Origin of the sequence: Delftia sp. WY8 (assembly GCF_018437695.1) — a bacterium.
GTDB classification, from domain to species: domain Bacteria; phylum Pseudomonadota; class Gammaproteobacteria; order Burkholderiales; family Burkholderiaceae_C; genus Comamonas; species Comamonas tsuruhatensis.
Map to the genome: position 1 here is coordinate 2,162,507 of NZ_CP049795.1, position 109,324 is coordinate 2,271,830.

The window sequence follows — 109,324 nt, forward strand, 5'->3', positions numbered from 1 at the left end:
AAATCGGCTCCCGGGGAATGGTCCGAATTGTGGGAGCGGGTGGTTTTTGCTACGTTCTGCGCAGCCTATGGAACACGCCATGCACACACCGCTGCCCCTGCAGCGCTACCGGCTTTTCGAGAGCCACGACATGGACGAGGCCCGCGAAAGCGTGGCGCGCGTCTTCTGTCCGCATGGCCTGGGCATGCTGCGCCCGCGCGCCGAGCTGGACGCCTGCCACCACAGCGCGCCGCTTTCCCGCAACGTCAGCTTGAACTATGTGCAGTACGGCCCCGGCGTGTACATCGAGCCCGGCTACCTGCGGGACTTCTTCCTGCTGCAGATTCCCCTGCGCGGCAGTGCCGAGATCCGCTGCGGCGCGCAGCAGGTGGATGCCACGCCGCGCCTGGCCTCCCTGCCCTCGCCGACCGAGCCGCTGTCCATGCGCTGGGCCGACGACAGCCCGCACCTGATCGTGCGCATGGCCCGCCCGGCCCTGGTGGCGCGGCTGGAGGCGCTGCTGCAGGCGCCCGCAGGCCGGCCCCTGGTGTTCGATCTGGGCGTGCCGCTGGACCAGCCGGCGCTGGCACCGCTGGTGCATTTCATCGACTGCCTGCGGCACACGCTGGATGCGGGCAACGCCCTGCAGGCCACACAGGCGCTGGCCCGGCATGCGGAGGAATACCTGCTGACCAGCCTGCTGATGTCGGCCACGCACAGCCACAGCCGCGCACTGGCCGGGGACAGCCGGCGCAGCCTGCTGCCGCGCGGCGTGCGCAAGGCCCAGGAGTACATGCAGGCCCATGCCGACCAGCCCCTGTCGCTGGCCGATGTCTGCCGCGAGGCCGGCTGCAGCGCGCGCACGCTGCAGGCCGCCTTCCGCCAGCACGCAGGCATGGGGCCCATGGATTTCCTGCGCCAGCTGCGGCTGGACCGGGTGCGCGCCGAACTCCAGGCAGCCAAGGGCCCGGGCGCCGCAGCCGGCTCCGGCGTGCGCGACGTGGCGCAGAAATACGGCTTCCTGCACCTGGGCCACTTCGCGGCCCAGTACCGCAGCCGCTTCGGCGAGCTCCCGTCCGAGACGGCGAGCCGCCGCGTGCAGGCCTGAGGGCCTGCCTTTGCCGGTTCAGCCCCGGCCCACGAAGGGCATCTTGGTGGCCATCACCGTGTGGAACAGCACGTTGGCCTCCAGCGGCAGGCTGGCCATGTAGAGCACGGACTGGCCCACCACATCCGCGTCGATCAGCGGCTCCACCGCGATCTCGCCATTGGCCTGGGGCACGCCCTTGGCCATGCGCGATGCCAGCTCGGTCATGGCATTGCCGATGTCGATCTGGCCCACGGCGATGTCGTAGGCACGGCCGTCGAGCGCAGCGGTCTTGGTCAGGCCCATGACGGCATGCTTGGTGGCCGTGTAGGCGCTGGAATTGGGGCGCGGCGCATGCGCGGAGATGGAGCCGTTGTTGATGATGCGGCCGCCGCGCGGCGACTGGTCGCGCATGGTGCGAAACGCCTGCTGCAGGCAATAGAACATGCCGTTGAGGTTGACATCGACCACCTCGCGCCACTGCTCGGGCGTCCAGTCCAGGAAGGAGCCGGGCGGATTGCCCCGGCCCGCGTTGTTGAACAGCAGGTCCACGCGACCGAAGCGCTGCACCGTGCGCGCGAACAGCTGCTCCACGGCAGCCGGGTCGCTGACATCGGTGGCAATGCCCAGCATGCGCTCGCCCGCGCCGTACTTTGCCTGGGCCTCGGCGCAGGTCTCATCCAGCGGCGCCTGGCGGCGGCCTGCCACCACCACCTGGTAGCCCGCGCCCGCCAGGGCCAGCGCCACGGCCTTGCCCACGCCGGTTCCTCCGCCCGTGACCACGGCCGTCTTTGCGTTCTTCATCTCCATTGCTTGTCCATCCTGTAGTGCATGTGTTGCAGCCGCCGCCCGCGCACCGGTGGCGGGCGGCGCCGCTGCATTGTCGGCGACGCGCCGGGCCTGCGGACTGTGCCGCAGGCGACACCATCGCCGCACTGCGGACGAAGCTCAGGCAAAGCGCCAGGCAATGGAGCCCAGCGGCCCGTAATCCACATGGAAGCTGTCGCCGGCCTGGGCCGTGACGGGCCGCGTGAACGAGCCGGCCAGCACCACCTGGCCTGCGTCCAGCTGCTCATCCCATTGCGCGAGCCGGTTGGCCAGCCAGGCCACGCCCGTGGCCGGATGGTTGAGCACGGCGGCCGCCACGCCGGACTCCTCGATCACGCCGTTGCGCTGCAGCAGCGCCGACACCCAGCGCAGGTCCACCGCGTCTGGGCGCACGGGCCGCCCGCCCATGACGATGCCGGCATTGGCCGCGTTGTCGGCGATGGTGTCGCGCACCGTGCGCATGGCCTGGGTATCGCGGTCCTTTTGCTCGATGCGGGCGTCGATGATTTCCACGGCGGGCACCACCCAGTCGGTGGCGGCCAGCACATCGCACAGGGTGACGCCCGGCCCCTTGAGCGCGCGGCCCAGCACGAAGGCCAGCTCCACCTCCACGCGCGGAGCGATGAAGCGCGCAAAGGGAATGTCGCCGCCGGGCTCGAAGAACATGTCGTCCAGCAGGGTGCCGTAGTCGGGCTCGGTGATCTGCACGGCCTGCTGCATGGCACGCGAGGTCAGGCCGATCTTGTGGCCCCTGACCGTGCGGCCCTCGGCGCGCTTGAGCCGCATCCAGGCGCGCGAGATGGCGTAGCCGTCCTGCACCGTCATGTCCGGATGGCGGCGGGAAAAGTGCCGGACCTGCACCCGGCTTTTTTCGCTGGCGTGCAGCTCGGCCGCCAGGCTGTCTATGGTGTGTTGCGCAAGCATGGGCGGCCCTTCAGCGCGCGGCGGGGCCATCGTCGGCCCAGGCCAGGTAGCCGTCGGACACGCCCTGGCGCTGCATGGCATCCCACTGCGCCACCGAAGGCGTGGGCATCTGGAAGGCATCGCCCACGCGGCCATACCAGCCGGGGTTCTGCAGCCGCGCGATCAGCTCCATGGGCGCGGGGTCGAAGTACATGAGCTCGCCATCGACCACGGCCGCATCCATGACATGGGCGGCCAGCACGTCGGCCAGCACCAGGCTGCGCACGCCGTCGATATCGATGATCTGGCGCACGCGGCACTCGAAGGACGCAGGGCTGTCCACGATGCGCGGCGCCTTGACGCGCCGGGCATCGCCCAGGACCAGGCCGGCCTGGGCCGACTCGTCCACCTGCGCGCCGAACTCTATGGCCGTCACCGCCATGCGGCGCGCCAGCGGCTCGGACACCAGGTTCACCACGAACTCGCCCGCGGCCGCGATGTTGCGCGCCGTGTCCTTGAGCACGCCCTGGCGCGAGCCGATGCACACGCACAGCAGCGGCGGATCGCCCGACATGGCGTTGAAGAAGGAAAACGGCGCGACGTTGACCGTGCCGTCCCCGTCCACCGAGCTGATCCAGGCGATGGGACGGGGCAGAACCAGGGAGTGCAGGATGTTGCTGCGCTGCTCGCTGTTGAGCGATTGCATTTCAAAGTACATGGGGATCCGGAGGGGAAGGGAAAAAGGGAGGGCGTCGCGTCACTCGTTGCCGGCGCGCGCCGCGTCCTGCTCGGCCTGGGCGATGCCCGGGGCGCGCGCATTGGACTGGTGCAGTTCCACCAGGTTGCCGGCCGGGTCGCGCAGGAACAACTGCTTGAGGCTGGGCGATGCCACGTTGTCCAGCGTGAAGTAATCGACGCCGCGCGCCAGCAGCTCCTGCTCGGCGCTGAGGATGTCGTCCACGGCCAGCGCGATGTGGTTGGACACGGGGTCCTTGCCCGGGCCCTGCGCATAGCGCGACGGCCCCTCGCTGCCGAGGATGTGCAACTGGCTGCCGTTGGGCAGGTTGATCCAGGAGCCGTAGATGCCGGGGATCTTCCAGCGCGCGGCGTCCTGGGGCAGGTTCAGCACTTCGCGGTAGAAGTCGAGCATGGCGTCGGCCTGGGCGTGGTTGACGCCGAATCCGACATGGTGGAGTTCCAGAACTTTGATGGGCATGGGATGTCCTTGCAGATTTGTGTGCCGCCAAATAATACGCTTAACGTACTATACACAAAGCGTAATATATGAAAGCCGTAAAATCAACCGCCCTTTCTTCTCCCAGCTTCGACCCGGTTTCACCCGCTTCCATCCACTCCCATGAGTCCGCGCAAGACCGCTGCCGCACCAGCCCCCGAATCCACCCCCCTCGCCAAAGCCCCCGAAGCGCTGCGCCCGCACCTGGCCCTGATGGCCCAGACCGCGCAGCCCGGCACCGACACGCCGGCCGCCGGCCTGGGCCTGCTGCTGCTGTGGCTGGCCGACGATGTAGAGCAGCGCGCCAACGCATCGCTGCAGGCGTTCGGCCTGTCCGAGAGCAAGCTCGACGTGCTCATGATCTTCGGCCTGGCCGAGCGCGGGCTGCTGGGCGACACTGTGGTCACGCCCTCCTATATCGCCAGCTACGTCGGCGTGACGCGCTCGTCGGTGACGGGCCTGCTGGACTGGCTGGAAAAGCGCTCGCTGCTGGCGCGCAGCCTCAGCCAGGAAGACCGCCGCAGCTTCGACCTGGCGCTCACCGACCAGGGCCGCGAGGTGCTGGCCCGCGCGCTGCCGGCCTTCTGGCGCATGTGCGAGTCGCTGGTCGACTACCTGGACGAGGGCGAGCGTGCCAGCCTGCAGTCCCTCCTCTTCAAGGCCTGGACGAGGATGAAGGCGCAACAGGCCGCTTGAGCCTGGGAGCGCGGCAGGCCGCCCTGGCTGCCGCAAGCCTGCGCAGCCGGCACGGTGCCATATTTCGCGCGGGCATAAGCTCAATCTTGCTTGCGCAAAATTTCCTTTGCGATCAATGCCTTGCGCCGCGCGTGGCTCGCTATAAGGAAATGTGAATTCCGTCGTGGTGCGCGCCGGGGCCGGGTGTTGCAATGCCTTCAGAGGCCATGCCGGCAGGCGCCATGTGGGCGCCGGCGCCGGGCCTGGCCGAGCTGGAGGAACCACGCCTTGCCCACGCGCAGAAACACATTGCTCTGGTCGCTTGCCGCCACGCTGGCGCTGCCCGGCCTTGCGGCGGCCGCCGCGCTGAAAATAGGCGTCACGCCCGGTTCGCTGGCCGACTCCGTGGAGGTCGCCGCCAAGGAGGCGCGCGCCCAGGGGCTGGACGTGCAGGTCATCGAGTTCACCGACTGGACCACGCCCAACACGGCGCTGGCGGCCGGCGACATCGACCTCAACTACTTCCAGCACCAGGCCTTCCTGGACAACGCCATCCGCGAACGCGGCTATACCTTCACCAGCGTGGCCACGGGCCTGCTGCCCAACATCGGCCTGTACTCGCTCAAGACCCAGCGCTTTGCCGACCTGAAGGAGGGTGCGCGCGTGGGCGTGGCCAATGACCCCGTCAACCAGGGGCGCGGCCTGCTGCTGCTGGAGAAGGCCGGCCTGATCCAGCTGCGCGAAGGCAAGGGCCCGCGCGCGGGGCTGGACGACATCGTGTCCAACCCGCGCAGGCTGCGCTTTGTCGAGATCGAAGGGCCGCAGCTGGTGCGCGCGCTGGACGATGTGGACCTGGCCCAGGGCTACCCGGCCCACTTCGTCAACGCCGGGCGGCCGCAGGTGGCCGGCAATGCGCTGCTGTATTCGGGCATTGACGACCTGTACTACGCCATCCGCTTCGTCTCGCGCCAGGACAACGCCCGGGACCCGCGCATTGCGCAGTTCGTGCGCATCTACCAGACCTCGAGCGCCGTGCAGGCGCAGATCCACAAGTCCTTCGCCGCCAACGACAGGCTGTACAGCCTGCCGTGGCGCAAGCCGTGACGCGGCACCTTCCTGTCTTTTTCGAACTTTTTTTCCGGAGATCCCGATGAAGCTTTCCCGTGCACTGATCGCCCCGCTGGCCGCCCTGGCCCTGTTCTCCGCCCACGCTGCCGACAAGCTGCGCATCGGCGTGGTGCCCGGCGCCTACGCCGACTCGGTGGCCGTGGCCGCCAGGGAGGCCAAGGCCCAGGGCATCGATGTGCAGGTGGTGGAGTTCACCGACTGGACCACGCCCAACGTGGCCGTGGACTCGGGCGACCTGGACATCAACTACTTCCAGCACCAGCCCTTCCTGGACAACGCCATCCAGAAGAACGGCTACAAGCTGGCCAGCGCGGGCACGGGCATCCTGGCCAACGTGGGCCTGTACTCGCTCAAGCACAAGGCCATCGCCCAGGTGCCGCAGGGCGGCAAGGTGGGCATTGCCAACGACCCCGTGAACCAGGGGCGCGGCCTGCTCTTGCTGCAGAAGGTGGGGCTGATCAAGCTCAAGCCCGGCGTGGGCTACCTGGGCAGCCTGGACGACATCGTCGAGAACCCCAAGAAGCTCAGCTTCGTCGAGGTCGAGGGGCCGCAGCTGGTGCGCATCACGGGCGACGTGGACATCGCCCAGGGCTACCCGCACTTCATCGTGGCGGCCAAGGCCTTCGATCCGTCCAGCGGGCTTGCGTACTCGGGCATCGAGGACGCGCGCTTTTCCATCCAGTTCGTGGTCAAGGCCAACCGCACGCAGGACCCCGTGGTGCAGAAGTTCATCCGCATCTACCAGAACTCCGATGCGGTGAAGGCCGAGGCCCAGCGCGCCTTTTCCAACGACAAGCGCCTGTACAACCTGGCCTGGGTCAAGCCCTGAGCGGCGCGGGGAGGACTTCAGCCATGTCAACCAGCATTGCAGCCAGGCAGCCCCTGGCGGACAGGCCGGCCCACGAGGCGGACAGGCGCTCATCGGCAGCGGCCGGCACCACGCGGGAATCCATCCGTGGGCCCGGCGCCGTGGCCTTCAGCGGCGTGGCCAAGACCTACCAGTCTTCGGCCGGGCCCGTACAGGCGCTGGACGCGATCAGCCTGGAGATCGCGCCGGGCAGCATCTTCGGCATCATCGGGCGCAGCGGCGCGGGCAAGTCCAGCCTGCTGCGCACCATCAACCGGCTGGAGCAGCCCAGCAGCGGCCAGGTGCGGGTCGACGGCGTGGACATCGGCACGCTGGACGAGGCGCAACTGGTGCAGCTGCGCCGGCGCATCGGCATGATCTTCCAGCACTTCAACCTGCTGTCGGCCAAGACGGTGCATGACAACGTGGCCCTGCCGCTGCAGGTGGCGGGCCTGCCGCGCGCACGCATCAATGCGCGGGTGAATGAGCTGCTGGCCCTGGTGGGCCTGCAGGAGAAGGCTGGCACCTATCCGAGCCGGCTGTCGGGCGGGCAAAAGCAGCGCGTGGGCATTGCCCGCGCCCTGGCCACCGACCCCGAGATCCTGCTGTGCGACGAGGCCACCTCGGCCCTGGACCCCGAGACCACGCAGTCCATCCTGGAGCTGCTGCGCACCATCAACCGCAAGCTGGGCATCACCATCGTCCTGATCACGCACGAGATGAGCGTGATCCGCGAGATCGCCGACCGCGTGCTGGTGCTGGAGCAGGGCCGCATCGCCGAGCTGGGCGAGGTCTGGAAGGTCTTCGGCAACCCGCAGCACCCGGCAACGCGCGCCCTGCTGGCACCGCTGCAGCACGGCCTGCCCGACGACCTGCGCCAGCGCCTGCTGCCCGACGCGCCCGCAGGCCGCCACGAACGCATCCTGCAGCTGACCTACCGCGGCGAGGACGGGCTGGAGCCCGACTTCCCGCGCATCGCCCAGGCCCTGGGCGGCCGGGTTCGCCTGCTGCATGGCGGCGTGGACCGCATCCAGGGCCATGCCCAGGGGCAGCTGCTGATCGCGCTGGGCGGCGGCACGGCCGCGCATGACTGGCACACATTGACGCAGGGCCCGGCGGCCATTGCGCATGACATCAAGGATCTCGGATATGTCGCTGAATCTGTCCATTCCCATTGAGCGCTACGGCAACGCGCTGGCCGACACGCTGATGATGGTCGGCGTCTCGGGCGGCATCGCGCTGGCGGCGGGCATTCCGCTGGCGGTGCTGCTCATCGTCACCGCACCCGGCGGCTTCCTGGCCTCGCCGCGCACGCACCGCGCGCTGGGCAGCGTGATCAACGGCTTCCGTGCCACGCCCTTCATCGTGCTGCTGGTGGCGCTGATCCCGTTCACGCGGCTGGTGACGGGCACCACCATCGGCGTGTGGGCGGCCATCGTGCCGCTGGCCATCAGCGCCACGCCGTTCTTTGCGCGCATTGTCGAGGTCAGCCTGCGCGAGGTCGATCCCGGCCTCATCGAAGCCGCCCAGGCCATGGGCTGCCGCAAGTGGGACATCGTGCGCCACGTCTACCTGCCCGAGGCCCTGCCCGGCATCGTGGGCGGCTTCACCATCACCCTGGTGGCGCTGATCAGTTCCTCGGCCATGGCCGGCGCCGTGGGCGCGGGCGGCCTGGGCGACCTGGCCATCCGCTACGGCTACCAGCGCTTTGACACCCAGGTGATGCTGCTGGTGATTGCCGTGCTGATCGCGCTGGTCACCGTGGTCCAGGTGCTGGGCGACCGCTACGTGCGCCGGCTGCGCAGCCGCTGACGCTGAAAACAGGCACCAAGCCTTTCCCTCCGGGGCCGCCGCCTGGCGGCCCTCTCCCCACCGACTCAGCAACGAGGCACGGAATGACCACACCGGATGCCCTGGGCGCAGCCTTGCCCGGCAACACACACCACACCCCGGGCGGGGCGCTGCGGCGCCTGCCCCTGCCGCCCTCCACTCCGCACCGCATCGCCAGCGAGGCCGAGGCCCTGCAGGCCGCCCAGGCCCTAGCCGATGAATGGCGCGCGGACGCAGCCGCCCGCGACCATGAGCGGCGCCTGCCCTGGCAGGAAATCGAGCGCCACACGGCCAGCGGGCTGGGCGCCATCACCGTGCCCCGCGCCTACGGCGGCCTGGGCGCCTCGTACGAGACGCTGGCCCAGGTCTTCGTCACGCTGTGCGCGGCCGACCCTTCGCTGGGCCAGATTCCGCAGAACCATTTCGCCGTGCTGCAGAACCTGCGGGACATGGGCAGCGAGCCCCAGAAGCGCCGCTGGTTCGCCGACGTGCTGGCCGGCCACCGCCTGGGCAATGCCGGGCCGGAACGCAAGGGGCGCGCGGCCCATGTGCTGGAGGCCACGGCGCGCCTGTCACGCGATGCCGCAGGCGGCCTGCGCGTCAGCGGCACGCGCTTTTACTCCACGGGCTCGGCCTTCGCGCACTGGGTGCCCTTCCGTGCCCAGGACGAGGAGGGCCGCATCGTGCAGGTCTGGGTGCGGCGCGATGCGCCGGGCGTGACCGTGTTCGACGACTGGGACTCCTTCGGCCAGCGCACCACGGCCAGCGGCAGCGTGCAGCTGGACCAGGTGCAGGTACATCCCGAGGACGTGGTGCCTGCCTGGCAGTTCGAGGCCACGCCCTCGCTGTCCGGCCCGGTGTCGCAGCTGATCCAGGCCTCCATCGACGCGGGCATTGCCCAGGGCGCGCTGCGCGACGCGGTGGACTTCGTGCGCGACAAGAGCCGGCCCTGGATGGACTCCGGCGTGGCGCGCGCCAGCGACGATCCCCACCTCATCCACGAGGTCGGCCAGCTGCAGATCGAGGTGGATGCGGCCTATGCCGTGCTGCTGGAGGCCGCGCGCACGCTGGATGCGCTGGCTGCAGCGGCGGGTGGCGCGGTGGACGAGCAGGCCAGCGCCCAGGCCTCGGTGGCCGTGGCCGAGGCAAAGATCCTCACCACCGAGGCCGCGCTGCAGGCAGGCGAGCACCTGTTCGCGCTGGCCGGCTCCTCGGCCAGCCGCGCCGCCCACCACCTGGACCGCCACTGGCGCAACGCCCGCGTGCACACGCTGCACGACCCCGTGCGCTGGAAATACCACCTGCTGGGCAACTACCTGCTCAACGGCGCCCTGCCGCGCCGCCACCAGTGGAACTGACCGCCATGACACAGACATCGACCCAAGAGCTGCAGGCCCTGGCCTCCACGCCGGGCAGCCAGCCCGCTCCCGCAGCGCCTCCGGCCCGGCCCGCCCACATCATCGGCAGCGAGGCCGAGGCGCTGGAAGCGGCCCGCAGTTTTGCCGCCCTCATCGCCCCCGGCGCGCTGGCGCGCGACCGCGACCGCCTGCTGCCCTGGCAGGAGGTGGAGCAGTTCAGCCAGAGCGGCCTGTGGGGCATCACCATTCCCCGGGAGTACGGCGGCGCAGGCGTGTCCACGGCCACGCTGACGCGGGCCATTGCCCTGATTGCGGCGGCCGATGGCAACTTCGGCCACATTCCGCAGAACCACTACTACTCGCTGGAAGTGCTGCGCGTGGGCGGATCACCCGCGCAAAAGGCCTTCTTCTATGACCGTGTGCTGCGCGGCGAGCGCCTGGGCAATGCGCTGGCCGAGATCGGCCACCGCGACTTCCAGCGCCGCACCCGGCTGCTGCGCGACAGCGGCGGCTGGTTCGTGCAGGGGCGCAAGTTCTATTGCACGGGCGCCCTGTTCGCGCACTGGATTCCCACCCTGGTCAGCGCGCAGGAAGAGGCGCCGGGGCACGGCGAGCGCATGTATCTGGTCTTCATCCCGCGCGATGCGGCCGGCGTCACCGTCACCGACGACTGGGATGGCTTCGGCCAGCGCGTGACGGGCAGCGGCTCCGTGCAGTTCGACCGCGTGCGCGTGGAGCCCGAATGGGTGGTGCCCTTCACCAGTTCCTTCGAGCGGCCCACCACCATCGGCCCCTTTGCCCAGATCATCCATGCCGCCCTGGACGCGGGCATTGGCCACGGCGCGCTGCAGGCCGCCCTGCCCTTCATCCGCGAGCATGCGCGGCCCTGGGTGGACGCGGGCGTGGCCAGCGCCACGCAGGACCCGCTGCTGCTGCAGCAACTGGGCAATGTCCACGTGCGCCTGCGCGCCGCCGATGCCCTGGTGGCCCGCGCGGCTCTGGCCGTGGACGCCGCCCAGCGTGCGCCCACGGACGACAGCGTGGCCGCCGCCTCGGTGGCCGTGGCCCAGGCCAAGGCGCTGAGCACCAGCGCCAGCCTGCTGGCCGGCAGCAAGCTGTTCGAGCTGGCAGGCACGGCCTCCACCCTGGCGGGACAGGGCCTGGACCGCTTCTGGCGCAACGCGCGCACCCACACCCTGCACGACCCCGTGCGCTGGAAATACCACGCCGTGGGCAACTACGTGCTCAACGGCATACGCCCGCCGCGCCATGGCGCGCTCTGACCTTTATCAACGACACAGGAATGCAATGATGACAACGACCTCCCCCACCCTCTGGCCCCGGCTGGCCGCCTTCCTGGGCGCTGCCCTGCTCGCGGGCAGCGCCCTGGCCGCGCCCCTGAAGATCGGCGTGGTGCCGGGCATCTTCGCGGACTCGGTGGAAGCCGCCGCCAAGGAGGCCAAGAAGCAGGGCCTGGACGTGCAGGTGGTGGAATTCACCGACTGGGCCACGCCCAACGTGGCGCTGGACGCGGGTGATATCGACCTCAACTACTACCAGAACAGCAACTACCTGGCCAATGCAGCGCGCAGCAAGGGCTTCAAGTTCACCAGCGTGCAGGCGGGCATCCTGTCCTATCTGGGCCTGTACTCCACGCGCCACAAATCCCTGGCCGACCTGCCCACGGGCGCCAAGGTGGCCATTGCCAGCGACCCCGTCAACGTGGGCCGCGGCCTGCGCCTGCTGCAGCACGCGGGCCTGATCACGCTGCGCCCCGACACCGGACTGCTGGGCACCCAAGCGGACATCGTCTCCAACCCCAGGAAGCTGCAGTTCGTGGAGATCGAGGGCCCGCAGCTGGCGCGCACCACGCCCGACGTGGACCTGGCCCAGGGCTTTCCGTATTTCATCATCGCCTCCAAGGCCTTCGATGCCAGCAAGGGCCTGGCCTACACCAGCTACGAGGACGACTCCTGGGCCATCCAGTTCGTGGCCCGCAGCGACCGCGCGGCCGACCCGCGCATCGCCCGCTTCCTGGACATCTACAAAAACTCCGACGTGGTGCGCAAGACCATCCACGCCTTCTACCTGAACGACCAGAAGCTCTACCGCCTGGCCTGGTTGAAGAACTGACGCAACGGACTGCAGGACCCGCCCCATGACGCAAGCCAAGCGCCACATCCACGTCAACGCCTTCAACATGAACTGCGTGGGCCACATACACCACGGGCTGTGGACCCATCCGCGCGACCGCTCCACCGAGTACGGCACGCTGGCCTACTGGACCCACATCGCCAGGGTGCTGGAGGAAGGCCTGTTCGACGGCATCTTCATCGCCGACGTGGTCGGCTACTACGACGTCTACCAGGGCGGCGTGGACCTGACCCTGCGCGAAGGCATACAGTTGCCCGTCAACAACCCCTGGCTGCTGGTCTCGGCCATGGCGGCGGTGACGCGGCACATCGGTTTCGGCCTCACGGCCACCGTGGGCGCGCACCAGCCCTATACCTTCGCGCGCGGCGTGACCACGCTGGACCAGCTGACCAATGGCCGCATCGGCTGGAACATCGTCACCGGCTATGTGGACAGCGGCGCGCGCGGACTGGGCCAGGACGGCCTGGCCGAGCACGACAGCCGCTACGACCGCGCCGACGACTTCCTGGAGCTTTCCTACAAGCTCTGGGAAGGCAGTTGGGAAGAGGGTGCCGTGATCGCCGACAAGGCGCGGCGCATCCACGCCCTGCCCGACAAGGTGCACCCGGTGGTGCACGAGGGGCCGTTCTACCGCGCCAACGCCATCCACATGAGCGCGCCCTCGCCCCAGCGCACGCCCGTGCTGTTCCAGGCCGGCACCTCGCCGCGCGGGCTGCGCTTTGCGGGCCGGCATGCCGAGGGCATCTTCATCGGCGCACGCACGCCCGAGGCCGCGCGCGAGGCCTCGCGCCAGCTGCGCCAGGCCGCCGTGGACGCGGGCCGGCGCCCCGAGGACATCAAGATCTACGCCGGCGTGGCCGTGGTGCCCGGACGCACCGAGGCCGAGGCGCGCGAGAAATACGCCGACTACCTGTCCCACGCCAGCGCGGAAAGCGGGCTGGCCCACTTTGCCGCCAGCACCGGCGTGGACTTTGCCCAGTACGGGCTGGACGACCCCATCTCCTTCGGCAACACCAACGCCATCCAGTCGGCGGCCCAGGCCGCGCAGAAGCAGGGCTGGACCACGCGGCGCAAGCTGCTGGAGCAGTTCACGCTGGGCAGCCGCTACGCCACCATCGTGGGCGACCCGGCCCAGGTGGCCGACGAGCTGGAGCGCTGGATCGACGTGGGCGAAATCGACGGTTTCAACCTGACCCGCATCGTCGCGCCCGAGACCTGGGAAGACTTCGCCCGCCTGGTCGTGCCCGAGCTGCAGAACCGGGGCCGCTACCGCACCAGCTACGGCGACGACGCCACGCTGCGCCAGCGCCTGTTCGGCCAGGGCGACCGCCTGCCCGCCAGCCACGCCGCCGCGCGCTGGCGGCGTTGAAGTCCTTAGCCACCCTCCCCCACCGGCCCGTGGCCCGGCCCTGCCTTGCAGGCAGGCCGGGTTGGCGGGCCTTTGAATTTGCAAAGCCATGACCACCACCCTCCCCTGCGCCACCGAGCCTGCGGCCTACGCGGCGCCCGGCCCAACCACAGACGGCCCAACCACAGACGGCCCGGCCGATCCAGACGCGCCCTCGCTGCCATCCCTGCAAGCACGCTTTCGCCCCGTGTTCGACCGCATCGCCCAGGGTGCGGCCGAGCGCGAACGCACGCGCAGCCTGGCCCATGAACCCATCGCCTGGCTGCGTGACAGCGGCTTCACCGCGCTGCGCGTGCCGCGCCGCCTTGGCGGAGCCGGCGCCAGCGTGGAGCAGCTGTTTGCGCTGTGGACCGAGCTGGCCGAGGCCGACTCCAACGTCGCCCAGATCCTGCGCCCGCACTTCGGCTTTCTGGACCGCGTGCTCATCGACCGCGATGCCGCCACCCAGGCCCGCTGGCTGCCGCTGGCCGCGCGCGGCGCCGTGTTCGGCAATGCCACCACCGAGGTGGGCGCAGGCACCCTGGGCACGCTGCAGACCACCCTGGTGCCCGATGCGCAGCCCGGCTGGTGGCGGCTGGACGGGCGCAAGTTCTACAGCACGGGCACGCTGTATGCCGACTGGGTGACCGTGGTGGCGCGCGCGGTGGAGCCGGGCAAGGAAGACCAGACCGTGCACGCCGTCGTGCCCACCTCGGAGTCCGGCGTGCAGCGCTTCGATGACTGGCGCGGCTTTGGCCAGCGCCTGACCGGCTCGGGCACCACCGTGCTCAGCCAGGTGCGCGTGCCCGACGACGCCGTGATCCGCTTCCCGCGCGCCCAGCCCACGCCCCTGGTGGCCTATTTCCAGCTGGCCCACCTGGCCACCCTGGCCGGCATTGCCCGGGCCTTGCAGCGCGATGCCATCGCCTATGTGCAGGCGCGCCGCCGCGTGTTCAGCCACGGTAGCGCCACCCTGCCCAAGGACGATCCGCTGGTGCAGCACATCGTCGGCCAGCTGGCCGGCACGGCCTACATCGCGGGACTGGCCGTGGCCGACGTGGCCGCCGAGCTGGGCCGCATCGCGCGCGAGCGCGAGGCCGGGCGCGAGGTGCCGCTGCAGCAGCTGCATGCCCTGGAGCTGCGCACAGCCCAGGCCCAGGTGGCCGTGGTCGATACCGTGCTGCAGGCGGCCGCGCGGCTGTTCGAGGTGGGCGGCTCCAGCGCCCTGTCCGAAGACCTGGCACTGGACCGCCACTGGCGCAATGCGCGCACCCTGGCCTCGCACAACCCCGTGCTGTACAAGGCCCGCTCGGCGGGCGACATCCTGCTCAACGGCGCCGACCCCATCTACTACTGGCACGTGGGCGTGACGGGCATGGCGGGCTGAAGGCCCTTGCGCGTCCGCGCTGCGCAGGGACGGGCGCAGCGGCCGTGCCCATATCGCCAGAACGCATTAGCACATGCCATGCGCCACAAAATCCCCTTCAGAAACAAGCACTTGCCAAGGCACCCAAACCGATAAGCAAATGCGTTAAGTTTCTTTCGCCATACCGGCGTTCGGCCCTGTAATGAAGGCATCCATCCCACCTCATCCGGGCTGGCAGTCTTCGCAAACCGCATGCCGCGCTGCCTCCTGGAACCCACGCCAAGGAGTTTCCATGAGCCGATCGCTGAAGACTGTCATCGTCAATGGCAGCCTGAGCCGCCCCTCCCGCACCCGTGTCCTGCTGGACGCCCTGCATGCCCGCCTGGGCCAGGAGCTGCCGCTGCAGGCACAGGTCATCGACCTGCTGGACCTGCAGCCCCACCTGGGCGCGGCCCTGTCCAAGAACGACCTGCCGCCGGCCACGCTGCAGGCCATCGAAGCCATCGAGCAGGCCGACTTCCTCATCGTCGGCGCCCCGGTCTTCCGCGCCAGCCTGCCGGGCCTGCTCAAGCACCTGTTCGACCTCATCGACCTGGACGCGCTGCAGGGCACGCCCGTGCTGCTGGCCGCCACCGGCGGCAGCCCGCGCCACGCCCTCATCCTGGACCACCAGCTGCGCCCGCTGTTCGGCTTTTTCTCGGCACTCACCCTGCCCATTGGCGTGTACTCCACGCCCGAGGACATCCAGGACGGCCAGGTCCACAGCGAATCGCTGCGCCAGCGCATCGAGCTGACCGTGCAGCTGTCGGCCCCGGTGCTGCGCGGTGCGCTGCAGCAGCTGGTGCAGGCCCAAATCCAGGCCGAGGCACAGCCGCCTGTTCCCGAAGCCGCCGACCTGGCCCTGGCCGGGCAGCCCGCGTGAGCCAGGCACAGGCCGTCCCTGCGGACCCGATAGCCACTGCGCAGGATCTGGCGCAGCGCCTCGCCGCCACGGCGGCCCTGCGCGATGCCGCAGGCGGCACGCCCAAGGCCGAGCGCGATGCGCTGCGCGCCAGCGGCCTGCTGGCACTGAGCATTCCGCGCGAGCTGGGCGGCCTGGGCGCGGACTGGGTGCAGACGCTGGAGACGGTGCGCATCCTCGCCACGGCAGACGGCTCGCTGGCCCATGTCTACGGCTTCCAGCACCTGCACCTGGCCACCGTGCAACTGTTCGGCCAGCCCGCCCAGTGGCGGCCCTGGCTGCTGCAGACGGCACGCCACCGCTGGTTCTGGGGCAATACGCTGAACCCTCTGGACCGTCGCACCACGGCCACGCGCCAGCCCGGCCACTGGGAGTTTTCGGGCAAGAAGAGCTTCACCTCGGGCGCGCTGGACTCGCAGATGCTGGTGGCCTCGGCCATCGATGCCGACAGCGGCCAGCTGCTGATCGGCGTGGTGCCCACGGAGCGCACGGGCATCACCTTGCTGCGCGACTGGGACAACATGGGCCAGCGCCAGACCGACAGCGGCTCGGCCCTGTTCGAGCGCGTGCGCGTGGAGGCGGCCGAGCTGCTGCTGGACCCCGGCCCGCTGTCCACGCCCCATGCCGCGCTGCGCCCGCTACTGGCCCAGCTCATCCTGGCCCATCTGTTCCTGGGCATTGCCCAGGGCGCGCTGGAGCAGGCGCGCGGCTACACGCTGAACGAGGCACGGCCCTGGTTCAAGTCCCCGGCCGATGCAGCCGGCGCAGACCCCCACATCCAGGCGCTGTATGGCGAGCTGTGGGCGGCGCTGGAAGGCGCACGCCTGCTGACCCTGCAGGCCGCGCAGCGCTTTGACGCCGCCTGGCGCCGTGGCCCGGCGCTGACCGCCCACGAGCGCGGCGAAGTCGCCGTGGCCGTGACGGCCGCCAAGATTGCCACCACGCGCTCGGGGCTGGACCTGTCCAGCCGCATCTTCGAGGCCACGGGCGCGCGCGCCACGCACGCGGCGCTGCGCTTTGACCGCTTCTGGCGCAACCTGCGCACGCAGACGCTGCACGACCCGCTGCACTACAAGCTGCAGGAGCTGGGCGACTGGGTGCTCAACGGAACCCATCCGCAGCCCAGCTTCTATTCGTGACGCCGCGCCATGAACACCCGTCTGCCCACCTGGCCGCCCGGCAAGTCCTCGGCAACACCTGCGCCCGTACCTGCGCCCGCGCCCGCAGCCTCTGCCGCGCACGATGACGGCGCCGCGCCCGCGCCGTGGATACTGCAAGACCCGGCCTCGCAGGCCCTGCTCAAGACCATGGGACAGGTGGCCGCCAGCGAGGCCGGAGTCCTCATCCTGGGCGACAGCGGCGCCGACAAGGAAATGGTGGCCCGCCACATCCACCGCCTGAGCCCGCGCCGCCACGGCCCCTTTGTCGCCGTCAACTGCGGCGCGCTGTCCGAGGCCCTGATCAACGCCGAGCTCTTCGGCCACGAAAGCGGTGCGCTGACGGGTGCCTTCGGCAACCTGCCCGGCCGCTTCGAGGACGCCCACGGCGGCACCCTGCTGCTGGACGAGATCGACGACCTGCCCCTGCACATCCAGAGCAAGCTGGTGCGCGTGCTGCAGGACAAGGCGGTCACCCGCATCGGCGCCAGCCAGCGCACGCCAGCCGATGTGCGCGTGCTCGCGGCCAGCAGCGCGCCGCTGCACACCAAGGTGGCAGCGCGGCGCTTTCGCGAAGACCTGTACTACCTGCTCGATGTCGTCACCCTCACCGTGCTGCCGCTGCGCCAGCGCCCGGCCGACATCCTGCCGCTGGCGCGCCACTTCATCGCAAGCTACTGCCAGCGCATGCGCTACGCGCCCATGGCACTGAGCCAGGACGCGCAGCGCAAGCTGCTGGAGCACGACTGGCCCGGCAACAGCCGCGAGCTGGAGAACGTCATCCACCGCAGCCTGCTGCTGACCCAGGGCATGCACATCGGCGCGGGCGACCTGCACATCGCCAGCAGCCAGGGCGAGCCCGATCCCGTCCCCACACGCGAGGCCGAACACGGCGCCCAGGCCGCCGCCGCCGAACTGGCCCTGGGCGAAGCGCTGGACAGCCTGTGCGACGTGCATGCCGAAGGCCTGGAGCAGCACGTGCTGGGCGCTCTGCTGCTCAAGGCCTGGCAGCGCAACCGCGGCAACCAGGTGCAGACCGCGCGCCAGCTGGGCATCAGCCGCAGCGTGGTGCGCGCGCGGCTGCAGCGCCTGGGCCAGGTGCCGGGCGAGGCCGCGCCACCGTCTTTTCCATCGTCCCCGGAGATCCCATGAGCCAAGACCCCCACGCATCGCCAGACATCTTCTGGTTCCTGCCCACCTCGGGCGACACGCGCTACCTCGGCACCTCCGACTTCGGCCGCGCACCCACCAACGCCTACATGCGCCAGATCGCCGTCACGGCCGAGGAGCTGGGCTACGACGGCCTGCTGATCCCCACCGGCAGCTCCTGCCTGGACCCCTGGGTGGTCGCCTCCAGCCTGGTGCCCATCACGCAGCGCATCAAGCTGCTGGTGGCCCTGCGCACCTCGCTGGGCGCGCCCGTGTCCAGCGCGCGCCAGGCCGCCACGCTGGACCAGGCCCTGGGCGGGCGCCTGCTGCTCAACGTGGTGCCCGGGGGCGATGCCACCGAGCTGGAGGCCGACGGCATCTTCCTGGCCCACGACGAACGCTATGCCTACGCCGATGAATTCCTGACCATCTGGCGCCGCCTGCTGGCCGGCGAGGCCGTGGATTTCGACGGCGAATACTTCAAGGTCAAGCAGGGCCGCAACTTCTTTCCCCCGGTGCAAAAGCCGCATCCGCCGCTGTACTTCGGCGGCTCCTCGGACGCTGCCCACGACCTGGCCGCGCGCCAGGTGGACGCCTACCTCACCTGGGGCGAGCCCCCCGCCGCCGTGGCCGAAAAGTTCGCCGACATCCGCCGCCGCGCCGCGCAGCAGGGCCGCCAGGTCCGCCTGGGCGTGCGGCTGCACGTCATCGTGCGCGAGACCAACGAGGAGGCCTGGGCCGATGCCGAGCGCCTGATCAGCAAGCTCACCGACGAGGACATCGCCCGCGCCCAGGCCGGCTATGCGCGCATGGACTCCGTGGGCCAGTCGCGCATGGCCGCGCTGCACGGCGGGCGGCGCGACCGGCTGGAGGTGGCGCCCAACCTCTGGGCCGGCGTGGGCCTGGTGCGCGGCGGCGCGGGCACGGCCCTGGTCGGCGACGCGGCCACCGTGGCCGAGCGCCTGCGCGAGTACGCCGCGCTGGGTGCGGACAGCTTCGTGCTTTCGGGCTACCCGCACCTGGAGGAGTCCATCCGCTTTGCCGAGCTGGTCTTCCCCCTGCTCGGCAAGCAGGCCGTCACCACCAGCGACCAGGCCCAGACCGGCGGCGCCTTCGACATCCGCAGCATCCAGCGCCGGCAGTCTGCATCGTGAGCCGCCCCCGGGCTTGCGCCTTGTCAGACCGCAAGACCCCGCAGGCAGCTCGCCCGCTCAAGCCCCCAGATGTTTGACAGCAGCTGCCGGGCACGTCCCGCGCCGGCGACGGGAGCGGCAAGCTCCATGAACTTGTCCTCCAGCTCCCCATCCGACAACGGCAGTTCGGGATCGCCCTTGCGATCGGGCTGCACCCAGACATGGCGGCGTCCATCCCTGGCAACGATTTCCAGGCGCGCCGATCTCTTTCCCGGGAAGGCCCTATCGATTTGCGGGTCCACCGAGACCTGGACGCGCTCGAGCATCGCGCGCAAGGCGGGATCGGCCAGGCGCTCGGGGGTGTACGCGGACATTCGCACGCTGCCATGGACCAAGGCCGTCGCCACCACGAACCGGAGACTGAAGCGCGCTTCGTTTTCGGTCACGGGATCGGTGTAGCAGGCGATATCCAGGGCCGGGCCATAGGTGGCCACGGCCACGCTGCAGATGTCGTCCGCCCGCAGGGCATGCTGGCTGCGCAGAGCCAGCGCGGCGTCGATGGCCGCAAAGGTATGGCCGCAGCCGACATGGTTCTTGAAGGTGAGCCGGGTGATATGGAAGTCCCTGCCCAGCGTGTCCCCGATGCCTGACCAGTCCGGTCCGTCGCTGACAGCGCGGCCCAGACCCGACTCCCCCTCCAGCACATCCAGCGATCCCGTCACCCCCCTGTGCGCGAGTTGCGCAGCCAGCAGGCCGGCCTCCGCTGCGCGCCCGGCATGCAGGGGCTTGGACATCGAATCCATGCGAAATGCCTGCTGCAGACCCGCAGAGAAGGTGGCCGCCGTGGCCAGTGCATGGGCGAATGGCCCTGCATCCAGCCGCAGCGCATACCCTGCGGCCGCCGCTGCCCCGAAGACGCCCACGGTGCCGGTGTTGTGCCAGAAGCGGTAGTGGGCCCGGCCCAGGGTCACGCCGATGCGGGTGGAGACCTCATAGCCCAGCACCACGGCACGCAGGAAGTCCAGGCCACTGGCCCCTGCCTGCTGGCTTGCCGCCAACGCCGCTGCAATGGTTGCGGCCCCGGGGTGGTACATAGCATCGCGGAAGCTGTCGTCCACCTCGGCGGCATGGGCCGCCGAGCCGTTGAAAAGTGCCGCCGCCCGCGCCGTGGCCATGCGGCCGTTTCCAAGCCGGCAGGACCCGCGATCCAGATCCTCGGCAAGCACCTGTTCCAACTGTGCAAGAGGCGCGCAGCCCAGGCCCGGGAACAGGGAGGCATACCAGTCGATCACGGCCCGCTTGGCGTGGTGGATGACGGTGTCGGGAAGCTCGGTGCGTTGGTATCGAGAGGCAAATTGTCCGAACACTTCGGTCGCATGCATGCGTGGTCTCCTGGATGAACACTGGCCGGGGCAGTCTCACTTTTTTGGCACAAATGTGCAGTGGCCGGCCCCTCAGGCCAGAACCAGCACACCATCCGCAGCGCACACGCCCTGGCCCTGCGGCAGCACGAACACCGGGTTGATCTCCGCCTCGATCACGCGGTCGCCCAGTTGGGCGGCCATCGCAGAGAACGCGACGATGGCATCGGCCAGGGCATCGACATCCGCCTTGGGGCGGCCGCGAAAGCCGTCCAGCAGCGGCCAGGTCTTGAGCTCCCTGGCCATGTCCAGCGCTTCTGAGCGGCTCAGCACACCCAACTGTGTCCCATCGTCGGGCAGCAGGCGCAGCGTGGTGTCCTGGAACAATTCGGCCGCAACGCCCCCCATGCCCAGCATCACGGCGGTGCCCAGCGCATCCTTGTGCAGGCCCAGGATCAGCTCGGTGCCGCCGGCCACCATCTGCTGCACCAGGAACCGGTCCGGGCGCACGCCCGCCCTGGCCTGCACGTCGGCCACCATCGCACCCAACCGGGCACCTATGGTCTGCGTCGTCAGGCCGACGGCGACACCGCCCACATCGCTCTTGTGCGTGATCCGGGACGAAAGGATCTTGAGCACCACCCGGCCGCCCAGTTCGCGCGCGGCGGCTTCGGCCTCTTCGGCGGTATGCACCACGCGCTCGGCCGCGCACGGCACGCCGAAGCGGCGGAAAACGGCCTTGGCCTGCGCTTCATCGAGGCAGCCGACGGGCAGGTCCAGTTCCTGCAGGGTGTGCTTGCCGACGACCAGCTCGGAAGGCGCACCCTGGAAGCCGTTGACGCGCAGCATGCCCGCCAGCGCGGCCGTGCAGCTTTCCGCCGCAGCGAAGGCCAGCACGCCGCGTTGCGTGAGCAGCGCGCCGATTTCCGGCGCATGCGGGCTGACGTAGGCCAGCACCGGCTTGTCGGAGTGGGGCAGGCAGTCCTGGATGGCACCGGCCAGCAGCTCGGGCATGGCCAGGCTGGAGGAGCCGACGATGATGACCAGCGCGTCGTAGCTCGGGCTTGCCAGCAGGGCATTGATGGCGCCGCGCAGCAGGTCGGGACGCAGGCCCGCCAGGGTCACGTCGATGGGATTGCGGTCCAGCACGGCCTCGCTGCCGGTCTGAAGCGCGCGCAGTGCATCGGCCGTCGCCTCGTCCGGCGCAGGCGTGTCGAATCCGGCCACGCCCAGATCGTCCGACACCAGGGTGCCCGCACCGCCGGTGGAAGTCAGGATGGCGATACGCCTGCCGCGCAGCCTGCGGCCCGTGGCCAGCGCAGCGGGCACGTCCAGCAGGTCGGCAAAGCTGTGCGCACGGATCACGCCGACCTGGCGGAACAGCGCGTCGTACATGCGATCGGCTCCGGCCATGGCGCCCGTGTGCGATACGGCGGCCTTGGCGCCGGCCTCGGAGCGGCCGATCTTGAAGGCCACCACGGGCTTGCCGGCACGCGCGGCCTTCAGGCAGGCGGCACGGAACCTGGCGGGATGGCGCACCGTTTCCACATACAGCGCGATCACCTTGGTGGCCGGGTCATCGGCCAGGTGATCGATGAAGTCGGCCAGTTCCAGATCCACTTCATTGCTGGTGGAAATGAGCTTGGACAGCCCGATGCCACGCGCGGCGGCGCGCGACAGCAGCGAGCCCAGGATGCCGCCGCTTTGCGAGACGACGCCAATGCCGCCCGCGGGGAACTCATCCATCTCCAGCGCCCCAGAAGGCGACAGCACGATCCGGTCGGTCAGGTTGACCAGGCCGATGGTGTTGGGCCCCAGCAGGCGCATGCTGCCGGCCGCCTCGATCAGCTGCCGCTGGCGGTGCGCCCCGTCCTCGCCCGTTTCCGTATAGCCGCTGGCCAGCACGATGGCTGCCGCGCAGCCCAGCGCCGACAGTTCCCTGACGGCCTGGTGCGCACGCTCGGCGCCCAGCAGCACCACGGCCACATCGGGCACTTCAGGCAACGAGGCCACATCGGGATAGCAAGGCAAATCGCCGATGCGCTCCACGCGCGGATTGACGGGAAGAATGCGGCCGGCAAACCCGTGCTTTTGCAGGTAGGCCACCGGGCGGCCCGTGGTTTTCTTCAGGTCGGCAGAGGCGCCTATGACGGCGACACTGCGCGGCGACAGCAGCTTGGCAATGGCTTGGCTCATGGCATCACTCCTTGGCGGCCGTCTTGGCCAGGAAGGCCTCCACCGATGCGCGGTGTTCACTGCTGGTGTAGCAGATGCCCTGGGCCTGGCTGCCCTGGGCGAAGACATCGTGCGAAGACAGCTCGAAGCTCTGGTTCAGGATGGTCTTGGTCAATGCCAGCGCGGTGGAAGAAGCCGAGGACAGCTCGCGCGCCCAGGCCTGGGCGTCTGCCACCAAGGTCTCGGCGCTGGCCTGGCGGTCCACGATGCCCAGGGCCAGGGCTTCCGGCAGCTTGACCTGGCGGCCCGTGAAGATCAGCTCCTTGGCCTTGGCCAGGCCCACGCGGCGCGGCAGGAAGTACATGCCGCCGCCGTCGGGGATGATGCCGCGCAGCACATAGCTCCAGGCGAAGCTGGCCCACTCGCTGGCGATGACGAAATCACAGGCCAGCGCCGTGTCCGCGCCCAGGCCCGACGCTGCGCCGTTGACGGCGGCGATCACGGGCTTGGGCATGGTGTGCAACAGGGCCTGGACGTGGTGCACGCGCTGCTGGCGCTGCCAGCCGTTGAAGCCCACCTCGCCCGCAGGCGCGTTCATGCGCCTTTGCATTCCGGCAATGTCCCCGCCTGCGCAAAAGCCCTTGCCCGCGCCTGTCAGCACCAGGGCCTTGATGGCCTTGTCCGCCGCCACGCGCTCCAGGGCATCGATGAACTCGGTGCGCATGTCATCGCTCATGGCGTTGCGCTTGTCGGGGCGGTTCAGGGTCACGGTCGCCACCGCATCGGCGACATTCAGTTGGATCAGTTCGTAGTTCATGGCGTGCTATCAAGGTGATCGCGGGCAATGCGATCAATCGGGATGGATGTTGTTTTGCCTGACGATCTGGGCCCAGCGCTTTTCCTCGGCCTGCACATAGGTGTCCAGTTCCGCCGCCGGCCCGGCATTGACCACCAGGCCTTCGTGTTCCAGCTTGCGAACAAAGTCCGGCGAACGGGCCGCCTTGCGGGCCGCAGTGTTCAGGCGCTCGATCACGGCAGCGGGCGTGGCGGCCGGCACGTACAGGCCGTACCAGCTCTCGACGCGGTAGCCCGGGACGGTGACGGCGATGGGCGGCGCATCCTTGAAGGCGGCAGACGGCTCGGCCGTGGTCACACCCAGCACGCGCAGCTTGCCGTTGTCGATGAAGGTGGATACCGCCGCCGCGGTGGCAAACATCATGTCCACCTGGCCACCCATCAGATCGGTGAGTGCCGGGCCTGCGCCACGGTAGGGCACATGGGTGATCCTGACCTTGGCCAGGTTGGCAAACAGCTCACCCGCCAGATGCGCCGACGTTCCTGCGCCCTGCGAGGCATAGGTCAGCTTGTCGGGACTGGCCTTGGCGGCGGCCATCACGTCCGCCACCGTCTTGTACGGGCTGGCGGCGGGCACCACCAGCACGTTGGGGCCGCGGCCGATCAGGATCACCGGCGCGAAGGCCTTGTTGCTCCCGTACGGCAGCTTGGCCTGCAGCGCCGGATTGACGGCGTGCGCGAAGGAAGCCACGACCACGGAGTAGCCGTCCGGCGCGCTCTTGGCAACGTTGTCGGTGCCGATGATCGTGCCGGCACCGGGCTTGTTGTCCACGATGACGGGCTGGCCCAGGTCCTTGGCCATCTCGGCCCCCAGCGTGCGTGCGATCAGGTCGGTTCCGCCACCGGGCGCGAAGGGCACGACGAGGCGCACGGGCTTTTCCGGGAAGGCTGCAAAGACTGCGTTGCAGGCAGTCGCGAGCACGGCAATGAGCGCAATGGCCCTGGCGCAACGGCGGGCGGCGAAACGAAGCATGGTGTGTCTCCTGGTTCTATGGGCAGAGGTCCGTTCCATGCGCAAGCGTTGCGATGACGCTGGCGACGGATTGGTGAAAGCTTAGGGAAACGCGCCGCAGTTGTGACCCCCCATGTTCCAACCAGTGAAACCGCACAGCGAGCGCGCCAGGACTTGCGTTTTCATCTGCCATCCTTTCGGTGGAATACTCCACGCCATCAGGCGCCCGCGCCTGTGCAGCAAGAACCAGGCTTTCAACCGAGGATGAACCGGTCCTCCCGCAGGCGGCAGCAACATGACCCACAGGCGATCCCCCATACTCCATGACAAGCCCGGTCAGTCCCCGAGCAACCGCTCCCTGGAAAGAGGCATCGAAATACTCCGTGCGTTCAGGCCCGGGTCGGAACTGCTGGGCAACGGCGACCTGGTGGAACGCACCGGACTGTCCAAGGCCACCGTGAGCCGGCTGACGCAGACCCTGGTGGGCTGCGGCATGCTGCAGGCCGATCACCAAAGCCGCGCCTTTCGCCTGGCTCCCGCTGTCCTGAGCCTGGCGCACGCCATGCGTACCGGATCGACAGTGCTGTCGATGGCGGCCCCCCTGATGCGCACCCTCGCCGAGACACGCAGGATCAACGTGGGCCTGGCCTGTCCCGACAGGGACGAGATGGTCTATCTGGAATCGATCCGCTACAACCGCCGGATTGTGCTCAGGCATGTGGTGTCGGGTCAGCGTGTGCCCATGGAGCTGACGTCGCTGGGCCGTGCCTACCTTGCCGTGGCGCCGCCTGCCAGGCGCAAGGCACTGTTCGACAGCTTCAGGCTCAAGAGAGGCGCCCAATGGCGCGACCTGGAAAAACAGATCCAGGCGGCCATCAGGTCCGTGAAAAGCCAAGGCTTCTGCGCTGCATCGTGGCAGCCGGAAGTGGTTGCACTGGCCACGCCGCTGGTGACACCCGATGCCATCTATGTCCTGAACTGCAGCGTGTCCACGACGGAGCCTGTGCCAGCCATCGTGCAGGAGCTGCACCCGGCGTTGCTGCAGCTGGGCCGCCAGATTCAGAGCCTGCTGGAGAAACGGTGAGGTTTGGCCGCCGTTCCGCGCACCTGCGGGCGGCCCGCTTTGCATAGGGAAAAAACATAGCTGATATAGGCTGCATTGCCTTATCGCAATGGCGCCCGAAACCCAGACTGGCGGCATGACAAACACCCATCTGGAGACAACCGGCGTCACTCGCCGGCTCGTGCGCTACCGCCCGCAGGCTGCGAAGGACGAGATTCAAATCGAGTATGCGGACCAGGGCGCAGGGCCGGTCGTCTGCATGCTGCCATCGCTGGCCCGTTCCGGCCGGGACTACGACGTCGTTGCCCGCCATCTGCAGGCGCAAGGGCTGCGGGTACTGCGCCCCGAGCCTCGGGGCATAGGCCAAAGCCGTGGCCCCATGCAGGGGCTGACGCTGCATGACTTCGCAGCCGACGTCGCGGCCGTCATCGACCACGAAGCCACCGGCCCTGTCGTGGTCGTGGGTCATGCCTGGGGCAGCCAGCCGGCGCGCATGCTGGCGGCCGACAGGCCGGACCTGGTGCGCGGCGTCGTCATGGCCGCCGCCTCGGCAGGCAAGCTGCCGCCGGGATCGGACGAAATGCCGTATGGCCGCCTGCGGGACGCAATCGACAGCGCCGGCGATGCACGGCTGTCCAGGGAGCAGCGCCTGGACTGCCTGCGCCGCGCCTTCTTTGCCCCGGGACATGACCCCAGCGCCTGGCTGGACGGGTGGAACGCCCAGACCCATGAAGCGCAAGGCCATGCACGGCGCGTCACGCCCATCGATGACTACTTCAGCGCAGGAACGACCGTTCCCATACTGGACCTTCGGGCCGAGCATGACGCGGTCGTGATCCCCCATGTGATGAAGTCCTGCCTGGGCGAGCGGGTGACGGAACAGGTGATTGCCGACGCGGGCCACGCCCTGGCGCCCGAGCAGCCCCTTGCCATGGCAGACGCCATTGCGGCATTCACGCGCCGCGTGTACGCCGCCTAGGCCAGCCCTTGCCCGCAAGACACCCGGCCCCTTCGGGGATGCGCCGGACAGAAACAGTGCTCAGGAGACAACGATGACCATCCACACGCCCGCAGCCGCCATCAGGAAAGCCTGGAAGTTCGCCATGACCTGTGCGGCCTGGGCCACCTGCACCCTGGTGTGCGCGCAAGACTATCCGGGCAAGCCGATCCGCATGGTGATTCCGTACACGCCGGGTGGCTCGATCGACACCGTGGGCCGCCTGGTGGCCGACCAACTGCAAAGGCAGCTGGGCCAGGCCATCGTGATCGAGAACGTTCCGGGGGCTTCCGGCCTGTTGGGAACCCTGCAGGTCAAGAAGGCCAAGCCTGACGGATACACGCTCATCTTCAATGCCTCCAGCCACGCCTACCTGCCGCTGGTCAGTTCCAAGAAAACCTATGACGCCGAGCGTGACTTCACGCCCGTAGGGCAAATCGGGTACGTGCCGCTGATCGTGGCGGTCACCAACGAGTTGCCCGTCAGGACCGTGGCAGAGTTCGTGCAACTGGCCAGGGCCCATCCAGGCAAGTACACCTGGGCAACTTCCGGCCTGGGTACCACCAGCCACCTGAGCGAAGAGATGCTGAACCGGGCCCTTGGCCTGCAGATGGACATCGTCGCCTACAAGGGTGCCGTTCCCCAATTGACGGACGTGATCGGCGGCCATGTCTCCGCGGCCATCTCGCCCATGCCGGGTGTCATGCCCTTCGTGCAGGCCGGCCGTCTGCGGCCCCTTGCTGTCACCAGCAAGACCCGCGTCCCGTCGCTGCCCGATGTGCCGACGCTGGCGGAGGGCACCATTGCCGGGTTCGAGCTCCTGTCCTGGTACGGAATCTGGGGCCCGGCCGGCCTGCCCGCAGACATCACCCACAGGTTGAACACCGAAATTTCAAAGGCCGTGGAGGCGCCGTCGCTGAAATCCAGGTTCGCCGAACTGTCCTTTGTCCCCGCGAAGTCCAGTCCTGCGCAGTTCCGGAAATTGATCGCTGACGACCTGAACAAGATCGGCAAGGCCGTCAGGGAAGCGGGCATCCGCATCGACTGACCTGCCGCTTCCGATCCGGGAGGCATGCCCTACACGGCGCGGGCGCCCTTGCGAAAGTCAAGCTCGCGCAGCAACTTGGCGGTTTCCGCGATCAGCCGGTTCGCGGGACGCGCCCTGGGCATGGCCAGCACGAGCTGGTTGCGTATGGCCGGCGGGCCGATGGGCGCAGACTGTATGCCAGTGCGGGCACCGGCCAGATTCAACGCACTGTCCGGAAGAATGGAGCAAGCCAGTCCCTCCTCCACCACGGACAGCGCCGTGTGCACGGCCCCCACCTCGGCCACCACGTTCAGCCGGATCTTGCGCGGCAGCAGGACGGCGTCCACGAGGCTGCGTATCGGGTTATGGGTGCCCGGCAGCACCAGCGGAAAGTCCGCCAGGGCCGAAAGGCCGATGCGCGAAGGCAACCGGTAGCCCTTGGGAGCCACCAGCAGCATGGACTCGCGCATCAGGGGTTCGTAGGACAGCAGGGGCGTCGGAGCGGGGTCGAACATCAGACCCAGGTCGATGCGGCCCGCAATCATTCCCTCACGCAAGGACAGGCTCAGCCCCTCCACCACCGAAAGCAGTGCATGCGGCAGCCGGCGCCGGAACTCCCGTATCAGCGGCACGGCCAGGCTTGCCGCCACCCGGTGGGGCAGGCCCACGACCACGCTGCCGACGGGCTCGGCATGCATTTCCTTGAGATCGGACAGCGCCTGGCTGGCCGAGTTGAGCATCGTGCGTGCATGCGACAGCAGTGTCTCCCCGGCCGCGGTTGCTGCCACGCCGCGCCCTGTCCTGTCCAGCAGCCGCTGCCCCAGCTCCTCTTCCAGCAGTGCGATCTGGCGGCTCACGCTCGGCTGCGCCAAATTCAGCGCCACGGCCGCGCGGCTGATGCTGCCGTGCTCCACCACGGCGACGAAGTACTCCAGTTGGCGCAGATCCATAGGTATTCAACATAGCTGGTATAGGCGCCATCCAGTTTAACTTTGCCGGCATCGATCGCAAACTGGCCTGCATCGCCGCTTGCCACAGCGGCTCCACCGTGTCACATGAGGAAAGCCAATGAGCAGGTTCAAGTCCAAGATAGCCATCGTTACGGGGGCCGGATGCGTGGCAGCAGGCTGGGGCAACGGCAGGGCCATGGCCGTGCGCCTGGCGGAGGAAGGCGCGAAGGTGCTGGCGGTGGACCGTGACCAGGCGCGGCTTGACGAAACGCTGTCCCTGGCCGGCGAGGCGGCAGCGTCCATCACGACCTGCATCTGCGATGTCACCGACTCGTCCAGCGTCAAGGCCATGGTCCAGGCCTGCCTGCAGGCCTGGGGCGTCCCGGACATCCTGATCAACAACGTGGGCGGCTCCGCAGCCGGCGGCCCCATTCAGCTGAGCGAGCAGGACTGGGACAGCCAGATCGACATCAACCTCAAGAGCGTCTTTCTGACCTGCAAGCATGTGCTCCCGCACATGGTCGAACGCGGCAGCGGCGCCATCGTCAACGTGGCGTCCACCTCGGGCCTGCGCTGGACCGGCAGCGCGCAGGTCGCCTATGCGGCCAGCAAGGCCGGCGTGATCCACCTGTCCCGCGTGGTGGCCGTGCAGCATGCGCCTGACGGCATTCGCGTGAACACGGTGGTGCCGGGCCAGCTGCACACCCCCATGGTGGAAGCGCGGCTGGCCAGGCAGCGCACAGGCGGCGATGTGGAGACGCTGCTGGCCTCGCGGGTCAGGCGCATCCCGCTGGGCTTCATGGGCGATGGCCGCGATACCGCCAGTGCCGCCCTGTACCTGGCCAGCGACGAGGCCCGCTTCGTGACGGGAACCGAGCTTGTCGTGGACGGCGGCATGACCGCCCGCTGCGACTGAAATTGCACTGCGACTGACCTGGCGCGGCGACTGACGGGCCGATCGCCGCGGCCAGCCGCCATGGACATCGCATGGGCCCTGGGGCGAAGGCCGTGCTATGTCCCGCGCCAATGGGCATGCCGCACGCCCAGCTGCAGCTGCTGGATTCGCCGGTGGATGGTGGAGCGGCTGACGCCGAGCTGGCGCGCCGCCTCGGAGACATTGCCCTGGCATTGCGCAAGCAGCTGTTCCAGCGCCTGTGCGGCGGGCTCGCCGGCATTGCCAGCCAAGGCGGTGCGCGCTGGTGCGCGGTGCAGCGCATCGTGCAGGTGGTCAGGCAGGTGGTCGGGCTCGATGGTGCCGTCGCCATCGTGGCCACACAGGGCTGCGGCGTAGCGCAGCGCGTTGTGCAGCTCGCGCAGGTTGCCGGGCCAGGCGTGCGCGGCCAGCACGGCGCGGGCTGCGTCGCCCAGGTGCAGGTGGCTGCCCAGGGTGGCCAGCATCTGGTCGGCAATGGTCTGCAGGTCGCTGCGCTGGCGCAGCGCAGGCAGGCGAAGCTCGGCCGCGTTGAGGCGGTACAGCAGGTCTTCCCGGAAGCTGCCACGCCGCACCAGCTCGGCCAGCGGCTGGTGCGAGGCCGAGATGAAGCGCACCGCCACCGCCCGTGGCGCGCGCGCGCCCAAGGGGGTGATTTCGGATTCGGACAGCACCCGCAGCAGCTTGGCCTGCAGGGCCAGGGGCATGTCGCCGATCTCGTCAAGGAACAGCGTGCCCTCGTGTGCTGCAGCAATCAGCCCTTCGCGGCCCTTGCTGGCGCCGCCGGTCCAGGTTCCGGGCAGGTAGCCGAACAGCTCGCTCTCCAGCAGTGCCTCGGGAATGGCTGCGCAGTTGATGGCAATGAAGGCGCCGCTGCGGCCGCTGGATGCATGCAGCGCGCGGGCCAGGTATTCCTTGCCCGCGCCGGTCTCTCCCTGCACCAGCACGGGCAGCTCTTGCGGTGCGAGCCGCGCAGCCTTGCGCAGCAGCGTCTGCAGTGCGGCATCACCCGTGTCCAGCGCCTGCAGCGCAGCAGGCAGCGGGGGCTGCGCCGGCCTTGCCTGCGCTTGCAGGCGGCGTGTCCGGCGCTGCGGCTCCATGGCATGGGCGAAGAGGATGCTGCCGTCGCGGGCGCGGATGATGCGCTCCTGCGCCGGGCGATTGCGGCGCAGCTCGGACAGGTGGCGCAGGTCCACGTCGAAGAAACGCTCCAGCGGCTGGCCGATGAGGCTCTTGCGCTGGCGCCAGTCCAGTTGCGCGGCCGCTGCCAACAACCGCGCGCCCGCGTGGGTCATGGCGCGGATGCGGCCACGTGCATCGACGCTGATGGAGGCGTCGGGATCGACGTCGAGGAAATCGGGCGACTGGGCCAGGCGCACCACCCAGTCCTGGCCGGACTGCGCCATCAGGTTGGCCTGCTCCACCCGCCGCGCCGCGGCCATGACGAGGTTGAGCGCCAGGTTCTGGCTGGCCCGCTCGGCAGGCGAGCGCAGCAGCGACAGGTCCAGCACCGCCGCGAGTTCGCCGCGCATGTCGTAGATGGGCGCGGCCGTGCAGGACAGGCCGGTGTGGGTGAAGTCGAAATGGTCGCTCTGGTGCACCGTCAGCGCCTCGCCCGTCTCAAGGCAGGCACCCACGGCCGAGGTGCCCGAGTGGTCCTCGCGCCATTGCGCGCCCAGATACAGGCCCGCGCGGCGCAGGTCGCCCTTGTCGGCCTCATGCCCCAGAAAGTCCACGGCCACGCCATGCCGGTCCGCCAGCAGCAGCACGTAGTCCAGTCCCTTGAGCTGCTGGTACAGCCGCTCCAGCGCATGGCGGGCGATGTGGATCAGCGGCTCGGACTCCTCGCGGTGCGCGCGCAGCTGGCCTTCGGTGACGATGTGGGCTTCGCTGGTATGCGCCGGGTCGAGCCGGTGGGAGTCGATGCAGCGGCGCCAGCTGCGCAGCACGGCGCGGTCGCGCTCCTGCCCGCGGTGGGAGTAGCCCAGGCCGAAGGCTTCGATTTCCTGGATGTGCGAGGCGTAGGACTGCAGGGGCATGGCGTGGAGTCGATGCGGGCTTTGAACGTGCCGCAGACGATTCTGTGCCCTGTGCGGCGCAGCGCCAATCAAGACTTACCCACTGCCCCTGCTGCGCTGCAGCACGCCTGGTGCGACAGGTGTCGCAGGGCTGCCCCACCTGTCGCGGGCGGCAACGCCGGGCAGCGGGGTGCAAGGCGCAGGGTTTGTACCGGAGGCGCGCAGGCAACCCCTTGATTTGCCTGGCGCATCCTGCCGCCGGGCCTGCCTGGCATGGTGATTGCGTAAGAGCGACTGCCCGAAGAAAAACCAGCGGGCATGACCGCATCAAGGAGACAACCATGACCGATACGACGCCCAACGCCCGCGCCAAGGCGATGCTTGACCAACTCAACCATGCCCTGGGAGACCGCGACTTCGCGGCCGCCAGCCGCCTGTTCGCCGACGAATGCTACTGGCGCGACCTGGTGCTGCTGACCTGGAACATCAAGACCATGGAAGGGCGCAGCCAGATCGCCGACATGCTGGCTGCCCAGCTGGACGCCGCTGCGCCCGTGCGCCTTTCGCTGGACGAGCGCGAGACGGTGGAGGAGGCCGATGGCGTGGTGTCCGCCTGGATCGTGCTCGACACGCGCCATGCGCGCGGCGGCGGCCATGTCCGTATCAGGGACGGGCGCATCTGGACGCTGCTGACGGCCGCCCAGGAGCTCAAGGGCCATGAGGAACCCATGGGCACGCGCCGCCCGATGGGGGCCGAGCACGGCATCCGGCGTGGCCGCCAGACCTGGCTGGAGCGCCGCCAGCAGGAGGCCCAGGAACTGGGCCGCGACAGGCAGCCTTTCGTGCTCGTCATCGGCGGCGGCCAGGGCGGCATTGCGCTGGGCGCGCGGCTGCGCCAGCTGGGGGTATCGCACATCGTCATCGACCGCCAGGCGCGCCCTGGCGACCAGTGGCGCAACCGCTATAAATCGCTGTGCCTGCACGACCCGGTCTGGTACGACCACCTGCCGTACATGCCTTTCCCGGACAACTGGCCCGTGTTCGCGCCCAAGGACAAGATCGGCGACTGGCTGGAGATGTACACCAAGGTGATGGAGGTCAACTACTGGCCGTCCACCAACTGCCTGAACGCCCGCTTCGATGAGGACCGGCAGGAATGGGAAGTCACCGTGGAGCGCAATGGCGAGACGCAGGTGCTGCGCCCCAGGCATGTGGTGTTCGCCACCGGCATGTCGGGCAAGGCGAATGTGCCCAAGATCAAGGGCCAGGACATCTTCAAGGGCGAGCAGCAGCACTCGTCCCAGCACCATGGCCCGGACGCCTACGCGGGCAAGAAGGTGGTGGTGATCGGCGCCAACAATTCCGCCCACGACATCTGCGCGGCCCTGTGGGAGCACGGCGCCGATGTGACCATGGTGCAGCGCTCGTCCACGCACATCGTGCGCTCCGATTCGCTGATGGACATCGGCCTGGGTGACCTGTACTCGGAGCGCGCCGTGGCCAGCGGCGTGACGACCAGGAAGGCGGACCTGATCTTTGCCTCGCTGCCCTACCGCATCATGGCCGACTTCCAGGTGCCGGTGTACAACCGCATCCGCGAGCGCGACGCTCAGTTCTACCGCCAGCTGGAGGCGACCGGCTTCATGCTGGACTTCGGGGATGACGACTCGGGCCTTTTCATGAAGTACCTGCGCCGCGCCTCGGGCTACTACATCGACGTGGGGGCCTGCGATCTGGTGATCGACGGCAGCATCAAGCTGCAGGCGGGCAAGCAGATCAGCCACCTGTCGGAAAACGCGGTGGTGCTGGCCGATGGCACCGAGCTGCCGGCGGACCTGGTGGTCTACGCGACCGGCTATGGCTCCATGAACGGCTGGGTGGCCGACCTGATCAGCCAGGAGGTGGCGGACAAGGTAGGCAAGGTCTGGGGCCTGGGCTCGGACACCACCAAGGACCCGGGACCGTGGGAGGGCGAGCAGCGCAACATGTGGAAGCCCACGCAGCAAGAGGCGCTGTGGTTCCACGGCGGCAACCTGCACCAGTCGCGCCACTACTCGCTGTACCTGGCGCTGCAGCTCAAGGCGCGGCAGGAAGGCCTGCCGGTGCGTGTCTATGACCTGCAGCAAGTTCATCACCTGCGGTAAGGCCGAATAATCGCCATGGGGCGGCTGTGCCGCCCGCCAACCCAGCCTTGCAAAACAGAAAGTTCAATCATGAAAGCAGCACGTTTCCACGACCGGGGCGACATCCGCATCGAGGACATCCCCGAACCCGTGGTGGAGCCCGGCACCGTGGGCATCGAAGTGGCCTGGTGCGGCATCTGCGGCACGGATCTGCATGAGTTCATGGAAGGGCCGATCTTCATCCCGCCCTGCGGCCACCCGCATCCCATCTCGGGCGAGTCCGCACCCATCACCATGGGGCATGAGTTCTCGGGCGTGGTGTACGCCGTGGGCGCGGGGGTGGACGATATCCAGGTCGGCCAGCATGTGGTGGTGGAGCCCTACATCGTGGCCGACGATGTGCCCACGGGGCCGGGCGACAACTACCACCTGTCCAAGGACATGAACTTCATCGGCCTGGGCGGGCGCGGTGGCGGGCTGTCCGAGCGGATTGCCGTCAAGCGCCGCTGGGTGCATCCCATCTCCGATGCCATTCCACTGGACCAGGCCGCGCTGATCGAGCCGCTGTCCGTGGGCCACCATGCCTACACCCGCAGCGGAGCGAAGGCCGGCGATGTGGCACTGGTGGGCGGCGCCGGCCCCATCGGCCTGCTGCTGTCGGCCATCCTCAAGGCCAAGGGCCTGACCGTCGTCATCACCGAGCTCAGTGCCAAGCGCAAGCAAAAGGCGCGTGAATCGGGCGTGGCCGATCACATCCTGGACCCCTCCGAGGTGGACGTGGTGGCCGAGGTGATGAAGCTCACCGGCGGCAAGGGCGTGGATGTGTCGTTCGAATGCACCAGCGTGAACAAGGTGCTGGACACGCTGGTGGCCGCGACGAAGGCCACGGGCGTGGTGGTGATCGTGTCCATCTGGAGCCATCCGGCCACCATCAACGTGCACAGCGTGGTCATGAAGGAGCTGGACGTGCGCGGCACCATCGCCTACTGCAACGACCACCAGGAAACCATCAAGCTGGTCGAGGAGGGCAAGATCAACCTCGAGCCCTTCATCACCCAGCGCATCCAGCTCGATGACCTGGTGGCCCAGGGCTTTGACACGCTGATCCACAACAACGAGTCGGCGGTGAAGATCATCGTGCAGCCACGGTTCAAATAGCCGCTGGGCACCGCGACTGCACGAACCTGGATCTTTCGTGCCGGTCGCCGGCGGAGCCGGGCGCAAAGGGGTCAAAACCCGGCGGGGGCCGACACATGCCTCCCGCCGGCAAGCAGGGTTTCCAAAAATCGCTCAGACTAGCCAGAAGCGACTTTTGCAGTACCGAAGATTTCTGCAACCGACTGAAAAACCCGCGGAACTTCGGCTTTAGCACTCAATCCTAACGAGTGCTAATATGAAGGAATGGAAGAAAGGAACTCTGCAATGACAAACGCCTCCGGCTCCATTGCGACCACCTTGGCGCCCGCTAACCCCTGGGCCCTGGTGCCGCCTCTGGGCAATCTGGATGCCTACATTTCCGCGGTCAACCGCCTGCCCATGCTCACCCTCGAGGAAGAGCAGGACTACGCCCGCAAGCTCAAGGAACACAGTGACCTGGACGCCGCAGGGCGTCTGGTGATGTCCCACCTGCGCCTGGTGGTGTCCATCTCGCGCCAGTACCTGGGTTACGGCCTGCCCCACGGCGACCTGATCCAGGAAGGCAATGTCGGCCTGATGAAGGCCGTCAAGCGCTTCGATCCCGATCAGAACGTGCGCTTGGTGAGCTACGCCATGCACTGGATCAAGGCCGAGATCCACGAGTACATCCTCAAGAACTGGCGCATGGTCAAGGTCGCCACGACCAAGGCCCAGCGCAAGCTGTTCTTCAACCTGCGCTCCATGAAGCAGGGACTGAAGTCCGACGCCGCCATGGCCGAGGACGGCGCCATGCTGCGCGACACGCTGACCTCCGGCGAGATCGACGCCATGGCCGAGAAGCTCAACGTCAAGCGCGAAGAAGTCATGGAGATGGAAACGCGCCTGGCCGGTGGCGACGTGCTGCTGGACCCCTCGCCCAGCGATGATGGCGAGCAGGCCTTCGGCCCCATCGCCTATCTGGCCGACGGCGCACATGAGCCCACGGCCATGATCGAGTCGCGCCAGCGTGACCACCTGGCCACCGACGGCATTGCCATGGCGCTGGATTCGCTGGACGACCGCAGCCGCCGCATCGTCGAGGAGCGCTGGCTCAAGGTCAACGATGACGGCTCGGGCGGCATGACGCTGCATGAGCTGGCCGCCGTGTATGGCGTGAGCGCCGAGCGCATTCGCCAGATCGAGGTGGCTGCCATGAAGAAGATGAAGAAGGCCCTGGCCGAGTTCGCCTGATGGCCTGACGGCCTGACGGCCTGGGCTGACAGGCTGCTTCAAGACAAACCCGGATAATCTCCGGGTTTTTTATTGCCCGCAGCCTTTGCGGCCCCCACGTACCCCATGCCCGCCAGCGCCATCTCGCCACTACGCCGCCTCTTCGCCAATGCCTTGGCCACCGCCCTGGCTTCGGCCCTGCTGCCTTGCGCCGCCGTGGCGGGCGACCAGTGGCCCAGCAGGCCCCTGCATCTGATCGTGGGCTTTCCCGCGGGCTCCTCCCCCGACCTCACGGCGCGCGCCCTGGCCGAGCCGCTGGAAAAGCGTCTGGGCCAGCCCGTCATCGTCGAGAACAAGGTGGGAGCAGGCGGCAACATTGCAGGCGAGCAGGTGGCCCGTGCGCGCGATGGCCATACCTTCAGCGTGATGATCAACGGCAACCTGACGATTGCCCGCCTGCTCAACCCCGCCGTGCGCTACGACCCCGTCAAGGACCTGCAGCCCGTCAGCCTGATCGGCGTGGCACCCCTGGTGCTGGTGGCGCCGGCCGGCGCGCCCGAGGGCCGGGCCTTCCTGGAGGCCGCTGCCCAGGCCGGCAGCCGCTGGAGCTACGGCTCGCCCGGCGTGGGCACCGTGGGCCACCTGGGCATGGAGCTGCTCAAGAGCCGCTCCGCGCTCAGGCCCGAGCACATTCCCTATCCCGGCTACCCGCAGGTGTTCAACGCCATCCAGGGCGGCGACCTGCAGCTGTCCATGCTGCCGCCCGCGCTGGCCATGGCCCAGGTCCAGGCCGGCAAGCTGCGCGGCGTGGCCGTGACCTCGGCCGCGCGCAGCCCGCTGGCGCCGGGCCTGCCCAGCCTCAAGGAGCTGGGCGTGGGCGATTTCGACCTGGAGATCTGGAACGCCGTGGCCGCGCCCAAGGCCATGCCCGCCGCCCATGTGCACAAGCTGGCCGAGGCCGTGAGCGAGATCGTGCGCTCGCCCGAGATGCGCGCGCGCCTGGCCGCCCAGGGCTGGCAGGCCGTGGGCAGCTCGCCCGAAGGCCTGGCCCTGCGCATGCGCCAGGACGTGGCGACGCTGGGCCGCATCATCCGCGAACAGGGCATACGCGCACAATGATGCGCCCAGTGACGTGCCCTCTTTGACACCCCCATGACCGCAGCCCAAGCCTTTACCGAACTCAACGCCTGGCAGGTCATGGCCTGGGGCCTGGCCTTCTTTGGCGTGCTCTACCTGGCCGGCGGCTGGGGCATGACGGCGCTCACGCGCTGGCTGCAGCGGCGCGGCGTGGGCCGCGTGCTGGACACGCGCCCGCTCAAGCCCGACCAGTTGCAGCGCGAATGGCGCCAGTCGCTGCATTCGGTGCTGATCTTCGGCATCGGCATGATCGTGCCCTGGGGCCTTCTGCAACTGGGGTGGGCGCGGCTGGAGCCCGATGCAGGCCCCTGGCGCATTGCCGTCGAAATCGTGGTGCTGCTGATCTGGAACGATGTGCATTTCTGGATCAACCACCGCCTGCTGCATACGCGGCTGCTGGGGCGCTTTCATGGTGACCATCACCGCTCCATCGTCACCACGCCGTGGTCCACCTACAGCTTCCATCCCATCGAGGCGCTGATGCTGGGCAACGTCATCCTGTTGCCCATGGTGGTGCATGACTTCAGTTTCTGGTCGCTGGCCTCGGTGCCGGTACTCAGCCTGCTGCTGAACGTCATAGGCCACTCCAACTACGACTTCTTTCCCGGGGTGTCCGACACGCATGCGCTGGCCGCCAGCCGGCGCCACCACCTGCACCATGCCCGGCCCAACGGCAACTATGGCTTTGCGCTGGCCTTCATGGACCGGCTGATGCGCACGCGCGTGGCCCTGCCCGCCACGGCCCGGCCCAGGACGGAATGAGCCGACCGCCTGCTCGCCACGTCCAGCCCCGGCTGCCCCGGCTGCGCCACGGGCGCGACCTGCAGTCGCTGGCCTATCTGGTGGCGCTGCCGCTGATCGTGTGGTGGCAGTGGCAGCATGGCTGGAACCTGTGGCTCTACGGGATCGAGCTGTTCCTCACGCTGGGCGTGGGCGTCATCCACCACAACCACACGCATTTGCGCATGTGGCGCGGGCGCTGGGCCAACCGCTTCACCGACTACTGGCTGACCCTGCTGCAGGGCCACCCGACCTTTGTGTTCTGGCCCGCCCATGTGGCCAACCACCACCGCTTCCGCCACGGCCCGCGCGACATGGCACGCACCTACCGCTTCGGCGGCGACCACAACCATCTGCTGGGCTACCTCCTGCACCCGCTGCAGGCCGGCTGGGTGCTGTACCCGCTGTTCCTGCGCTGGCTGGGCCAGCTGCGGCGGCATTGGCCCGGCGCCTTTCGCTACTGCATGGGCCAGTACCTGCTGTGGCTGGGCAGCTGGGCGCTGCTGCTATCGCTGGATTGGCAAAAGGCCTTGCTGCTGGTGATCGTTCCCCAGTTGCATGGCCTGCACTGGCTGCTGGCCACCAACTACCTGCAGCACGCCCATGCCGATGGCCGGCCACTGACGCGCGGCCAGCGGCTGGACAGCGCCACGCCACTGAACTACGCGCGCAACTTCGAGGGCTGGGTCAATCCGCTGCTGTTCAACATCGGCCTGCACACGGCCCACCACGAGCGGCCCCAGGCCCACTGGTCAGAGCTCACGCGCCTGCACAGCGAGCACTACCGCCAGCGCGTGGCTCCCGCGCTCAACGAAGGCGGACTGCTACCCTACATGGCCCGCGTCTTCGTGCTCGGCACGGTCTGGCCGCCGGCGCGCACGCGCGCGCAAATGCCTCCCGGAACATACGACTGATACGTCCCAGAACCCATGCCCGTCGCCTATTCCAACGTCTATCTGCATGCCGCAGGCATGTTCCTGCCCGGTGAACCCGTGGACAACGCAGGCATGGATGCCTACGTGGCGCCGCTCAACCGCCTGTCCGAGCGCCTCAAGCGCCGCATCCTGGCCGAGAACGGCATTGTCCAGCGCCACTACGCCATCGACGCCGAAGGCCGCACCGTGCACAGCAACACGGCCATGGCCGCCCAGGCCATCCAGGACTGCCTGGCGCAGGCCGGGCGCGCGCTGGGCGATGTGGGCTTCCTGGCCAGCGGTTCCTCGGGCGGCGATGCGCTCATGCCCGGCTTTGCCAGCATGATCCAGGGCGAGATGGCCGCGCCGCCCATGGAGACCCTGTCCGTGCACGGCGTCTGCGCCGCCAGCGTGGGCGCGCTGCAGGCGGCGGCCCAGGCCGTGGACCGCGCGCCCGACTCGCTGGCCCTGGCCGTGGCCAGCGAAATGCCCTCGCGCCTGTTCAAGCGCTCGCGCTTCGCGGCCCAGGGATACAACACGGATTTCGACGCCCACTTCCTGCGCTGGATGCTGTCCGATGGCGCAGGCGCCGTGCTGCTGGGCGGCCCGCAGGCCCTGCCCCAGGCGCCCGGCCTGCGCCTGAAGCTGCGCTGGACGCACCTGCGCAGCTTTGCGGGCGACTACCCGGTCTGCATGCAGCTGGGCCTGACGCCCGACCGCGCCACCAGCCACCTGGACTTTGCCGCCTGGGGCGAGGCCGAGGCCGCAGGCGCGCTGTCGCTGCGCCAGGACATCCGCCTGCTGCCGCACCTGTTCGATGTCTGCATCCACGAATACGCCCACCTGGCGCACACGGGCTGGGTGCCCGGGCGCGGCATAGACCACTTCCTGTGCCACTACTCGTCGGAGCGCTTCATCCCCGTGGTGGACGAGTTGCTGGGAAAGGCCCAGCTCGGCATATCGCGCGAACGCTGGTGGAGCAACCTGGCCTGGCGCGGCAACACGGGCGCGGCCTCCATCTTCGTGATGCTGTCCGAGTTCCTGCGCACGCAATCGGCGCGCCTGAAGCACGGCGATACCGTGCTGTGCTTCATTCCCGAATCGGGCCGCTTCACGGCCGGCTACATGCTGCTGGAAGTGGAGGATGCGGCCCAGGCTCCCACCGCCACCCCGGCCACCGCCGCAGCACGCAGTGCCACCGCCGAAGCTCCCGCTGCCCCGGACCTGCTGCCCGATGTCTCCACCATCGCCCCGCCCCACGACCCGAACCAGGCCCCGGCCACGCTCGCGCCGCTGCTGACCGAACTGGCCAGCCTCTGGCAGGACTACCGCTCGCGCGTGTGGCGCACGCCGCTGCTGCAGCGCATACGCACAGGCAGGCTGCAGACGGCGGACTACGTGCGCTGGATGAGCCACTGGGTTCCCCAGGTGCGCGAGGGCAGCCTGTGGATGCGCGAGGGCGCGGCCTCGCTGACCGGCGAGCACGCGTCGCTGGCCGCGCTGATCGACGTGCATGCGGGCGAGGAGCAGAACGACTTCCGCATCCTGCACGAGGACTACCTCAAGGCCGGCGGCACCGAGACCGACCTCACCCGCCTGCGCCGCAACCCCGGCGGCGAGGCGCTCAACGCCTACCTGCACGGCCTGGCCGCCACGCCCAATCCCGTGGGCCTGCTGGGCGCCATCTACATCATCGAAGGCACGGGCCAGCGCATCGTGCCCAGCCTGCTGCCGCTGCTGCGCGCCAGCCTGCCGCTGCCGCCCGATGCCTTCCGCTTCCTGGAATACCACGGAGCCAACGACGAACACCACCTGGAACGCTGGCTCATGGCCGTGCAGATGGTGATGGCGCTGGACGGCACAGACGACACAGACGGCAGCGGGGGCACGGCGGCGCAGGCCATCGTGCGCACCGCGCGCCACACGGCGGCGCTGTACCTGATGCAGTTCGAGCATGTCCTGACCGAGGAGAACTGATGCCACCGCCAGACTTCATCGACCAGCCCCACGACGAGCGCGACCCCAGCCCCTGGCGTGCCCTGTACCTGGACCAGAGCACGCCGCTGCCCGACGACGTCAAGGCCGCCTGGCTGCGCGACTGCAGCAGCGGCTCGCGCCAATACCTGCTGCCCTTTCTGCGGCCGCTGGCGCGCACCAGCATCGTCCTCATCCAGATCCTCAAGGTGCTGCTGCCGCGCAACTGGGCCCACTCCAGGCTGCTGCACCGGCTGCTGGCCTTCAGCATGAACCGCTTCGTCTCGCCCGAGGCCAACTGGCTCATCCTGCGCCACTTCCACCTTGGCTCGCAGATCCTGGCCTTTGTCGCGGCCAACGCGCCCACGCCCGTGTCCACCACACCGCTGGAGCCAGGCAGCATCGACGACATCAGGGACGACCTGTTCCTCAGGCACGACCTGAACCTGTTCAACTTCGTCATCCGCCTGAACAACGCGCTGCGCGCCGCAGGCCAGGAACTGCAGCCCGTGGCCGAGCCCGACTTCGCCATGCTGCGCAACCCGCCCCTGCGCCTGGAGGACATGCCGCGCGGGCGCCTGAACCTGCTGGACCTGCAAAGCGCCATCGAGGTCTACACGCCCGTCTACCAGCTGCTGCTGACCGACAACGACTTCTGGCGCGCCAGCAACTCGCTGCAGCTGGACGAGACCGTGGCCATCTATGCGGCCAAGATCCTCGCCTCGCCCGAGCACCTGGTCATGCTCAACAACAAGCACCCGCTGGTGCCCCTGTCCACCCTGCGCGCCGGCCACCGCCTGGTGCTGCACGGCCTGTCCACCGAAATGCTGCACTGCCTGCTGATGAAGGTCGCCAGCGGCGACATCCCCCTGCCCGCACGCGAGCTGGCACGCATGCGCGAAGCCGCCCGCGCCCACGGCAGCGAAACGGCCAGCGGTGCCGACCATGCCAGCAGCACCAGCAGCACGGCAGCCGTCTGACCCAGGTCAAGGAACAGCGGTGGATTGACGCCATCTGGCGCGAAAACGGTTACATCACGTTGCATTCAGCCGCAGGGCCCGCTAGCCTGCACGGCTTCGCCCTGGCCGCACGCCCGGGTCCCTGCCAGCGCCAGGGCGCCTCCTGCCCTGGCTTGCGGCGCCTTCGAACCGTCCGTGCCATGCCATCGTCGTCCTTTGCGCCTTCAGCCGTACGCTGCAGCGAATGCATGCGTTCGTCCCATTGCCTGCTGGGCCAGTTACCCGAGCCCGCATTCCAGCAATGGCTGCCGCATATCCGCGAACGCGGCTTGGCCAAGGGCCAGAAGCTCCAGGCGCAAGGCTGCGTTGCCCATGAATTCCAGGTGATCAAGCTCGGTTTCGTTCTGGCCATCCGCCGTGGCGGCGACGGCGTGCAGCGGCCCGTGGCACTGTTCGGCAACGGCCACGCGCTGGGCAGCCCGGGCTGGCTGCAGCAGCCCTCGGCCATGCACTTCGAGGCCCTGGGCCCGGGGCGCATCTGCTGCGTGGACATCGCCACCATCACGCGCCGCGGCCTGGTCGATGCCGCCTTCGTGCGCGCGCTGGCCACCAGCTACACCTGCAACAACGCCCTGCTGGCGGAATGGGCCCACATCGTCCGCATCCCCGGCGTGCTGCGCCAGCTGGCCGCCACCCTGATGCAACTGGCCGCGCTGCAGTCAAGCCTGCTCGTACGCCTGCCCAGCCAGGGTGCACTGGCCGCCCTGCTGGCCACCACGCGCGAAACCATCGCACGCAGCCTTGTGCGCCTGGTGCAACTGGGCGCGCTGGAGCGGCCGGATCGATGGCACTGCGTGCTGCAGCCTGCGGTGTTGTCGAGGATCAGTGGGGGTGGGGTGAAGGAGGTGGGGTGCGAGAGGCGTGGCGGTTGATCGGGCGGACCGATAGGCTTGCCGACCTGTTGCAACATCAAGCGCCAGGTTTGGCAGAACCGCCGTCCCTGCTCACCATCGCTCCCTTCCCATCGCAACAGTCCGCAGTTTGATGCTCAAGCGCCTATTCCTCCTGCTGCGCCAGCAAGGTCGCCACGGGCTTGTGAATCAGCGCGGGAATCTGCTCCGCCGGCATGGCGCGGGCGAAGAGCCAGCCCTGGTAGGCGTCGCAGTCCAGGATGCGCAGCAGGCGCAGCTGCTCGGCGGTTTCCACGCCTTCGGCAACCACCTGCAGGCCCAGGGTGCGGGCCAGCGCGATCACGGCCTTGACGATCTTGGCGTCGGCCGGGCTGTCGAGCATGGGGCCGATGAAGGTGCGGTCTATCTTCACGCGCGAGACGGGCAGATCGCGCAGGTGGGCCAGCGAGGAGTAGCCGGTGCCGAAATCATCCAGCACCACGCAGACGCCTGCGGCAAGCAGGCTGCCCAGCAGTTCGCGCGCCTGCTGCGGGTCGGTCATGGCGGCGGACTCGGTGACTTCCAGCTCCAGCAGGTGCGGCGGCACGCCATGCCGGGCCAGGCTGCCCATGAGGCGCTGCTGCAGGTCGGCCTGGCGCAGTTGCTGGGCCGAGAGGTTGACCGCCACGCGCAGCGGCATGCCTGCGCGCAGCCAGTCGCCGGCCTGGCGGCAGGCCGCATCGATCACCCATTCGCCCAGAGCGAGGATCAGGCCCGTGGACTCGGCCACGGGCACGAAGCGCTCCGGCGAGACCCAGCCCATCTGCTCGTCGTTCCAGCGCAGCAGGGCCTCCACGCCCTGGACCTGGCCGCCCAGCACCTGCACCTGGGGCTGGAAATGCAGGCTCAGCAGACCCCGGTCCAGGGCGCGCTTGAGGCGTTCGTGCAGCAGCACTTTCTCGGCCATGGCCTCGCCCATGGCGCTGGCATAGCAGGCGTAGGAGGCACGGCCGCGCTGCTTGGCGTCGTACATGGCCATGTCGGCATAGCGCATGAGGGTGGCCGCATCGCCCGCGTCCTGCGGGTAGAAGGCCACGCCCACGCTGGCGCCGAAGTTCAGCGCGTAGTGGCCGATGGCGCAGGGCCGGCACAGCTCGCCCAGCAGCGCGTCGACGCGCCGGCGCAGGTCCGGCCCGTTGCAGGGATGCAGCACGGCGGTGAATTCGTCACCGCCCATGCGCGCCAGCGTGGCCGAAGTGCCCAGCGCGGCCTGCAGGCGGCGCGCCACTTCCTTGAGCACCTGGTCGCCCACGTCGTGGCCATATCCGTCGTTGATGGCCTTGAAGTTGTCAAGGTCGAGCAGCAGCAGCGCAAAGGACGCGGGCCCGGTGCCCGAGCCCGAGCCCGAACCCACTTGCGCCTGCGCCTGCGAGATCGCCTGCTCCAGCTGCAACCCGAACTGCCAGCGGTTGAGCAGGCCGGTGAGCGTGTCGTGCGTGGCGTGGTAGTGCATGCAGGCCTCCATCTGGCGCAGCTGCGACAGGTCGCGCACAAAGGCCACGGCCACGCCCCCGCCGTGCGGGGAATGGCCCAGGGCGATGTCCACGGACAGGCGCTTGCCGTCCTTGCGCAGCAGCCACAGGTCCCGCCCCTGCCCCATGGGCCGGCGCGCGGGCTGGGCGAAGTAGGACTGCAGCTGCGGCCCATGGGCCGCATGCACCTCGGGCGGCAGCAGCATCTGCAGCGGACGGCCCAGCAGCTCGGAGGCGCCATAACCGCTCATGGCCTGCATGGCGGGATTGGCCAGCAGGATGCGGCCCTTGCGATCCACGAGCACGATGCCGTCGGGCGCGGCCTCCATGGCCACGCGCTTGAGCTCCTCATCCAGCGCCTCGCACGGCCCGATCAGATGGCCGGCTTGCGCGCTCCAGGCCGACGCCATCATGCGGACGGCCCCTTGCCGTGGAAGACCGATGCCGCAGCCTCCAGCGCCTGAGCCTGCCCGGCCAGCTGCTGCGCGTGCGCGATGGTGTCGCGCGCCAGCGTGGCGTTGTGCTGGGTCATCTGTTCGAGCTGCTGCACGGCGGCCTGTACCTGTTGCACGCCACCGGCCTGGGCCTGGCTGGCGGCCTGCATGCCTTCGGCCAGCAGCAGCTGCTCGCGCATGTCGGCCTGCACGGCGAGCATGGCCTCGCCCATTTCGCGCGCCATGGCGCAGCTTTGCGCCACCTGCTGCTGCGATGCCTCGATCAATGCCTTGATCTGGCGCGCAGCGTGGGCGCTGCGCTGGGACAGGCCGCGCACCTCGTCGGCCACCACGGCAAAGCCCTTGCCGTGCTCGCCGGCGCGCGCGGCCTCCACGGCGGCGTTGAGCGCCAGCAGATTGGTCTGAAAGGCAATGCCGTCGATGAGCGAGCTGATCTCCCCGACCTGGTCGCTGGTCCGGGCCACGCCGCGCATGCCCTGGTCCAGTTGCGCGACCATGCGGCTGCTCTGCCCGGCCATGTCCACGCCATGCCGCGCGCGGCGGGCGGCCTCGCCGGCCTGGGCGCTGCTGCGCTCTATGGCGCAGGCCAGGGCCTGCATGGCCTGGGCCGATTGCTCCAGGCTGGCGGCGGCAGCCTCGGTGCGGTCGCTCAGTTCGGTGCTGCCCTGCTGCACGGCCAGCGCGCAGCGGCGCACCTGGTCGCTCTTGCCCTGGATGTCGTCCACCAGGGAGACCAGGTTGAGTCCGGTCTGTCGCACGGCGCCGCCGATGGCGCCGATCTCGTCCGTGCGCTGCGTGAACAGTTCCCCCGTCTGCTGCCCGCTGGCCACGGCCTGGGCCTGTCCGCGCAGGGCAGCCAGGGGCATGAGCAGCCTGGTGCGCAGCCACTGCCCGGCGGCCACGCAAGCCAGGCTCCAGAACAGCCAGGCGGGCCAGATCTCGGCCAGCGTCAGGGACAGGGGCAAAGCCGAGGCCCAGGCCTGCAGCGACGGCAACCACAGCCCGGCCGATCCCAGCAGCCACAGTCCCGCCACCATGGCCTGCGCCCGCCAGGCCAGCGGCCTGAAGCGCCACCAGCGCTGCAGCGCGCCCGCGGCGCCACGCCCCACTGGGAAGCCCCGGTGCAGGCCCAGCGAGCGCACGCCGGCATTGATCTGTTCATAGAGCGCCGCATGCTGCTGCACCTCGCACGGCTGCGGCCGGGTGCGCACGGACAGGTAGCCGACCACGGTGCCCGCATGGCGTATGGGACTGGCGTTGGCGCGCACCCAGTAGTGGTCGCCGTTCTTGCGCCGGTTCTTGACCAGGGCGCTCCAGGGCAGCCCTCGCTGGATGGTGGTCCACATGTCGGCAAAGGCGGCGGCCGGCATGTCCGGATGGCGCACGATGCTGTGGGCCTTGCCGTAGAGCTCGGCGGCCTCGAAGCCGCTGACGCGGATGAAGGCATCGTTGGCATAGACGATGCGCCCCTTCAGGTCGGTGACGGAAAGAAGCGTCTCTCCTTCGTTCAAAGGGTACTCACGCTGGGTGACGTACACGTTTCGCCGCATGGATCAGGTCTCTTGGAGATGGGCGTGGCGTCGGCATGACGCTCCAGGCGGGGCCCACTCTAAGCAGTCCTGCAGCGATGCACATCAGGGATGGTGTGCCGCATCGCGCCTAAACGCAGCCAATGTGACGGCGGTCACACTGGCTGCGGCGCGCGCAGGATCAGGGACGCTTTTCCTGCAGCAGGGCCTTGACGTCGGCGCCCAGCACCTGCGGGCCGCCGCCGTAGCGCTCATACACGCGCAGGCGGCCGGCCGTGTCATAGACATAGCTGCCGGCCGAATGGTCCAGCGTGTAGGTGCCTTCGGTCTTGCCGGGCACCTTCTTGTAGAAGAGCTTGAAATCCTTGGCCACGGCCGCCGTCTCCTCGGGCGTGCCGTGCAGGCCGACGAAGCCGGGGTCGAAGTTGCCCAGGTAGGCCTTGAGCACCTCGGGCGTGTCGCGCTCGGGGTCCAGGGTGACGAAGACGCCCTGCAGCCTGTCGCCATCGGCGCCCAGCTGCTGCTTGACCTCGACCAGCTCCTGCAGCGTGGTGGGGCAGACGTCGGGGCATTGCGTGTAGCCGAAGAAGACCACGACGACCTTGCCCGCAAAGTCCTTGATGCTGCGCTGCTTGCCGTCCACATCGCGCAGGGGAATGTCCTTGGCGTATTCGGCGCCCGTGACATCGACACCCTGGAAACTGGTCTTGGCCTCGCGCGAGCATCCGCTCAGCGCCAGGGCGCCCCATGCCATGGCGGTCACGCCCAGAAAGCGCAGCGCTGTCCGTTTGTTCATGCTTCCTCAACAAGGTAGTTGCCGCAGGCTGCGTGGCCGCAAAGCCTGCGCGCCGCCCGGGCTGGAAAGGGAAAAGGCGAAAGCGTCCGCTGAAGGCGCTTTCGCACAGCCGCAAACCATAACCCATAACCGCAAGACCCCGGCGCCGCGGGGCCTGCCTGCCGGCCTACCGGGGCGTACCAAAGCCTACTGGCCAGCCTTACTCGCCGTCGCCCGGACGCCCTGCCGTGTCCCAGGAAGCCGATGCACGCAGCAGCCGGTCCAGGTCGCGCTTGGCCTTGCCGGCATCGGCCATGCCCAGGCCTGCGGGCATGCGCATCATCCAGTGGCCCTGCGGGTCCACCACGTACAGGTGGTCCTGCAGCGCATGGCCGGGCGCCGGCTGCAGCCAGCCGCGCAGCACGGCCTCGGGCACGCGCAGCACCGTGGCCTGGGCCAGCGCGGGGCGCAGGTGCGCGGGCACGGGTGCGTCGTCGGAGATGAGCCAGACCCGGTCCAGCCGGTCCTTTTCACGGCCCAGTGTCTCGCGCAGCTGGCGCTGCAGATAGAGATGGCTTTCGCAGGCGCTGCCGCAGGCACCGCCCGCCACGCTGAGCAGCAGCCACTGGCCCTTGAGCGACTGCAGCGGCAGCGGCGCGCCGTCCAGCGTGGTGGCCGTGGCCGAAGGCAGGGCCGGCTGGGCGGCGATCAGCTCGCCAAAGCTGCGCTGCTGGCCAGGCCGCAGCACGTAGTAGGTGAAATAGGAGGCCACCACGGGCGCGGCGCAGACCGCGAACACGGCCAGCATCTTCCAGCGGCCGCTGCGCGTGCGTTGCGCGCCGGCAAGGCCAGGCTGCAAGGGTGGCAGGCCATGGACGGTCATCTCCAGGGGAGTCTCAGGAGCGGGCATGGCGCGGGCGGACAAAGCGTCGGACGATTTGGAACCAGACATACAAAAGCGTGATCAGGGCCGCAAGTCCAAACCATTGGAACGCATAGCCATGGTGTTTCTCGACACCGGCCGTCACAACGGGCCAGTCGCGCCGCAGGCCTTCGCTGGCTTCGCCGGTCTGCAGCAGGCTCCATTCGCGCAGCGGCAGCCCGGAGGCCACGGCCCATTCGGCAATGTCCACATTCTGTCGGATGCGCGACTTTTGCCCATCAGGGTCTGCCCCTGCACGGCCGAATTCGTAGAGCCGGGACGGCGCGGCCTCCATGCGCCCCTCAACGGTCACCAGGCCTTCGGGCGTCTGCACTTCGGGCAAGGCTGTGCGGTCCAGGAAGTTGCGAGGCACCCAGCCGCGCTGCACGGCAATCACCACATCCTCATGCGGCGCGGCCAGCCGCAGCGGCGTGAGCACAAAGAAGCCCGGCTGGCCCTGCATCTGGCGGTTGTCCAGGTACAGCGTCTGCCCCGCAATCCAGTGGCCCTGCAATTGCACGGGACGGTGCAGCCAGGGCGCGGCTTCGGGGTTCGGCACCGCACCGGGCTGCACGGCTGCCAGCTGGGCGTTGCTCCACGGCGGCAGGCCCTGCTGGCGCTGCACGGCGTCGAACAGTTCCTGCTTGTAGGCCGCGCGCTGCAGCTGCCAGCGGCCCAGGGACAGCGTGACGGCCACGCCGATCAGCGCGGCCAAGGTGATCAGTACAAACCGCCAGCGCTCTGGCATTCTGGAAACACGCACCGGATAATCCACCCATGAAATTCGTGATCGTTCTCGCCCTGCTGGCCATTGTCGCCAGTCTGGGCAGCGCCCTGTTCTTCATGATGCGCCGCAATCCCGAAGACCAGCAGGGAGCGGGCGACGACAGGCGCCGCAGCCGCGCCATGTTCCGTGCACTGGCGCTGCGCGTGGGCCTGTCCATCGCGCTGTTCCTGTGCGTGCTGCTGGCGGCCAAGCTGGGCTACATCCATCCCACCGGCTGGACCGCCGGGCAATAGACAAGCCCCCTGCCCCGCAAACAAAAAGAAGCGCCCTGGCGCTTCTTTTTGCATGGGGCCGGATACAGACTACATCCAGTAGACCAGCACGTAGAGGAACAGCCACACCACGTCCACGAAGTGCCAGTACCATGCCGCGCCCTCGAAGCCGAAATGCCGCTCGGCCGTGAAGTGCCCGGCATGCAGGCGCATGGTGATGAAGAACAGCATCAGCATGCCCACGAAGACGTGGAAGCCGTGGAATCCCGTGAGCAGGAAGAAGGTCGAGCCGAACACGCCCGAGGACAGCTTGAGGTTCAGATCCGTGTACAGGTGGTAGTACTCGTAGCCCTGCACGCACAGGAAGACGAAGCCCAGGATCACCGTCATCCACATGAAGGCGATGGTGCGGGCGCGGTGGCCGGCCTGCAGCGCATGGTGGGCGATGGTCAGCGTCACGCCCGAGGTCAGCAGCAGCGCCGTGTTGATGGTGGGCAGCCAGAACGGGCCCACGGTCTGGAAGGGCTCGACGCTGTTGGCCGGCGAGGCCGTGGCGCCGGCCGCCATGCTGGGCCAGACCGCCTTGAAGTCGGGCCACAGCAAGGCGTTGTCCAGGCTGCCCAGCGCGGGCACCGAATGCGAGCGCGCCCACCACAGGGCGGTGAAGAAGGCGCCGAAGAACATCACCTCGGAGAAGATGAACCAGCTCATGCTCCAGCGGAAGGACAGGTCGATCTTGCGCCCGTACTTGCCCGACTCGCTCTCATGCGCGGCTTCCCGGAACCAGAAAAAGAGCACGGCCAGCCACCAGACCAGGCCAAGGCCCAGGCTGTACATGCCCCATTCATGCCCATTGATCCAGTTGCCCGCGCCCAGGATCACGAAGAACAGCCCCGCCGCCGCCATGACGGGGTGGCTGGACTCGGCCGGCACGTAGTAGTAAGGCGTTTTGCCGTGGGTGGTTGCACTCATTGCTCAGCTCCTGAAATTCTTGGTTCTCGGTTTCCCGTCTATCACTCTCTGTCTCCGATGGCCGCGCCGCTCAGACCACGAGCTTGACCAGCGCGATCAATCCCAGCACCAGCACGAAGATGGCCGCCAGCCCCACTGCAATCACATGCAGCGGCGTGATGCGCTCCCCGTCCTGCTGGTACTCGCTTCCCCTGCGCACGCCGAAGAGCGACCAGGCCACGGCGCGCACCGTGCGCCACACGCTGGGCGGGCGGCGCGGCTCCCGTGGCTGCGGCTCATTCATGAGGCGGGCTCCTGCTTCGGCCCTGCCGCCACCGGCGCCTCGCCCGTGGGTGCGGCCGGCGTCCTGCCGCCCACCTCGAAGAAGGTATAGGACAGCGTGATCGTGGTCACATCCTTGGAGATGCGCGGATCGATCACGAAGGCCACCGGCCATTCGCGCTTTTCCCCGGGCTCCAGCGTGTACTGCGAAAAGCAAAAGCACTCCAGCTTGTTGAAATGCGCGGCCGCCTGGCGTGGCGCATAGCTCGGTATCGCCTGGGCTGCCATGCGGCGGTCCTGCACATTCTGGAACTCGTACATGACCGTGGCCAGCTCGCCCGGATGGACCTGGATGGAGCGCTGCGCCGGCTTGAAGTCCCAGGGCCCGCGCGCGTTGGCGTCGAACTCCACGGTGATGGTGCGGCTCTTGTCCACCTGCGAGTTGGCGGGCAGCTTCACATCGCGCCCGGCCGTGCCGTTGCCCGGCACCTGGCGCTCGGACAGCGACAGGATGTTGATGCCCGTGAGCTCGCAGATGTGCTTGTAGATGGGAATCAGCACGTAGCCGAAGGCAAACATGCCCAGCGCCACCACGGCCAGCTTGCCCACCATCTTCGCGTTTTCACTGCGCACGCTCACGGATTGCCCTCCTGTTGCCTTCAAGCGCTCAATGGAGCACGGTGATCTTGATCACGAAGCCGGCCAGAAAGACCAGCGCCACCGATACCAGGATCAGCGCCAGCCGCACGTTGGCTTTTCGTTGCTGTGCATCCATTTTTCTGATCTCCATGACTACTGGCAATCTCTGAGACTGTCGCGCCCCACCCCAGGGACACCAAGGAAGGGGGAAGGCGCGAAGCGACCCAGGCGGTGGTTCATTTCAGCCTATGACGCGGGTCGCCGTCGCATCCAGCTTGGGCGGCGTCTCGAAGGTATGGAACGGCGCCGGCGAGGGCACTTCCCACTCCAGGCCTTCGGCAGCCTCCCAGGGCTTTTGCGGCGCCTTCTCGCCCTTGCCGCGCATGGCGGGCACGACGACGAAGAGGAAGAAATACACCTGCATCAGGCCAAAGCCCAGCGCGCCCAGCGAGGCCACCATGTTGAAGTCGGCGAACTGCATGGGGTAGTCGGCATAGCGGCGCGGCATGCCCGCCAGGCCCAGGAAGTGCATGGGGAAGAAGGTGATGTTGAAGAAGATCAGCGAGCCCCAGAAGTGGATCTGGCCGCGCGTCTCCGAATACATCACGCCCGTCCACTTGGGCGCCCAGTAGTAGTAGGCCGCGAACATGGAGAACAGCGATCCGGCCACCAGCACGTAGTGGAAGTGGGCCACCACGTAGTAGGTGTCCTGCAGCTGGATGTCGATGGGCGCCATCGACAGGATCAGGCCCGTGAAGCCGCCCATGGTGAACACGAAGATGAAGCCCACCGAGAACAGCATGGGCGTCTCGAAGGTCATGGAGCCACGCCACATGGTGGCCACCCAGTTGAAGATCTTCACGGCCGTGGGCACCGAGATCAGCATGGTGGCGTACATGAAGAACAGCTGGCCCGTGACGGGCATGCCGGTCGTGAACATGTGGTGCGCCCACACGATGAAGGACAGGATGGCGATGGACGAGGTCGCATACACCATGGACGCATAGCCGAACAGCTTCTTGCGGCTGAAGGCCGGCACGATCTGGCTGATGATGCCGAAGGCCGGCAGGATCATGATGTAGACCTCGGGGTGGCCGAAGAACCAGAAGATGTGCTGGTACATCACCGGATCGCCGCCGCCTGCGGGGTTGAAGAAGCTGGTGCCGAAATGGCGGTCCGTCAGCGTCATGGTGATGGCGCCGGCCAGCACGGGCATGACGGCGATCAGCAGGTAGGCCGTGATCAGCCAGGTCCAGGCGAACATGGGCATCTTCATCAGCGTCATGCCGGGCGCGCGCATGTTGAGCACGGTGACGATGATGTTGATGGCGCCCATGATGGAGCTGGCGCCCATGATGTGCATGGCCAGGATGGAGGTGTCCATGGACGGCCCCATCTGCAGCGTCAGCGGCGCATACAGCGTCCAGCCTGCGGCAGGTGCGCCGCCGGGCATGAAGAACGAGCCCACCAGCATCAGGCCGGCCGGGATCAGCAGCCAGAAGCTGAAGTTGTTCATGCGCGCGAAGGCCATGTCGGAGGCGCCGATCTGCAGCGGCAGCATCCAGTTCGCAAAGCCCACGAAGGCCGGCATGATGGCGCCGAACACCATGATCAGGCCGTGCATGGTGGTCAGCTGGTTGAACAGCTCGGGGTTGACGATCTGCAGCCCGGGCTGGAACAGCTCGGCGCGGATCAGCAGCGCCAGCACCCCGCCCACCATCAGCATGGTGAACGAGAACAGCAGGTACAGCGTGCCGATGTCCTTGTGGTTGGTGGCGAACATCCAGCGCCGCCAGCCCGTGGGCGTGGCGTGGTGGTGATGGTCGTCATGCCCGTGTCCATGCTCGTGCTCATGCGCATGTTCGTGGCCCTCGCCCGCAGGGCTGTGGATGGGGGGAAGTACGGCGCTCATGCTGTTATCTCCAATCGCTCATCTGTCTTGCGTGCTCACTGCGCAGGGAACTTGCCGGTGCGGGCGGCCACGAACTCGGCCGGCTGCACCAGCTGGCCGGTCTTGTTGGACCAGTGGTTCTTGGCAAAGGTGACCACGGCGGCCAGCTCGGTATCGCTCAGCTGCTTCCAGGCGGGCATGGCGCCGTTGGCACGGCCTTCCAGCACCACATGCATCATCTCGGCCGTGGGACCCAGGACCACGGGGCTGCCGTCCAGCGCCTTGATAGGACCGGCGCCCTTGCCGTTGGCCTGGTGGCAGGCCGCGCAGTTGGCCGCATAGACCTTCTCGCCGCGTGCGATCAGGTCTTGCAGGGACCAGACCTTGCTGGGGTCGTCCTTCTTGGCGGCGGCGATCTTCTTTTGCTCGTCCACCCAGGCCTTGTAGCCGTCATTGGACAGCACCTTCACGTGGATGGGCATGTAGGCATGCTCCTTGCCGCACAGCTCGGCGCACTGGCCGTAGTAGTCGCCGGTCTTCTCGGCGCGGAACCAGGTGTCGCGCACGAAGCCCGGAATCGCATCCTGCTTGATGCCGAAGGACGGCACCATGAAGGAGTGGATCACGTCGTTGGCCGTGGTGATGATGCGCACCTTGCGGTCCACGGGCACGACCAGCGGGTTGTCCACCTTGAGCAGGTAGTCGTTGGGTGCCTTGGACACATCGCCGCTGTCGGACAGCACGCGGTGGCTGCTGTCCAGCGTGGAGATGAAGCTCAGGCCCTCGCCTTCGCCGTTGATGTAGTCGTAGCCCCATTTCCACTGGTAGCCCGTGGCCTTGATCGTGACATCGGCGTTGGTGGTGTCCTTCTGCGCCACCAGCACCTTGGTGGCCGGCAGCGCCATGAGCACGACGATGATGAAGGGCACGACGGTCCAGACCACCTCGACCGTGGCCGATTCGTGGAAGTTCGCGGCCTTGGCGCCGCGCGATTTGCGGTGCTTCCAGATCGAATAGAACATCACGGCGAACACGCCGATGAAGATCACCGTGCAGATGATCAGCATCATCCAGTGCAGGTAATGCTGCTCATGCGCGATGCGCGTGACCGCCGGATGAAGGTTGAGCTGATTGACGGCCGGGCCGCCTGGCAGATCTGTCGCCGCATGTGCAAGGGAGCCTGCCCCTGCCACACTCATCAAGCCCCAGAGAACCAGCCTGGTGGAAATACTTTTCATAGTTTTCACTTACATCTAAGCCTCGGGTTATCCACTCGCTCCGCTGCGCCGGCGTGGGGGCCGCGCAGCCAGACCGTTCAACGCCTGCCCAAAGGGCAACTCCCGGCCTCAACTGTCCGAGCATGCATGAAAGCGCAGCAGATGTGCCTGCGCGCAATCACCAATAGCGTGCCAGCCGGCATCAACGGCAGCTCGGACGTGGGACCAGGATGGGGGCGGGCCGCCATCCCCGCCTGCGCCTGCAGGCGCATGAACTCGGGGGACAGCAGCAAAGTGGATGGGAGGATGCGCGCGCGCCGGCCCTTCAGGGCATGTGTGCCGTGTGTGCCGTGTGTGCCGTGTGTGCCGTGTGTGCCGTGCGGGCCGGGAGCGGATGGAAGAAGGCAGCGCATGCGGCCCAGCAGTGCGGGCAGCAGGGAACACAGGGACAGAAAGACCAGTGCCCGCTCCCAGAGGAGCAGGCACTGCTGCAGCCGGTGATGATCAAACTTGCGGGCGGGCCACTCTTGAATGCGCCGGCCCGTTCTCGTTCCCGTGGCAAAGCGAAACACCAAATCGTCTCCCCTTTCGGCCTGCGGACCGCTGGTCTTTTCCCGGCCCGGGAGAGCGAGCCCAGGGAAAAGCTGTTGTCTCTGTCAGCTCGGGAAAAGTGTAGACGTTTTTGTTTTCGATCAATGACCGGAAAGCGACATTCAGGCTATCGCAAACCCGTGTTGCGCGGCTGGCGCAGCATGCTGCGCATGTCCTCCAGCGACACGGCGCTGCTGGACTCCAGGCGCACGCGCGGCTGCGGCTTGTAGGCATGGCCGTAGACGATCTCGAAGGTCAGCGCCAGCTGCCCGTCGGGGCCGGCCAGCCGTTCGCGCAAGCCGTCGTGCAGGCGCTGCTGCCAGCGGCGGCCGCGCAGCGCGGCAAAGCGTTGCGGATGGAAGTTGCGGCCCAGCTCGCGCAGCTCCTGCAGCAGCCGCTCGGGCGTGGCAAAGGTCAGCGTGATGTGCTCCATGTCCATCACCGGCTCGCTGAAGCCTGCGTGCACCAGCATGTCGCCCCAGTCATGCATGTCGGTGAAGGCCTGCCCGGCGGGCGGCCAGCCGAGCTGGGCGTAGAGGGCATGCAGTTCGCGCAGCGTATCGGGCCCCAGGCAGGAGAACATCACATAGCCGTCCACGGACAGCGCCTGGTGCCAGCGCGTGATCAGCGCCTGCGGGTCGGCCTGCTGGTGCAGGGCCATGTTGGCCCACAGCATGTCCACGCCGGCGGGCTCGGGCTCGCCGAAGCGCGTGGCGCCCCCGGTCCAGCGCGCGGGCTGCCACCAGCGCGCGCCCAGCTGCTCGCGGGCGGCGGCCTCATGCAGCGGCGAGGCTTCATAGACCAGGCATTCGGACTGCGCATAGCGCTGGCGCAGCAGCGCATGGGCCTGCAGGCCGCCGCGCACGGGCTGCCAGTGGCACCAGCGCTGGGGCGGCTTGACGATCCAGTCCAGCCGCTCCTGCATGCGGCGCGCCACCTCCTCATGCAGCCACGGCGAGGCCGCAGGCGCGCCCTGCTGCCAGCGCAATGCGGCGGCCGGATCGATGGTGGGAGGCAATTCGTGGGACATGGCTGGGCGGGGAATCCGTGCTCCTCAAAAGACAGGCGCCCGGCCCCGGAGCAAAGGGGTGGCGGACGCGGCGCGAGTATATTGACTCCATGCCCAACCTGCCTGCGTCATGGCTTTCGCGCTGGCATGCCGGCCTGCCCGGCCTGCTGCCCAGCCAATGCGCCGTCTGCCACCGCTGGCCTGCGCGGCGCCTGTGCCAGGACTGCCGCGCACGCTGGGCCGGACCCATGGCGCGATGCGGGCGCTGCGCCATGCCGCTGCCGGCCCGCACCGGCGCCGATGGTCCCCGCACCTGCGGCGCCTGCCTGATCAAGCCGCCGCCGCTGACGCACTGCCTGGCCGCGCTGGACTATGCCTACCCGTGGCACACGGTGATCGGCGACTTCAAGTTCCGGGGAGATACCGGCCTGGCACGCAGCCTGGCCGATCTGCTGCTGGAGTTGCCTCAGGCGCGCGAGCAACTGCAGCAATGCGACCTGCTGCTGCCCATGCCGCTGTCGCCGCAGCGCCTGCGAGAGCGCGGCTTTCACCAGACCCTGGTGCTGGCCCGCGCGCTCTGCAGCGCATCCACCCGGGGCAAGCTGCGGCACCAGGCCGTGCAGCGCGCCCACACGGCACAGGCCCAGCATGACCTGCCGCGCGCCCTGCGCCTGCGCCAGCTGCGCACGGTCTTTGCCGTGCCACCTGCGCAGCTGGCCCACGTGTGCGGCCGCAAGATCCTGTTGATCGACGATGTGATGACCACGGGCGCCAGCCTGCACGCGCTGGCCACCTGCCTGCGCCGCGCAGGCGCGGCCGAGGTCAGCGCCCTGGTGCTGGCGCGCACGCCCTGACCGCAGGGGACCGGGGCCCGGGGGCATCTGCCGCCGCGACACAATACGGGCCATGTTCCATATCGTTCTCGTCGCGCCGGAGATCCCGCCCAATACCGGCAATGTGATCCGTCTGGCCGCCAACACCGGCTGCAGCCTGCACCTGATCGAGCCGCTAGGCTTTTCCATGGAAGACCGCCTGATGCGCCGTGCCGGCCTCGACTACCACGAGTACGCGCCCGTGCGCCGCCATGCCGACTGGCAGGCCTTCCTGCAGGACTGCCGGCCGGACCGCCAGCGCATGTTCGCCATGACCACGCACAGCAGCAGCCCCGCCCACGCCATCGGCTTCCAGCCCGGCGACTGGCTGGTGTTCGGCTCCGAAAGCAAGGGCCTGCCCGCCGAGGTGCGCGAGCAGTTCCCGCCGCAGCAGCGCCTGCGCCTGCCCATGCTGCCGCAGCAGCGCAGCCTGAACCTGTCCAACGCCGTGGCCGTGACGGTGTTTGAAGCCTGGCGCCAGCAGCAGTTTGCCGGCGCCGCACTGGCCGAGGGCGCGCCCGGCGCGGCCTGAGCGACCGGCCTGGGTCGGCGGAAAGTTCCCCGCCGATTGTTTCAACCGCTGAAAAAGCGCATTGCCAATCCAAGGGTTTATCCTGATTCCACACCGTCCTACATTTGAGTCATGGGCTCTACGTTACCAAGCGATTTCCGCAAGGAACGCCCTGTCCCAGAAACAAAACAAAGGACTTGAATCATGAAGAACACCCGCCGTTTTGCCGTCCTGGCCGCCCTCACCGTTTCCGCCTTCGCCGCCCAGGCCGCCGGCTTCGACTACGCCGACAACAGCAGCTACCCGCCCGAAGTGAAGACCCAAAGCACGCTGACACGTGCCCAGGTCATGGCCGACCTGAAGGCCGCCCAGGCCAATGGCACCATGCCCTCCGTCGCCGAAGGCTACCTGCCCATCCAGAACACCGCCACCGCTGGCGTGAGCCGCGAGGAAGTGCGCCGCGAGGCCGCCGCTGCCGAGCGTTCGGGCCAGCTGAACTTCGGCGCCTGAGCCCCAGACCCCGCAACCGCTGCCACCACGCAGCCAGCCCGCAGGTGCCGCCTGCGGGCTTTTTTCATCGCCGGGCCGCCCCAAGATGAAAGCGCCCCCTTGGGGGGCAGCGGGCCTTGCGCAGCAAGGGTAGCGTGGGGATCAGTTTTCATTCAGGCCTTGGCACCGTAGTTGCGGGCCACGGACTCGGCCACGCAGGCGGGCTTGTCCGCGCCTTCGCGCTCCACGGTCACCAGCCAGGTCATCTGCAGGCCGCCGGGCTCGATGGGCTCGGCGGCCTGCAGCGTCAGGCGCGCGCGCAGGCGGCTGCCCACGGGCACGGGCGAGGTGAAGCGCACGCGGTTGAGGCCGTAGTTCACGCCCATTTGCGCGCCTTCGATGTGAAAGCAGCTCTGGAAAAACTGGGGAATCAGCGACAGCGTCAGAAAGCCATGCGCGATCGGCGCGCCGAAGGGGCCCTTGGACGCGCGCTCGGGGTCCACATGGATCCATTGCTGGTCGCCCGTGGCATCGGCGAACAGCTGCACCTGCTGCTGGGTGATGGTGATCCAGTCGCTGACGGCGACTTCCTGCCCCACACAGGCACGCACTTCGGAATAGGAATGGAAGGTTTTCATGCCCCAAATGGTAGGGGCCGGTGCCGCGCGCTCCATGTCGGGCGCGCGACAGGCTAGGGTTAGCCCAGGGAGGGGCTCAGCGCGAGGCGCGCTGCACGAAGAACAGCCCCGTGCCCACGGCCATCAGCAGCGCGCCGAAGACCCGGTTCTGGCTGCGCACGGCACGCGCGCTGCGCATGAAGCCGCGCAGCGCGCTGGCGCTGGCCGCATAGCCGTGCATGACCATGGTGTCCACGGCCAGCATGGTGGCGGCCAGGATCAGCAACTGCAGCCACAGTGGGCGGCTGGTGGTCATGAACTGGGGCAGCACAGCCACCATGAAGATGATGCCCTTGGGGTTGGTGGCGTTGGTCAGGAAGCCCGTGAGCACGCGGCGGCGCACGCTGAGCTCGGGCATGGATTCCTGGGTGGCCAGGGGTGCGGCACCCGAGCGCCATTGGCTGATGCCCAGGTAGATCAGATAGCAGGCGCCGACGATCTTCACGGCGTTGAACGCCCATTCGGAGGCCAGCAGCAGCGAGCCCACGCCCGCGCCGGCGATCAGCAAGATGGTCAGCAGCCCCAGCTGCAGCCCGAAGATGGTGGCGCTGCTCTTGCGCACGCCATACGACAGGCCATGGCTCATGGACAGCACGGCGCCCGAGCCCGGGGAGACCGCAATGATCCAGCAGGCCACAAAGTAGGCGATCCAAGTGTGCCAATCCATGCCAAACACCTTAAAAATACGGAGCAGGCCGGCATCTTAAAACCGTGCAGCCGATCTGGCGCACTGCCGCGGCAAAGCCGGATGGGGCGGTGAAGCATTCGGTGGCATTTTTCATCGCCGGGCCGCCCCAAGATGAAAACGGCCCCCTCGGGGGGCGCCCGGCCAGGGGCAGCGGACCTAGCGCAGCAAAGGGAGCGTGGGGGGCATTTTCAACCCTGTCAAAAAGCTGACCCAGCTGTGAGAGTGACACAATCAATCACCCCAGGGTAAACACCAACTCCAAGATCCCTAGCTTCCATGGAACACAGCGCCCCCATCTGGCTGACCTACGGCTTTCTCTATCTCACCGCCGCCGTGCTGGCCGTGCCCATTGCGCGTGCCCTGGGCCTGGGCGCCATCATTGGCTACCTGGGTGCCGGCATTGCCATGGGCCCCTGGGGACTGTCGCTTGTCAGCAATGTGGATGACATTCTTCATTTTGCCGAGTTCGGCGTGGTGCTGATGCTCTTCGTGATCGGGCTGGAGCTGCAGCCCAGCCGCCTGTGGGAGCTGCGCCGGCCCATCCTGGGATGGGGGCTCGCGCAGATGCTGGCCTGCACGGGCGTGCTGTTCCTGGCGGCCTGGGCCTTCGGCTTTTCCTGGCGCGTGAGCCTGATCGCGGGCATGGGCCTGGCCCTGTCGTCCACGGCCATCTGCCTGCAGGTCATGGCCGAGCGCAACCTCATGCGCACGCCCAGCGGCCAGGCCAGCTTTTCCATCCTGCTGTTCCAGGACGTGGCCGCCATTCCCATCCTGGCGCTGATCCCCATCCTGGGCGCGGTCAAGGCCGCCAATGCCACGCACACAGACAGCCACCTGTGGCTGCAGGTGCTCAAGACCGTGGGCACCATCGCCGCCGTGGTGGTGGGCGGCCGCCTGCTGCTGCGCCCCCTGCTGCGCTGGATCGCCCGCAGCCGCACGCCCGAGATCTTCACGGCCACCTCGCTGCTGCTGGTGGTGGGCATTGCCATGCTGATGGTGCAGGTGGGCCTGTCCATGGCGCTGGGAGCCTTCCTGGCCGGCGTGCTGCTGGCAGACAGCGAGTACCGCAGCGAGCTGGAGACCAACATCGAGCCCTTCAAGGGCCTGCTGCTGGGCCTGTTCTTCATGGCCGTGGGCATGAGCATCGATTTCGGCGTGCTGCTGCGCGCGCCCTGGGCCATGGCGGCCATGGTGCTGGGCTTTCTGGCGCTCAAGGGCGCCGTGCTCTACACCCTGGCCCGCGTGCTGAAGCTGCCCTGGCGCGAGCGCCCGGTGTTCACCCTGCTGCTGGCCCAGGGCGGCGAGTTCGCCTTCGTGGTGTTCCAGACGGCGGCGCAGTACAAGGTGTTCCACCACAGCATCTCGTCCATGCTGGTGGCCGCCGTGGCCCTGTCCATGCTGATCGGCCCGCTGGTGCTGGTGCTGATGGACAAGCTGCTGCTCAAGCGCTTTGCCGACATGAAGGATTGCCAGGTCGACGGCGCGGGCCAGGCTGCCAGGCCCCATGAAATATCGGAGCCGCAGGACGCGCAGGTCATCATTGCGGGCTTTGGCCGCTACGGCCAGATCGTGGCGCGCGTGCTGCTGACCCAGGGCGTGCCGGCCACCATCCTCGACCACAGCGTGGAGATGCTGGAAGTGGCCCACACCTTCGGCTACCGCGTGTTCTTCGGCGATGCCACCCGCATGGACCTGCTGCGCATTGCCGGCGCGGACAAGGCGCGGGTGCTGGTCATCGCGGTGGACTCTTCCGAGCAATCGCTGAAGATCGCCGCCCGCGTGCGCAAGCGCTTTCCGCACCTGGAGATCGTGGCCCGCGCGCGCGACATGGCCCACTGGTACCAGTTGCGCGACCTGGGCGTGCACCATGTCGAGCGCGAAGTCTTCGAGTCCAGCCTGGTCTCGGCACGCACCGTGCTGGAGCTCGCTGGCCACAGCCCTGCCGAGGCCCGGCGCACCACCGCGCGCTTTCGGGAGCACAACCTGCAGCTGATCGAGCGCATGTACCCCCACCACAAGGACCAGGCCCAGCTCATTGCCGTGGCCAAGCAGGGCCGCCAGCAACTGGTCGAGCAGATGGCCAAGGAGCGGCAGGAGGCCCAGGCGCAGCAGGAGAAGGAGCAGGCGCCGCAGGAAGCCCCGCCCCCGCCCGCCCCCTGAAAACCGGGCCTCAGGACGCGCCCAGCGCCTGCACCATGTGGTCCACGAACTGCGCCAGCTTGGGCAGCTGGCGGCGGTCCGGCAGATAGACCAGGTGCACCGGGCGCGGCAGTGGCACGCAGTCCTGCAGCACGGGCACCAGCCGGCCCGCGGCCATGTCGGCGGCCAGCAGCACCTCGGGCTGCAGGATCAGGCCCAGGCCGCGCAGCGCCGCATGGCGCAGCCCGTCGCCGCTGTTGCAGCGCAGGCGGGCGTCTTCGGGCCACTGCACCGAACCCGAGCCGTCGCCGCGCAGAATCCATTCCGATCGGCGCTGCCAGACCGCGTAGCTCAGGCAGTCATGGCGCGCCAGATCGCCCACGCCACGCGGATGACCGCGCCGCCGCAGGTAAGAAGGCGCCGCCGCGATCACCATGCGATAGGGCTGCAGCGGCCGCGCCACCAGGCCTTCGCCGCCCACGGGGCCGATGCGCACGGCCACGTCGATGTTCTCGCCCACCAGGTCGACCATGCTGTCGCTCAACTGCAGGTCCACGCGCACCAGCGGATGGGCCAGCTGGTAGTCGGCCACCAGCGGTGCGATCACATGGTTGCCCAGCGTGGTGGGCGCGCTGATGCGCAGCAGGCCCTGGGGCGCACTGCGGCTGCGCTCCACGGCCGACTCGGCCCAGCGCAACTGCTCGAAGACCTGGCGGCTGTCCTCGTAGAAGCTGCGCCCCACCTCGGTCAGGCTGTGGCGCCGCGTGGTGCGCTGCAGCAGGCGCGCGCCCAGATGGGCTTCCAGTTGCTGCACATGCTTGCCCACCATCACGGCCGAGATGTCCAGGCGCCGCGCGGCCTGGGCAAAGCTGCCGTCCTCGACCACGGCCATGAAGACCTCCATATTGCGCAGCTTGTCCATGGATTACCAACCAATGCTTAGGAGTACAAAAAGATCCAGCTACTTTATGCCATCCATGATTTGCAAAACACTGGAGGCCTGTTCACCCCCTCAGAAAGAAAACCGCATGAAGATCCTTCTCATCGGTGCCTCCGGCACCATCGGCCGCGCCGTACACGCCCTGCTGGCCCCGCGCCATGACATCGTCACCGTGGGCCGCAACAGCGGCGATCTGCGCGCCGACTTCACGCAGCCCGAGACGCTGCAGAAAATGTTCGAAGCCGCCGGTCAGGTGGACGCCATCGTCAGCACGGCCGGAAAGCTGCACTTCGGCCCGCTGTCCGAGATGACGGCCGAGCAGTTCAACTCCGGCCTGCAGGACAAGCTGCTGGGCCAGGTGCGGCTCGCCCTGCTGGGCCAGCGCTGGCTGCGCGACGGCGGCTCCATCACGCTGACCAGCGGCGTCGCCGCCACCGAGCCCATCCGCCACGGCGCCAATGCATCGACAGTGAATGCCGCCCTCCACGGCTTCGTCACCGGCGCCGCGGTCGAACTGCAGCGCGGCCTGCGCATCAACGCCGTGAGCCCCACCCTGCTGACCGAATCGGCCGATGCCTATGGCTCGGTCTTCCCCGGCTTCGAGACCGTGCCCGCCGCCCGCGTGGCCCTGGCCTACCAGCGCAGCGTGGAAGGCGCCCAGACCGGCAGGGTCTTCGAGGTGCTCTGACCTCTTCTTGCGGCGGGCCCTCGGCAAAGTCCTTGCGTGCCCGCCCAAAAGGGCCGCGTGCTACGCTGCGCGCCACCATGTTCAACCCCACCCAAGCCGATGTGCGGCGCTTTTTCTGCGGCGTGCGCACCAAGATGCTGAGCGGCGCGCCGATGGAGGCCATAGAGACGCTGGCCAGCCTCTGGATCGCCGAGCATCCCGAGTATTTCGATGACCTTGCCGACGTGGACGCCGCCCTGCTGCGCGACTACGACGCCACGCCCGGCGTGACCAATCCGTTTTTGCATCTGTCCATGCATCTGTCCATCAGCGAGCAGTGCAGCATCGACCAGCCGCGCGGCATACGCCAGGCCGTGGAGCTGCTCAGCCGCCGCCTGGACTCGCTGCACGACGCCCACCACGCCACCATGGAATGCCTGGGGCAGATGCTCTGGGAAAGCCAGCGTTCGGGCCGCCCGCCCGATGGCGAAGCCTATATCGCCGCAGTCCAGCGCCGCGCCACGAGTGACGGTGCCAAGGCCACGGGCGGCGCATAGCGCCTCTGTGCATCACCCTCAAGACAAAGCCCGCGATTGCGGGCTTTTGCTATGGGGTATGGGGCTGCGCGCGATTCACTGCGATTTGTGGCCCAGGCGGAAATGGGGCTGCGGCAGGGTCTGCAGCTCGCCATCGAGGCTGCCGATGTAGTTGGCCAGCGCCTTGAGTTCGCTGTTGGTGAACTGCTTGGCAATGCCGGCCATCACGCCGTTGCTGCGGCCGATATGGGGGTTGCCTTCGGTCTTGTAGGACTTGAGGGCGGAGTACAGATAGTCCGCATACTGGCCGGCCACCTTGGGGTAGCTGGGATCGATGGGTTTGGAAAAGCCCTGGCCGTGGCAGGATACGCAGGCGCCCTTTTGCAGCAGCGCGGCGACCTGGGTGCTGGGCTCGCGGACCTTGGCGTCGGCGGCCTTGGCCACGCCATGCTCGGCGTAGTAGGCCGCCACGTCGGCCATGTCCTGCTCGGTCAGCGGATCGGCAATGCCGCGCATGGTGGGATGCTTGCGTTCGCCCTTCTGGTAGGCCTGCAGCGCGGCCACGATGTAGGGTGCGCCCTGGCCGGAAATCTTGGGGACCTTGTACACCTCGGGGAAGCTGGCCTGGTAGCCCTGGATGCCATGGCAGCCAATGCACATGGCGATCTTCCCCTCCCCTGCCTTTGCGTCACCTTTGCTTTGCTGGGCCTGTGCCACAGAGGTCACAGATGCGACAGCCAGCGCCAATACCGTGGTCAAAGTTTTTATCATTTTGCGCGCACAATCCTTCAAGAGTTCTGACGGATGCCTACTGCTGAGCGGGTAGCGCGAACGATTATGGCAGTCACCGTCAAGCGTCCCCATCAATACTTACGCTGATACCGCCCATGAAATTTCAAGGTTCCGAGAACTACGTCGCCACCCAGGATTTGATGCTCGCGGTGAATGCCGCAGCCACCTTGCAGCGCCCGCTGCTGGTCAAGGGAGAGCCCGGCACGGGCAAGACCATGCTGGCCGAGGAAGTGGCCGCCGCGCTGGACATGCCGCTGCTGCAGTGGCACATCAAGTCCACCACCAAGGCCCAGCAGGGCCTGTATGAATACGACGCCGTCAGCCGCCTGCGCGACTCGCAACTGTCCGACATCGACGGCGGCGAGCGCGTCAAGGACATCCACAACTACATCGTCAAGGGCGTGCTGTGGCAGGCCTTCACGGCAGACCGGCCCGTGGCCCTGCTGATCGACGAGATCGACAAGGCCGACATCGAATTCCCGAACGACCTGCTGCGCGAGATCGACCGCATGGAGTTCTACTGCTACGAGACGCGCGAGATGATCCGCGCCAAGCACCGGCCGCTGGTGTTCATCACCTCCAACAACGAAAAGGAGCTGCCCGACGCCTTCCTGCGCCGCTGCTTCTTCCACTACATCAAGTTCCCCGACGCCGACACCATGCGCCAGATCGTGGCCGTGCACTTCCCCAAGCTGCAGGGCGAGCTGCTGGCCGCCGCGATGAAGGTGTTCTACGACGTGCGCAACCTGCCCGGCCTCAAGAAGAAGCCCTCCACCAGCGAGTTGATCGACTGGCTCAAGCTGCTGGTGGCCGAGGACATTCCCGTGGAATCGCTGCAGACCGCCGAGGGCAAGGTCGCCGTGCCGCCGCTGGTGGGCGCCCTGCTCAAGAACGAGCAGGACGTGAGCCTGTTCGAGAAGCTGGTCTTCATGAACCAGCGCAACCGCTGAGGCCAGCCATGCCGGATTCCAAGCCCGACACCGAAGGCCCCGACCACGCCGGCGCAGAATCGCGCGTGCCGGCCATCACCGGCCAGGTCACCACCATCCCCGTGGCTGGCGCCGTGGCGCACCAGGGCTTCGTGCAGCCCGTGGTCATGCGCTTCAACGGCGTGCGGCTCGAGCCCCTGGCGCTCAGCCATGAAGCGGGCCTGCGCGAGGCCGTGCAGGACGGCCAGCTGTGGCGCATCCGCGTGACCTCCGCGCCCGAGCCCGACGACGTGCGCGCCTATATCGAGGCCGCGCTGGAGCAGCGCAGCCAGGGCAAGCGCTTCGCGTTTGCCGTGCTCGACGACGACAGCGGCCGCGTGCTGGGCACCAGCAGCTACCACGACATCCTGCCCGAGGTGCGCCGCGTGGAGATCGGCTACACCTGGTACGCGCGCAGCGTGCAGCGCACCCATGTCAACACCTCGGCCAAGCTCATGCTCATGGGCCATGCCTTCGACACGCTGGCCTGCCATGTGGTGGGCTGGCGCACGGACTGCTTCAACTTCGCCAGCCAGCGCGCCATCGAGCGCCTGGGTGCCAGGAAGGACGGCGTGATCCGCGGCCACGCGCTGCGCCGCGACGGCACCATCCGCGACACCGTGATGTACAGCCTGCGCAGCGGCGAATGGCCCGAGTCGCGCGCCCAGTTGCTGGACCAGTTGCAGCGCCATTCGGACGGCAGCACCGCCGTGGCGCGCACATGAGGGCGCGTACGCAAGGCCCCCGGGAGATGCCATGCTGATCGACTTCTTCTACACCATGCGCGCGGCCAAGCTGCCCGTCTCGGTCAAGGAGTTCCTGACCCTGCTGGAGGCGCTGCAGGCCGGCGTGGTCGGCCCCAGGAGCGAGGACGCCTGGAGCCTGGACGACTTCTACCACCTGGGCCGCACCGTGCTGGTCAAGGACGAGAAGCACTACGACAAGTACGACCGCGCCTTCGCCGCCTACTTCAAGGGCGTGGAGATGGTGGCCGACCTCACGCGCGAGATTCCCCAGGACTGGCTGAAGAAGCTGCTGGAGCGCGAACTCTCGCCCGAGCAGAAGGCCGCCATCGAAGCCATGGGCTGGGACGAGCTGATGGACACGCTCAAGAAGCGCCTGGAGGAGCAAAAGGAGCGCCACGAAGGCGGCAACAAGTGGATAGGTACGGGCGGCACCAGCCCCTTCGGCCACGGCGGCTACAACCCGGCCGGCGTGCGCATCGGCGGGCCGGGCCGCAATAAGAGCGCCGTCAAGGTCTGGGAGCAGCGTGCCTACCGCGACTACGACGACACGCAGGAGCTGGGCACGCGCAACATCAAGGTGGCGCTGCGCCGGCTGCGCAAGTTCGCACGCGAAGGCAGCGACCTGGAGCTGGACCTGCCCGACACCATCCGCAGCACGGCCGCCAACGCGGGCTACCTGGACATCAAGATGATCCCGGAGCGCCACAACAACGTGAAGGTGCTGCTGCTCATGGACGTGGGCGGCACCATGGACGAGCACGTGCAGCGCGTGGAGGAGCTGTTCTCCGCCGTCAAGAGCGAGTTCAAGCACCTGGAGTTCTACTACTTCCACAACTGCGTCTACGACTTCATGTGGAAGAACAACCGCCGCCGCTTCGCCGAGAAGTTTCCGACCTGGGACATCATCCGCAAGTACAACAAGGACTACAAGCTGATCTTCGTGGGCGACGCCACCATGAGCCCCTACGAGATCCTGCAGCCCGGCGGCAGCGTGGAGTACATGAACGAGGAGCCCGGCGCCGAATGGCTGCAGCGCCTGACGCATGCCTTCCCGCGCTTTGCCTGGATCAACCCCGAGCCGCCCGGCGTCTGGCAGTACCGCCAGAGCATCAGCATCATCCAGCAGCTCACGGGCAACCGCATGTACCCTTTGACACTCAAAGGTCTGGAAGACGCCATGCGCCTGCTGTCAAAATAGGCCGATGCCCAAGCTCCCCCCCGCGACAGCGCCGGCCCGAGGGCCGGCGTTTTTGTTTCTGTTGAGTGCAGCCCTGATGCTCGGCGGCTGCAGCCTCCTGCCGTCCAAGAATGATGACAAGGACACGGACCCGTCGCTGATTGCAGCGACCGGCGACCCGGCCTTCTCCCTTGTCGTCGATGCGCCCAAGGAAGTGCGCGAGCTGCTGGAAAAGCACCTCGAACTGCGCCGCTACCGCTACCAGAGCGACCTGCAGCGGCGCGAGTTGACGCGGCTGCTGGGCGCCACCGACGCCAACGTGCGCGACCTGATCGGCACGCTGGGCTACTTCAGCCCCACGGTCACGGTGGAGATCAAGGAAACGCCCGAATCCGACGAGGCCCCGCTGCAGGTCACCGTCAAGGTGGACCCTGGCGAGCCCGCCACCATTGCGCGCAGCCAGGTGCGTTTTGCGGGCGTCAATGCCGATGATCCCGAAGGCGCCTCGCAGCGCGCCACCATCGAAAGCCAATGGCCGCTGCAGCCCGGCCAGCGCTTCAGCCAGGCCAGCTGGAGCCAGGCCAAGAGCCAGGGCCTGCGCACGCTGCAGTCGCGCCGCTACCCGCTGGCGCGCATCGACTCCAGCCTGGCCGACATCGACGCCGACACGCACGAGGCCGACGTCAGCGTGGCCTATGCGCCCGGCCCGGCCTACACCTTCGGCCCGCTGCGCATCGAAGGCGCCCAGCGCTACGACCCCGTGGGGACGGCCCGCATCGCACGCCTGCCCGAGGGCGAGGAATACGACCAGACCGCCCTGGTCGATGCCCAGCTGCGCCTGGCCAGCAGCGGCTACTACGACTCCGTCTTCCTCACGCTGGCCAACGTGCCCCAGCAGGGAGACAGCGCCGCCGAGGACGAGGAAGCCATCAAGCGCAAGGGCGCCCAGGTCACCACGCCCGTCATCGCCCAGGTGCGCGAGGCCCAGATGCAGAAATGGGTCTTCGGCGTGGGCATGAGCACCGACACCGGCCCGCGCCTGAGCGTGGACCACATCCACAACCGCCTGCCCTGGCTGGGCTGGCGCGCCGTCACGCGCATGCGCTTCGACCGCAAGAACCCGCTGATCTCCACGCAGTGGACCGCCCTGCCCGATGAAACCCTGTGGCGCTGGTTCACCACGGCCAAGGCCGAGCGCGCGCCCTCGGGCGACTTCGATGTCAACAGCCTGCAGCTGCGCGCCGGCCGCACCAAGTCCGAAGACCACATCGACCGCAACTACTACCTGCAGTACGACTACGCCAAGACCCAGGGCGAGGGCGCGCCGCCCTCCAGCTCGTCGGTCACGGCCAACTACGGCTGGACCGGGCGCTACTTCGACAGCACGCTGGCGCCCTCCTCGGGCTTCGGCTTTGCCTGGGAAGTCGGCGCGGGCACCACGCTCACGCCCCAGCGCACGCCGTTCGGCCGTGTCTCGGGCCGCTGGCTCAGCCTGATTCCCATCGGCGAGGTCGATCCCGAGACCAAGCGCCGCAGCCGCCTGGCGCTGCGCGCCTCCGGCGGTGCCTTGCTGGCCCGCAAGGATGCCGACCTGCCCGTCACCCAGCTGTTCATCACCGGCGGCGACAACACCGTGCGCGGCTACGGGTACCAGAGCATCGGTGCGCGCACCGACAGCGGCAAGGTCATCGGCGGGCGCTACATGGCCGTGGGCAGCATCGAGTGGCAGCGGCCCATCGTCATCAAGGGCAACACGCAGGACTGGGAGCACGCCGTCTTCCTGGACGCCGGCACCGTGGGCGATGCGCCCGACTCCATGTACATGCGCGTGGGCGTGGGCACCGGCCTGCGCTGGCGCAGCCCCGTGGGCCCCGTGCAGGCCGACATCGCCTGGGGCGCCCAGGAAAAGCAGCTGCGCCTGCACCTGCGCCTGGGCTTCAACTTCTGACCATGGTGGATTCCCGCTTGAATACCCCTGCCTCCTCCGCCGCGCCAGACCAAAGCCCCCAGGCGTCCCCTCCGTCGCCTGCGCCCCGCCGCCGCTGGCTGCGCTACCTGCTCTGGTTCTTCCTGGTCCTGGTCCTGCTGCTGGCCGCCCTGCTGGGTTCCGCCTGGTGGTGGAGCGGCCGTGCCGATTCGCTGGCCTACACCCTGCAGCGCGTGGCCGGCTGGCTGCCCGCAGGCCAGAGCCTGCAGGCCAAGGAAGTCACCGGCACCCTGCGCCAGGGCGGGCGCATCGGCTGGCTGCAATGGCAAAGCCCCACCATGAAGGTGGAGCTGCGCGACGCCACCATCGGCTGGCAATTGCGTCCCCTGCTGTCGCGCACCGTGCGCCTGGGCGAAGTGCGCATCGCCGAGCTGAACATTGCCAGCACGCCCGACCCCGAGGACAAGAAACCCGTCGAGCCGCTGCAGCAGCTCGTGCTGCCCGTGAAGATCGACGTGCCCTTCCATGTGGAGCGCATCGTCTGGCAAGGCCCGCCCCAGGCCGAAGTACTGGGCCTGCAAGGCCACTACGCCTACGACGGTAGCGAGCACCAGCTGGACGTGCGCGACCTGCAATGGGCCGATGGCAGCTACCAGGCCAGGCTGCGCCTGCAGGCCCGCGCGCCCATGGCCATCCAGGCCGAGCTGCAGGGCGACCTGCAGGCGCCTGCCCTGGCTTCGGACGACGAGGCCTCCACGGCCAAGGCCCCCAAACCTGCACCGCTGGCCGTGCAGGCAAAGGCCCGGATCGACGGCACCCTGGCCACCGCCGCTGCGCAACTGGGCATCAAGCTCCAGGTTGATGCCAAGCCCGGGACGGTGCCCGAGGAAACGCCTGCCCCTTCCGCCGTACAGAAATCCGCCAGGGCCGATGGCAAGAACGGCAAGGCCAGGGAGCGCAAGGAAGCCGCCCCCGTGTCCGAACCCATGCATGCGGACATCGAGGCCAGCATCCGGCCCTGGCAGCCCCAGCCGCTGCAGACCGCGCGCGCCCAGCTCAGCCAGATCGACATCGCCGCCTTCTGGCCCCAGGGACCGCGCACCCGCATCAGCGGCGAATTGCAGGCCGGGCCGGATGGCAAGGCAGCTGATACAGCCCAGGCACCCGCCACGGAACAGCCATCGGACCAGGCACCAGGCTCGGCCATCGCCACCACCGCCTGGCAGCTGACGACACGCCTGAACAACGCCATGCCCGGCCCCTGGGACCGCCAGCGCCTGCCGCTGGACCAGATCGAGGCCGCAGTGCGCTATGACGGCCAGCAGTGGCTGCTGGAGCAGGCGCAGATCGCCATAGGCTCGGGCAGCATCGACGCCCAGGGCCGCTTCGAGCCCGGCACCAAGGTCTTCGAAGGCCAGGCCAAGGTCCAGCGCCTGGACCCCGCCGCGCTCTACAGCCTCCTGGAAGCAGCGCCGCTGCAGGGCGAGCTGCGCGCCAGCACCACGGCCGAGCAGCAGGTGGACTTCAGCGTGGACATCCAGGCCGCAGCAGCGCCCGCAGGCGCCAAGCGCCAGCCCCTGCGCATAGAAAAACTCGCCACCAAAGGCCGCTGGGCCCAGCCCGTGCTGTCGCTGGAGAACCTGCAGCTTGATGCGCTGCAGGCCTCGGTGCGCAGCCGCAGCCTGCAGTTCGACACCGAACAGCAAAAGCTGCAGACCGTGCTGAAGGCCCAGCTGCCCGGCGCCGAACTCTCGCTGGACGGCCACATCAGCCCTGCCGCAGGCCAGGGCAGCAGCCAGCTCAAGCTGTCGTCACTCACCGCCCTCACACAGTGGCTGCGCAAGCTGCCCGGCATGAAGGACCCGCTGGCCGGCGCCCTGATCGAAGGCCAGGCCCAGCTGGACGCCAGCTGGCGCGGCGGATGGGGCGCACTGCAAAAGCGCATGAAGGCCGCCGTGGGCGACCCCCTGCCCGCCAGCGGCCTGCAGCTGCAGGCCGACCTGCAGGCCGCCAAGCTGCGCTACCTGCCCGCCAACACGCCGCCCGAGCAGGCGCTGGAGCTGCCCGAGCTGCGCCTGGCCCTCAAGGGCTCGCCCGAGCAGGCCAGCCTCACCCTGGCCGGCCAGGCGAAGCGCGGCACGCAGACCGCGCAGATCGACACGGCCCTGCAGGCAGGCCTTGCCACGGCGCGCGGTGCCGCGCCCCTGGACTGGCAGGCCAGCATCGACAAGCTGCAGGCCCGGCTGAGTCCGGGCCAGGACCTGCCCGGCCCATGGCAGCTGCAACTGGCAGGCAACCAGCCCGTACGGATCGCCCAGCGCACCACGGGCCGCACCGTGCTGTCCACCGCCTTCACGGCATCGGCCGGCAGCCTGCAGGTCACGCCGCCCACCCTGCCCCAGCGCCGCACCAATGCCCAAGCGCCCCAGCCCGTGCTGCTGGCCTGGGACGACACCCGCGCCAGCCAGGGCGGCGACGGCCGCTGGGCCCTGCGCAGCACAGGCCGCGCCCAGGCATTGCCGCTGGCCTGGGTCGATGCCCTGTCCATGGCCGAGGAGCCCCCGCTGGCCGCCATGGGCCTGAGCGGCGACCTGAGCTTCAACGCCCGCTGGGACATCGACACGACGGGCCCCGCGCTCAAGGCCGAACTGCTGGTCGAGCGTGCAGCCGGCGACCTGCGCCTGGCCGTGGAAGACGGCTCGGGCACCACCGTCATCCACACCACGGGGCCGCGCTCCAGCAAGCCCGGCGAAGTGCGCACCCGTACCGTGCGCGGCGCCGGCATGCGCGCCCACATCAAGCAGGCCCGCCTGAGCGTGCGCGCCCAGGGCGACGACGTGCAGGCCAAGCTCGACTGGGACAGCGAACGCGCCGGCACCCTGACCGCGCAGCTGGGCACGCGCCTGGCCCAGCAGGACGGCACCTGGACCTGGCCCGAGAAGGCCCCTCTGTCCGGCCAGATCGACGCCCGCATGCCCGACATCGGCATCTGGGCGCTGTTCGCCCCGCCCGGCTGGCGCGTCACCGGCTCGCTGCAGGCCAAGGCCGAGATCAGCGGCGACCGCCAGAACCCGCAGTGGCAGGGCAATCTCTCGGCCGACGGCCTGAGCATCCTGTCCGCGCTGGACGGCATCGACCTGCAAAACGGCGTGCTGCGCGCGCGCCTGCAAGGCAACCGCCTGGACCTGACCGAGCTGCGCATGCAGGGCGGGCGCGGCAGCAATGCGCGCATCCTGGGCTACAGCGGCAACCTCACCACGGCACCGCGCGAAGGCGGCGAACTCACGGGCTCGGGCTTCGTGCGCTGGGACCCGCCCAACGCCGATGGCAGCAACTCCGGCCTGAGCATGGACCTGCGCGCCCAGGCCACCAGGCTGCAGGTGCTGGTGCGTGCAGACCGCCAGGTCAGCGTCTCGGGCGGCCTGCAGGCCAGGCTGGAGCAAGGGCAGTTCACGCTGCGCGGCGACCTCACCACCGACCGCGCCACCATCATCCTGCCCGAGGAATCCGCCCCATCGCTGGACTCCGACGTGGTCGTGCACTCGGCCGCCTCGCGCAAGGCCGAGCAGGAAGCGGCGCGCAAGCAGCAGCAGGCCGACCGCAAGGCCCAGGCCCGTGCCGAAACCATCAAGCTGCCCGACATCCTCGTCAAGCTCGACCTGGGCCGCGACTTCGCGCTGCAGGGCTACGGCATCACCACACGCCTGGAAGGCGCGCTGGAAGTGCAGGGCCCCACCGTGGCGGGCGGCCCGCCGCGCATTACCGGCGAGATCCGCACCGTGCAGGGCCGCTACCGCGCCTGGGGCCAGTCGCTGGACGTGGAGACCGGCCTCATCCGCTTCAACGGCCCCTACGCCAACCCCTCGCTGGACATCCTGGCGCTGCGCCCGAACATCGCCGTGCGCGCAGGCGTGCAGGTGCAGGGCACGGCCAACGCCCCGCGCGTGCGCCTGTACTCCGACCCCGAAATGCCCGATGCCGAAAAGCTCTCCTGGGTGGTCATGGGCCGCGACCCCGCCACGGGCGGCGCCGAAAGCGCCCTGCTCCAGCAGGCCGCGCTGTCCCTGCTCAGCGGCGGGCGCAACAACAGCGGCAAGATCGCCAGCAACCTGGGCCTGGACGAGATCGGCTTCAAGGGCCCGGGCGGCGAGGGCTCCACCGGCGCGGCCCTCACCCTGGGCAAGCGCCTGTCCAGCGACCTCTATGTCACCTACGAGCAAAGCCTCTCGGGCGCCATGGGCACGCTGTACATCTTCTACGACCTCTCGCGCCGCCTCACCCTGCGCGGCCAGACCGGGGAAACCAGCGCGCTGGACCTGATCTACACCGTGCGCAAGGACTGACGCTCCACCCCTGCGCAGCCGCCCTGCCGGCGCTGCGCGGGGCGGACCCGCCATGGGTTTACAATCGCCGTTTGCTCCTCTCCGTAGTTCAATGGATAGAACGGGCGCCTCCTAAGCGCCAGATACAGGTTCGATTCCTGTCGGAGGGACCATCACTTTCCCAATCGCGACAACCACTTACCGCGCATTAAGTGGGTGCCTGGGACATAAGTGGGACATGGACGGGCTATTTGAGCCCCTGGTTATCGAGGTCTTTTTTCATCCTGATGAGAGCCGCCGAAGCCTCTTCTGGCGTCATGCACTCCCCTCGATCCCAGACGCTTTCACGAACATAGATCTTTCCGCGGGCCTCGCAATGCTTGGTGTTGGCTTCAACGCGCTCGGCCGACTCCTTGTGCAGATCATCTGCTGTTTTCTCAAGGGACGGCTTGCTCAACGCCAGCACTGCCAATAGTGCGCACGCAAACGCAGCCACCCACATCAGACTTTTCAGCTTCTTCACCTTCAGCTCCTCCAATAGATGACGAGCATTCTATGAAGTCATCAGGAGGGGCGGCCTCCGAACTGCGAATGCAGACTAACAAGCCGCTGCGCCAGCGTCTCGGCATCGTGGCGCATGGCGTCTATCGAAGTGGTGCCGATAGAGACATGGCCGTACCAGATGTGGAAGCCGTCCAGGCCTGGGACCGTGGCCACCGCGCAGTCTCGTATCGCCCCCGAAATGGTTGCGGTCTGGAACTCCGAAATCTCGGCGCGTCCGTCCAGGACTCGCACTGCGTACAGCCCCGGCTCCTCCTTGTCGATGTGGAGCGTGTAGATCATGGCTTGCGGCCTGGCACCAGCTGGATAGATCCCGTGCCCTGGTCGCGGCGTGGCGAGATCCAGTAGACCCACAGCCCCCGAGCCCAGGCGCAGGCATAGATGATCGATACGGCGAAGATGCCCCACTGCTCGGCCTGCCAGCTGGCGTAGAACCAGAATGGCTGGCCGAGCATGCCGAACACCGGCGCCCACTTGCGCGAGCCCTCGCCCCGGGCCTGGGAGAGCCAGGCCGCCAGGGCGCCCAGTAGGGCAATTGCGATCTGATCGAAGCTCATGACTCATCGTAAAGGGTCTATGCGCACAAGCACAGGGCTAGGCAAGCAGCTTCGTTCGATAATTGATTCTCGATAGAAAGATTCTTCTGTAGGGGTAAAGCCATGCGTAGCAGGTCAGCCGCATCATTCGCGATTCAGGCAACAGGCTGACTTGGAAAGTGCGAGTCATTGAGGACTTCGAGGCGCTGTGGAGCACAGTGCCGATGGGCGAAGCGTTGACCACCTTGGACAGAGGGCGAAGCGTTGAAGAAACGTTGCTCTTGAGCGCATCTTCGTCGTGTGGCAGATAGACGATGGAATGTGTAGGGGATGAGCTTGACCAGTAGGCATCTCGCTTGCCGCCTGTACGGCCTCACAGGCTGGGAGAAGCTACATATTGCTGGGTGTGGGAATCAGGCGTAGCATCCGTCAACTTCCCCAATGTGAGCGGCGGCAACTATGACGCAACCCTACAGTCAGCAGGCAGGGCGACAGAAGCCTTGGTCACCGATAGCCAAGGCGGCACCTCCCTATGCAGGATGACTATTTGGAAGACGACCCTTACGGCCCAAACACGGAATCTTCATGGAGTCCGTATGTCACGTTGGGTATTTTGCTATTGGGGACGCTGATCATCATCGCCGCCATATGGCTTATTTCCAAGCGTCCGCAAGCCTCATTTAGTGCTCACCGAACTATTGGAATGGCATCGTCCACCGAAGAAGCATCTCTGCCGATCACGCCCGACGCTCCCCAATGCACCAGAGACAGCTGGAGTGCTGGCGAGCGCATTTGAGGTCGCCTTCTCGCGCTCAAGCCTCAAACGGCTTGCGGTCACGTCCCTCAATCCAGCGAGGCGGACGCCCTCGGCCTGACCATGTCTCGCCAGTCTTGGGGTTGCGGTAGCGTGCGGTGTTTTGCCGCAACTGGTCGGCGGCAAACAAGTCGCCGCTCTCCAAGTGGTAATCACGTACAAGCTTACGAGCCGCTTGGATGGCCTGCGGCTTTCCGGCATCAAGCACGTTGATCGCAGCATCCAAGGCAACCTTCAGTTTGAGAAGAGCTTTGTACTTTTTTGGCATTTGGCACCTCACTAAGACCGCGCCCCCGATACGTGGGACCAGTACTGACCAGAAGTCTTTACGCCTTCACCATGCGCGTGCGCCCAGTAATGGGTTCTCTGCACTGATCTAGCACTTCTTCAGACGCGGCGCTTTTTGACAGCCACCTCCAAGCGCTCGAAAAAAACGCTCTCGTCCGCCAGCCTAATAACGGCTAGGCGATTGCACTGCACTGCTCTCATTTTGTTCAAAAGTTGCTCACGCACAGACGCGGCCCCACGCCAGATGGCCGACAGCGCAGCCCTCGTTATCTCAAACTCGCCGCAAGAGGGGCAGAAATAGTGACGCTGAGAGCCGCCATCCAGCAGATATGCTCTGGACCGCTCTTGACAGAGCGGGCACAGCGACCAAATACACAAAAGCATGAACCCACTTTGAACTGTGCACTGTGTCGGTGCATCAGTAAAAATCTCTAGGGCTCCGTCCCCAAGGCGACATTTCGGAAACGCCACACCTTCCCAAACCAAGTTGGGAAGCTTCCCACTGGAGCATCCGTGGAGAGACAGAGACAGGGAGAGGTATGGAGAAGACGATAACAGCCAGGCCGTGAGCGTACACCTGGATTCCCGCCCCTCGAAGAGACGCTGGAATATCAGGAGCGCCGCCAGCGATGAGCGGCGATCGAAATGCTCTACGCTCGCGCGTCAATGGGATAGCTTGGGCCAACGTCCGGCATCAGCGCGGCGTCAGCGGCACCGTGCAGGTCAGCAAGGCGGCCAGCAGCCGCACTTCGTAGCCTTCGCGGCGGTCGATCTCGGCCAGGGCGGCGCGCAGCAATTCGAAGGGGTCGGCATCGTCGGCCAGGGCTTCCGTGGGCATGGCAGGCCTGTCCGGCACCGGCTCGCGGCACTCCACGGGCACAGGCACCTTGACCTCCTGGATCTCGACACGCGGCACGGATCCGCAGCCGGCCAGGGCCAGCGTGCCCAGCAGCATCAGCGTGCGCATCATGGCTTGGCCCTCCCCTTGAGCCAGTCGCTGCCCAGGGTCTGCAGGCTCGCGCAGCTGTCGCCGGGCGCGGCCGGCGCGGTGGCCAGGGTGTAGTCGGCGCGGGCGTTGAGCGCGGCGGCCTGGCCAGCGGCAGCAGCACGGGCCGGCGCCGCCTCGGCAGCACGCTGCGTGGCCAAGGCGCCCAGGGCCTCGGTGGCATCGCTACAGGCCTGGGCCGCCTGCAGGGCGCCGTTGCGCTGGCCCGTCATGCTCGACAGCTCAGCGGCGGCCGTGGCCGCATCGTCCCGGGCGGACAGCCAGGCCCAACCCAGCAGGGCATTGCCTGCAGCGCTGGCCACCAGCACGGCCACAAGGGCCGGCAGAAGCTTTTCGCTGATCATCAGTTGTCCTCCGCAGCGAACAGCAGGTTCTCAGCGCCCCGGTTCGTCCAGCCACGGCCGAACTGGTCGAACTTCGCCAAGCTGGCCCAGAACTTCAGCCGGAAGCCCAGGAAGCGCAGCAGCACATCGTTGTGCCCGCGCAGCTTCTGCATGCTGTCCAGGGCGGCCTGCGAACGCGGCCCCCATATGCCGTCATCCGCCACCATCACGGCCCGCTGCAGGATCCGCACGGCGTTGCCCCGGCCATGGTTGACTGTCGCATCGAACATCTGGAACTTGATCGCCGGATGCGCGCGGCCAATCACGTCCCAGAAGTCCTCCAGATAGATCGCCTTGGCCTGCTCCAGCGTCAGACCCTTGATGTCGAGATGTGGGTACGCGGCGGCCGAAATGCCGTACTTGGTGCCCTTGAGCTCGCCGCGGCCTTGTCGGCCTCCGGTCCAATTGCCGTCATCGGCGGGGTTGGCTGTGAACTTCCCTTCGTGCCCGATCAGCCTGTCGAATGCCTGGTCAAAGTTCATGGTCCTCTTGCCTCCGCATGGGGTGGCCAGCGCCGTGCCAGCGAGCCACGTTGATAAGCAGGCCTGCCAGCACGCAAGCCGAAAAAATGGTGTCGCCCACAGTGGTCCATGTGTTCCACAGCGTCGGTTGCAGGCCCGAGGCCACGGCGCCAGCCAGCAGCAGGACATACCGGGCGCGGGCCAGCTTGTGGATGCGGGCCACGTGCGAGTTCAGGCGGCAGATGCACGCCCAGCCGATGCCGGCGCAGATCACCAGATTGGCCATGGCCAGCAGTTGATGGGATTGCCACGTCATCACGCACCTCCCTCGCCGCCCCCGGCCTTGCGCTCCAGGACCCGGGCCGCGCGCTCGAAGAGCCAGCGGCCAAGCCGGGGCCAGTCGTCGCCCACGCCGCCCACCAGCAGCGCGATGGGGGCCAGCATCCAGTTGGTTTCATCGAAGCCGAGCCATCGGCCTGCCAGCGTGGCCAGCCCCACGGTCACGAGCAGCGCGGTCACGTTCAGCCGCAGGAAATAGCCGGCAGCGCCCAGGCGCGCGCTCGGGTCGCGCCGACCCAGCGCCCAGGCCGCGCCCACGGTGGACGCGATCAGGATCACGGCATACGGCCCCACCAGGGCGGCCAAGGCCGGGCCAAACAGCACCGAGGCCAGCGCGATGGCCACATTCGTAGGTTCCAGTTGATTCATAGCCCTCCCTGGGCAAAAGAAAACCCGCCGAAGCGGGTTGGTGTTGGGATGGCGCGGCTCAGGGCAGCTCGTGCGGCTGGATCGGCACGTCGATGATCGCGGCCGGGTCGATGTCGTGTCCTGCGGCTTGCAGGATGGCCAGCCCTGCAGGCAAGTCAGCGTTATCGAGATCGATGTACTTGCGCACGCTCGCGTCGCGCACAACGGCACGCACTTGCGGCGACTCATCGGACAGGATCGACCATTTGGCAGCACCGAAGCGGTCGTAGAACGCGCCAACACTGATGTGGCGCACGACCACAATCTCAGGCTCGGGCACTGGCTCTGCGAGACGCCAGCGGCCCGGGAATGTTTCCTCAGCCCATTCCTGAGTCCCGATCACTGTGTTTTCCACGGAGCCATCCTCTTTCAAAATCTCAATGCGTTCCATTTTTAGCTCCGGTAAAACTCAATAATCACGCAGCCATTTCCGCCTGCGCCGCCAGCGGCATTCAAGCTACCGCCACCGCCGCCGCCTAAGCCGCCTGATCCACCATTAAACCCCGTGCCAGCACCACCGCCTCCCGCGAAAATACCGCCATTCCCGCCATTGACGCCAATTCCGCCGCGACCGCCACCGCCTGCCTCTCCATCGGGATATGTCTGGTTTCCGCCTCGCCCGACAGGCAGCAATATGCGACCTCCTGCATATCCGGAGCTGCCATTCCGATTAAGCAAAGCAGTTCCGCCATCAACCCCAGCGTTCTGCCCCCCAGTTCCAGCACCACCGCCGCCGCCTGTGGCTGTGCTAGCGTATCCAACGCCATAGATCCCGACTGCACCACCGCCAGAGCCAGCAGTGTTTCCAGACGCACCACCCGTGATATTTATCTCACCGCCAAACGCTCCGCCTCCGGCTGTTGAGCTGCCGCCATCGGCCTGCATATATAGATCGGGGAACACGATAAACGTATTGCCGCCAGATGCGCCATTCGTTGCACCGCCCGCTCCAATCGTGATATTTGCCACAGCACCGCGCGTAAGCCTCCAAAGTCTGTTGGCAAAACCTCCGGCACATCCGCCTCGACCGCTATTTGTGCCGGCAGCCCCTCCTCCAATAGCAGTTAAAAGATACAGTCCATCCGATGGGCATGTGAAAGTGCTAGACGTGAGAATCAGCTTTTGCTCGTAGAAACCACCTGCAGACGCTCCGAAGAGCTCAGAAATTGGTCCGCTCATATCCATCCTCCTGCGGTAGCGTCATATTTGATATCCAGCCCAAAAGCTGGCTTGTCGATGTAGCGATCAGCGGCGGCCTGCCCGCGAAATGGGACTGATCCGAAATTGATCACCTGGGAATAGCTGACAGGCGCAGCAAGTCGAATGCCAATCGTTGCGCCAGTAGTCAGACCGCTTGTGGGCAGCGTCAGAGTGACGTTTGCGGCATTGATGATGTAGATCACGCCAGCCACAGCCGTGGTGTTTTCTGTGATCACCTGCTGCGCCATGCCACTGCTGCCCTGGGCGGCCACGCCGATGACCCAGTCAGCCTTCGCAGTCGCCCCCCGGTACGAGTCCACTGCGATCACCATAGCTCCAGTGGTCGGGTTGTAGCTCTGCACAGGACCGCTCATCTGGATAGTGGGGTCGCTTGAACTTGTGGCCACAACGTACATGCCCACGACGAACGAGCGGTTGGCCTCGATCGTGAAGCTCTTTGCGCCAGCGCCAGGCGTCACGCTCGTCGTGCTGCTGCCCTTGATCTGCTGGGTTGCAAAGACAGCGGCCTGATCCCTGTAGCCCTGCGACGCATCGCGCGCAGCAACAGACGCATCTCGCGCGGACTCAGATGCGATCCGGGCTGTATTGGCATTGCCAGCCTGAGTCGTGGCAATGCCGGCCTGGGTAGATGCGGTGCTCGCACTTCCAGCCGCGGCGCCAGCAGATCCAGAGGCAGCCGATGCCGATCCAGCTGCAGCTGAGGCGCTGCCAGAAGCTTCGCCCGCTTTTGTCGTGGCTGTACCCGCCGCCGTTTGGGCCTGATCTCGAAATCCGCCCGCTGCATTCGCACGCTCATTCGCGGCGACCGCGTTCTGGTAGACCTTCGCATTCTCAGCGTTGATCTGCTGCACCATGGTCACCTGAGCGGCGACCGTGGCAAATGCCTTCGTGTTGAATTCCGCAGGCGTATCGGTTGGAGCCGGCGCAGGCGGCAATTCAGTGATGGGTGATGGATTGACGGGATCCGTCATGTCAGGCCCTCCAGTTCAAGTTCAGAGTCCGCATAGTCGTAATAGGACAGGATGATTTCGAAGTTTTTGTAGAAGCCATAGATCACCGTGGACTCGAATCGATTGGAGCCAATCCAGAGGCATGGAGTGGCGCGAACCGATGCGCAGAAGTCGTTGAAGGAATCAACCTCGGACGACTGCAAAAGCAACTGGAAGGACGCGCGCTTGGCATACGCGCGCTCAACGAGCACAACGTCCCCGAACTCGGTGCGTTCTTTCCGTGAATAGTCCTGAATCCCAACGCGTGCGCCGGACTTCACGCCCAAGGCAAAAACACGGCGCTGCCCCATCAGGATCACGCCCACGGCCAGAGCGGCCGTGCCAGCGATATCGATGAGGATGTCGGCCATCGGGAAACTCGGCAGGTCCTGCAGCAGCGCCTGCGTGGGGGCCAGACGCTCGCCGAAATACCACTCCCACCAACCTGTAGCCACAGGAACTGCGGCCATCGAAGTGGTCTTGTCGTAGACCGTGCCATACGTCGGATCGATCAGACGTACGCGGATGCTTGTGGCGCCCGCGACGTTGAGCAGGCCGAGCGACGTGATCGCCTGGCTGGGCTTGATCCGGTATGTGATGGAGTTGGCCTGCTTGACCTGGCTGCTGACCGATTTGTCGAATGGCTTCCAGCGGTTGGTCGGCCCGACCTCCAGCCACTTTGGCTCATCGGGCGGCGTCGCGGGGTTGTTCCCCGTGTTGCCGTCCGCCGCGCTCTCGTAGACCTTGTGCTGAGCAGCGAGGATCACCCGCTGGCCCTTCGCATATGTCGTGCCGGCCGCCCACTCTGGATAGTCCGTCTCGGGCACGTTGGTGGACACCAGCATGGCTGGAGTCACGGCCAACGGCGCCACAACGGTGAGCGATGAAAAGCTCATGCAATTGCCTCCTCTCTCGTATGCGGCAGTCCATCGCCGTCCCAGCGCTGCAGCAGCCGTGCGATCTGCGCATTGAGGCGCACAATCTCGCCGGCCTGCTGCCTGCGCTCCTCTCGGTTTTGCACGGCCTCAGCCCGTAACGCGCGGACCTCGGCGGCCAGATCCCCGCCGCCCCCTCCACCGCCCGCCCAAGGGTTGAACGCCTTGGGCACGATGGCCTCGCCCTGATGGACCATGGCCAGCGTGTCGCGCGGGACGAAGTTCGTGCCGATGTCATAGGACGGCAGGCCGCTGTTCTTGAACCACTTCTCCCAGTCGCTCTCGTACAAGCCGGACAAGTCCGCCAAGTCTTTGGGACTGAGGTTGTTGTCCTTGATCCACTGATTCAGGCCAGCAGCATCACCCGTGCCATCGAACTTGTGATACCCACCTGCGAGCTTGTCGAGCTCAGCCACGCGCCCGGGGTCTGTGATCGGCTCGTACCAAGTCCCGCCAGAGCCATCAGTGCGGGGGCGCACATAGTCAGGATCCGTGGGCGTTGGCGTGCTGCCTGGCGAGGTGCCCGGCCCCAGTACCGCGCCGCCGCCCGGCTTTTGGCCAGGCTTGCCAGAGGCCTCTGGGAACATCAGCTTCTTGAGCGCTTCAATCGCCTTCTCAACGCTCAGCGTGGCATCAATCTGCTTGTCGTTGCCTTCGAGCAGATCGCGCCAGTAGCCGAGCGTCTTGTCCAGGCGCTCCAATTGCTCCTGCGCGTTCTTCAGCAGCCGCTCCTCCTGGCTCAACTGGACATCGCCCTGCTCTGCCAGGTCAGCGAGCTGGCCCGCCAGCACAAGCGCGTCGCGGTCCTTTTCAAACTGCGTGGCATAGGCGCGGGAGTTGATGCCGCTGCGGGCTGCGCTGATAGCGTCACTCAGATCACTGTATTCAGTGATCTTTCTGCCAGCGCGCACGCCCTCCAAGGCCTCTTCTATGTAGACCATTCCCCGCGCTGCGAGCATTTGCTGGGTGGATTCCACGGTGCCATACAGCTCGCGCGCATTGGATTTGAGCGTGGCCAGCACAGCAGACATGCTGCTGATGGCCGATTGCGCAGCAGAGGCGATGGCGCCCCAGTAGTCCTGCTCGCGCTGCACGGCGGCTTCAAAGTTCGCCATGGCAGCGTCCTTGGCCTTTTGCCGCGCATCGGCCAGCGCTTTCGCCGCTTCGTCCGCTGCCGTCTTTGCCGCATCAGCCGCCGTCTCCGCAGCTTTCTGGGCATAGTCCGCCGCCACGCCAAACATCTGGGCAAATGCCAAAAGCTTTGCGGCAAGCTCCGTGTTGCCGGACGCCAAAGCGTCTTCGATCAACTTGCGGAACTTCTTCTTGGCCTCTTCGCCGCCCGCTGGGTCGATGTCCACCCCCAGAGCCTTGAGGCCCTCCCGCACCTGACGCTGCAGGATGCCCGCCCTCTCCTCTTCCGAGTAGAAGCTGGAATAGAAGGCATTGACGTTGTTGGACAGTGCCTCGATGCCGCCCGAGAACTTCAGCAGTTCGGTCTGGGCCTTTGCGGTCAGATTGGCGAAGCCCACCAGGGTGTCAGCCCATCCACGGAATGCCGCATCGATCATTGCGATGGTGCGCAATGCTTCGTTGAGACCTTCGATGGTGATGTTCTCGCCCAGCGCGTCGAACTCCTCGCGCATCCAGCCCGGAATGTCCGCCTTCTTGAGCTGGTCGATGACCGCCCCGCCCATGTCCGCCATGTACTGCGCCCAGGCCTTCTTTGTATCTGCATCCAGGTCCCGATTCTTGTACTTGGTCAGCACTTCGCCGGTGGCTTTGTCCAGGATCTGGAAAAAGCCCATGGCACCTTCATCGCTGTACGCAGGGTTGAGCGAGAACCCACCGGCGATGTCGATTTCCTTGGCTGTGCCGTTCGAGAACTTGGCCAGCGCGTTATACAAGTCCAACATCGATTTGATGGAGTCACCCACCTGTTTGTCGATGTCGCTATTGGCGCGTTTGGTGAAGTCTCCCCAGGTGTTGCCCCAGGCATCGGTCCCCAGCGCCTGGCGCGCGGCCGTGTCCCGATCCGTGGTGGCAGTGGACGCCACGCCGCCCGAGTGGTTTGCACCCCGCGAGCCGAATGCCTTGTCCAGCAAGCCCCCGATCCAGTTGCCGATAAAGGCACCGATGGGGCCGCCGAACCACTGCCCCACAGCAGTTCCGATACCCGCCCCCCACTTGCCGTCCGCAATCTTCAAAATTGCGCTCACGTAGCTGAACGCGGCGCCGGCCTTGTTGACGATGCCGGAATACTTCGTCAGCGTGTCGCCGAAGTCGATCAGCGAACTGCCGACTTTCTCAAGGCCCAGGTTGTAGAGCTTGCCGCCGGCGTTGTTGACCAGGTTGCCCAGGCCCAGGCCGAAGTCCTTCATCATCGATGAAGTGCCCAGCCGGTACATGGTGGAGACGTTGCCCAACCCCATGCCAGATCCGCCGCCCGAGCTGCCGCTGGGTCCCATGCCCAGCATGGACAGCACCGTGGAGGCGATGTCCCCGGCGATAGGCGCCACGATGGCCTGGATCACCGGCCGCAGGACCAGGGAGCGGAACAGGCCCTCGATGTACTCGGCGCCGTTCTTGCCGCCCGCCATCAGCGCATCGCTGAGCGACTGGCTGGCCTGGTCAAAGGCCTTGTTCCATTCGTCGTTGTAGGCCTTGGTCTGGGCACTGGCCACGCGCTGATAGGAAACCACGCGCGCCCGGTCGATCAGCTCATCCTTTTGCGATGTGGTCGCATCCAGTCGCTCTATCTCGGCAATCTTGCGTTTGAGTTCCAGCTCGGCATCGTATTGGGCCAAGGCCACTGCACGCGCCTGATTGCTCATGCCAATGAGGCCCGCCTCCAGCTGCAGACGCTCGAAGTCCTCTTTCGCCGACTTCTCGTAAGCGTCCATGGCCTGGCGCGCCGATTCCAGGGCCTTGGAGCGCTTGAGGTAGTCCTCCGTGACCTGCTTTTCAATGTCCAACTGCTGCTGGTAGAGCGCGACGTTTTCCTTGGCCTGCGCCTTGTCCTTTTCCTGCTGCTTCCAGACCGCAATGCGCCCGCGCAGGTCGGCTTCATGCGCGGCCGACAGCTTGATCTTTCCTTCCTTCAGATCGGCATTGAGCTTGATCTCAGCCTTTTGGGCGTCGTTGAGCTTGCCGGACTGGGTGACTTCCGCTTTGTTGGCGTCAATCTTGGCTTGGATCGAGGCCGCAAGCTCGGCATAGGCAGACTGCTCTTTCTTGGCGCCGTCGCCGCGCGTCTTGCTCAGCGACTTGATCTTTTCGTTGATGCCGTTGATCCGGGTCTGCAGCTCATCCGCTTCCTTGGAATCGCCGCGCCCCTCATCGCGCAAGCGCTGCTGCTGCGTCTGCAGCCTGCCGAGCGTCTTGTTCAGATCCTCAACGGCATCCTTTTTCCCCTTGAAAGCCTTGGTGGTGTCCAGCAGTTCGGACAGCTCCTGGTCGGCCGCGGACTTCGCACCTGTCGTGCCCCAGCCACCTGAGGCGCCGCCCGTGTTGTCGCCCCAGCTACCTGTCGTTCCGCCAGTGAAGGCAGGCTTGGGAGTGTTGTCGCCGACGATGGCCCTGTAGACCATGCCATTGAGACCGCCCTTGAACGATTGCTCCATCCAGTCAGGCAACCGGGCCCGGTTCAACCAGCCCACCAGTTCCGCAAAGCGGTTCACCAGCCCAGCGACCAGATCATTGGCAGCCGTCAGCGTGCCCGCGTTGGCGACGTTCGCCATGGCCTGGTCCCAGGCATCGCCAAAGTTCTTGGTGGCGGTCTGCAGCGGCGTCAGGCTGTTGTCCGCAAGGTCCTTGAGCCGAACGCCCAAGGCATCGAGCACCACGCCCTGAGCGCCGGCTTTGTCGCCGGCCTCCACCATGGCTTCAATGGCCACCAGCTGGGACACGGTGAGGAAATTGAAGGCCTCATCCAGGACACGCGCTCCCTTGGCAGGCTCTTCCATCGCCTTTGCCAATTCCTTTGCGGCGCTGGCGGCATCCTGGCCCGTGGCCGTTGCAAAGTCTGCCGACAGCAATGCGATCTTCTGCAGCGCCTCGCCGCCCAGGGTTCGCACCTGCACCAGGTCCGCGATGATGGCCGAGGCCATGCTCTTGCTGATCCCCGGCAGCTCAATCATCTCCTTCTTGAGCTGCTTGATGGCATCGGAGTTCAGGAAGCCCGCGCGCCCTGTGGCCTCCAACTGCGCCATCAGCGTCATGTTGGTGCGCAGCGTGCTCTCCGAGTACGCCATGGCTGCGCCAAAGCCCACCACTGCAGCCGCTACAACGGTGTAAGGATTGACCAGGCCCAGCAGGGTGCTTCCCAATGCCTTGCCGGCCGCAGCAAAGCCGCCGAACATGTCACGCATCTGCAGACCCTGCTGGAGGGCGACAGTCATGACCGGCATACCGCCCTGCAGGCTGACTACGATGTCACTGATCTGGGCCGGCACACCGCGCATTGCGGCCGAGGTCGCCCGCGCAGACATGCCCACCGTCTTAAACGATTCCTCAGCCTGCTTTTCAAACAGGCGCATCTGTTGCAGGTACGGACCCAGCGCTGCCATGTCAGCGCCACGCTGCTTGGCAATGGTCTCGTAATAGGCGGCAGTGCCCTTGCCACCGGCCAGCATGGCGGCCATCTCACGCTCCAAGGAGCTGATGATGTTGCGCGTGCTGCGATCAATGCTGCTCGCAGCCGTCTGGCTGCTCTTGCCCATGCCGTCGAAAGCCGCACCAGCCTTGGCGCCCGCTTGGGCGGCCTCATCGCCCACGGCTTTGACATCCTGCTTGATCTCCGACAGGCCGACCTTGGTGTTGTTGCGTACACCAAACTCAAGATTTGATTTGCGCGTGGTGTCTGTCATGCGTACCGTCCAGGCAATAAAAAAGCCCCGCGGCACTGCCGAGGGGCTAAATAGGAATTCCGCTTGTATGCGGATGGCTGGTGAGGCGTCTACTTGTCCTGACTGATCACCCTCAGCAACTCAATGATCTTTTTTCGCTGCTCTTCTTCCACGGAAGCCTGCCGGACACGAAAAACAACGTATGGAATGATGCAGGAAGCACAGGCCATTGCCGCAAGAGCAGCCTCTTGCGGAGCACCCTTGACGCCAATGGTCCCCAACATAAAAAAGACACCAAAAACAGCGCCTGCGTAAACGACATACTTCACATTTTTCTCCTAAATTCCGCGCGGGTATCTGGGCTTAGCGTCGGCAGCAGGTTCCCGAGGCAGTCGCAATGGATGCCGGCCCGTACGATGTCGCCTTTCGGAAGTCCTGACCTTCAATGGTGATCTTGACAGTGACACTGGCGTTTCCCATACCGCGCTGAGCAGACACGTACAGTGCATCTCCATCTTCAACCCAGATCGGCGTCGAAAATTTCCCTCCAACAGTGCGAGTCTGCTGCACACCTCTGGGAGTACGGTAGGTGACGACTGCCTCATCCTGGGGCTGTGTGGGTGAAGTGCTTGGTGCACCAATGACACTTCGGCCCACCTCGACCTCATAGCTCCCTGTCTTTGTGACAGGGCCATCGTCGCCACCTCCGCAACCTGCTATCGAAATAGCCAGCATCGTGGCCAGAAGCGCCCTTTTTCCGAATCCCATAATTTCCCCTTGATTGAGACCGTTGATTCTATTGGAGACAAATAATGGAATGGAGTTAGGGCGCACCCCGACCAATAGAGAGTTTCATCAGCAAGTGAGAACTTGATTGCCGCAGAAAACTATCCGCGCAACATGCTCTTGATGTGGGCCGCCAGCTTCTTGGCCTGCTCTCCATCCTCGGGCCGCACGATCTCGGGCGATGGACAGGCATCGCTTTTGGACAGCCGGTATTGCTCCAGGTAGGCAGCCGACAGGCTGCGCAGCAGCTGCAGCTCATGCGGGCGAAATGGGCACCGCGTGGCCTGCTGCCAGGCGGCTATCTCCGGCCAGGAGATGGGCGCCAGGTCCATCCCCGCATAGGAGACCGGCCCCACTTCCATCAGCGCCGCGATGAAGTGATAACCGTCCTCCAGCTCGGGCAAAGGCAGGTCTGCGTCATCGCCCATGCGCTGTGCCCTGCTTTGGCGTGGGGCGTCATCGCTGGAGCCCTTAGGCGGATCGACGGGCGCCTGCAGCCAGGCCAGCTGCTTTACGTAGCCTCGGAGCTGGATGCCGAGGTCGCGCCAAAGTTTCCCAGGCTGTCGGACTCCTCGATGATCTGCACGGCCCAGTGCGGATTGCGCTTGAGCGCGGCGCGCAGTTGGTCGGCGCTGTAGGGCTGGCGGACGCCCTCCCAGCCAGCGACACGCACCACGGCGCCCTCGATGTTCTGGGCCTCCATCTCGTCGATGGTCTTGGCCTTGGGAGCCTTGCCCCGGCGTTGAGCCGCGCGCTGCTCGTTGAGGAATTTTTCCGCAACGCCGGAGTTCCAGGCGACCACCTCGGGCGCGAACGTGCCGCGCACGATGAGGGTGATGCCGGTGGACGAGCCGTCCGGGTTGCGCAGCACAAACTTGTGGCCTGCCTCGCAGGCGCTCACCAGATCGAATGCGGTGATGTCCACGAGTTCGGCTGCAGCGACGGCGGCGGATGTGGCCACGGCCACGGCTTGGGTGATGGACTTGGTCATGGGGATCTTTCAGCGGAGGAGATGGAAATGCCCGCGCCCGACTGCCCGCCTCCGCTTAGAGACGAAACAGCCGGGCCGGTGCTGGGGTAGCCCGAGGGCCGAAGGAGAAAGGGTCAGGGGCCGGCAGGCGCGGGCACTTCGATGATGCCGACGCCATCCTTGGAGGTAGTCAGCTCCAGGCCGACGCTGGCCGAGTACATGCTGTCCACGCTTTCAGTGGACTTGGACCAACTGGTCACAAGGCCCGTGAAGTAGTCGATGGAGCCATCCTGGTACTTCACTTCGAAGGCATACGCAGCATCGGAGTTGAGTGCGGCCTTGACGATGATCTGTCCCGGGTCTGCGGCGTCCACAGCGAGCTGAATAGTCTTCTGCCCCTCGTTGAACGAGCCCTTGTACTTGCGGGTGCCGCGCGTGTCGATGGGGTTGTGGTTGACCACCTGGTAGGTGCGGCCGTGGCTACCGCCGTTGGTGATCTCTCCAATCTTGGAGAAGGTCAAAGCCGCATAGCCATCCTTGTCGTAGGTGGCGGGCAGTGCTGCAGAAATGCCGATCTTGGTCCCGGCAACGGTTTGTGCGCCCATGGCGTTTTCCTTTCGGACGTAAAAAAGCCCGCTGCTGCGGGCCGGGGTTGAGAAAGCGTCGGGCGCTATCGGCGCGCCCAGATTGAAAAGCTCTGCTGCATGCCGAAGATCACGACATCGCTGCCGCCGTCATCGAACATGTCCAGAGGTTCATCCAGCGGCGTGCACTGGATGGCATCGGAGGCCGTCAAGGCATCCTCGATCTGGCGGATCAGCGCCGTGGCCTTCATGGGCGTTTCATCCCAGACCGTGATGCTGACGCGACCATTGCGCAGATTGCCTGTTGGCCGCTTGTCGAGGTTGCGCACCGCGCGGCCGCCAACGCGCTGCCAGATCACATAGGGCATCTTGGTTCCCCATGGGACGACAACCGGCAAAGACCTCGGACACAGCGCCGTCAGGATGGCCACAAGGGCGGGTTCATAGCTCATGTCACTTCACCTGGTCATAGCGCTTTTGCAGCTCCAGATTCGCAGCCTCAATGGCTTTGGACATGGAGTCTTCAGCGCGAGCGACAAAGAAATATCCAAGCCGGTGGACGGGACCCCCAGGCCGAGGCTCGTAGTACGCATCTTTCTCGGCCTGCGTGGCGCGGCGCCTCGGCCGGGGCTTACCCTGCGCCTCGGGCCGCACCCGCGTGACCCACTTGCCACCCTTGGCGATGGTCACTGCGTAGCGCTGCACCCATCCCCGCTCCAGCAGATGCCCGTGAGGCGCCTTCCTGGCGTTCCAGCTGACGTGGTACTGCGCCTGCACGCCATCAATGGAGTGCTCAGGAGAAAACGCCTGATAGACCGCACGGCCCAGGTTGCCGGTCACGCTGCCTATGGAGCTGACGTTGACCTTGACCGCCTCGTAGAGCACCTGCGCGCCGGCCTGCGCAGCGGGGCGCACGGCCTGGTCGGCAGCTTCGCCCAGCGCATCCAGGAAATCATCCAGGGCCGCAGTGTCAGCACGGATGGTGAAAGAGTTGGTTCCATTCGCCATTGCCGCACCTCACTGGATGAGCTTGCAGACGAGGTCCATGTATTCACGGGTCGGCCCGGGAAGCACTGCCTCGATGCTGTAGATGGACAACCCGAACAGCACGCGCATGCCGGCGTCCAGGCCGGCGCGGCGGCGGATGCGGATGCTCGCGCGGACGATGGACACCTCTGCGTCTGCCTTGATCGTGCCCAGGCCAGACTTGTGCAGCACGTTGGCTGCGATGCGGCCCGTGGAGATGTTCTCCCAGCCTTCAGGCAGCGGAGTGCCCCAGTCATCCGCGCCGCCTGTCTTGCGTTGGATGTGGATGCGGTCCTTGAGAGTGCCGGCCTGCATGTCACACCCCCAGGCCGACCCGATGCGGGTACAGCAGCGAATGCGCGCCCATCGGCAGCTTGTTGGCAGCCGTGGAAACAACATCCTCGCGGTTTGCGTACAGGTGCCCCAGGATGAGCAGGATGGCGGCCCGCACGGCGGGGTTGATCACCATGGGCATCGCCTCCTCTGGCTCGTCAGCAGCATCCAGGTCGGCCTGGGTGGCGTAGACGTTCCGGTTCAGGAAGTCGCTGGCCGCCGTCTCGGCCGCGCCGATGTAGAGCTCGATCAGGGCGTCCTCATCATCGACATCGACGCGCAGGTGCAGCTTTGCCGTCGGCAGGTCGATGAGGCTCACTTTTTGCCTCGCGCCGGCTTCCGGGCGGCTGCAGGCACCTGGTCAGCAGCGCCAGCGTCTGCCGCCTTGGGCTGCTCGGCCTCGGCGGACTGCTGCACGTCGGCGGGCTGCTCCTGGGCAACCGATTCGGACACTTGGTCAGCAGCGCCAGCGTCGATCAGCTGCCGGCCTCGGCTGCTGTCCATGCGAGCGACCATGCCGGCACGCGGGTCCGGCTTTTTGAACTTGATGAGCATGGCTCTCTCCTGGTGGAGATGGGCAGGCCCGCCGAAGCGGGCCCAGCCATCAGGTGATGTTGCCGAAGTCGCCGTAGATGAAGGCTTCGGGGCGATACACGGCCAGGGCCAGACGCTCCTCGGCCAGGACGGTGACCAGGTTCTTCACGAAGTCGTCTTCGTTCTCCGTGGCCACCTCGACACGCGCCTGCCAGCGGTCGAACAGCTGCGCGCCCAGCTTGAAGGCGCCGGCCAGGAACTTGTCGACGGTGATGGCCTGGGTCGTGACCACCGGGCGGTTCCACAGCGAGGCGCCGATGATGCCCTGCGGGTTGCCGATGATGTAGCGGCCCGTGGTGTCCTTCAGCAGCTCTATGCGCGCCCAGTCGATGGGGTTCATCACCACGCCCGTAGACGGAAACTCGGCCAGCTCAGCCTGCAGGAACGCCAGGCGGATGTTGTCGATGTTCGTCTCGGTGCCGGCCGGGTCGAAGGGGGCAACGAATGCCGTGGCCTGCGGGATGATGCCCAGCAGGTTCTGGCCAGTGCCGTCGCCGTTGAGCAACTGCTGCTCTTCCTTGAAGGCCAGGCCGTAGCGCAGGCGGCCGTCGATCAGGCTAGCCAGCTGCGAGGCATCGCTCAGGATCTGGCGCGAGGCCTTCATGTAGTGCGCGACCACCTTGGCGGTCGTGCTCACCAGGTCGAACTTCATGCTGGACTCAGGCTTCTTGGCGCCCTCGGCCACCATGCCGGCATTGTTGGTGAAGCCCGTTTCCTTCACGTACTCCAGCGCGTTGCCGTCCATGTTGCCGGGGGTGATCAGGTCGCGCACGGTCATGCGGCGCTGCGGCAGGGCCTGCACGCCTGCCAGACGGGTGGTCTGCACCAGATCGCCAGCGGCACCGTCGGTGTCGGTGGTCACGCTGGTGATGGCCGCCTTGATGGTCATGTCAGCGCGGCCGCGCGGAGTGGTCTCGCCCAGGAAGGACTTGACCTTTTCGTTGTTTACGAACTGCTGGCCCAGCGACTGGTGCTGCACGTCGCCGCCAGCGCCGTTGGCCTCCAGCTTCGCGAGCAGCTGCTGCGCGCCCTGCAGGTTGGCCTGCAGTTCACCTTGCTTCATGAGCAGTTCGTCCACCTTTTCTTTGTTGGCAGTGGACATCTGCACACCCTTGGCAGCTTCAGCCAAGGCTTTCTCGCCGGCTTCTTTCACCTGGCTGCTGATCTTGTCCAAAGCAGCCTTGATTTCGGTGGGGCTGAAATTTTGGGTTTCACCCAGAAATGCCGCCCCGCCCAGGGCCAAGGCCACGTCTGGGTGCGCAAGCAGGAAGGCGTGCGTATGAGCCGCGACATCAAAGCCCATGGCCTGGGCGCTGATGGAGATCGCGCACAACGCGATCACGGCGAGAGAGAGGTACTTGCGTTGCATGGTGTTTGCCTTTCAAAGATTGGGTCAGGTCAAGGAGAAATCACGGAGTGCAGAGAGCACTTGTGCACCAGCATCACTGCCGGCGCGTTCGGTGGGATCGCCCGCACCGCTGCCAGCGGGATCACCCACGCTGGACTTGAAATCGCTGATGAGGCGCATGGCCTCGCTCTTGGGCATACCGCTGTTGCGCAATGCAGCCTCCAGACGGCGCACCGCCGAGGCGCTGGCGTTGCCGCCGCCCTTGCCCACCTGGTCGGAGGCCAGCAGCTCGTCTGCGAAGCCCTGCTCCACGGCCGCCGCGCCACCGATCCAGGACTCGGAGTCCATGAGCTTGGCAATGGCCTTGGCCTCCAGGCCCGTGCGGGACGCGTAGATGTCGCCCATGGCGGCATCGAATGGCTCCAGCCAGGCAGCCAGCTCGCGCAGGTCGTTGCGGTTGCCCATGGCGACGACCCAAGCGTTGTGGATCATCAGGAAGCCGGCGCGGGCAATCTGCACCGTGTCACCGGCCATCGCAATCACCGATCCCGCCGATGCGGCCAGCCCCAGGACTTTGACGTTCACCTCGCCCTCGTGCTCGCGCAGGAGGTTGTAGATGGCCAGGCCCTCGAACATGTCACCACCAGGGCTGTTGATGTTGACGGTCACCGGGCCTTTGCCCAGGCTGCGCAGTGCGCCAGCAACGCGCTTGGCTGTGACGCCCTCGCCCGTCCAGGGGTCGTAGCCGATGGCGTCGTAGATGCTGATTGAGCGCTCTTCGTCGCGATCAGCTGCACGCACCTCGGGACTCCAGCGCCCCAGAGCGCGCGGGAGGATTTCGCTGCGCAGGCTAGCGCTCGGCCGACCCATCGGGGCCACCGGCAAGTTCTTCATGCTCATGGTTCAGCCTTTCTGCGGCTCTTCGTTGAAGCCCAGGAACGCGCGGAACGCGGCCCGGGCCTGGTTTGCTTGGTCTGCGCCGCCTTCCTGGCCCAGGGCGTCAAGGGTCGTCATGGCCGACTGGACCGTCAGCACAGCGGCGTTGCCGCCCATCGGCTCCCGGTCTTCCAGTTCGCGCACTTCGTCCCGCGTCAGGATCCCGTTGTTAACCATCGCGGCATAGAACGCGGCGCGGCCTGCGCTGTCGGCTCGCAAGAGGCCCTCCACGGCGAACTTGGGATAGAAACGCATGCGCTCGGCCGGCGTCATCAAGTCCTTGCTGATGGACTGCTCGATGCGGCGAAGCCATGGCCCGAGGGTGAACGTCAGGAAGCCGATCATTTGCTGCTCGATGCCTGTCCCCCAACTGGTGGACTTCTCGGTGTGTCCGACCATCCACGGCGGGACACGGAACCAGCGACAGATAGACTCCACCGAGAAGGCCCGCGACTCCAGGAGCTGTGCATCAACTGGGTTGATGCCGACGGTCCCGACATCCGTTCCACCCTCCAGCACCGGGGCCTCGCCGCGCTCCACCGAACCCTGAATCTCGGCCTTGAACATCCGCCGTTGATCAGGCTTCAGGAATGCAGCCACCTTGTAGTAGACCGTCGGCAGCATCCCATTGCGGAACGTCTTGGCGGCCGAACGCTCGGCGGCCATCGCGGACCCGAACACCTTGGCGCCGTATGCGATCACCGAGACGCCTGTTTCGCCATCGAGCGTGAAGCCTGGCACGTTCCAGATCCGCGATGCCGGGATCTCCCGGGGCGTGCCGTCGGCTCGCGGGTACTGGTAGATCTTTCGGCCATTGATGTCGCGGGTGATGACCAGCTTGTTCGGGTCCAGGAAGGCCAGGCCCACCAGCTGCGTGCCGATATAGAGCTTTTCCGCTCGCCCGTTCCCGCGCAACAGCATCGAGGCCACCAGTGCCTCCCAGAACACCGATGCGGTCGAGTCCGCGTTCGGTTGGTCGTGGATGATGAAGTGCAGCGGGTGGTGACTTGCCAGACGCTTGCCCGCCGAGGTCTTTTCATGGATCGACAGTGGCAGCGTGGCAATGGTCTCGGAGATGAGGCGCACGCAGCTCCAAACTGCATCCACCTGCATCACCGCCTTGGGAGTGACATCCACCCCCGCCTCGCTGTCCATTACGCGATCCGTGTACAGGTCCTTGTCGCGCAAGCTGAAGGAGCGCACCCAGCCGTCGATGGCCGCGCGCACGCGGCCGACAAGGCCTGTGTTCGTTCGATTTTTCATGCCTTGCCCGTCCGTATTGGGTCACTTAACCAGTCATCTATGCCGCCCATTGCCTCTGGATTCAGTGCCATCAACGTCACCGCATTCAGGGATGCCATGAGCGGATCGATCTTTGCGGAGCCGCTGGCTTGCTTCGTAATCAGCGAGGCATTGCCCTTGGGCTCAACCTTTGCATTGCCCACGCACCAGGCCATGAGCGGCTGCGCGGCGTGGGTGAGGCTCCCGTCTTCCAGGCCTCGCTCTGCAACGGCCATGGCGCCCGTCAGCTTCCACCCCTGTGAGATGCCGATGATGAGTTCCTCGGGGATCCCGGCGTCGATGAGTGCCTGGTACACCACCTTGTGCGTGCGCTCAGGGTCCAGGCCGATGCGAGCAAGCAGGCCGGAATCGTGGATCTGTTTGCAGATCGCGGCGACCTCCTCCAAGTCCTGCCCCGGGCGCTTCACGACTACCAGGTCGCCATCGCGCTCAAAGTCCCGGTACTTCGATTCCTCCGACTTTCGGCGCTCGATCCCGATGGGATGGATCCAGGCCTTGTTTCGGAGCACGCAGCGGTTTGTTCCCGTCAGGCGGCCCTCAATGGCGAGGCCCAGCAAGTCATCGAGGCCACCGCCGTCGATACCTATCGTGACTACCTCGCATTCCTCCTGGATGTACTCCAGCGTCACCTTCTTGTCGCCGTTGCGCTCCCAGAAGTCGGCGCCCGTCCATCGGCTCGCATGCAGGTTCATACCGATCTGGATGTTCAGATGCTTGGCAAGGAACTGCTGGAACGTGCCGTCCGTCTTGTGCCGATGCTTCTTGAGTTCATCCTCAAGCCATGATCGGCTCACCGACTTGCCAAGGTTCGGGTTCGTCACATAGAAGTTTTCAGGATTCAGGTAAGCCTCTGACTTCACCATCGCCGCTGGGAACTCGTACAGAATGCCCAGCGTTTTCGGGTCATCGATCTTGCCGTCGCGCACCTCGCGCCAATATTCGAGCTTCTCCTTGAATACGCCCGCTGGCGGCTCGTCTGACTGCGTGGTTAGGTAGATCACCCAGCCCTCGTCGCGCGAAACTTGGCCGCCCAGCGCCTCCAGGAACATGGCCGCAGCATTCGAGCGCTTGCCGAACAGCCACAACTCATCGACCAAAACACGGCCGGACTTCTTCCCCGATACGGTCTCGGCGTCAGCCGCGACCACCTTCAGGCTGCTGCGGTTGACCCGGTGCGTGATGGTGCGGACGTGGTCCTGGATGTGGAACATCTCCAACAGTTCCGAATCGGCGCGCACCATGCCGGCAGCCGGCTTGAAACTGTTGTCCGCCACTTCTTTAGTCGGCGCGAGGATCAGGTGCTCCTCTTCATCGCGCCAGCACAGGATCAGGGCCGTGAGCATGATTCCGGCTGCGATTGTGGACTTCGTGTTCTTCTTGCTGATCAGCAGCCCGTACTCTCGGATTAGCTGCTCACCTGTATCAGCGTCGTAGCCACCGAAGATGGCCGCCACGAAGTCGAAAACCCAGGGCTCCGAGCACTCCCCGAAATTGGGACTGCGATACTCCTGCAGTTCCTCGTCCCATACTGTCTTCGGTAGGTCCACGACCCGCAGCTGCTTGAAGATGCCGAGCGCATGCTCTGCCTGCTCCGGGAAAATCGGCGCCGGAATGATGGAGCGGCCCTCTACCAGCCTGCTCTCCCAGTCTTTGCAAGATGTCGTCCACTCAGACATGGCGCGGCACCGGCTGGAAGCTGTGCAGTGCGGCCTTGGCGCTCAGATACGCCTGCTTCGCCAACTCCACATCATCAAAGTGACCGAGTACGTACTGCACTCCTTGGCGGTCTATTCGCGCCCGCCATTTGCCGGTCGCCTTGTGCCAACTGACGCCGGTATGCCCTGATCGGTTGCTCCGATAAACGGCCGTGTTTTGGTTGTTTTGACCACTGGTGCACTCTCTCAAGTTTGCAATCCTGTTGTCATCACGAATCCCGTTCCGATGGTCAATCTGATCCGATGGCCAGACACCAAACGTCATGAGCCACACCAGTCGATGAACGGGATAGCTCACGCAATGAATCTTGATGAACACGTAGCCAGAAGGATGCTTGCTACCAGCCAAGCTGCCGGCCTGCACATTCCGACGCGGACTCAGCACCCAACGCAAATCACCTGAAACCGGGTCGTAGTTGAGTAGCCGACGCGCCATTTCGGCGGTCAGTTCTTTCTTGGACATGAGCCCTCCTTAGGGCTCTACGCCCCTCACACTTTCTTGCCCCCTGCGGCCACCAACTTCGGCGGCGTGGCAGCCGAGAACCGGCTGGCAACCCTCTTGGCGGCAGCCGCCTGCTCTTCCTTCTTGCCGCCGTCGCCTTTCTTCGTGTGCGTGTACTGCACTGCGGCGATGGCGGCCCGGATCTGCCCCGCCGTGGCATCGACCCGCCCGAGGGCAATGTCCTGCAACAGGGTGAGCATGTCGCGCTCCGGGATCTCGACCGCTTTGGCCCGCGAGCGCTTCAGCGCGCCGCCCTGGGCCTGGGGCTCCATCGCCACCTCAACAGCCGAGCCATTTGCTGATTCCTTGGGTGCCGCCTTCTTGCGGCCAGCACCCGCGCGAGCGCCGCCAGAGTTGGCGCGCGGGCCGCCACTCTTGCCTTTGACGCCTGCCATTTGCTGATTCCTAAATCAAAAAGGGGGGAATTTTCTGCGCGTGCGGAACAGGGCGGTCTAGAGGGATGAGGCCTCCAAGGTTTGACCCACCCCCTCCCCCTTGGCTGCCCTCAACCCCATCGGCGATGCCCCTGGATCGCGTCAGACGGGATCAGGCTGCGTCCGCGCCGAGCCGGGATTGCTCCAGCGCCTGCAGCAGCTTCTGCACCTCCTGGACGCTCTGCTGACATTCGATGGTCGCGCCGTGCATCGTCACGATGTGCGACCGGATGCCATGCCACTGGCAGGAGGTCGAGGCCTCGCTCACGCGGACGATACCGTCAGGGCTGAGCAGGTGCCTGCGGCCATTGATGTCCGTGACTTCGATCATTGCTTGCGCTCCTGCTGTTGCCGCTCCTGCCGCAGTTGGCGAGTGCCCGCGCCCAACGCCCATGCGATCAGAAGGCCGATGCCCATCACCCAATGGCCAAACCAAACCGCGCCCATCACCAGGCCGATGCTCAGCACGTTGTCCACTGCGGAGGGGAGCGCATAGGCGCGCTCGGGAAAACGATCCGTCCTGCGCACGTTGAGCAGGTTGGACAGCACCAGCACGCCGACCACAAAGGCCAGCAGATTGCCGGCTCCTTCAACGCCATCACCCACCCAGGCCCACAGCAGCCCATACATGCCGGCGTACAGCGCCAGCTGCGTGATTGCGGCCCTCATGCTGCGCCACCATCCACCACAGTGCGCATGGCGGTCGAGCCTGCATCGGCTTGCCAGGCCTCGGAAGCGCCAATCGCGGCCAGGCGGTCAGCCAACGCCTCAGCATCGGCTGCCGCGTACTCCTGCGCCAGCACCCGCTCCACCTTGCCGACAGCCTCGTGAAGGATGAACTTCACGGCATGGCTCTTGGAGGCCGTGTAGGTCTCCAGCAGTTGGCACAGCACTTCCGCATGCTTCCTCGCCCTTGCATCGGCGTCTGCCTCGATGCGTCCAGCCAGGGTGCGCATGAAGACCGACCTCGCGTCCATTGCCAAATCCATGTCCTGCTCCTCAGTGGCGGGCCTCGGTGCCCTGGTGCGATGTGGTGACGGCCGGCGCGGCGTGGGAGCCGGGCTGGTACTGCGAGGCGGGCATCGCGTCAAGCTGGGTCTGCAGCAGCTTGCGCTTGATGTGCGTGCTCATCGGCAGGACCACCGCAGGGTTCGGGATGGCGCTGGGGCTGATGGTGCGGTTGATCTCGGTGACCGCCGAGAACACATGGCCGCACTCGAAGTTGCGGCACTGGAAGATGGTCTCGCGGCTGGTGTTGGTCAGCTGCAGGCTTGTCCGGGTGTATGCATGCTCTTGGCAGTGGGGGCACATCATTCGCATCGTCAGCACTCCTTGCGCTCGCGGCGCTCTGTGGGACACGTAGGGGCCGCGATATGCGGCACGACAACAGGGGTTGGGGTTGCTCGGGTCGGCTTCGGCGCGGCCGGCGCGGGGCGGACTGCTGGTGCAGGCCTGGCAGGCGGAACCACGATCACCGGGCGGGCCGGAATGACGATGACGGGTGCAGCCACTGCAGCGCCAGCAGCCAGCACCAGGGCGGCGAAGGGAAGAATTGCCTTCATCTCTGCTGCTCCTCGCGTTGCTTGTCTCGGGAATGGTGGGTAGCGCACAGCGGATCCCAGTTGCTGCGGTCCCAGAACAGGGTCTGATCGCCTCGATGTGGCACCCGGTGGTCAACCACTGTTGCCGCTTCCACCCTCCCCTCAGCCTGGCAACGGATGCACAGGGGGTGAGAGCGCAGGAAGCCCTCGCGGGCCTTCTGCCACTTGTAGCCGTAGCCCCGCTGCGCTGCCGTCTGGTCGCTGGTGCGCCAGCTGCCGGCCTGGATGGTTTGCACGCGGCGGGTGTCGAGCAGCGGCACAGAGCTCTTGAGGGTCTGGAGCCTGGCCATCAGCTCCTCGCCACGCCCTCGGACTTGAGGGCGTTGAACTCATCGCGGCTCACCTTGCGCTCCACGATCTCAGCAGCCACGAAGCTGAGATCCACGACGCCGGCCAGCATCCCGCCGCTGCGCGGGGTTTCGAGCTTCAGCACCTGGCCGATGGGATGGCCGTTCACGAAGATCAGGCGGTGGACGCCATCGTGGAGGATCTCCACCTTCTGGCCCAAGTCGCGCGCCTGGGCCCTGGCCTGCGTCGGGATGATTCGGTCTACGTCATCTTCGAGATGGCGGTAAACAACGCCTTCGGCTTCTTCAGTCTGGGACATGTGGATATCCTTGATGGCGGGATAGGTACCGCCACGCAAGCCTTGCACCCCATGCGCTATGCATGCTTTGCCGGGTACACCTGGTGGCGGCGGAAACTGATTCAGCTGTCACACACTACGATGCGTATCGGCAGCTAATGAAGCCGACAACCCACTCATCAAGGAGCGCGCTATGGCATCAAGAGAAACTGTTCGATACGGATTGGGGTGCGAAGCCTGCGGACAAAAAGGCACCGTCACCGTTACCGAGAACAACCACCCATTCATGAGCAGCGTTGATCTACGGGTTAAACAGGTAGAAGGAGAATTCGCAGCAAAGGAGCACGGCGACAGCAAAATCGCCGTCACGTGCCTGAAGTGCAACGCGCAATACGTTTTTTAGCGGCAGACACCCTCCTGGCATACGATGGGAGCTTCCACACAAACCAGCCAGGAGGACCAAATGCCGCAGCCCAATGACTTCGGCCTCGACCTTGCATCGCGTCTTGCCATGCATGAGATGCTTTTGCAAAGACTGTTCGTGGAGTACATGCGACGACAGCCGAACGCAGATGAAGCACTCGCCGAACTCCGGCAGAGCCTCATGAGCAACTTCGAGCCAGATCTGCTGAATGCAGGAAAAGCCAACCTGTCAGCCCTGCAGACCGCGTGGGTCCAACAACAAAGCCTTCACGGCAAGGAGTTGGCAGCACGCTTCATCACCAAGGTCGCAGCGGGGGTTGAGCAGCGCAGCGAATAGGGCCCCTTCGGACTTATGGCCAATGCCACAGGGGGAATGCCGTTCTCTGTACTCCAGCGCCGCGACAGCTCACGGAGGAGTTCCCGCCCCATCACGCCACTCAGGGGCGGCCCCGGCTGGATCGGGGAGCCAACGAAAAAGCCCCGACCGCGTGAACAGTCAGGGCTTCAAAAAAGGTGCAGTCCGTGTTTGGCCTCGGCAGCTTAAGGCGGCTTCCGCTCAATCCCGTGCGGGGCCAGCATCGGCAACTCCCATCAAGTGGGCGCGGATGAAGGTCCGGCAGGGGCATGCATCTTCCACCACCACGTCTCGCCCCGAACGGACTGCGAAGCCATCATACCCAATGGTCCGCTCCAGAGGCTAGAGCTCAACGAAAAAGCCCGCAAGGCGTGAACCGTGCGGGCTTTTTCTTTGGGCGCATTGGCGCCCAGGGGAAGCTCTCAACTTGAGCTATCGACGCACCGCCACCTCCGTCCAGGGATGCCACGATTCCTATGCGTCTTCGCTCAATCGATATGGCGAACGATACCTGAAAATCAGGACTTGTACAACCCTTTTTTTATGAGCAGTGCGGCAACTTGCACCGCTGCCGCCGCTGGTGTCGAGTGGTCGGCCGACTCGAAGATCAAGCCCTCACGCTTTACCGTGCAGCGCCAGGCTCCATCACGGCAGACAGAAAGCACCTCCCAACCCGCGCGGCCCATTGCCCGCTCAACCTGCAGGCCGTTGGTGGGGTTGTGTGCTGGCCTGATCTGCTGGGCGAGCAACTCATGATGTGCCTGCTCCCGGCTGGGCCGACCCTCCAAGTGCCGCCACGCATTGCAGTCGCGGCATTCGGCAAAGAGCTCATAGGGGGTACGCACCACCTTGAAGTTGGGGTGCATGCACTGTCCAAGCATGTGTTCATTGACAAGTTGCTCATCCGCAGAAGCACGTCCGTCTTGATATTGCATTTCGGTTCTAAACCTTTCTCGCCAGGAGCATCTGGCGGCTGTCTGTCAAAAGCCGGCCGAGTTCGACCAAGCTGGTGCCAATGATTTGGCAAACCCGTTTGGGAGCCATCCAGGGTTTTACATAGATCCAGTTCAGTGCGCTCCTGTGTTGCAGCGGAAGATGGATCACGGCGGCATGTATGCGGGCGGCATCCAGGTGGTCGATCTGCAGTTGCTGCCGCTGCCTGGCCTCTCGGGCCTGGGCGCGGTCCATGGGCTCGGGCGAGACCATGCGGAACATCGGCGATATCTCACGGGCTACAGAGCCGTGGCACCAGCGGCCCCAGTTCGCAAGGCGCGCGTCAATTTGCCTATGCTCCTTGGGCACGGCATTGAAGTCGATATAGGTCCTGCTCATTCTTTCCTTGGGTCAGTGAGAGACGGATCAGCCGCGGCGCTTGTTAAGGGTCTGCCGAACCTTTTCCGCCAGTGCGCCGCACAGATCTCGGGTGCCGAAGGCGATGGGCACGTAGTCCATGCGGCGGTCTTCGACATAGGCTCGGCGGTTATGGGTCAGCATGCTGCTGACTGGTTCGATATGCATCGCGCATTGGCTCTGGCTCCACAGGAGCACATGGCAGTTCTCAAGACTGGTGATGGCGCGCTCAGGATTGGTCAGCGAATTCATCTCTTGGCTCCTGGGTTGAAAATGGGACATAGCTGATGGCGCGACGCCGGTTGTTCGTGGCGAACTGCTGGGCGGCCTTGTTGAACCAGAGGTACTGGCTGTAGTGCTGCACATCGCCGTTGCGCTGCTTCTGCAGCTCCAGCTTGGCGTCTGGCTTGTCGGGGTCATGGTTGGGGTCGTTCTCGTCCTTGCGTGCGCTCCAGACCGTGAACACGTTGTCGGCTCCGTCGGTGATCTTGGAAGAGCCGGCAACGTCCAGCTTCCCCGGTCCTTTGGACTCGTCCGCACCCTTGCGGGGGTGGGCGACCAGGTGGACATGCACGCCATTGCGGCGCGCGAAGTCGCAGATCTTGCGGACGGCCTCTTTCTGAGCTGTCATGCTGCCCGGCCCGTCCTCTGGGACGTCCGTCATCATCAAGCTGTCGATCACGAAGTGACGCATGCCGTAACGCTTGGAGCCATACAGGAACACAGCCAGAAGACGGTCGATGCCTGCGCTGCCCACCACGTTGAAGAACCATTGCTTGTCGTGCAGCCAGGCTCCGATGGCGTCGATGTAGGGCATGCTGGGACGGTCCAGGCCCGCCGCCTGCTTGACCGTGCGCTTGAGCTGGCGTTCGGGTGTCATCTCGCCGGAGAACACCATCACGCGGTCGCCCTGCTGCATCAGCCCCAGCAGCACCTGGGACAGCATCAAGCTCTTGCCATGGCCGTTGTAGCCGGTCCAGACGGTGACCTCGCCGGAGCGGAACTCGAACCAGTCCAGATCCTTGTCGAGGCGCAGCACTGGGTCGCCTGCGTCATCGTGGGCCGGATAGAACATCGACTTCACGCGGTTGATGAAGTCGCTGGCCTGGCGCATCTCCTCGGGGTCCAGGGTCTTCGCCTCCTTGGTGGCGTGCCAAAAGTCCTCGCCGCAAGCGCCCTTCTGCAGGAACTCGTTCGCATCCTTCTCGGGGAGCGTGACCAGCTTGCAGCGCTCCAGGCCCAGGCGGCGGACGATCTCCTGCGCCCCGGCCTTGCCAGCCTCGTCGCTGTCGAAAAAGATCAGGATCTCGCTGAAGCAATCCAGGCGCTCCCAGTCGTTCTCCAGCCACTGGTGATTGCCAGCGCCAGCATTGACCGACAGGGCAGGAATGCCGACCTGGTGCAGCGTCATGGCATCGATCTCGCCCTCGGTGATCGCCACGGTGCGGGCCTTGGGGTCGATCAGGTGCCACCCGAAGAGGCAAGGCTCTGCCCCGCCCTCCTGCCGCATGTCCCGCTTCTCCGCGATGTTGCGGTACTTGACGTTGACCAGCTCACCGTCGCGCAGGTACGGGAACACGGCGTAGGTCTTGCCGCCGCGGATCTGCTCAGCCACCCGGAAGGCAGCGATTGTCTCGTCGGTGATCCCCCGGCCGTTGAGCCATTCTTTGACCCCGGCCTTGGCGGTCTGGCACTGCGGCTTTGCCGGCCGCTTGAAGGTCTTCTTCTCGCGCTCAGGCATCACTTCGCGGATGCCCAGGTACTCCTTGGCCTCGCGGATGGCTTCGCCGATGGACTGGCTGCGGCAGGCGGCCCACAGGTCCAGCAGATCGCCCGCGTCTCCTGAGGCGAAGTCCTTCCACACGCCGGCCTTGGCGCCGGTCAGGCGAACGGACAGGGACTGGCCCTCTTCGCCATTCACGCTGCCAGCCACCCACTCGCCGGCCTTGCGCTTGCCGTTGGGCAGCAGGTGCTGGGCAATGGCCGCAGCGTCGGACGCCATGCGCTGGCTGAGTTCTGCAGCGTTCACTCAGGCACCTCCATGCGACGACCGTCGCGGAAGAGGTGGGCGTTGTGGGCGTAGCAGCGCTCGTTCTCGGCCTCCCAGCGGTTCTCGAACCCAGCCTGCAGAGCCCATTGCGGCCGGCTCTCGCTGTCACCTCCCTGCGCCGCGCCCTCCCCGTCGTTCCATCGACCCTCGTTGAGCCACGTCGAAGGGTGAGGGATGTACTGGCCACCGTCTCGCTGCCACTGGGTGGACTTGGCCTGCACCGCAACGGCCGCCAGCATCTTCGCCAGCAGATCGGCATCGGGCTTGCGCTTGGCAAAGGCCTTGCGAGCCGCATCCTTGCCGACCTTGCGGGGGTATGCCGACCAGAACTCGCCGAAGCCATCTGGCTCGTCGGCAGCATCGCTCCGACGCTGCCACCCCCGGGTGGGGGGTTGGGGGGTATTGTCTTTATCTTCTCTTCTCTTCTCTTCTCTAGGTGACGGCCTCGTAACGCCATCTGCGTTACTTTCGCCGTTACTAGAAGCGTTACTTCGGTGAGTTGCCGCCCTTTTGGCGCCCTGAGCACGGCTTTTTGCCGTCGCACCGTTGTGCTTGTCGAAATTGGCCAGCGAGATACCGTCTTCCGTGACCACGATCCAGCCAACCGTCGCAACACATTCAGTGAAGCCAGTAACGCCGAGCACACGATCCAACAGCGTTGGCGTAACGCCAACAGCGTTACCGTCAGTGGTGTGCTGATCGAACCAGCGAAACAGGCGCATCAGCTTGCCCACGGTCAAATCCGGGTCGTCCCAACCCATCTTCGCCGTGATAGCCAGCGTCTCCGGCTTCTCTGGCAGGCTGTTATCGAATTTGATCCATTCGCCAGCCATTCCTACTCCTTCGCCTCCAGTGCGCTGTCCAGGGGCAATGGCACAACCCAGAGCGTGCCGTGCTCGTAGATCTCCACATACCAGCCACGAGCCACGCACCAGGCCTCAAACCCCTTGTGGATGTAGCCGTCATAGGCTTCGTCATCCAGGTAGATGGACGGGCCTATGCAATAGCCGGGCTTGATCTCAGCCTCGCCGGAGACCACAGCGCCCATCTGGGTCGGATTGCTCGACCAACTGCGCAGGGACTGGGCCTTGGCGCCTGGGAAGTGAGCATTGAGATCCGCGATCAGGGCTGCTTCGTCTATGAGAGTTTTCGTTGGCATGTGTCCACCACTTAGAGGGGAGCACCACAAGAAGAAAGCCAACGGCCGGCAGGTGGTGGAACTGCTGTGCGGGAGCGACCCTGGCCGTCGGCGAAAAGCGTCAGGGGATGGCCGGCGCGCGTTGGGGCTTGCCTGCGGCGTTGACAGCGCGGGCTGCCTGGCGCAGCTTGCGCAGCACCTCCTCGGCCTCGGCGATCTCGCGCTCGATCTGCGCCAGCTCGTTGTCCGAGATCACGCCGTCCTGCATGGCCTCGATCACCGCGCTGGTGATGTGAGAGGTCTCGACAACCAGCTTCGATACCTTGTCTACGGGGCTAGCCACCACAGGTCCGGCACCATCGATCGGCTCGAAGCGCCCGCCGCATTCCTGGGCGACGTAGCTGGCCAGGTCGTAGCAATGAGGGGTCTTCAGTTCGCAGCACATCGCTGCGATGGCGATGCCGTCGGCCAGGCCCAGCTTGTGGGAAGCAATGCCCGAAAGCTCTTTGCGCACCGAGTCATCGGACTTGCCGGGGAACAGGCGGGCGATCAGGGCTGCGCGTGCTCCGGGGTAGTGGTGAGCGCTGCGGCTCACGCAATCAACTGCACTCATGTCCTGCTCCTCAAGTTTTGGACATAGACGGGAAAGAGGGGAAAGCCGAACATCACGGCAATGCAAACAAACACCACACCAAAGGGAGCCGCCATGAACCTCAGCACGCAGCCTTTCCACGCCAGCACCAGGACCAGCGTCAGCACCAACGTGAATCCCGAGACGAGCGCGCGGGAGCAGACGTTGACGACGAGCCAGCTGGAGCTGTCATGGAGAGCGGGGGAGCTGTACATCCGCTGCCGGGCGAGCCGGGTCGTGATGTGCGTGGAGCGCGAGCTGGCGTCAGCGCGCGGCGGGCGCAGGATGTCCTGATTCGGCCCCATGGGTCAGGCCTCAACAGGCTTTAAGGCTGTCCGCGAGGAAGCTGGAGCAACTCGGAGCCATTCGTGGTCGAGCTGGACACCAAGCGGGATACCGCGGCGCTTCCAGTTGTTGACACGGCGCGACCCGTTCAGGGAGCACCATCCAAGTCGCTTGGCTACGGCAGTGCTGCCGCCAAGACGGTCGATGAGTTCAGTAGCGGCAATGTTCATAGCCAACATTAAACACCATGTTGGAAGCCATTGCAACGCCATGTTTGAACAGCGCGTTTAAACAATTCGTAAAAAAATCGCACCATGCACCCCGTCACAGAGCGCATCTATCAAGCCGTTGCCCACCTCACAGGAAAGGCCAGCGTTGGCCCTACTGACGTTTCCCAGTTCTTGGGCCTTGCCAACTCCCAAACAGCCAAGAATTGGGAAACCAGAGGCCCGTCCAGCGATGGCCTCGTAGCCGCGGCTGAGCGCGGCATCAGCATGCGATGGATGAGGCATGGCGAGGGCGCGATGACGGGGGATGTCCCCCCTCTCGACATCACCAACGTGGAGCCAGCACCAGAATTGAAGAAGGCCCGGCACATCCCAGTTACAGGCAGCGTGCGAGCAGGGCCTGATGGTTATCTTGTGCAGGACAACACTGCCGATGGATGGGTTACCTACTGGACGGGCGACCCGCGCGCATATGCGCTACGCATCAAGGGCGACTCTATGCATCCTCGCTACAGAGCCGGGGAGTTCGTGGTGGTGACCCCGAGCATCGAGGCCCAGCCTGGCCGCGATGTGGTGGTCAAGCTGCACGACGGAAACTGCGTACTGAAGCAACTGAACTGGATCCGCGACGACGAACTCCAGCTGTTGAGCATCAACAATGGGTATGAGCCCATGACCATCGGCCGCCAGGAGATTGACTGCGTGGAGCGTGTCGCGGGAAGCGTGGGCCCCGATTCATTGGTGTTCTGACTTCAGACCTCCCGCACACAGTGCACACCTGCTACACAAACGTGAATTCAGGTGTATTTCAGTGCATTTCAACTTAGGTTGAGCTAACATCGAGACCTATCAAAATGATAGGAACCTTTCTTTGACTCAGCCGTCTATACATCAGCTGGAGCGACATGTCCGTGACAGTGCGATGGACACCTTCAACATCGCTTTCACCGACCATGCAAGCAAGCGGATGAGGCAGCGCGGAGTCACGAAAGTGATGGTGCTTGAGGCCCTGCGCATGGGGTGCATCCGGCAAATCCCTGAGCCAGACATTCGCTTCCCAGGCCTCAAGTGCAAGATGGAGCGACTGGTGTCCGGGGTGCTGGTTGGCGCAGTGGTCTGCGTGGAGTACCCAGCCCCTGAGCTGACGATTGTTACTGTGATTGATCTAGGAGAGTAGTCATGTACCACTATACGGACGGAGGCCTCCGCAACGTGTGGCTGGCCAATGGTTACGAAGTTCGCAAGACCCCGTTTGGGGAAGCTGTGGCCATTCGCGACCTGGAAGGTCTCAGCGAAGCGATCTGCCGCGCCCTGGTCGAGAAGGCCAAACCACTGACAAAGACGGAGTTCCGATACATCCGGACTTCGGGCTTGCTGCTGTCGCAGGCAAACCTGGGCTCTGCGCTAGGTGTAGATGCGCAAACCGTCGCCCGCTGGGAAAAGGAGACGAAGATCCCCAAGATGGCCGACAAGATGATCCGCCTCATCTACCTTGAGCACTCGAATGGAAACGTGCGCCTGAAGAGCGCCTTCGAGACGCTGCGCGCTGTTGAGCGCGCCATGAGCGGCCCTCAGCCAACTCAGATCATCATCGAGTCCAAAGGTCAGCACTGGGAGTCTCGCCTGGAGCAGGCTGACGACGAAGCCGATGAAGCTGAGGCGGTTTGTTGAACCACCTCTAAAACACACCTGAACGCCCGCCTTGCGCGGGCTTTTTTTCGCCCACTAAAAACATGGTGTTAAAACATTGTGTTGACAGGTGAAAAACGCAGTGTTTAAATTCAACCCAACGCGACACCACGCACCAAGACCTCGGCAAGCGATACGAAGCCGGTAAGCCCAACAGGATGCAGAGGGCAGGTCCAGGGATGAACTCCCGCCCGCGAGGTGTTGCGAAGGGGGGTGTCAGTTTGGCCCCCCCCTTCCATCAACCTGTCGGAGTGAACGATGACCAGCAAACTCGCCTGCCTCTTCCGCCTGGTGGCCATGCGCCGTCGGGCCGGCGCCAACCTGCCCCAAGCCATGAGCTGGGCCTTCGGCCTGCTCTGGCGCAACCACCGCGCATCCCAGCGCCAGCACCCGTAACCACGCAGCGAGATCAAGATGCAAGACAACCAGGCCTTTCGCGCCCTCTTCACCCTGCCGCCTGTGCAAACCAGCGCCAGCACTGCTCTCTCGATACCGGAGACGCCCGCCCCAAAGAACGAAACCGGCGACCGTGAACTGGATGCAGTCCTCTGGCTGCGCGACTGCATCAAGACCGCTCATCCGGCGCTGATAGACAAAGCGCTGGAGGCCTTCAAGCAGATCAAGACCCCTGCCAAGGACCTCGAAGACAGGTACAGCAAATATGTGGCCCGCGTCTCCAATGGCCACTTCGCTGCCGTGCTGATGACATTCGGCTTTGCCAATCTAGAGTCGCTGGCCAAGTCCACGATGGAGCGGCAGGCGCGCAAGGATGAAGCCCTGTCCCGCTTCGGCTCTGTGGACGGCCTGTTCGCTCTAACGCCTGCAGAAACCGCGTGCAAGGTCGCCCTGAAGGGCCTGCGCAAAGATAAGGAGGCGCTCTGGGGCTACGACCACGCGAAAGCAGATGCGCGGTTCATGAAACACCCAGAACTGGTGCCGTCAACGCTCGCCGATTGTCTTCACGCCGACAAATATGAGCGGTCCCTCTACTGGCTTCGCAGTGCCAGCGTGGACATGGCCGGCGACCACTGGCCAGAGTTCCAGGAGCACGTCGACTTCTGCTTTCGCCAGCTCGCGAAGATCGCGCCGCGCAACAAGGCCGAGGCCCTGGCTGTGTTTGAGCACCTGGAGGAGCACGAGGCCACCGACCGCACCGAAGGTCCCGCCATCATCCGCAACCTGATCGCTGGGGGATGGGCATGAGCGCCACGCCGCCAAGGGCATGTTTCAGAACTGAACCATCTCATGCAGAGGTGGCTATGGGGTCACGGCTTTGGAGAGGAAGCAGGATCCTCAGCCTGTCCAAGCTCTGCTGCATCGGCCATCTTGAGGAGCTCCCCCATCAGCGTGTGGATGGCCATTTCATAGGTGATGCCACGGGACTGAGCAAATCGCTGGATGCGAGCGTACTGCTCATCCGTCAACTCAAGGGCGATGAACTCCTTGCGAGACTTCGGATGCTCGGGAACAAGATCACCAGCGTCTGGGCTGCCGTCGCCGTACGCAAGCCACTCAAAACGCACGGCAAGGGCTTTGGCGAGCTTCGCTGTCACTTCAGTACGAGGCTTGCTTCGACCCTGCTCGTACCGAGAAATCTGCGCAGCAGCAACGCCACTGACCTCGGCCAAGTCAGCCTGAGACCAGCCATGGCCGGAGCGCGCCTTGATGAGCCGCTGAGGGAGTTCGCTGTCCATTTTTTCCAAAATTAGTCACGAACAGTATTGACAAGTAGCGAACGGTATTTACACTACTCTTCAAGACTATTCAGTATCAATCACAACCAAGTTTGATTCTATGTCGAAAGCCAAGCAGAAGCCCCCCATCCAGTTCAGGCCGACAGATGACCTTGAGGACTACCTCCGAGCCAAGGCAAAGGAGGCGTTTCGCAGCATCAACCAGGAGATCCTGTTCCGCCTCGAACTGAGCCGCCGCGCCGATCAGCAACCCGCAACGAAAGGAAGCCCACAGTGAAAGAGATCCTCAACATGAACGCGACGTTCTTCCTCGACGAAGACGCGCAGCAGTCTGGCCACGAGATCGCCGTGGACAGCTGGATGAGCCGAGCCAACGGCGTGAGCGTGGAGGATGCGGCCAAGGGCCTGACCTCCGAACTGATGGCGATGGGCGCAACGGAGGGCGGCACCGCCCAGGCGTCCGGCATATATGGCGCCCTCAAGGTGCTCATCGAGATGGCCGGCATCCCCACGATCACCGACGGAGCAGCAGCATGAGCAACATCGTCAACATCCAGATCCACGACCGCCAGGTGGGCGACGAACTGATCAAGACCTGCGACGGTCGGCAGCTGCGCGCCGAGCTTGGCGTCAAGAAGGACTACACCAGTTGGGTGAAGGCCCAGATCGCTCGGGCGAGATTCGTGGAAAACCGCGACTACATCACCTACACCCAAAAGGGGGTAGGTGGGAAATTCGACAGCAGCGAGTACCACTTCACCCTGGAAGCCGCGAAGCACATCGGCATGATGAGCGGCACCGATCGTGGGCATGACGTGCGGGAGTACTTCATGGCATGCGAGCGGATCGCCAAGGGCCTTAAGCCCTCCCCTCAACTTCCCTACACAGTCGGGCGCTCGGACACCCTGACCGGCGAAGAACAGAGCGAACTGCGCTCGATGCTCACGGACGCTGCCCAAGCTCTGCCGCTCAAGCAACGTGCAGCCTTCCTCAAACAGGGCTGGAGCAAGCTCAAGGCCCATTTCAAGGTTGGCTATCGCGAGATCCCTCGCAACGAATTCACCGAAGCCCTGGCCATCGCTGGCCGGCATATCGCGGAGTACAGCGCT

The 109,324-nt window shown here is 66.3% G+C and carries 119 protein-coding genes and 1 tRNA gene (1 of these 120 only partly in view); 50 read left to right on the top strand and 70 right to left on the bottom strand.

All coding sequences use genetic code 11. The features are described 5' to 3' along the window. Positions 1-79 precede the first annotated feature (79 nt). Positions 80-1,087, top strand: coding sequence for an AraC family transcriptional regulator (locus G4D77_RS09935; protein ID WP_154835414.1), 1,008 nt, complete (start codon positions 80-82; stop codon positions 1,085-1,087). Between the two features lie 18 nt (positions 1,088-1,105). On the opposite strand, the gene G4D77_RS09940 is transcribed toward G4D77_RS09935, so the two are convergent. The 4 genes from G4D77_RS09940 to G4D77_RS09955 form a co-directional block, all read right to left on the bottom strand. Then, on the bottom strand, positions 1,106-1,876 hold the full coding sequence (locus tag G4D77_RS09940) for an SDR family oxidoreductase (protein WP_013803947.1): 771 nt from the start codon (positions 1,874-1,876) through the stop codon (positions 1,106-1,108). Between the two features lie 138 nt (positions 1,877-2,014). After that, positions 2,015-2,818, bottom strand: a complete 804-nt coding sequence (hpaH, locus tag G4D77_RS09945; RefSeq protein ID WP_016449088.1) for a 2-oxo-hept-4-ene-1,7-dioate hydratase — start codon at positions 2,816-2,818, stop codon at positions 2,015-2,017. 10 nt (positions 2,819-2,828) lie between these two features. Further along, positions 2,829-3,515, bottom strand: coding sequence for a flavin reductase family protein (locus G4D77_RS09950; protein WP_126312514.1), 687 nt, complete (start codon positions 3,513-3,515; stop codon positions 2,829-2,831). Between the two features lie 39 nt (positions 3,516-3,554). After that, positions 3,555-4,013: a VOC family protein gene (locus G4D77_RS09955; protein ID WP_126312513.1), complete on the bottom strand. Its 459-nt coding sequence runs from the start codon at positions 4,011-4,013 to the stop codon at positions 3,555-3,557. A gap of 141 nt (positions 4,014-4,154) precedes the next feature. On the opposite strand from G4D77_RS09955, the gene G4D77_RS09960 reads away from it, so the two are divergent. The 14 genes from G4D77_RS09960 (at position 4,155) to ssuD (ending at position 19,197) form a co-directional block, all read left to right on the top strand. Further along, positions 4,155-4,727 (top strand): MarR family winged helix-turn-helix transcriptional regulator, encoded by a 573-nt coding sequence (locus tag G4D77_RS09960; RefSeq protein WP_154835416.1) that lies wholly within the window; start codon positions 4,155-4,157, stop codon positions 4,725-4,727. A gap of 267 nt (positions 4,728-4,994) precedes the next feature. Next, positions 4,995-5,810, top strand: coding sequence for a MetQ/NlpA family ABC transporter substrate-binding protein (locus G4D77_RS09965; protein ID WP_250134270.1), 816 nt, complete (start codon positions 4,995-4,997; stop codon positions 5,808-5,810). A gap of 46 nt (positions 5,811-5,856) precedes the next feature. Continuing rightward, a complete protein-coding gene (locus G4D77_RS09970; protein ID WP_016449092.1) occupies positions 5,857-6,663 on the top strand; it encodes a MetQ/NlpA family ABC transporter substrate-binding protein in 807 nt (268 codons plus the stop codon). Positions 6,664-6,686: 23 nt separating this feature from the next. After that, positions 6,687-7,859 (top strand): methionine ABC transporter ATP-binding protein, encoded by a 1,173-nt coding sequence (locus G4D77_RS09975; RefSeq protein WP_034367960.1) that lies wholly within the window; start codon positions 6,687-6,689, stop codon positions 7,857-7,859. Next, entirely contained in the window at positions 7,831-8,493 is a 663-nt protein-coding gene (locus G4D77_RS09980; RefSeq protein ID WP_012203707.1) for a methionine ABC transporter permease, read from the top strand. The genes G4D77_RS09975 and G4D77_RS09980 overlap by 29 nt, the downstream gene beginning before the upstream one ends. Positions 8,494-8,576: 83 nt before the next feature. Continuing rightward, the gene (locus tag G4D77_RS09985) at positions 8,577-9,869 is read left to right on the top strand and encodes an SfnB family sulfur acquisition oxidoreductase (RefSeq protein WP_047217975.1); all 1,293 of its coding nucleotides are present in this window, start codon (positions 8,577-8,579) and stop codon (positions 9,867-9,869) included. A gap of 5 nt (positions 9,870-9,874) precedes the next feature. Further along, complete coding sequence (locus tag G4D77_RS09990) at positions 9,875-11,152, top strand: SfnB family sulfur acquisition oxidoreductase (protein WP_046988047.1); 1,278 nt, start codon at positions 9,875-9,877, stop codon at positions 11,150-11,152. A 25-nt stretch (positions 11,153-11,177) separates the two neighbouring features. Further along, complete coding sequence (locus G4D77_RS09995; protein ID WP_012203704.1) at positions 11,178-12,002, top strand: MetQ/NlpA family ABC transporter substrate-binding protein; 825 nt, start codon at positions 11,178-11,180, stop codon at positions 12,000-12,002. Positions 12,003-12,027: 25 nt separating this feature from the next. Continuing rightward, entirely contained in the window at positions 12,028-13,392 is a 1,365-nt protein-coding gene (locus tag G4D77_RS10000; RefSeq protein WP_154835418.1) for an LLM class flavin-dependent oxidoreductase, read from the top strand. An 88-nt stretch (positions 13,393-13,480) separates the two neighbouring features. Further along, positions 13,481-14,797, top strand: a complete 1,317-nt coding sequence (locus tag G4D77_RS10005) for an acyl-CoA dehydrogenase family protein (protein ID WP_154835420.1) — start codon at positions 13,481-13,483, stop codon at positions 14,795-14,797. Positions 14,798-15,068: 271 nt separating this feature from the next. Beyond that, entirely contained in the window at positions 15,069-15,698 is a 630-nt protein-coding gene (gene msuE / locus G4D77_RS10010; protein ID WP_016453782.1) for an FMN reductase, read from the top strand. Continuing rightward, positions 15,695-16,876, top strand: a complete 1,182-nt coding sequence (locus tag G4D77_RS10015; RefSeq protein WP_016450172.1) for an acyl-CoA dehydrogenase family protein — start codon at positions 15,695-15,697, stop codon at positions 16,874-16,876. Before msuE ends, G4D77_RS10015 begins: the two co-directional genes overlap by 4 nt. A gap of 9 nt (positions 16,877-16,885) precedes the next feature. Continuing rightward, positions 16,886-18,046, top strand: coding sequence for a sigma 54-interacting transcriptional regulator (locus tag G4D77_RS10020; RefSeq protein ID WP_016450171.1), 1,161 nt, complete (start codon positions 16,886-16,888; stop codon positions 18,044-18,046). After that, positions 18,043-19,197, top strand: a complete 1,155-nt coding sequence (gene ssuD / locus G4D77_RS10025) for an FMNH2-dependent alkanesulfonate monooxygenase (RefSeq protein ID WP_154835422.1) — start codon at positions 18,043-18,045, stop codon at positions 19,195-19,197. The genes G4D77_RS10020 and ssuD overlap by 4 nt, the downstream gene beginning before the upstream one ends. A gap of 23 nt (positions 19,198-19,220) precedes the next feature. Here the strand turns inward: ssuD and G4D77_RS10030 are convergent, their stop codons facing one another. The 4 genes from G4D77_RS10030 to G4D77_RS10045 form a co-directional block, all read right to left on the bottom strand. Further along, positions 19,221-20,558 (bottom strand): MmgE/PrpD family protein, encoded by a 1,338-nt coding sequence (locus tag G4D77_RS10030; protein WP_154835424.1) that lies wholly within the window; start codon positions 20,556-20,558, stop codon positions 19,221-19,223. 72 nt (positions 20,559-20,630) lie between these two features. Further along, positions 20,631-22,733, bottom strand: a complete 2,103-nt coding sequence (locus G4D77_RS10035) for an acetate--CoA ligase family protein (protein WP_154835426.1) — start codon at positions 22,731-22,733, stop codon at positions 20,631-20,633. 4 nt (positions 22,734-22,737) lie between these two features. Further along, positions 22,738-23,529, bottom strand: coding sequence for an enoyl-CoA hydratase/isomerase family protein (locus G4D77_RS10040; RefSeq protein ID WP_017406507.1), 792 nt, complete (start codon positions 23,527-23,529; stop codon positions 22,738-22,740). 33 nt (positions 23,530-23,562) lie between these two features. Continuing rightward, positions 23,563-24,540, bottom strand: coding sequence for a tripartite tricarboxylate transporter substrate binding protein (locus G4D77_RS10045; RefSeq protein WP_016453777.1), 978 nt, complete (start codon positions 24,538-24,540; stop codon positions 23,563-23,565). Between the two features lie 274 nt (positions 24,541-24,814). Between G4D77_RS10045 and G4D77_RS10050 the strand changes: the two genes are divergently transcribed. From G4D77_RS10050 to G4D77_RS10060, 3 genes are all read left to right on the top strand, one after another. Beyond that, positions 24,815-25,603 (top strand): IclR family transcriptional regulator, encoded by a 789-nt coding sequence (locus G4D77_RS10050; RefSeq protein ID WP_016453776.1) that lies wholly within the window; start codon positions 24,815-24,817, stop codon positions 25,601-25,603. A gap of 115 nt (positions 25,604-25,718) precedes the next feature. Further along, entirely contained in the window at positions 25,719-26,561 is an 843-nt protein-coding gene (locus G4D77_RS10055) for an alpha/beta fold hydrolase (RefSeq protein WP_227740836.1), read from the top strand. 73 nt (positions 26,562-26,634) lie between these two features. After that, positions 26,635-27,627: a Bug family tripartite tricarboxylate transporter substrate binding protein gene (locus G4D77_RS10060; RefSeq protein ID WP_126312501.1), complete on the top strand. Its 993-nt coding sequence runs from the start codon at positions 26,635-26,637 to the stop codon at positions 27,625-27,627. Between the two features lie 29 nt (positions 27,628-27,656). Here the strand turns inward: G4D77_RS10060 and G4D77_RS10065 are convergent, their stop codons facing one another. Continuing rightward, the gene (locus G4D77_RS10065; RefSeq protein ID WP_016450162.1) at positions 27,657-28,556 is read right to left on the bottom strand and encodes a LysR family transcriptional regulator; all 900 of its coding nucleotides are present in this window, start codon (positions 28,554-28,556) and stop codon (positions 27,657-27,659) included. Between the two features lie 118 nt (positions 28,557-28,674). On the opposite strand from G4D77_RS10065, the gene G4D77_RS10070 reads away from it, so the two are divergent. Beyond that, positions 28,675-29,472, top strand: a complete 798-nt coding sequence (locus tag G4D77_RS10070; protein ID WP_016453773.1) for an SDR family NAD(P)-dependent oxidoreductase — start codon at positions 28,675-28,677, stop codon at positions 29,470-29,472. A gap of 95 nt (positions 29,473-29,567) precedes the next feature. Here G4D77_RS10070 and G4D77_RS10075 read toward each other — a convergent pair whose 3' ends face one another. After that, complete coding sequence (locus tag G4D77_RS10075; RefSeq protein WP_016450160.1) at positions 29,568-31,526, bottom strand: sigma-54-dependent Fis family transcriptional regulator; 1,959 nt, start codon at positions 31,524-31,526, stop codon at positions 29,568-29,570. Between the two features lie 320 nt (positions 31,527-31,846). On the opposite strand from G4D77_RS10075, the gene G4D77_RS10080 reads away from it, so the two are divergent. From G4D77_RS10080 to G4D77_RS10120, 9 genes are all read left to right on the top strand, one after another. Further along, positions 31,847-33,649: an NAD(P)/FAD-dependent oxidoreductase gene (locus G4D77_RS10080; protein WP_154835430.1), complete on the top strand. Its 1,803-nt coding sequence runs from the start codon at positions 31,847-31,849 to the stop codon at positions 33,647-33,649. A 69-nt stretch (positions 33,650-33,718) separates the two neighbouring features. Continuing rightward, positions 33,719-34,786 carry a 2,3-butanediol dehydrogenase gene (locus tag G4D77_RS10085; protein ID WP_016450158.1) on the top strand — a complete coding sequence of 356 codons (1,068 nt, stop codon included), beginning with the start codon at positions 33,719-33,721 and terminating at the stop codon, positions 34,784-34,786. Positions 34,787-35,050: 264 nt separating this feature from the next. Continuing rightward, positions 35,051-35,995: an RNA polymerase sigma factor RpoH gene (gene rpoH, locus G4D77_RS10090; protein ID WP_016450157.1), complete on the top strand. Its 945-nt coding sequence runs from the start codon at positions 35,051-35,053 to the stop codon at positions 35,993-35,995. 105 nt (positions 35,996-36,100) lie between these two features. After that, positions 36,101-37,093, top strand: coding sequence for a Bug family tripartite tricarboxylate transporter substrate binding protein (locus tag G4D77_RS10095; protein WP_047219394.1), 993 nt, complete (start codon positions 36,101-36,103; stop codon positions 37,091-37,093). Between the two features lie 33 nt (positions 37,094-37,126). Then, positions 37,127-37,873: a sterol desaturase family protein gene (locus tag G4D77_RS10100; protein ID WP_154835432.1), complete on the top strand. Its 747-nt coding sequence runs from the start codon at positions 37,127-37,129 to the stop codon at positions 37,871-37,873. Beyond that, complete coding sequence (locus G4D77_RS10105) at positions 37,870-38,805, top strand: fatty acid desaturase (RefSeq protein ID WP_133072577.1); 936 nt, start codon at positions 37,870-37,872, stop codon at positions 38,803-38,805. Before G4D77_RS10100 ends, G4D77_RS10105 begins: the two co-directional genes overlap by 4 nt. 15 nt (positions 38,806-38,820) lie before the next feature. Beyond that, positions 38,821-40,782 (top strand): iron-containing redox enzyme family protein, encoded by a 1,962-nt coding sequence (locus G4D77_RS10110; RefSeq protein WP_154835434.1) that lies wholly within the window; start codon positions 38,821-38,823, stop codon positions 40,780-40,782. Then, on the top strand, positions 40,782-41,759 hold the full coding sequence (locus G4D77_RS10115) for a DUF6999 family protein (RefSeq protein ID WP_154835436.1): 978 nt from the start codon (positions 40,782-40,784) through the stop codon (positions 41,757-41,759). Before G4D77_RS10110 ends, G4D77_RS10115 begins: the two co-directional genes overlap by 1 nt. 227 nt (positions 41,760-41,986) lie before the next feature. Further along, a complete protein-coding gene (locus G4D77_RS10120) occupies positions 41,987-42,670 on the top strand; it encodes a Crp/Fnr family transcriptional regulator (protein WP_154835438.1) in 684 nt (227 codons plus the stop codon). 124 nt (positions 42,671-42,794) lie between these two features. Here the strand turns inward: G4D77_RS10120 and G4D77_RS10125 are convergent, their stop codons facing one another. The 5 genes from G4D77_RS10125 to G4D77_RS10145 form a co-directional block, all read right to left on the bottom strand. Next, on the bottom strand, positions 42,795-44,573 hold the full coding sequence (locus G4D77_RS10125) for a putative bifunctional diguanylate cyclase/phosphodiesterase (protein WP_154835440.1): 1,779 nt from the start codon (positions 44,571-44,573) through the stop codon (positions 42,795-42,797). Continuing rightward, a complete protein-coding gene (locus G4D77_RS10130; RefSeq protein ID WP_154835442.1) occupies positions 44,570-46,165 on the bottom strand; it encodes a methyl-accepting chemotaxis protein in 1,596 nt (531 codons plus the stop codon). Before G4D77_RS10130 ends, G4D77_RS10125 begins: the two co-directional genes overlap by 4 nt. A 160-nt stretch (positions 46,166-46,325) precedes the next feature. Continuing rightward, positions 46,326-46,940: an SCO family protein gene (locus G4D77_RS10135; RefSeq protein ID WP_154835443.1), complete on the bottom strand. Its 615-nt coding sequence runs from the start codon at positions 46,938-46,940 to the stop codon at positions 46,326-46,328. Positions 46,941-47,139: 199 nt separating this feature from the next. After that, positions 47,140-47,829, bottom strand: a complete 690-nt coding sequence (locus G4D77_RS10140) for an SCO family protein (protein ID WP_063328002.1) — start codon at positions 47,827-47,829, stop codon at positions 47,140-47,142. Further along, positions 47,816-48,589 (bottom strand): SURF1 family protein, encoded by a 774-nt coding sequence (locus G4D77_RS10145; RefSeq protein WP_074923042.1) that lies wholly within the window; start codon positions 48,587-48,589, stop codon positions 47,816-47,818. The genes G4D77_RS10140 and G4D77_RS10145 overlap by 14 nt, the downstream gene beginning before the upstream one ends. 29 nt (positions 48,590-48,618) lie before the next feature. Between G4D77_RS10145 and G4D77_RS10150 the strand changes: the two genes are divergently transcribed. Further along, positions 48,619-48,861, top strand: a complete 243-nt coding sequence (locus G4D77_RS10150) for a twin transmembrane helix small protein (RefSeq protein WP_016450145.1) — start codon at positions 48,619-48,621, stop codon at positions 48,859-48,861. 69 nt (positions 48,862-48,930) lie between these two features. Here G4D77_RS10150 and G4D77_RS10155 read toward each other — a convergent pair whose 3' ends face one another. The 7 genes from G4D77_RS10155 to G4D77_RS10185 form a co-directional block, all read right to left on the bottom strand. After that, on the bottom strand, positions 48,931-49,812 hold the full coding sequence (locus G4D77_RS10155) for a cytochrome c oxidase subunit 3 (protein ID WP_016450144.1): 882 nt from the start codon (positions 49,810-49,812) through the stop codon (positions 48,931-48,933). Positions 49,813-49,882: 70 nt separating this feature from the next. Beyond that, a complete protein-coding gene (locus tag G4D77_RS10160) occupies positions 49,883-50,095 on the bottom strand; it encodes a DUF2970 domain-containing protein (protein ID WP_012203606.1) in 213 nt (70 codons plus the stop codon). Beyond that, on the bottom strand, positions 50,092-50,712 hold the full coding sequence (locus G4D77_RS10165; protein WP_013803985.1) for a cytochrome c oxidase assembly protein: 621 nt from the start codon (positions 50,710-50,712) through the stop codon (positions 50,092-50,094). The genes G4D77_RS10160 and G4D77_RS10165 overlap by 4 nt, the downstream gene beginning before the upstream one ends. Before the next feature lie 28 nt (positions 50,713-50,740). After that, entirely contained in the window at positions 50,741-50,848 is a 108-nt protein-coding gene (locus G4D77_RS10170; protein WP_016450141.1) for a cytochrome oxidase small assembly protein, read from the bottom strand. Positions 50,849-50,953: 105 nt separating this feature from the next. Further along, positions 50,954-52,624 (bottom strand): cytochrome c oxidase subunit I, encoded by a 1,671-nt coding sequence (gene ctaD, locus G4D77_RS10175; protein WP_016450140.1) that lies wholly within the window; start codon positions 52,622-52,624, stop codon positions 50,954-50,956. A 35-nt stretch (positions 52,625-52,659) separates the two neighbouring features. Further along, on the bottom strand, positions 52,660-53,841 hold the full coding sequence (gene coxB / locus G4D77_RS10180; protein WP_016450139.1) for a cytochrome c oxidase subunit II: 1,182 nt from the start codon (positions 53,839-53,841) through the stop codon (positions 52,660-52,662). Positions 53,842-54,538: 697 nt separating this feature from the next. Further along, complete coding sequence (locus tag G4D77_RS10185) at positions 54,539-55,441, bottom strand: class I SAM-dependent methyltransferase (protein ID WP_154835445.1); 903 nt, start codon at positions 55,439-55,441, stop codon at positions 54,539-54,541. 89 nt (positions 55,442-55,530) lie between these two features. On the opposite strand from G4D77_RS10185, the gene G4D77_RS10190 reads away from it, so the two are divergent. The 3 genes from G4D77_RS10190 to G4D77_RS10200 all read left to right on the top strand — a co-directional run bounded on the left by G4D77_RS10190 (position 55,531) and on the right by G4D77_RS10200 (position 57,313). After that, positions 55,531-56,274, top strand: a complete 744-nt coding sequence (locus G4D77_RS10190) for a ComF family protein (RefSeq protein WP_074923040.1) — start codon at positions 55,531-55,533, stop codon at positions 56,272-56,274. 52 nt (positions 56,275-56,326) lie between these two features. After that, a complete protein-coding gene (gene trmL / locus G4D77_RS10195) occupies positions 56,327-56,824 on the top strand; it encodes a tRNA (uridine(34)/cytosine(34)/5-carboxymethylaminomethyluridine(34)-2'-O)-methyltransferase TrmL (RefSeq protein ID WP_016450136.1) in 498 nt (165 codons plus the stop codon). A gap of 183 nt (positions 56,825-57,007) precedes the next feature. Continuing rightward, complete coding sequence (locus G4D77_RS10200; RefSeq protein ID WP_016453737.1) at positions 57,008-57,313, top strand: DUF4148 domain-containing protein; 306 nt, start codon at positions 57,008-57,010, stop codon at positions 57,311-57,313. A gap of 152 nt (positions 57,314-57,465) precedes the next feature. Here G4D77_RS10200 and G4D77_RS10205 read toward each other — a convergent pair whose 3' ends face one another. Both G4D77_RS10205 and G4D77_RS10210 read right to left on the bottom strand, forming a co-directional pair. Next, complete coding sequence (locus G4D77_RS10205) at positions 57,466-57,930, bottom strand: MaoC family dehydratase (RefSeq protein ID WP_017406698.1); 465 nt, start codon at positions 57,928-57,930, stop codon at positions 57,466-57,468. 76 nt (positions 57,931-58,006) lie between these two features. Next, complete coding sequence (locus G4D77_RS10210; protein WP_012203595.1) at positions 58,007-58,636, bottom strand: LysE family transporter; 630 nt, start codon at positions 58,634-58,636, stop codon at positions 58,007-58,009. A 297-nt stretch (positions 58,637-58,933) separates the two neighbouring features. Here G4D77_RS10210 and kefC point away from each other — a divergent pair, with 297 nt between their 5' ends. After that, a complete protein-coding gene (kefC, locus tag G4D77_RS10215) occupies positions 58,934-60,817 on the top strand; it encodes a glutathione-regulated potassium-efflux system protein KefC (RefSeq protein WP_154835447.1) in 1,884 nt (627 codons plus the stop codon). 10 nt (positions 60,818-60,827) lie between these two features. Here kefC and G4D77_RS10220 read toward each other — a convergent pair whose 3' ends face one another. Next, positions 60,828-61,718 (bottom strand): LysR family transcriptional regulator, encoded by an 891-nt coding sequence (locus tag G4D77_RS10220; RefSeq protein WP_154835449.1) that lies wholly within the window; start codon positions 61,716-61,718, stop codon positions 60,828-60,830. Positions 61,719-61,824: 106 nt separating this feature from the next. Between G4D77_RS10220 and G4D77_RS10225 the strand changes: the two genes are divergently transcribed. Continuing rightward, the gene (locus G4D77_RS10225; RefSeq protein ID WP_034347952.1) at positions 61,825-62,424 is read left to right on the top strand and encodes a short chain dehydrogenase; all 600 of its coding nucleotides are present in this window, start codon (positions 61,825-61,827) and stop codon (positions 62,422-62,424) included. 77 nt (positions 62,425-62,501) lie between these two features. Next, on the top strand, positions 62,502-62,960 hold the full coding sequence (locus tag G4D77_RS10230; protein ID WP_016453732.1) for a DUF1841 family protein: 459 nt from the start codon (positions 62,502-62,504) through the stop codon (positions 62,958-62,960). A 75-nt stretch (positions 62,961-63,035) separates the two neighbouring features. On the opposite strand, the gene G4D77_RS10235 is transcribed toward G4D77_RS10230, so the two are convergent. After that, a complete protein-coding gene (locus tag G4D77_RS10235) occupies positions 63,036-63,710 on the bottom strand; it encodes a c-type cytochrome (RefSeq protein WP_016450129.1) in 675 nt (224 codons plus the stop codon). A 116-nt stretch (positions 63,711-63,826) separates the two neighbouring features. On the opposite strand from G4D77_RS10235, the gene G4D77_RS10240 reads away from it, so the two are divergent. The 6 genes from G4D77_RS10240 (at position 63,827) to G4D77_RS10265 (ending at position 73,044) form a co-directional block, all read left to right on the top strand. Next, positions 63,827-64,681 carry an AAA family ATPase gene (locus G4D77_RS10240; RefSeq protein WP_016453731.1) on the top strand — a complete coding sequence of 285 codons (855 nt, stop codon included), beginning with the start codon at positions 63,827-63,829 and terminating at the stop codon, positions 64,679-64,681. Between the two features lie 8 nt (positions 64,682-64,689). Beyond that, positions 64,690-65,424: a GNAT family N-acetyltransferase gene (locus G4D77_RS10245; RefSeq protein ID WP_016453730.1), complete on the top strand. Its 735-nt coding sequence runs from the start codon at positions 64,690-64,692 to the stop codon at positions 65,422-65,424. 31 nt (positions 65,425-65,455) lie between these two features. Then, on the top strand, positions 65,456-66,643 hold the full coding sequence (locus tag G4D77_RS10250) for a vWA domain-containing protein (protein ID WP_016453729.1): 1,188 nt from the start codon (positions 65,456-65,458) through the stop codon (positions 66,641-66,643). Between the two features lie 4 nt (positions 66,644-66,647). Then, on the top strand, positions 66,648-68,570 hold the full coding sequence (locus G4D77_RS10255) for an autotransporter assembly complex protein TamA (RefSeq protein WP_410172287.1): 1,923 nt from the start codon (positions 66,648-66,650) through the stop codon (positions 68,568-68,570). Between the two features lie 2 nt (positions 68,571-68,572). Next, positions 68,573-72,892, top strand: coding sequence for a translocation/assembly module TamB domain-containing protein (locus tag G4D77_RS10260; RefSeq protein ID WP_154835451.1), 4,320 nt, complete (start codon positions 68,573-68,575; stop codon positions 72,890-72,892). A gap of 77 nt (positions 72,893-72,969) precedes the next feature. Further along, positions 72,970-73,044 (top strand) — tRNA-Arg (locus tag G4D77_RS10265). A gap of 74 nt (positions 73,045-73,118) precedes the next feature. Here the strand turns inward: G4D77_RS10265 and G4D77_RS10270 are convergent. The 35 genes from G4D77_RS10270 to G4D77_RS10440 form a co-directional block, all read right to left on the bottom strand. After that, positions 73,119-73,394: a hypothetical protein gene (locus tag G4D77_RS10270; RefSeq protein ID WP_154835452.1), complete on the bottom strand. Its 276-nt coding sequence runs from the start codon at positions 73,392-73,394 to the stop codon at positions 73,119-73,121. A 41-nt stretch (positions 73,395-73,435) separates the two neighbouring features. Then, positions 73,436-73,714, bottom strand: coding sequence for a hypothetical protein (locus G4D77_RS10275; protein ID WP_154835454.1), 279 nt, complete (start codon positions 73,712-73,714; stop codon positions 73,436-73,438). Next, positions 73,711-73,989, bottom strand: a complete 279-nt coding sequence (locus G4D77_RS10280) for a hypothetical protein (protein ID WP_154835456.1) — start codon at positions 73,987-73,989, stop codon at positions 73,711-73,713. Before G4D77_RS10280 ends, G4D77_RS10275 begins: the two co-directional genes overlap by 4 nt. Before the next feature lie 791 nt (positions 73,990-74,780). Further along, a complete protein-coding gene (locus G4D77_RS10285; RefSeq protein WP_154835458.1) occupies positions 74,781-75,050 on the bottom strand; it encodes an H-NS histone family protein in 270 nt (89 codons plus the stop codon). 714 nt (positions 75,051-75,764) lie between these two features. Then, entirely contained in the window at positions 75,765-76,040 is a 276-nt protein-coding gene (locus G4D77_RS10290; RefSeq protein ID WP_154835460.1) for a hypothetical protein, read from the bottom strand. Beyond that, positions 76,037-76,420, bottom strand: a complete 384-nt coding sequence (locus G4D77_RS10295) for a hypothetical protein (RefSeq protein WP_154835462.1) — start codon at positions 76,418-76,420, stop codon at positions 76,037-76,039. Before G4D77_RS10295 ends, G4D77_RS10290 begins: the two co-directional genes overlap by 4 nt. Further along, positions 76,420-76,941 carry a glycoside hydrolase family 108 protein gene (locus G4D77_RS10300; RefSeq protein WP_154835464.1) on the bottom strand — a complete coding sequence of 174 codons (522 nt, stop codon included), beginning with the start codon at positions 76,939-76,941 and terminating at the stop codon, positions 76,420-76,422. Before G4D77_RS10300 ends, G4D77_RS10295 begins: the two co-directional genes overlap by 1 nt. Then, entirely contained in the window at positions 76,931-77,236 is a 306-nt protein-coding gene (locus G4D77_RS10305; protein WP_154835466.1) for a hypothetical protein, read from the bottom strand. Before G4D77_RS10305 ends, G4D77_RS10300 begins: the two co-directional genes overlap by 11 nt. Beyond that, entirely contained in the window at positions 77,236-77,628 is a 393-nt protein-coding gene (locus G4D77_RS10310) for a hypothetical protein (protein WP_154835468.1), read from the bottom strand. The genes G4D77_RS10305 and G4D77_RS10310 overlap by 1 nt, the downstream gene beginning before the upstream one ends. 58 nt (positions 77,629-77,686) lie before the next feature. Then, positions 77,687-78,058: a hypothetical protein gene (locus G4D77_RS10315; RefSeq protein WP_154835470.1), complete on the bottom strand. Its 372-nt coding sequence runs from the start codon at positions 78,056-78,058 to the stop codon at positions 77,687-77,689. Positions 78,059-78,143: 85 nt separating this feature from the next. After that, on the bottom strand, positions 78,144-78,485 hold the full coding sequence (locus G4D77_RS10320) for a hypothetical protein (protein ID WP_154835472.1): 342 nt from the start codon (positions 78,483-78,485) through the stop codon (positions 78,144-78,146). 357 nt (positions 78,486-78,842) lie between these two features. Next, positions 78,843-79,859 carry a hypothetical protein gene (locus tag G4D77_RS10325; RefSeq protein ID WP_154835474.1) on the bottom strand — a complete coding sequence of 339 codons (1,017 nt, stop codon included), beginning with the start codon at positions 79,857-79,859 and terminating at the stop codon, positions 78,843-78,845. Further along, entirely contained in the window at positions 79,856-80,773 is a 918-nt protein-coding gene (locus G4D77_RS10330; RefSeq protein WP_154835476.1) for a carbohydrate-binding protein, read from the bottom strand. The genes G4D77_RS10325 and G4D77_RS10330 overlap by 4 nt, the downstream gene beginning before the upstream one ends. Beyond that, positions 80,770-85,677, bottom strand: coding sequence for a phage tail length tape measure family protein (locus tag G4D77_RS10335; RefSeq protein WP_154835478.1), 4,908 nt, complete (start codon positions 85,675-85,677; stop codon positions 80,770-80,772). Before G4D77_RS10335 ends, G4D77_RS10330 begins: the two co-directional genes overlap by 4 nt. Before the next feature lie 89 nt (positions 85,678-85,766). Next, entirely contained in the window at positions 85,767-85,985 is a 219-nt protein-coding gene (locus tag G4D77_RS10340; RefSeq protein ID WP_062794145.1) for a hypothetical protein, read from the bottom strand. Between the two features lie 558 nt (positions 85,986-86,543). After that, on the bottom strand, positions 86,544-86,870 hold the full coding sequence (locus tag G4D77_RS10345; RefSeq protein ID WP_154835480.1) for a hypothetical protein: 327 nt from the start codon (positions 86,868-86,870) through the stop codon (positions 86,544-86,546). A gap of 83 nt (positions 86,871-86,953) precedes the next feature. Then, entirely contained in the window at positions 86,954-87,433 is a 480-nt protein-coding gene (locus G4D77_RS10350; protein WP_154835482.1) for a hypothetical protein, read from the bottom strand. Positions 87,434-87,546: 113 nt separating this feature from the next. Then, the gene (locus G4D77_RS10355) at positions 87,547-88,017 is read right to left on the bottom strand and encodes a phage tail tube protein (RefSeq protein ID WP_154835484.1); all 471 of its coding nucleotides are present in this window, start codon (positions 88,015-88,017) and stop codon (positions 87,547-87,549) included. Positions 88,018-88,082: 65 nt separating this feature from the next. After that, on the bottom strand, positions 88,083-88,427 hold the full coding sequence (gp17, locus tag G4D77_RS10360) for a tail completion protein gp17 (protein ID WP_193726167.1): 345 nt from the start codon (positions 88,425-88,427) through the stop codon (positions 88,083-88,085). A gap of 22 nt (positions 88,428-88,449) precedes the next feature. Then, complete coding sequence (locus G4D77_RS10365; protein WP_154835488.1) at positions 88,450-89,004, bottom strand: HK97 gp10 family phage protein; 555 nt, start codon at positions 89,002-89,004, stop codon at positions 88,450-88,452. 9 nt (positions 89,005-89,013) lie between these two features. Continuing rightward, positions 89,014-89,337, bottom strand: coding sequence for a phage head closure protein (locus G4D77_RS10370; RefSeq protein WP_154835490.1), 324 nt, complete (start codon positions 89,335-89,337; stop codon positions 89,014-89,016). Position 89,338: 1 nt separating this feature from the next. Next, positions 89,339-89,674 (bottom strand): head-tail connector protein, encoded by a 336-nt coding sequence (locus G4D77_RS10375; protein ID WP_154833963.1) that lies wholly within the window; start codon positions 89,672-89,674, stop codon positions 89,339-89,341. After that, on the bottom strand, positions 89,671-89,910 hold the full coding sequence (locus tag G4D77_RS10380) for a hypothetical protein (protein ID WP_154835492.1): 240 nt from the start codon (positions 89,908-89,910) through the stop codon (positions 89,671-89,673). Before G4D77_RS10380 ends, G4D77_RS10375 begins: the two co-directional genes overlap by 4 nt. Positions 89,911-89,959: 49 nt before the next feature. Beyond that, entirely contained in the window at positions 89,960-91,318 is a 1,359-nt protein-coding gene (locus tag G4D77_RS10385) for a phage major capsid protein (RefSeq protein WP_213757952.1), read from the bottom strand. A gap of 24 nt (positions 91,319-91,342) precedes the next feature. After that, positions 91,343-92,098 (bottom strand): head maturation protease, ClpP-related, encoded by a 756-nt coding sequence (locus G4D77_RS10390; protein WP_411527766.1) that lies wholly within the window; start codon positions 92,096-92,098, stop codon positions 91,343-91,345. 102 nt (positions 92,099-92,200) lie between these two features. Then, complete coding sequence (locus tag G4D77_RS10395) at positions 92,201-93,496, bottom strand: phage portal protein (protein WP_154835496.1); 1,296 nt, start codon at positions 93,494-93,496, stop codon at positions 92,201-92,203. Next, the gene (locus G4D77_RS10400) at positions 93,493-95,211 is read right to left on the bottom strand and encodes a terminase large subunit (RefSeq protein WP_154835498.1); all 1,719 of its coding nucleotides are present in this window, start codon (positions 95,209-95,211) and stop codon (positions 93,493-93,495) included. Before G4D77_RS10400 ends, G4D77_RS10395 begins: the two co-directional genes overlap by 4 nt. Continuing rightward, positions 95,204-95,713 carry an HNH endonuclease gene (locus G4D77_RS10405; protein ID WP_154835500.1) on the bottom strand — a complete coding sequence of 170 codons (510 nt, stop codon included), beginning with the start codon at positions 95,711-95,713 and terminating at the stop codon, positions 95,204-95,206. Before G4D77_RS10405 ends, G4D77_RS10400 begins: the two co-directional genes overlap by 8 nt. A 26-nt stretch (positions 95,714-95,739) precedes the next feature. Beyond that, positions 95,740-96,147 carry a hypothetical protein gene (locus G4D77_RS10410; RefSeq protein ID WP_154835502.1) on the bottom strand — a complete coding sequence of 136 codons (408 nt, stop codon included), beginning with the start codon at positions 96,145-96,147 and terminating at the stop codon, positions 95,740-95,742. Between the two features lie 151 nt (positions 96,148-96,298). Then, complete coding sequence (locus G4D77_RS10415; protein ID WP_154835504.1) at positions 96,299-96,517, bottom strand: hypothetical protein; 219 nt, start codon at positions 96,515-96,517, stop codon at positions 96,299-96,301. After that, on the bottom strand, positions 96,514-96,855 hold the full coding sequence (locus G4D77_RS10420; RefSeq protein WP_154835506.1) for a hypothetical protein: 342 nt from the start codon (positions 96,853-96,855) through the stop codon (positions 96,514-96,516). Before G4D77_RS10420 ends, G4D77_RS10415 begins: the two co-directional genes overlap by 4 nt. Further along, complete coding sequence (locus G4D77_RS10425) at positions 96,852-97,175, bottom strand: hypothetical protein (RefSeq protein WP_154835508.1); 324 nt, start codon at positions 97,173-97,175, stop codon at positions 96,852-96,854. The genes G4D77_RS10420 and G4D77_RS10425 overlap by 4 nt, the downstream gene beginning before the upstream one ends. A 10-nt stretch (positions 97,176-97,185) precedes the next feature. Continuing rightward, positions 97,186-97,506 carry an Ogr/Delta-like zinc finger protein gene (locus G4D77_RS10430; RefSeq protein ID WP_154835510.1) on the bottom strand — a complete coding sequence of 107 codons (321 nt, stop codon included), beginning with the start codon at positions 97,504-97,506 and terminating at the stop codon, positions 97,186-97,188. A 238-nt stretch (positions 97,507-97,744) separates the two neighbouring features. Beyond that, a complete protein-coding gene (locus G4D77_RS10435; RefSeq protein ID WP_154835512.1) occupies positions 97,745-98,077 on the bottom strand; it encodes an HNH endonuclease signature motif containing protein in 333 nt (110 codons plus the stop codon). Then, on the bottom strand, positions 98,077-98,394 hold the full coding sequence (locus tag G4D77_RS10440) for a hypothetical protein (RefSeq protein ID WP_034369586.1): 318 nt from the start codon (positions 98,392-98,394) through the stop codon (positions 98,077-98,079). Before G4D77_RS10440 ends, G4D77_RS10435 begins: the two co-directional genes overlap by 1 nt. Positions 98,395-98,836: 442 nt before the next feature. Here G4D77_RS10440 and G4D77_RS10445 point away from each other — a divergent pair, with 442 nt between their 5' ends. After that, the gene (locus G4D77_RS10445) at positions 98,837-99,133 is read left to right on the top strand and encodes a hypothetical protein (protein ID WP_034369347.1); all 297 of its coding nucleotides are present in this window, start codon (positions 98,837-98,839) and stop codon (positions 99,131-99,133) included. 536 nt (positions 99,134-99,669) lie between these two features. On the opposite strand, the gene G4D77_RS10450 is transcribed toward G4D77_RS10445, so the two are convergent. The 8 genes from G4D77_RS10450 to G4D77_RS10485 all read right to left on the bottom strand — a co-directional run bounded on the left by G4D77_RS10450 (position 99,670) and on the right by G4D77_RS10485 (position 104,625). Next, complete coding sequence (locus tag G4D77_RS10450; RefSeq protein WP_154835514.1) at positions 99,670-100,086, bottom strand: hypothetical protein; 417 nt, start codon at positions 100,084-100,086, stop codon at positions 99,670-99,672. Positions 100,087-100,093: 7 nt separating this feature from the next. After that, positions 100,094-100,483 carry a hypothetical protein gene (locus G4D77_RS10455; RefSeq protein WP_154835516.1) on the bottom strand — a complete coding sequence of 130 codons (390 nt, stop codon included), beginning with the start codon at positions 100,481-100,483 and terminating at the stop codon, positions 100,094-100,096. 27 nt (positions 100,484-100,510) lie between these two features. Next, positions 100,511-100,753, bottom strand: a complete 243-nt coding sequence (locus tag G4D77_RS10460) for a hypothetical protein (RefSeq protein ID WP_154835518.1) — start codon at positions 100,751-100,753, stop codon at positions 100,511-100,513. Next, on the bottom strand, positions 100,731-102,530 hold the full coding sequence (locus tag G4D77_RS10465) for a toprim domain-containing protein (protein WP_154835520.1): 1,800 nt from the start codon (positions 102,528-102,530) through the stop codon (positions 100,731-100,733). Before G4D77_RS10465 ends, G4D77_RS10460 begins: the two co-directional genes overlap by 23 nt. Further along, on the bottom strand, positions 102,527-103,384 hold the full coding sequence (locus G4D77_RS10470; protein ID WP_154835522.1) for an LvrA C-terminal domain-related protein: 858 nt from the start codon (positions 103,382-103,384) through the stop codon (positions 102,527-102,529). The genes G4D77_RS10465 and G4D77_RS10470 overlap by 4 nt, the downstream gene beginning before the upstream one ends. Positions 103,385-103,386: 2 nt before the next feature. Beyond that, a complete protein-coding gene (locus tag G4D77_RS10475; RefSeq protein ID WP_154835524.1) occupies positions 103,387-103,710 on the bottom strand; it encodes a hypothetical protein in 324 nt (107 codons plus the stop codon). A 100-nt stretch (positions 103,711-103,810) separates the two neighbouring features. Continuing rightward, positions 103,811-104,302, bottom strand: coding sequence for a phage regulatory CII family protein (locus G4D77_RS10480; RefSeq protein ID WP_154835526.1), 492 nt, complete (start codon positions 104,300-104,302; stop codon positions 103,811-103,813). Continuing rightward, the gene (locus G4D77_RS10485) at positions 104,299-104,625 is read right to left on the bottom strand and encodes a hypothetical protein (RefSeq protein WP_154835528.1); all 327 of its coding nucleotides are present in this window, start codon (positions 104,623-104,625) and stop codon (positions 104,299-104,301) included. The genes G4D77_RS10480 and G4D77_RS10485 overlap by 4 nt, the downstream gene beginning before the upstream one ends. A gap of 294 nt (positions 104,626-104,919) precedes the next feature. Between G4D77_RS10485 and G4D77_RS10490 the strand changes: the two genes are divergently transcribed. The 5 genes from G4D77_RS10490 (at position 104,920) to G4D77_RS10510 (ending at position 107,724) form a co-directional block, all read left to right on the top strand. Beyond that, positions 104,920-105,582, top strand: coding sequence for a S24 family peptidase (locus tag G4D77_RS10490; protein ID WP_154835530.1), 663 nt, complete (start codon positions 104,920-104,922; stop codon positions 105,580-105,582). A 172-nt stretch (positions 105,583-105,754) separates the two neighbouring features. Continuing rightward, a complete protein-coding gene (locus G4D77_RS10495) occupies positions 105,755-106,009 on the top strand; it encodes a DUF4258 domain-containing protein (RefSeq protein WP_154835532.1) in 255 nt (84 codons plus the stop codon). A 2-nt stretch (positions 106,010-106,011) separates the two neighbouring features. Continuing rightward, positions 106,012-106,503: a helix-turn-helix domain-containing protein gene (locus G4D77_RS10500; RefSeq protein ID WP_154835534.1), complete on the top strand. Its 492-nt coding sequence runs from the start codon at positions 106,012-106,014 to the stop codon at positions 106,501-106,503. A 276-nt stretch (positions 106,504-106,779) separates the two neighbouring features. Continuing rightward, a complete protein-coding gene (locus G4D77_RS10505) occupies positions 106,780-106,917 on the top strand; it encodes a hypothetical protein (protein WP_193726168.1) in 138 nt (45 codons plus the stop codon). A gap of 18 nt (positions 106,918-106,935) precedes the next feature. After that, the gene (locus G4D77_RS10510; RefSeq protein WP_154835536.1) at positions 106,936-107,724 is read left to right on the top strand and encodes a hypothetical protein; all 789 of its coding nucleotides are present in this window, start codon (positions 106,936-106,938) and stop codon (positions 107,722-107,724) included. Between the two features lie 62 nt (positions 107,725-107,786). Here the strand turns inward: G4D77_RS10510 and G4D77_RS10515 are convergent, their stop codons facing one another. Beyond that, a complete protein-coding gene (locus tag G4D77_RS10515; RefSeq protein WP_154835538.1) occupies positions 107,787-108,215 on the bottom strand; it encodes a helix-turn-helix transcriptional regulator in 429 nt (142 codons plus the stop codon). Between the two features lie 100 nt (positions 108,216-108,315). Here G4D77_RS10515 and G4D77_RS10520 point away from each other — a divergent pair, with 100 nt between their 5' ends. The 3 genes in view from G4D77_RS10520 to G4D77_RS10530 are tightly spaced (at most 14 nt apart) and all read left to right on the top strand, a layout consistent with a single transcriptional unit that may run on beyond the window. After that, positions 108,316-108,492 (top strand): hypothetical protein, encoded by a 177-nt coding sequence (locus G4D77_RS10520; RefSeq protein WP_193726169.1) that lies wholly within the window; start codon positions 108,316-108,318, stop codon positions 108,490-108,492. Positions 108,493-108,506: 14 nt separating this feature from the next. After that, positions 108,507-108,752, top strand: a complete 246-nt coding sequence (locus G4D77_RS10525; RefSeq protein WP_227740837.1) for a hypothetical protein — start codon at positions 108,507-108,509, stop codon at positions 108,750-108,752. Next, positions 108,749-109,324 carry the 5' portion of an antA/AntB antirepressor family protein gene (locus G4D77_RS10530; RefSeq protein ID WP_154835542.1) on the top strand. It continues 177 nt past the right edge of the window, so 576 of the gene's 753 nt are visible here — the first part of the coding sequence; the start codon lies at positions 108,749-108,751; its stop codon lies beyond the right edge, outside the window. Before G4D77_RS10525 ends, G4D77_RS10530 begins: the two co-directional genes overlap by 4 nt.

Coding starts and splice junctions, on each gene's coding strand:
- G4D77_RS10510 (WP_154835536.1), top strand. CDS start 106,936: ATGCAAGACAACCAGGCCTTTCGCGCCCTCTTCACCCTGCCGCCTGTG.
- trmL (WP_016450136.1), top strand. CDS start 56,327: ATGTTCCATATCGTTCTCGTCGCGCCGGAGATCCCGCCCAATACCGGC.
- G4D77_RS10525 (WP_227740837.1), top strand. CDS start 108,507: ATGAACGCGACGTTCTTCCTCGACGAAGACGCGCAGCAGTCTGGCCAC.
- G4D77_RS09970 (WP_016449092.1), top strand. CDS start 5,857: ATGAAGCTTTCCCGTGCACTGATCGCCCCGCTGGCCGCCCTGGCCCTG.
- G4D77_RS10145 (WP_074923042.1), bottom strand. CDS start 48,589: ATGCCAGAGCGCTGGCGGTTTGTACTGATCACCTTGGCCGCGCTGATC.
- G4D77_RS10070 (WP_016453773.1), top strand. CDS start 28,675: ATGAGCAGGTTCAAGTCCAAGATAGCCATCGTTACGGGGGCCGGATGC.
- G4D77_RS10135 (WP_154835443.1), bottom strand. CDS start 46,940: ATGAACAAACGGACAGCGCTGCGCTTTCTGGGCGTGACCGCCATGGCA.
- G4D77_RS09975 (WP_034367960.1), top strand. CDS start 6,687: ATGTCAACCAGCATTGCAGCCAGGCAGCCCCTGGCGGACAGGCCGGCC.
- G4D77_RS09985 (WP_047217975.1), top strand. CDS start 8,577: ATGACCACACCGGATGCCCTGGGCGCAGCCTTGCCCGGCAACACACAC.
- G4D77_RS10065 (WP_016450162.1), bottom strand. CDS start 28,556: ATGGATCTGCGCCAACTGGAGTACTTCGTCGCCGTGGTGGAGCACGGC.
- rpoH (WP_016450157.1), top strand. CDS start 35,051: ATGACAAACGCCTCCGGCTCCATTGCGACCACCTTGGCGCCCGCTAAC.
- G4D77_RS10220 (WP_154835449.1), bottom strand. CDS start 61,718: ATGGACAAGCTGCGCAATATGGAGGTCTTCATGGCCGTGGTCGAGGAC.
- G4D77_RS10045 (WP_016453777.1), bottom strand. CDS start 24,540: ATGCTTCGTTTCGCCGCCCGCCGTTGCGCCAGGGCCATTGCGCTCATT.
- G4D77_RS10140 (WP_063328002.1), bottom strand. CDS start 47,829: ATGCCCGCTCCTGAGACTCCCCTGGAGATGACCGTCCATGGCCTGCCA.
- G4D77_RS10475 (WP_154835524.1), bottom strand. CDS start 103,710: ATGCCAACGAAAACTCTCATAGACGAAGCAGCCCTGATCGCGGATCTC.
- G4D77_RS10330 (WP_154835476.1), bottom strand. CDS start 80,773: ATGAGCTTTTCATCGCTCACCGTTGTGGCGCCGTTGGCCGTGACTCCA.
- G4D77_RS10250 (WP_016453729.1), top strand. CDS start 65,456: ATGCTGATCGACTTCTTCTACACCATGCGCGCGGCCAAGCTGCCCGTC.
- G4D77_RS10185 (WP_154835445.1), bottom strand. CDS start 55,441: ATGTCCCACGAATTGCCTCCCACCATCGATCCGGCCGCCGCATTGCGC.
- G4D77_RS10355 (WP_154835484.1), bottom strand. CDS start 88,017: ATGGGCGCACAAACCGTTGCCGGGACCAAGATCGGCATTTCTGCAGCA.
- G4D77_RS09955 (WP_126312513.1), bottom strand. CDS start 4,013: ATGCCCATCAAAGTTCTGGAACTCCACCATGTCGGATTCGGCGTCAAC.
- G4D77_RS09940 (WP_013803947.1), bottom strand. CDS start 1,876: ATGGAGATGAAGAACGCAAAGACGGCCGTGGTCACGGGCGGAGGAACC.
- G4D77_RS10050 (WP_016453776.1), top strand. CDS start 24,815: ATGACCCACAGGCGATCCCCCATACTCCATGACAAGCCCGGTCAGTCC.
- G4D77_RS10155 (WP_016450144.1), bottom strand. CDS start 49,812: ATGAGTGCAACCACCCACGGCAAAACGCCTTACTACTACGTGCCGGCC.
- G4D77_RS10160 (WP_012203606.1), bottom strand. CDS start 50,095: ATGAATGAGCCGCAGCCACGGGAGCCGCGCCGCCCGCCCAGCGTGTGG.
- G4D77_RS10385 (WP_213757952.1), bottom strand. CDS start 91,318: ATGCAACGCAAGTACCTCTCTCTCGCCGTGATCGCGTTGTGCGCGATC.
- G4D77_RS10085 (WP_016450158.1), top strand. CDS start 33,719: ATGAAAGCAGCACGTTTCCACGACCGGGGCGACATCCGCATCGAGGAC.
- G4D77_RS10445 (WP_034369347.1), top strand. CDS start 98,837: ATGCCGCAGCCCAATGACTTCGGCCTCGACCTTGCATCGCGTCTTGCC.
- G4D77_RS10225 (WP_034347952.1), top strand. CDS start 61,825: ATGAAGATCCTTCTCATCGGTGCCTCCGGCACCATCGGCCGCGCCGTA.
- G4D77_RS10115 (WP_154835436.1), top strand. CDS start 40,782: ATGCCACCGCCAGACTTCATCGACCAGCCCCACGACGAGCGCGACCCC.
- G4D77_RS09935 (WP_154835414.1), top strand. CDS start 80: ATGCACACACCGCTGCCCCTGCAGCGCTACCGGCTTTTCGAGAGCCAC.
- G4D77_RS10290 (WP_154835460.1), bottom strand. CDS start 76,040: ATGATGCGCACGCTGATGCTGCTGGGCACGCTGGCCCTGGCCGGCTGC.
- G4D77_RS09980 (WP_012203707.1), top strand. CDS start 7,831: ATGTCGCTGAATCTGTCCATTCCCATTGAGCGCTACGGCAACGCGCTG.
- G4D77_RS10075 (WP_016450160.1), bottom strand. CDS start 31,526: ATGCCCCTGCAGTCCTACGCCTCGCACATCCAGGAAATCGAAGCCTTC.
- G4D77_RS10460 (WP_154835518.1), bottom strand. CDS start 100,753: ATGAATTCGCTGACCAATCCTGAGCGCGCCATCACCAGTCTTGAGAAC.
- G4D77_RS09950 (WP_126312514.1), bottom strand. CDS start 3,515: ATGTACTTTGAAATGCAATCGCTCAACAGCGAGCAGCGCAGCAACATC.
- G4D77_RS10005 (WP_154835420.1), top strand. CDS start 13,481: ATGACCACCACCCTCCCCTGCGCCACCGAGCCTGCGGCCTACGCGGCG.
- G4D77_RS10500 (WP_154835534.1), top strand. CDS start 106,012: ATGTACCACTATACGGACGGAGGCCTCCGCAACGTGTGGCTGGCCAAT.
- G4D77_RS10370 (WP_154835490.1), bottom strand. CDS start 89,337: ATGCAGGCCGGCACTCTCAAGGACCGCATCCACATCCAACGCAAGACA.
- G4D77_RS10395 (WP_154835496.1), bottom strand. CDS start 93,496: ATGAAAAATCGAACGAACACAGGCCTTGTCGGCCGCGTGCGCGCGGCC.
- G4D77_RS10345 (WP_154835480.1), bottom strand. CDS start 86,870: ATGGGCGATGACGCAGACCTGCCTTTGCCCGAGCTGGAGGACGGTTAT.
- G4D77_RS10515 (WP_154835538.1), bottom strand. CDS start 108,215: ATGGACAGCGAACTCCCTCAGCGGCTCATCAAGGCGCGCTCCGGCCAT.
- G4D77_RS10295 (WP_154835462.1), bottom strand. CDS start 76,420: ATGATCAGCGAAAAGCTTCTGCCGGCCCTTGTGGCCGTGCTGGTGGCC.
- G4D77_RS10520 (WP_193726169.1), top strand. CDS start 108,316: ATGTCGAAAGCCAAGCAGAAGCCCCCCATCCAGTTCAGGCCGACAGAT.
- G4D77_RS10000 (WP_154835418.1), top strand. CDS start 12,028: ATGACGCAAGCCAAGCGCCACATCCACGTCAACGCCTTCAACATGAAC.
- G4D77_RS10200 (WP_016453737.1), top strand. CDS start 57,008: ATGAAGAACACCCGCCGTTTTGCCGTCCTGGCCGCCCTCACCGTTTCC.
- G4D77_RS10495 (WP_154835532.1), top strand. CDS start 105,755: ATGGACACCTTCAACATCGCTTTCACCGACCATGCAAGCAAGCGGATG.
- G4D77_RS10325 (WP_154835474.1), bottom strand. CDS start 79,859: ATGACGGATCCCGTCAATCCATCACCCATCACTGAATTGCCGCCTGCG.
- G4D77_RS10450 (WP_154835514.1), bottom strand. CDS start 100,086: ATGCAATATCAAGACGGACGTGCTTCTGCGGATGAGCAACTTGTCAAT.
- msuE (WP_016453782.1), top strand. CDS start 15,069: ATGAGCCGATCGCTGAAGACTGTCATCGTCAATGGCAGCCTGAGCCGC.
- G4D77_RS10080 (WP_154835430.1), top strand. CDS start 31,847: ATGACCGATACGACGCCCAACGCCCGCGCCAAGGCGATGCTTGACCAA.
- G4D77_RS10245 (WP_016453730.1), top strand. CDS start 64,690: ATGCCGGATTCCAAGCCCGACACCGAAGGCCCCGACCACGCCGGCGCA.
- G4D77_RS10405 (WP_154835500.1), bottom strand. CDS start 95,713: ATGTCCAAGAAAGAACTGACCGCCGAAATGGCGCGTCGGCTACTCAAC.
- G4D77_RS10420 (WP_154835506.1), bottom strand. CDS start 96,855: ATGAGGGCCGCAATCACGCAGCTGGCGCTGTACGCCGGCATGTATGGG.
- G4D77_RS10170 (WP_016450141.1), bottom strand. CDS start 50,848: ATGGATGCACAGCAACGAAAAGCCAACGTGCGGCTGGCGCTGATCCTG.
- ssuD (WP_154835422.1), top strand. CDS start 18,043: ATGAGCCAAGACCCCCACGCATCGCCAGACATCTTCTGGTTCCTGCCC.
- G4D77_RS10490 (WP_154835530.1), top strand. CDS start 104,920: ATGCACCCCGTCACAGAGCGCATCTATCAAGCCGTTGCCCACCTCACA.
- coxB (WP_016450139.1), bottom strand. CDS start 53,841: ATGAAAAGTATTTCCACCAGGCTGGTTCTCTGGGGCTTGATGAGTGTG.
- G4D77_RS10230 (WP_016453732.1), top strand. CDS start 62,502: ATGTTCAACCCCACCCAAGCCGATGTGCGGCGCTTTTTCTGCGGCGTG.
- G4D77_RS10125 (WP_154835440.1), bottom strand. CDS start 44,573: ATGATGGCGTCGGCCTGGAGCGCGCAAGCCGGCCATCTGATCGGGCCG.
- G4D77_RS10305 (WP_154835466.1), bottom strand. CDS start 77,236: ATGACGTGGCAATCCCATCAACTGCTGGCCATGGCCAATCTGGTGATC.
- G4D77_RS10055 (WP_227740836.1), top strand. CDS start 25,719: ATGACAAACACCCATCTGGAGACAACCGGCGTCACTCGCCGGCTCGTG.
- G4D77_RS10030 (WP_154835424.1), bottom strand. CDS start 20,558: ATGCATGCGACCGAAGTGTTCGGACAATTTGCCTCTCGATACCAACGC.
- G4D77_RS10380 (WP_154835492.1), bottom strand. CDS start 89,910: ATGCTCATCAAGTTCAAAAAGCCGGACCCGCGTGCCGGCATGGTCGCT.
- G4D77_RS10040 (WP_017406507.1), bottom strand. CDS start 23,529: ATGAACTACGAACTGATCCAACTGAATGTCGCCGATGCGGTGGCGACC.
- G4D77_RS10280 (WP_154835456.1), bottom strand. CDS start 73,989: ATGAGCTTCGATCAGATCGCAATTGCCCTACTGGGCGCCCTGGCGGCC.
- G4D77_RS10400 (WP_154835498.1), bottom strand. CDS start 95,211: ATGTCTGAGTGGACGACATCTTGCAAAGACTGGGAGAGCAGGCTGGTA.
- G4D77_RS10235 (WP_016450129.1), bottom strand. CDS start 63,710: ATGATAAAAACTTTGACCACGGTATTGGCGCTGGCTGTCGCATCTGTG.
- G4D77_RS10060 (WP_126312501.1), top strand. CDS start 26,635: ATGACCATCCACACGCCCGCAGCCGCCATCAGGAAAGCCTGGAAGTTC.
- G4D77_RS10470 (WP_154835522.1), bottom strand. CDS start 103,384: ATGGCTGGCGAATGGATCAAATTCGATAACAGCCTGCCAGAGAAGCCG.
- G4D77_RS10120 (WP_154835438.1), top strand. CDS start 41,987: ATGCGTTCGTCCCATTGCCTGCTGGGCCAGTTACCCGAGCCCGCATTC.
- G4D77_RS10335 (WP_154835478.1), bottom strand. CDS start 85,677: ATGACAGACACCACGCGCAAATCAAATCTTGAGTTTGGTGTACGCAAC.
- G4D77_RS10260 (WP_154835451.1), top strand. CDS start 68,573: ATGGTGGATTCCCGCTTGAATACCCCTGCCTCCTCCGCCGCGCCAGAC.
- G4D77_RS10455 (WP_154835516.1), bottom strand. CDS start 100,483: ATGAGCAGGACCTATATCGACTTCAATGCCGTGCCCAAGGAGCATAGG.
- G4D77_RS10240 (WP_016453731.1), top strand. CDS start 63,827: ATGAAATTTCAAGGTTCCGAGAACTACGTCGCCACCCAGGATTTGATG.
- G4D77_RS10095 (WP_047219394.1), top strand. CDS start 36,101: ATGCCCGCCAGCGCCATCTCGCCACTACGCCGCCTCTTCGCCAATGCC.
- G4D77_RS10285 (WP_154835458.1), bottom strand. CDS start 75,050: ATGCCAAAAAAGTACAAAGCTCTTCTCAAACTGAAGGTTGCCTTGGAT.
- G4D77_RS10365 (WP_154835488.1), bottom strand. CDS start 89,004: ATGGCGAATGGAACCAACTCTTTCACCATCCGTGCTGACACTGCGGCC.
- G4D77_RS10035 (WP_154835426.1), bottom strand. CDS start 22,733: ATGAGCCAAGCCATTGCCAAGCTGCTGTCGCCGCGCAGTGTCGCCGTC.
- G4D77_RS10350 (WP_154835482.1), bottom strand. CDS start 87,433: ATGACCAAGTCCATCACCCAAGCCGTGGCCGTGGCCACATCCGCCGCC.
- G4D77_RS10300 (WP_154835464.1), bottom strand. CDS start 76,941: ATGAACTTTGACCAGGCATTCGACAGGCTGATCGGGCACGAAGGGAAG.
- ctaD (WP_016450140.1), bottom strand. CDS start 52,624: ATGAGCGCCGTACTTCCCCCCATCCACAGCCCTGCGGGCGAGGGCCAC.
- G4D77_RS10440 (WP_034369586.1), bottom strand. CDS start 98,394: ATGTCCCAGACTGAAGAAGCCGAAGGCGTTGTTTACCGCCATCTCGAA.
- G4D77_RS10480 (WP_154835526.1), bottom strand. CDS start 104,302: ATGAGTGCAGTTGATTGCGTGAGCCGCAGCGCTCACCACTACCCCGGA.
- G4D77_RS10430 (WP_154835510.1), bottom strand. CDS start 97,506: ATGCGAATGATGTGCCCCCACTGCCAAGAGCATGCATACACCCGGACA.
- G4D77_RS10275 (WP_154835454.1), bottom strand. CDS start 73,714: ATGATCTACACGCTCCACATCGACAAGGAGGAGCCGGGGCTGTACGCA.
- hpaH (WP_016449088.1), bottom strand. CDS start 2,818: ATGCTTGCGCAACACACCATAGACAGCCTGGCGGCCGAGCTGCACGCC.
- G4D77_RS10415 (WP_154835504.1), bottom strand. CDS start 96,517: ATGATCGAAGTCACGGACATCAATGGCCGCAGGCACCTGCTCAGCCCT.
- G4D77_RS10310 (WP_154835468.1), bottom strand. CDS start 77,628: ATGAATCAACTGGAACCTACGAATGTGGCCATCGCGCTGGCCTCGGTG.
- G4D77_RS10110 (WP_154835434.1), top strand. CDS start 38,821: ATGCCCGTCGCCTATTCCAACGTCTATCTGCATGCCGCAGGCATGTTC.
- G4D77_RS10020 (WP_016450171.1), top strand. CDS start 16,886: ATGAACACCCGTCTGCCCACCTGGCCGCCCGGCAAGTCCTCGGCAACA.
- G4D77_RS10315 (WP_154835470.1), bottom strand. CDS start 78,058: ATGGAACGCATTGAGATTTTGAAAGAGGATGGCTCCGTGGAAAACACA.
- G4D77_RS10485 (WP_154835528.1), bottom strand. CDS start 104,625: ATGGGGCCGAATCAGGACATCCTGCGCCCGCCGCGCGCTGACGCCAGC.
- G4D77_RS10190 (WP_074923040.1), top strand. CDS start 55,531: ATGCCCAACCTGCCTGCGTCATGGCTTTCGCGCTGGCATGCCGGCCTG.
- G4D77_RS10255 (WP_410172287.1), top strand. CDS start 66,648: ATGCCCAAGCTCCCCCCCGCGACAGCGCCGGCCCGAGGGCCGGCGTTT.
- G4D77_RS10150 (WP_016450145.1), top strand. CDS start 48,619: ATGAAATTCGTGATCGTTCTCGCCCTGCTGGCCATTGTCGCCAGTCTG.
- G4D77_RS10210 (WP_012203595.1), bottom strand. CDS start 58,636: ATGGATTGGCACACTTGGATCGCCTACTTTGTGGCCTGCTGGATCATT.
- G4D77_RS10505 (WP_193726168.1), top strand. CDS start 106,780: ATGACCAGCAAACTCGCCTGCCTCTTCCGCCTGGTGGCCATGCGCCGT.
- G4D77_RS10205 (WP_017406698.1), bottom strand. CDS start 57,930: ATGAAAACCTTCCATTCCTATTCCGAAGTGCGTGCCTGTGTGGGGCAG.
- G4D77_RS10100 (WP_154835432.1), top strand. CDS start 37,127: ATGACCGCAGCCCAAGCCTTTACCGAACTCAACGCCTGGCAGGTCATG.
- G4D77_RS09960 (WP_154835416.1), top strand. CDS start 4,155: ATGAGTCCGCGCAAGACCGCTGCCGCACCAGCCCCCGAATCCACCCCC.
- G4D77_RS10435 (WP_154835512.1), bottom strand. CDS start 98,077: ATGGCCAGGCTCCAGACCCTCAAGAGCTCTGTGCCGCTGCTCGACACC.
- kefC (WP_154835447.1), top strand. CDS start 58,934: ATGGAACACAGCGCCCCCATCTGGCTGACCTACGGCTTTCTCTATCTC.
- G4D77_RS09995 (WP_012203704.1), top strand. CDS start 11,178: ATGATGACAACGACCTCCCCCACCCTCTGGCCCCGGCTGGCCGCCTTC.
- G4D77_RS10425 (WP_154835508.1), bottom strand. CDS start 97,175: ATGGATTTGGCAATGGACGCGAGGTCGGTCTTCATGCGCACCCTGGCT.
- G4D77_RS10410 (WP_154835502.1), bottom strand. CDS start 96,147: ATGGCAGGCGTCAAAGGCAAGAGTGGCGGCCCGCGCGCCAACTCTGGC.
- G4D77_RS10105 (WP_133072577.1), top strand. CDS start 37,870: ATGAGCCGACCGCCTGCTCGCCACGTCCAGCCCCGGCTGCCCCGGCTG.
- G4D77_RS09990 (WP_046988047.1), top strand. CDS start 9,875: ATGACACAGACATCGACCCAAGAGCTGCAGGCCCTGGCCTCCACGCCG.
- G4D77_RS10130 (WP_154835442.1), bottom strand. CDS start 46,165: ATGCGGCGAAACGTGTACGTCACCCAGCGTGAGTACCCTTTGAACGAA.